Source organism: Streptomyces sp. NPDC005017 (assembly GCF_042873115.1).
In the GTDB taxonomy this organism is placed as follows: domain Bacteria; phylum Actinomycetota; class Actinomycetes; order Streptomycetales; family Streptomycetaceae; genus Streptomyces.
This window is the reverse complement of record NZ_JBIALD010000012.1, coordinates 56935-170590: the sequence shown is the minus strand read 5'-3', so window position 1 is coordinate 170590 and position 113656 is coordinate 56935. Positions and strand designations below refer to the sequence as shown.

Genomic DNA, 113656 nt, shown 5'->3' with positions numbered 1-113656 from the left:
CAGCTTGATCTGCTGGTCGCGGAACGAGCGCAGGTCCAGCAGCGAGAGGTCGGCGAGCTTTCCGAAGCGCAGCCGGCGGTAGGTGGTGCCGGCGATCGCCGGACGCACCGGCATCCACTCGAAGTAGGCCTGCTTGGCGGCCGCCTGACGGTTCGCGTAGGCGCCCTCGGCGCCCTCGGTGTGGTTCTCCGCGCCGCCCGACCAGGCGTCGTTGGCGATCTCGTGGTCGTCCCAGATCGCCACGACCGGCGCCTTGGAGTGCAGGGCCTGGAGGTCGGGGTCGGTCTTGTAACGGCCGTGCCGGATCCGGTAGTCCGCCAGGGTGAGGATCTCGTGCGCGGGGGCGTGCGGCCGTACGACGGTGTCACGGGTGCCGTACTGGCCGCTGCCGTACTCGTAGATGTAGTCGCCGAGGTGCAGCCAGGCGTCCAGGTCGCCGCGGTCGGCGAGATGGCGGTAGGCGGAGAAGTGGCCGGCCTCCCAGTTGGCGCAGGAGACCACGCCGAAGCGGAGGTTCGCCACGGCCGCGTCGGGGGCGGGCGCGGTGCGGGTACGGGCCACGGGCGAGTCGGTGCCGCCCGCGGAGAAGCGGAAGAAGTAGTCCGTGGCGGGCGCGAGTCCGCGGATGTCCGCCTTGACCGTGTGGTCGGTGGCGGCGGTGGCCGTGGTGGAGCCCCGGCCGACGACCTGGGTGAGCGCCTTGTCGGTGGCGACGACCCAGCTCACCGTGGTGTCGGCGCCGAGCCCGGAGCCGGGGACCGCCTCGGGGTCCGGGGTCACCCGGGTCCACAGCAGGATGCCGTCGGGCAGCGGGTCGCCGGAGGCGACGCCGTGCAGGAAGGCGGGGGCCGATCCGGCGGCGCGCGCGGGTAGCGCGGCGGTCAGCGGGGCGGCGAGTACGGCTCCGGCGGCGGCGGCCTTGACGACCGAACGGCGGCGCGGAGCGGGCAGGTTGCTGCCTATGTGAGATCTGTTGCGACTGGTCACGGGCGATCAGATTACTGAGCGGTAGGCCCGTGGGTAAGCCATCGGCACGGCAAGAGCGGGCGAACTCCCAAGAGTTCGCCCGCTCTTCGGCTGTCCGTTTCCCGACGCCCGCCGTCTGACGTGCTGTTACATGCCCGGTGCCGCGTTCCGTGCGGGAGGCGCCCGGTGCTCCCGCACGCCTACTTGGTGACGCCCGCGTCCTTCAGGGCCGTCTGCCACTCGGCGACCGTCTTCGGGTTCTCGATCGTCTTGTCGTTGATCTTGACCGTGGGCGTGGACTCGACGCCCTCGGAGTCGTCGAACGCCTTGCTCATCTTCATCGCCCAGGCGTCGTAGGTGCCCGCCTCGACGGCGTCCTGGAACTTCTCGTTGTTCTTCAGGGCGTCGACCGTGTCCGCGACCTTGATCAGGTAGCTGTCGTCGGCGAGGTCGTCGGTGGACTCCTCGGGATGGTACTCGGCCGAGTACAGCGCGGCCTTGTAGTCCAGGAACGCCTCGGGGCTGACGTTCAGCGCGGCGCCGAGTGCGCTCAGGGCGTTCTTGGAGCCCTCGCCGCCGAGGTTGCCGTCCAGGAAGGTGCCGATGGTGAGGGACAGCTTGTAGTCGCCGTCCGTCATGCCCTTGTTGACCGTCTCGCCGACGGTCTGCTCGAAGCTCGCGCAGGCCGGGCAGCGCGGGTCCTCGTAGAGGTGGACCACGTTGTCGGACTTGGAGTCGCCGATGACGAGCGTGGTGCCGTTCTCGCCGGAGGTGTTGGCCGGGGCGACGACGGTCGCCTTCGCGGCCTCCTCCCACTTGCCGGGCTCATTGGCCTGGACGACCGCGAAGCCGATGCCGCCGGCCGCGGCCAGCACCCCGACGACCGTGCCGGCCACCACGAGCTGACGCCTGGCCTTGGCCTTCCTCGCCTCGCGCTCGCGCTCCACGCGCAGCCGTTCCCGGGCCGCCGACTTCGCCGCCTGGCTGTTCCGCTTGCTCATGCTGATGATCTCCCTGTGGGACGCGCACGTGTCGTACGCGGGATACGGGTGTGGGGGACTGCCTGTGCTCGGGTGCGGCCGGGCCGTCGTCAGACGGCGCGGGCGGCGGAGCAGGGCGGTCCCCGGCGTCCCAGGGAGTGCGAGAGCAGCAGATCGCGCACCGGCGCGGTGCGGCGCAGCGGGCGGGGCGGCCGGGGGCGGGCCGGGGTGCGCCGTACGGCGACCGCGGCGACCGCGAGCAGCAGCGGCCGGAAGGTGGTGGCGCCGGCGGCCCGCATCAGCTGGACCAGGGCGCGCTCGCCGCGCCGCAGCCAGAGGGCGGCCAGCAGTCCGACACCGACATGGGCGCCCAGCAGCAGCCAGGCGATGGCCGGACCGGCCTGCCCGAGCAGGAAGGCCGTCCGCTCCCCGCCGGTCACACGGGCGAGCGGGCCGCCCACCTGGCCGGCGCACAGCAGATCCAGGCCGACCGAGCGCAGCGGACCCGCCACCGGGCCGCCGGCCTGGCCGTAACAGGTGTGCTGGCCGGTGGTGAAGACCGTGTCGGCGGCCAGCTCCAGAGGGATCAGCAGGGCGGTGATCCGCCCGAAGCCGCGCTCGGCGCCCGCCAGCGCGTAGGCCACGGCGAACACGGCGGCGGTGACCACCGCGACCGTGCCCACCGGCAGCGGAACCCCGGACAGCAGCACGTGCGACGCGGTGCTGAGGGTCACGACCACCGCCGTGAACAGCACCGCGCGCACGGCTCTGAGCTGGGTTCCGGATATGTCCATCGCCTACGAAGTGTGGCATGCGCCCGGATAAGGGACCCTTAAAGGTTCCCTGTGAGATTCGCCGGGGCGGGATTCCGCAGGCCCGACGGGCCGCCGGGCGACGGGGTCACAGACCTGGGATACGGCCGTTGCGGAACAGGTCGACGAAGATCTGGTGGTCGGCACGCGCGCGTGCGCCGTAGCTGTGCGCGAAGTCCACCAGCAGCGGGGCGAAGCCCTCCTCGTCGGCCGCGATCGCCGCGTCGATGGCCCGCTCGGTGGAGAACGGCACCAGCGACTCGCCGGAGGTGTCGTCGGCGGCGGAGTGCATCGAGGCGGTCGCCCGGCCGAGGTCGGCCACGACGGCCGCGATCTCCTCCGGGTCGTCGATGTCGCCCCAGTCCAGGTCCACGGCGTACGGCGAGACCTCGGCGACCAGCTGGCCCGCGCCGTCCAGCTCGGTCCAGCCCAGCCACGGGTCGGCGTGGGCCTGGAGGGCGCGCTGGGAGATCACCGTGCGGTGGCCCTCGTGCCGGAAGTACTCGCGGATCGCCGGGTCGGTGATGTGCCGGGAGACCGCCGGGGTCTGGGCCTGCTTGACGTAGATCACCACGTCGTTCTCCAGGGCGTCGCTGTGGCCCTCCAGCAGGATGTTGTACGAGGGCAGGCCGGCCGAGCCGATGCCGATGCCGCGGCGGCCGACGACGTCCTTCACGCGGTAGGAGTCGGGGCGGGCCAGCGAGGTATCGGGCAGCGTCTCCAGATAGCCGTCGAAGGCCGCCAGCACCTTGTAGCGGGTCGCCGCGTCCAGCTCGATGGAGCCGCCGCCGGGCGCGAAACGGCGCTCGAAGTCGCGGATCTCCGTCATCGAGTCCAGCAGCCCGAAGCGGGTCAGCGAACGGGCGTCGCGGAGGGCGCCGAGCAGCGGTCCGGTGGCCGTGTCCAGGGTGAACGGCGGCACGTCGTCGGTCTTGGCGCCGGCCGCCAGTTCGTGGACCCGCTCGCGGTACGCGCCCGCGTAGATCCCCACCATCTCGGTGATCTGCTCGTCGCTGAGGGCCTTGGCGTAGCCGATCAGCGCGACGGAGGCCGCGAAGCGCTTCAGGTCCCAGGTGAAGGGACCGACGTAGGCCTCGTCGAAGTCGTTGACGTTGAAGATCAGCCGGCCCGTGGAGTCCATGTACGTGCCGAAGTTCTCGGCGTGCAGGTCGCCGTGGATCCACACGCGCGAGGTGCGGTCGTCCACGTAGGGGCCGCCGTCCCCCGAGCCCAGGTCGTGGTAGAAGAGGCAGGCCGTCCCCCGGTAGAACGCGAACGCCGAGGCCGCCATCTTGCGGAACTTCACCCGGAACGCGGCCGGGTCGGCGGCCAGCAGTTCGCCGAAGGCGGTGTCGAAGACGGCGAGGATCTCCTCGCCCCTGCGCTCCACGTCGAGCTGGGGAACCGACATCGCTGGATGCCTCCTGGTGCAGATGGTGCGTGACGTATGGGGCAGGTGTGACGTTCGTCCCTCGGGACGCCCCCCGCCCACTTCCAACGCATGAAGGTACGCGTAGGTGCCCGCCATCGCCCGGCCACCACCCCTCATCGAGGCGCTTCGCGCCGCGGCGATTATCTCCGGTGTCAGTGGTCGGGCATAGACTTCGACGCTGTCCCCCCAGACCGTCCGCATCCTGATCGTCGAACGTTTTCCTTGGAGGCCGCGCCGTGTCGAAGCCGCCGTTCACGCACCTGCACGTCCACACCCAGTACTCGTTGCTGGACGGTGCCGCGCGGCTGAAGGACATGTTCGACGCGTGCAACGAGATGGGCATGACGCACATCGCCATGTCCGACCACGGCAACCTGCACGGCGCCTACGACTTCTTCCACACGGCCAAGAAGGCGGGGGTCACGCCGATCATCGGCATCGAGGCCTACGTCGCGCCCGAGTCCCGCCGCAACAAGCGCAAGATCCAGTGGGGCCAGCCGCACCAGAAGCGCGACGACGTCTCCGGTTCCGGCGGTTACACCCACAAGACGATCTGGGCGGCGAACTCCACCGGGCTGCACAACCTCTTCAAGCTCTCCTCCGACGCCTACGCCGAGGGCTGGCTCCAGAAGTGGCCCCGGATGGACAAGGAGACCATCTCCCAGTGGTCCGAGGGGCTCATCGCCTCCACCGGCTGCCCCTCCGGCGAACTCCAGACCCGGCTGCGTCTCGGCCAGTTCGACGAGGCCCTGAAGTCGGCCGCCGAGTACCAGGACATCTTCGGCAAGGACCGCTACTTCCTGGAACTGATGGACCACGGCATCGAGATCGAGCGCCGGGTCCGTGACGGCCTGCTGGAGATCGGCAAGAAGCTCGGCATCCCGCCGCTGGTCACCAACGACTCGCACTACACCTACGCCCACGAGGCGACCGCGCACGACGCGCTGCTGTGCATCCAGACCGGCAAGAACCTCTCCGACCCGGACCGCTTCAAGTTCGACGGCACCGGCTACTACCTGAAGTCCACGGACGAGATGTACGCCGTCGACTCCTCGGACGCCTGGCAGGAGGGCTGCCGCAACACCCTCCTGGTGGCCGAGCAGATCGACACCACCGGCATGTTCGTCGAGAAGAACCTCATGCCGAAGTTCGACATCCCCGAGGGCTACACCGAGGTCAGCTGGTTCCGCGAGGAGACCATGCGCGGCATGGAGCGCCGCTTCCCCGGCGGCATCCCGGAGGACCGCCTCAAGCAGGTCGAGTACGAGATGGACACCATCATCTCGATGGGCTTCCCGGGCTACTTCCTCGTGGTCGCCGACTTCATCATGTGGGCCAAGAAACAGGGCATCGCGGTCGGCCCCGGCCGCGGCTCCGCGGCCGGCTCGATCGTCGCCTACGCCCTCGGCATCACCGACCTCGATCCGATCCCGCACGGACTGATCTTCGAGCGCTTCCTCAACCCCGAGCGCATCTCGATGCCCGACGTCGACATCGACTTCGACGAGCGCCGGCGCGTCGAGGTGATCCGGTACGTGACGGAGAAGTACGGCTCCGACAAGGTCGCCATGATCGGCACCTACGGCAAGATCAAGGCCAAGAACGCCATCAAGGACTCCGCGCGCGTGCTGGGCTACCCGTACGCGATGGGCGACCGCCTCACCAAGGCCATGCCGCCAGACGTCCTCGGCAAGGGCATCCCGCTCTCCGGCATCACCGACCCGCAGCACCCCCGGTACTCCGAGGCCGGCGAGATCCGGGCGATGTACGAGAACGAGCCGGACGTCAAGAAGGTCATCGACACCGCGCGCGGTGTGGAGGGCCTGGTCCGGCAGATGGGTGTGCACGCGGCCGGCGTGATCATGTCCAGCGAGCCGATCGTCGAGCACGCCCCGATCTGGGTGCGGCACACCGACGGCGTGACCATCACGCAGTGGGACTACCCGCAGTGCGAGTCGCTCGGCCTGCTGAAGATGGACTTCCTCGGCCTGCGGAACCTGACCATCATGGACGACGCCGTCAAGATGGTGAAGGCCAACAAGGGCGTCGAGCTGGACCTGCTGAGCCTGCCCCTGGACGACCCGAAGACCTTCGAACTGCTCCAGCGCGGCGACACCCTCGGCGTCTTCCAGTTCGACGGCGGACCGATGCGGTCCCTGCTGCGGCTGATGAAGCCCGACAACTTCGAGGACATCTCCGCCGTCTCGGCCCTGTACCGGCCGGGCCCGATGGGCATGAACTCGCACACGAACTACGCGCTGCGCAAGAACAAGCAGCAGGAGATCACGCCGATCCACAAGGAGCTGGAGGCGCCTCTCGAAGAGGTCCTCGCGGTCACCTACGGCCTGATCGTCTACCAGGAGCAGGTGCAGAAGGCCGCCCAGATCATCGCGGGCTACTCGCTCGGCGAGGCCGACATCCTCCGCCGGGTGATGGGCAAGAAGAAGCCCGAGGAGCTGGAGAAGAACTTCGTCATCTTCCAGGCCGGCGCCCGCAAGAACGGCTACAGCGACGAGGCCATCCAGGCCCTGTGGGACGTGCTGGTCCCGTTCGCCGGCTACGCCTTCAACAAGGCGCACTCCGCCGCGTACGGCCTGGTCTCGTACTGGACCGCCTACCTGAAGGCGAACTACCCGGCCGAGTACATGGCGGGGCTGCTGACCTCGGTGAAGGACGACAAGGACAAGTCGGCCGTCTACCTCAACGAGTGCCGCCGCATGGGCATCCGGGTGCTCCCGCCGAACGTCAACGAGTCCGAGTCCAACTTCGCCGCCCAGGGCGACGACGTGATCCTCTTCGGCCTGTCCGCCGTGCGCAACGTCGGCACCAACGTCGTGGAGTCGATCATCAAGTGCCGCAAGGCCAAGGGGAAGTACGCCTCCTTCCCCGACTACCTCGACAAGGTCGACGCGGTCGTCTGCAACAAGCGCACCACGGAGTCGCTGATCAAGGCCGGCGCCTTCGACACCATGGGGCACACCCGCAAGGGCCTGACCGCGCAGTACGAGCCGATGATCGACAACGTGGTCGCGGTCAAGCGCAAGGAGGCCGAAGGCCAGTTCGACCTCTTCGGCGGCATGGGCGAGGAGAGCAGCAGCGAGCCGGGCTTCGGGCTGGACGTGGAGTTCTCCCCCGACGAGTGGGACAAGACCTATCTGCTCGCCCAGGAGCGGGAGATGCTCGGTCTCTACGTCTCCGACCACCCGCTGTTCGGCCTGGAGCACGTGCTGTCCGACAAGGCCGACGCGGGCATCGCCCAGCTCACCGGCGGTGAGCACGCGGACGGGGCGGTCGTCACCATCGGCGGCATCATCTCCGGCCTCCAGCGCAAGATGACCAAGCAGGGCAACGCCTGGGCGATCGCCACCGTCGAGGACCTGGCCGGTTCCATCGAGTGCATGTTCTTCCCGGCGACCTACCAGCTGGTGTCGACCCAACTCGTCGAGGACGCGGTGGTGTTCGTCAAGGGCCGCCTCGACAAGCGCGAGGACGTGCCGCGGCTGGTCGCCATGGAGCTGATGGTCCCCGACCTGTCGACGGCGGGCACCAACGCGCCCGTGGTCCTCACCATCCCGGCCATGAAGGTCACCCCGCCGATGATCAGCCGACTCGGCGAGATCCTCAGCCACCACAAGGGTGACAGCGAGGTCCGCATCAAGCTCCAGGGGCCGACCAGGACGACCGTGCTGCGGCTGGACCGGCACCGGGTCAAGCCCGACCCGGCGCTGTTCGGCGATCTCAAGGTGCTGCTCGGCCCGTCCTGTCTGGCCGGCTGACCGGTACCCGGCGACGGGCCGGCCGGCCCGGGCGACGGACGTACGGACGGCGTGAGGGGCGCACCCGAAGCGGGCGCGCCCCTCACGTGTGCCTGGGTCTCAACAACCCTTTATGAAGATGTCAGTTGTGACCGAAGCGCTTCTCCCTGCCCTTGCGGGCCACGTCGCCGGGAGTCACCTGCGCCATCCGCTGTTCCGCCTGCTGCTCCATCGAGGACTGCTGGGCGGACTGCTGCATGCGCTCGGCCTGCGGCTGCTTGCGGTCACGGTTCTTGTTCTTGGCCATGGTGATCTGCCTCCTGAGGGTGATCTAGGGGCCAGGGCCGCGACCAGATTCACATAGCCTGACAAAGAGCGCATTTCGGATAATTACCGTGTGTGACAGGCGTGGTCGCGGAGTGACGCCCCGAAACGCCACGCCGAAGATCGAGTTCCGGCCGTTAACCCACGCGCGGTCGGGCAGACTCGAAGCGAGCCGCAAGCAAAACTCCCAGGAAGAGGGTGAGTCGTGTGGACCGCTGCATCGTCCTGGTGGACGCCGGGTATCTGCTGGGGGCCGCCGCCAGTCTCCTCGCCGGGGAACCGTCCAGGTCCCGCATCACCGTCGACCACGCGGCCCTCATCCAGGGCCTGCGCGAGCGCGCCGAGTCCGAGACCGAGCGCCCCCTGCTGCGCATCTACTGGTTCGACGGCGCCCCCGACCGCGTCCCCCAGCCCGAGCACCGCAGGCTGCGGGTGATGCCCCGGGTCACCGTCCGGCTGGGCGCCCTGACCCGCAGCGACGGACGCTGGGCCCAGAAGGGCGTCGACGCGGCCATGCACGCCGAACTGACCGAACTGGCCCGCAACCGCGCCTGCTCCGACATCGTCCTGGTCACCGGAGACGGCGATCTGCTGCCCGGCATGATGGCCGCCAAGGAGCACGGTGTCGCCGTCCACCTCTGGGCCGTCCAGGCCGCCGACGGCGACTACAACCAGTCGGAGGACCTGGTCGCCGAGGCCGACGAACGGCGCGTGCTGGACCGGACCTGGATCACCAAGGCCGTCCGGGCCAAGGAGCTGACCGGGATCTGCGCGCCGCCGCCCGCGCCGCGGCCGGAGATCGCCGCGATCCTGTCCGCGCCGCTGCCCGACGCGAGCCTGCCCGGCACCGAGCGGCCCGCCGACGAGCCCGCGCAGCATCCCGCCGCCGGTACGCGGCCCGCCGACCAGGAGCGGGTGCCCGCGCCCAAGGGCGTGCCCACCCCCAAGGACCTCGCCGCCATGCGCGGACCCGGCACGCACGCCGTGCAGCACCCGGCGAGCGCGACCCTGCGCTGGTCCTCCGACAAGGGCTGGGTGGACCGGCCCGGCGTCGGCGCCGAGCCGCCGGAGATCGCCGCCATGCCGACGCTGGCACAGCTCACCACGGCCGAGCAGCGCTGGGCCGACCGGGAGGAGGACATCACGACCGTTGGCGGCGACCCGTACGAGGTCGGGCAGGTTTTCGCCCGCCGGTGGATGGCCCGGCTGGGGGACCAGGGGCATCTCCAGCGGCTGTCGGGCATGTACCCGCGCATCCCGCACCGGATCGACGGGGAACTGCTGCGGTACGCGGCCCGCTTCGGGCTGCTGGCCCACAAGGACGACCAGATCGACGAGCACGACCGGTACGCGATCCGCGCGGGCTTCTGGCGCGAGTTCGACGTCCCCACGGCCCCGGAGCACGCCCCCGCCGGGGAGTGAGTCGGCAGGACCGTACGGGCTGCGGCCGGAGAGCAGGGCATGGCCCGTACGGCCGCGGGGCGGTGGCGGGGTAGCAGGGCATGGCCCGTACGGCCGCGGGGGCGGTGGCCGGGAAAAGGGTGTACGGGCGGTTTTGCGGTGATGGGCCGCCCCGGGGGCATGTGCGCCGTCCCGACCCCGTAGTCTCGTCCCTTGTGAGTACGCGCGCGGGACATGCCCCTGGACACCCCGGTGATGTGGTGTGCGCGGTGCGCGGGCTGACCAAGACGTATCCGGCGATGCGCGGCCGGCGAGGAGTGCCCGCGGTGCCCGAGGTACGGGCCACCGACGACGTGGAGCTCGACATCCGGCGCGGCGAGATCTTCGGCCTGCTCGGGCCGAACGGGGCCGGGAAGACCACGCTTGTACGCCAGCTCACCGGGCTGATGCGGCCCGACGGCGGGAGCGTGCACATCCTCGGGCACGACATCGTGCGGCACCCGGAGCGGGCCGCGCGCATCCTCGCCTACCTGGGGCAGGAGTCGACCGCCCTGGACGAGCTGACCGTGTCGCTGGCCGCCGAGACGACCGGGCGGCTGCGCGGGCTGGAGGCCCGGCAGGCGCGCGCCGAGCGGGACTCCGTGCTGGAGGAGCTCGGGCTGACCGCGCTCGCCTCACGGCCCCTGAAGAAACTCTCCGGCGGACAGCGCCGGCTGGCCTGCCTCGCCGCCGCGCTGGTCGGCGAACGCCCGCTGCTGGTGCTGGACGAGCCCACTACCGCGATGGACCCGGTGGCGCGGCGGGCCGTGTGGTCCGCCGTGGACCGCCGGCGCGCCGAGCACGGTACGACGGTGCTGCTCGTCACCCACAACGTGATCGAGGCCGAGACGGTCCTGGACCGGGTCGCCGTGCTCGACCGGGGCCGGGTGATCGCCTGCGACACACCCGCCGGGCTCAAGGAGCGGGTGGCCGGCGAGGTCCGCGTCGAACTGGTGTGGCGGGACCGGGCGCCGCTGGAGGTGCCCGAGGTCGCGGCGCTGCGAGAGGGGGCCGAGGAGTCCGGCCGCCGCTGGACGCTGCGGCTCGCCCCGGAGGAGGCCCGCGCGGTCGTGGCCACCGTCACCGGCGGCGCCGCGTTCGCCGCCCTGGACGACTTCACCCTGGCCACGCCCAGCCTGGAGGACGTCTACCTGGCCCTGGGCGGGGCCGCGCGGCAGGGGCTGGTGAAGGCGTGAACGGCAGGGCCGCGGTCGCCGTACGGGAGAATGCACGCGTTGGGGCGAGATCCGCAGTGAACCCCAGGAAGGGGAGCAGCGCGAGGTGAGTGTCGTACCCGCAGAGGTGCTGCCGGGCGGTGTCCTGAAGACGGGGGAGCGGGCCGCGGACCCGGCCGAGCTCGGGCCGCGGGCGCGGCTGTGGCCGTCCCTGGCGGCCGTGTACCGGGCGCAGCTGTCCCGGGCACGGGTGGCGCGCATCCCGCTGCTGTTCGTGGCGACCTTCCAGTCGGTCGGCATCCTGGTCATGATGCGCGGGGTGGTCGACGGCGGCAGCCAGGCCGAGCACGTGGTGGCCGGTTCGGCGGTGCTCGTCGTGGCCTTCGTCGCGCTGAACCTGCTGGCGCAGTACTTCGGGCAGCTGCGGTCGACCGGCGGGCTCGACCACTACGCGACCCTGCCGGTGCCGCCGGCCGCGGTCGTGCTGGGCGCGGCGGGGGCCTACGCCTCCTTCACCGTGCCGGGGACCTTCGTCACGGCCGCCTTCGGCTGTGTGCTGTTCGGGCTGCCGCTGACCAACCTGTGGATCCTCCTCGCGGTCGTCCCGCTCGCAGGGGCCGCCCTGTCCGGGCTCGGCGCCGCCCTCGGGCTGCTCGCGCCGCGACCGGAGCTGGCCACCGTGCTGGGGCAGCTCGGCATGTCCGCGGCGCTGCTGCTGGGCGTGCTGCCGCCGGAGCGGATGCCGCAGCTCGTGCGGCTGGCCCGTGATCTGCTGCCCTCGACGTACGGTGTCGAGGCGTACGCCCGCACCTTCTCGGCGGATCCCGACTGGGCCGTGGTGGCCGTGGACCTCGCGGTGTGCGCGGGGGTCGGGGGCATCTCGCTGGCCGTGGCGACGTGGGCGTACCGCCGGGCTGCCGTCCGGTGACGCACCGGGCGGGCGGGCCTGGCACGATGTCAGGGTGACCGCACCGTTTACTCCGCCTCCGCCGCCGCACGAGCAGTCGGCGCACAGCCAGTCCCACTCGCCCCATGCCGCATGGCCGCCGCCGTCGGGCGGGGCCGGTCACGACGGGGCGTACGGGTACGGACAGGACGGTCCCGGGATGCGGACGGAGCTGCGTGAGGCCGCCGTGATCACCGTCGCGGTGGCGCTGACCGGAGTGCTGCTCGGCGCGCTGTGGAACTGGCTCGCGCCGCGCATTCCGCTGATCGGCGAGGTGACCGACGGAAGCTGGGTCGTCTACGTCAAGGAGACCGAGGGCGAGCAGGCCATCGGCACCGACGGAACGTTCGCCCTCCTGGGGCTGGCCTTCGGCGTGGTGACGGCCCTGGCCGTCTTTCTCGTCCGCCGCCAAGGCGGTGTCCCCCTGGTCGTCGCCCTAGGCCTCGGCGGCCTGCTCGGCTCCGTGCTGGCCTGGCGTTTCGGCCTGTGGCTCGGCCCGGCCGACGACGTCCTCGCGCACGCGAAGGAGGCCGGGCAGGGGGTCACCTTCTCGGCCCCCCTGAAGCTGAACGCCAAGGGCGCGCTCCTGGCCTGGCCCCTGGGCGCCCTCCTCTTCCACCTGGGCCTCACAGCCCTCTTCGGCCCCAGAGACCCCGAACCCCCCATGCACCCCCAGCACCACCACAAGTAGCCCCTCGAGCACGCCGGAGGGTCCATAGGAGGCGCGGGAAACTGCGCGAAAAACCCCGGCCGACGGGATCTCCAGGGGCGCGAGGACGCGCGACAAGCCACAGCCGAGGAGGTCTCCAGGGGCGCGGGGAACTGCGCAAAAAGCCACACACAACCCGCACCCAGGCACGCCTCGACCCCCATCAGGGGCGCGGGGAACTACGCGAAAACCCCAGCTGACCGGGCCTTCAGGGGCGCGGGGAACTGCGCGACAAGCCACCGCCCACCCGCACCGGAGTGATCAGGGGCGCGGGGAACTGCGCGAAAACCACGGACCACCCGCGGCCGGACACACAACCGCAAGCCCCACCCCGCCCAACCGCCGGACGGCAGCCGGCTACCCCCGCCCGATGCCCGCAAGCACCGCCCCCGTCAGCGAAGCCAGATCCCCGGGAGCCAGCTCCACCTCCAGCCCCCTCCGCCCCGCGGACACACAGATCGTCGCGTGCGACGAGGCGGACTCGTCCAGCACGGTGGGCAACCGCTTCCGCTGCCCCAGCGGAGAGATCCCACCCCGCACATACCCCGTCGCCCGCTCGGCCAGCGCCGGATCGGCCATCGCGGCCTTCTTCCCGCCCACCGCCGACGCCAGCGCCTTGAGATCGAGGGACCCGGCCACCGGGACCACGGCCACGGTCAGCGTGCCGTCGACGTCGGCCACCAGCGTCTTGAACACCCGGTCGGGGGACACCCCCATCGCCTCGGCGGCCTCCTCACCGTAGGAGGGGTGGGACGGGTCGTGGTCGTAGGCGTGGACCGTGTACTCCACGCCCGCCGCGGTGAGCGCCACCGTGGCCGGCGTACCGCCCTGCTGCTTCTTCGCCTTCTTCGCCATGTCCTCAGTTCAGACTCGTACGGCCGCGCGTCAGGTCCATCGCCGGCAGGGAGGGCAGATTGCGGATGATCGCCGTCTCCGCGCGCAGGAGCTTCAGCTCGTCCCGCAGCCGCGACGCCGTGTCCGGGGCCTGGAGCAGCCGCTGCTTCGTGGGCGTGTCGAGCACCATCGCGGCGGCCACCAGGTAGGACACCACGGACGGTTCGTCGGGCAGTTCGGCCCCGCTCGCGAGGGAGCGTTCGCGGGCCCCGGCCAGCCGTTTCTGGTACTGGCGGAACGCCCGCAGGGTGCCCTCCGCGAGCGCCCCCGCCTCGTCGCCCGGGTCCTCCGGCAGCGGTTCCAGTTCGGCCGTCAGGAACGGCCCCGAGGCGTCGACCGAGACCAGCCGTACCCGGGTCGTCCCGGTGGCCAGCACCTCGAACGAGCCGTCGGGCCGCTCCCGGATCGTCGCCGCGTCGGCGATACAGCCCACCCCGTGGAAGGCCTTGACGGGATCGGGGCCGAAGCCCGCGGCGGGGCCGCGTTCCGGCACCGCGTTCGGATCGGGCATGCCCGACTCGCTCGGCGCGACCTCGTGGCCGTCGCGGATGGCGACGACGGCGAACCGGCGGGCTTCCTCCTCGGGTGTCTTCAGAAGGGTCTGCATCATGGCGCGATAGCGCTCCTCGAAGACGTTCAGCGGGAGCACGAGCCCCGGGAACAGCACCGAGTTCAGCGGAAAGAGCGGCAGGCGGACGGTGGTCACGGCGCCAAAGCCTAATGGTCGGCGGAGCGTGCGCGTCCGGCGTGCCCGGTGTGCGGATGCCCGGCGCCGCCCAGTTCGACCGCCCGGCCCCCCGCGAGCAGCCCCGCCCGCACCCGCAGGAACACCCCGAGCGGCTCCTCCCCGGCCCGGTCCCAGGGGAAGGACGTGGCGTACGGGCCGGTCTGCCGCAGCTGGTCCAGGGCGTCCGCGTACCGGTCCAGCCGCACCAGCACACAGGCCAGCAGATTGCGGATCTGCGCGGGCCACGGGTCGGCCGCCGGGAACCGCGCGGACAGCGCGACGGCCCGGTCGGCGGCCGCGTCCAGCCGGGCGCGCGGCACCTCGGGCCCGCAGCCGTCGGCCAGGTACGCGAAGGCGGCCCGCACCGGCAGCGCCTGCACCAGGGAGTCCGGCGGGGCGTCCTGCGCGGCCCGGTCGGCGAAGTCGAAGCACTCCGCGTGCGAGCCGTGGTACGACGCGGCCAGATACCGCAGCGCCGCCACATGGCAGCCGTAGTGGTGCGGGGCGCGCCGGACCGCCGCCTCCCACAGCTCGCCGAAGTACTTGTGCCCGGCCCGGGTGCCGCGCGCGTGGTCCAGCGCCAGCCGCCAGGGCACCGGGTCGCGGTGGTCGCCGTGCGCGGTGGCCGTGATCGCCGGGCTCACCTCCCGCAGCAGCTCCGCGCGGGCCGGGGACCCCCACACCCGGTCCACCGCGAGCTGCGCGCCGACCAGCAGCGCGTCGGGGTCGAGCGGGGAGGCCGCACGCCACGCCTGGAACCACTCGGGGCGCGCGTGCGCGAAGAACGCCAGCCGGACGACGTACCGGTCGCGCAGCTCCCACTCGCCGCGCGCCCGGGTCCCGGCGAGCAGCAGGGCGGCCGGGGCGAAGTCGCCGCGCCCGGCGCCGACCAGCGCCGGGCCGAGGCGGTCGTCGGGCGCGTCGAGGAGCACCTCGTCGTCGGCCGGGAGTCCGGGGACGGGGTGGGGGACCCGCGCGGGGGGACGGGAGATCCGGGCGGCGCGGCGGAACGGGGGCAGCAGAGCCATGGTGTCGACCATTGAAGGACCGCAGGTCCGGCACGCGCCAGTCCCTGTGGCCAACCCGTCGAAGGTTGTACGCCCGCCGGTCAAGGGCAGGTAAAGACCGTGCTCACCGGTCACCCCGGCCGCAGCAGCCTCGTCGCCCCCGCCGCCACCGTCGTGGCCAGGATCCAGCCCAGCAGCACCAGCGCGGCACCCAGCCACTGCCAGCCGCCCTGCAACTGCCAGAGCCCCACCTGCCCGAGGTCGATCACCGGCAGCAGCAGGTCGAGGGCGAACAGCGCCGGGTTCCACGGCGGCTCCTCACCCGTGCCCATGCCGCCGCCCCCGGCCCCCGAGCCGCTCGCCGGCCGCCCGGCGTACGCGAAGGCCAGCGACCCCGCCGCCCACAGCACCGCCATCCACAACGCGGCGCGCCCCGGCCGGTAGCCGTAGGCCACGGTCCAGTCCTGGAGGTAGCCCCACACCTTGGGACCCAGCGGCAGCGTCTCGCGGCGGCGCCGCTGCTTGGCGAGCAGCACCTCGCGCGCGTCCTCGTCCTCACCGCCCGCCCGCAGCACCGCCGCCAGCCGCTCGTACGGCTCCGGGCTGTACTCGGCGGTCGCGGCGGCCACCCACGCCAGCCGCTGCGTGGGGGAGAAGGGCCCGTGCGGCACCAGGTTCTCGTAGGCGAAGCCCCCTATGTGCAGCCGCCCCGGCCCCGGCCAGCTGCTCGCCCGGTCGACCAGGTTGACGATCCGCGCCCCGGACAGCGCCACGCTGCCGAACTGCGGGGCCTCGCCCAGGAACCGCAGCTCGGGCGTCTGCACCCGGCGCAGCGACAGCTCCTGGTCCTCCGCCAGCTCCAGCCGGGCCCGCTCCAGGTCGACGGCGTCCCCGAACCGGCCGTCGTCCAGGCGGGCCCCGCCCACGCACTCGAAGGGCCGGATACGTGTCCCGCGCGGCGGGGTCACCCCGGTCGGCAGGCCGCTGCCGATGGCCGCCGGGGTCATGTACACCGTCCGCCCGACGGTCAGCTGCGGCGCGTTCAGCGCGAGCCGGGCCTCCGGGTTCACCAGCCGCGCCCCGCGCAGACTCAGCGACACGCCGACGCTCGCGCCGCGCAGACTCAGCTCGCCGTACGACTCCAGCAGCTCGGCCTGGAGGTCCTGGCCCACGCTCATGCCGTCCCCGGTGAGGGAGCGGCCGCGGCGGTCGGGGTGCACGACGGCCTGGTTCAGCATCAGGTCGGTGCCGATGTGCGCGTCGGTGAGCCGGACACCGCGGGAGAAGCGGCAGCGCGGCAGATGCAGATCGCCCTCCGTGTGCACCCGGGCCGCCTCCAGCCGGGGCACCGCGCAGTTCACCAGCCGCACCGTGGTGAAACGCGCCTCCGGCAGCAGCACCTCGCGGTCGAAACGGCAGCCGTGCAGCTCCACGTAGGGCACCACCGTGCCGCCCGCCAGATCGAAGGGGTCGGTGATCCGCACCCCGGTGAGCTTCAGCGAGGACACCCGCCCGGCCAGCGCGGGCGGCCCGTCCAGCAGCAGCCAGCACACGATCCGGGCCCGCACCGTGCGCCCCGCGCCCCAGACCCGCCCGCCGTGCGGGTCGTCGACCAGCGGATCGCCGCTGCTCAGGTCGTACGCGGTGCCGTTGCGGAACGCCTGCCACATGCCCACCTCGGCGGCCGTCAGCTCCTCCGGAGGCTCACCGTCCCCCACGGTCACGGCTGGTCACCTCCCTCCCCGGCAGCACATGGACGCGTACGACCGTGATGCCCGGTGAGTGACGGTCCGAACGCCGATGGTGAAGGTGATGTCCCACGGCCTGTATCAGCCATTGATACGCGCGGACGGCCGGTGACGGCGGTCTGGGACAATGGGCACCGTGATCTCCCGAATCGATCTGCGCGGCGACGCCCTCCCGGAGGGTCCCGCCCTGCGCGACCTGCTGCCCCGAGCCGACTTCGACGTACAGGCCGCCCTCGAGAAGGTGCGTCCCATCTGCGAGGCCGTGCATCATCGTGGCGACGCGGCGCTGATCGACTTCGCGGAGAAGTTCGACGGGGTACGGCTGGAGCGGGTGCGGGTCCCCGCCGGGGCGCTCACCGAGGCGCTCGACGAGCTCGACCCGGCCGTGCGCGCGGCACTGGAGGAGAGCATCCACCGCGCCCGCCTCGTCCACCGCGAGCAGCGCCGCACCACCCACACCACCCAGGTCGCGCCCGGCGGCACGGTCACCGAGAAGTGGGTGCCGGTCGACCGCGTCGGCCTGTACGCCCCCGGCGGCCGGTCCGTGTACCCGTCCTCCGTGGTGATGAACGTCGTGCCCGCCCAGGAGGCCGGCGTCGAGTCCATCGCGCTCGCCTCGCCCGCCCAGGCCGAGTTCGACGGCCTGCCGCACCCGACGATCCTCGCCGCGTGCGCGCTGCTGGGCGTCGACGAGGTGTACGCGGCCGGCGGCGCCACCGCCGTCGCGATGTTCGCGTACGGCACCGAGTCCTGCCCGCCCGCCAGCATGGTCACCGGCCCCGGCAACATCTGGGTCGCCGCCGCCAAGCGTTACTTCACCGGCAAGATCGGCATCGACGCGGAGGCCGGCCCGACCGAGATCGCCGTCCTCGCCGACGACACCGCCGACCCGGTCCACGTCGCCTCCGACCTGATCAGCCAGGCCGAGCACGACCCGCTCGCGGCGGCCGTCCTGGTCACCGACTCGGTGGACCTCGCGGACGCGGTCGAGAGGGAGCTGCAGACGCAGGTCGCGGCCAGCAAGCACGTCGACGACCGGATCGTCCCGGCCCTCAAGGGCAGGCAGTCCGCGATCGTGCTGGTCGACGGCGTCGAGGAGGGCCTGCGGGTCGTCGACGCGTACGGCGCCGAGCACCTGGAGATCCAGACGGCCGACGCGGCCGCCCTGGCGGACCGGGTGCGCAACGCGGGCGCGATCTTCATCGGCCCCTGGGCACCCGTGTCGCTCGGCGACTACGCCGCCGGGTCCAACCACGTCCTGCCCACCGGCGGCTGCGCCTGCCACTCCTCGGGCCTGTCCGTCCAGTCCTTCCTGCGCGGCATCCACGTCGTCGACTACACGAAGGACGCGCTGGCCGAGGTCGCCCACCACGTGGTGACGCTGGCGGAGGCGGAGGACCTGCCCGCGCACGGCGCGGCGATCAAGGCAAGGTTCGGCTGGAAGGTGCCGGAGAGCAAGTGAACGACGTAAGGATCGACGATCTTCCCGTACGGGACGAGCTGCGCGGCAAGACCCCCTACGGCGCGCCCCAGCTGGACGTACCCGTACGGCTGAACACCAACGAGAACCCCTACCCGCTGCCCGAGCCGCTGGTCGAGCGGATCGCCGAGCGGGTGCGGGAGGCGGCCCGGCACCTCAACCGCTACCCGGACCGGGACGCGGTCGAGCTGCGCACGAAGCTCGCCGAGTATCTGACGCACACCTCGGGCCACGAGGTGGGCCTCGCCAACGTGTGGGCGGCGAACGGCTCCAACGAGGTCATCCAGCAGTTGCTCCAGACCTTCGGCGGGCCGGGCCGTACCGCGATCGGCTTCGAGCCCTCGTACTCGATGCACGGCCTGATCGCGCGCGGCACGGGCACCGGCTGGATCTCGGGGCCCCGCTCCGACGACTTCACCATCGACCTCGCGGCGGCCGAGAAGGCCGTCGCCGAGCACCGGCCCGACGTCGTGTTCGTCACGACCCCCAACAACCCCACGGGCAACGCGGTCCCGGCCGAGACGGTCCTCGCGCTGTACGAGGCCGCGCAGGCCGCCAGGCCGTCGATCGTGGTGGTCGACGAGGCGTACGTCGAGTTCAGCCACGGCGACTCGCTGCTGCCGCTGCTGGCGGGCCGGCCGCATCTCGTCGTCTCCCGCACGATGTCCAAGGCGTTCGGCGCGGCGGGCCTCAGGCTCGGCTATCTCGCCGCGCACCCGGCCGTCGTGGACGCGGTCCAGCTCGTCCGGCTGCCGTACCACCTGTCGGCCGTCACCCAGGCGACCGCGCTGGCCGCGCTGGAACACACCGACACCCTGCTCGGTTATGTCGAGCAGCTGAAGGCCGAGCGGGACCGGCTGGTGAGCGAGCTGCTGGCGATCGGGTTCGAGGTGACCGCCTCGGACGCCAACTTCGTCCAGTTCGGCCGGTTCGACGGCGAGGGCGGCGCCCACGCCGCCTGGCAGAAGATCCTCGACCGGGGTGTCCTGGTCCGGGACAACGGCGTACCCGGCCGGCTGCGGGTCACCGCCGGCACCCCCGAAGAGAACGACGCGTTCCTCGACGCGGTCCGTGCTGTGTTTGCCCCGGGGGAGACCCCCGGACACCCGGCGGAGAAGAAGGAGCAGAACGCATGAACCGCGTAGGACGCGTGGAGCGGGTCACGAAGGAGACCTCGGTCCTCGTCGAGATAGACCTCGACGGCACGGGCCAGGTCGACGTGGCGACCGGTGTCGGCTTCTACGACCACATGCTCGACCAGCTCGGCCGGCACGGTCTGTTCGACCTGACCGTGAAGACCGAGGGCGATCTGCACATCGACTCGCACCACACCATCGAGGACACCGCCCTCGCGCTCGGCGCCGCCTTCAGGCAGGCCCTCGGCGACAAGGTCGGCATCTACCGCTTCGGCAACTGCACGGTCCCGCTGGACGAGTCCCTCGCCCAGGTCACGGTCGACCTGTCCGGCCGCCCGTACCTCGTGCACACCGAGCCCGAGAAGATGGCGCCGATGATCGGCGAGTACGACACCACGATGACCCGGCACATCCTGGAGTCCTTCGTCGCCCAGGCGCAGATCGCGCTGCACGTGCACGTGCCCTACGGCCGCAACGCGCACCACATCGTGGAGTGCCAGTTCAAGGCGCTCGCCCGCGCCCTGCGCTACGCCTCCGAGCGTGACCCGCGCGCGGCCGGCATCCTCCCGTCCACGAAGGGTGCCCTGTGAACGGCCTGTCGACCGTGCTGATCGTCGTCGGCCTGTTCCTGGTCGGCGGCATCATCTCCTTCGCCAAGCAGCAGATGCCCAAGAGCCTGATCGTGCTGCTCTCCATCGGCGCCGCGATGTGTCTCGCCGCGGGTGTCCTCAGGCTGGAGGTGTGGAGTTGACCGCCGGATCCAAGAAGGTCGTCGTCTTCGACTACGGCTTCGGCAACGTCCGTTCCGCCGAGCGTGCCCTCGCGCGCGTGGGCGCCGACGTCGAGATCACCCGTGACTTCGACAGGGCGATGAACGCCGACGGTCTGCTGGTGCCCGGCGTCGGCGCCTTCGCCGCCTGCATGAACGGCCTGCGCGAGGCCCGCGGCGACTGGATCGTCGACCGGCGGCTGTCCGGCGGACGCCCGGTCATGGGCATCTGCGTCGGCATGCAGATCCTCTTCGCGCGCGGCATCGAGCACGGCGTGGAGACCGAGGGCCTGGACGAGTGGCCCGGCTCGGTCGAGCCGCTCCAGGCCGAGGTCGTGCCCCACATGGGCTGGAACACCGTCGACGCCCCGGCCGACTCGCAGCTGTTCGCCGGCCTCGACGCGGACGCGCGCTACTACTTCGTGCACTCCTACGCCGTCCAGGACTGGTCGCTGGAGATCAACAACCCGCTCATCGCCGCGCCCAGGGTCACCTGGACGACCTACGGAAAGCCCTTCGTGGCCGCCGTCGAGAACGGCGCGCTGTGGGCCACGCAGTTCCACCCCGAGAAGTCCGGCGACGCCGGAGCCCAGCTCCTCACCAACTGGATCGGAACCCTGTAGAGACATGGCCAAGCTCGAACTCCTCCCCGCCGTCGACGTGCGCGACGGACAGGCCGTCCGTCTGGTGCACGGCGAGTCCGGCACCGAGACCTCCTACGGCTCCCCGCTGGAGGCCGCCCTGGCCTGGCAGCGCTCCGGCGCCGAGTGGCTGCACCTGGTCGACCTGGACGCCGCGTTCGGCACGGGCGACAACCGGGAGCTGATCGCCGAGGTCGCCAGGGCCATGGACATCAAGGTCGAGCTGTCCGGCGGCATCCGCGACGACGCCTCCCTCGCGGCGGCCCTCGCCACCGGCTGCACCCGGGTGAACCTCGGCACGGCCGCGCTGGAGACCCCCGAGTGGGTCGCCAAGGTCATCGCCGAGCACGGCGACAAGATCGCGGTGGGCCTCGACGTACGCGGCACGACCCTGCGCGGCCGCGGCTGGACCCGCGACGGCGGCGACCTCTACGAGACGCTGGAGCGCCTGAACAACGAGGGCTGCGCCCGCTACGTCGTCACCGACATCGCCAAGGACGGCACCCTCCAGGGCCCGAACCTGGAGCTGCTGAGGAACGTCTGCGCGGCCACCGACCGCCCGGTCGTCGCCTCCGGCGGCGTGTCCTCCCTGGACGACCTGCGCGCGATCTCCGAGCTGGTCCCCCTCGGCGTCGAGGGCTCGATCGTCGGCAAGGCGCTGTACGCGAAGGCGTTCACCCTGGAAGAGGCCCTGGAGGCTGTGGCGTCATGACGTCCGAGGCCGTACGGCGTGTGCAGAGCGGAAGTCCCTGGGAGGAGTCCTTCGGTTTCGCGCGCGCCGTCGCGGCGGGCGACCGGGTGCTCGTGGGCGGCACGACGTCCTTCAAGGGCACGGTGCTGTACGGGGAGGGCGACCCGTACGAGCAGGCCAGGGTGGCCTTCTCGAGCGCCCTGGGGGCGATCGCCGAGCTGGGGCTCGGGCCCGAGTCGGTGATCAGGACCCGGATGTATCTGACCCACCAGCGGGACGTCGACGAGGTGGGCCGCGCCCACAAGGAGTTCTTCGACGCCGTACGCCCGGTGGCGACCCTGCTCGTCGTGGAGGGCTTCGTCGACCCGCGCATCCTGGTCGAAGTGGAACTAGAGGCATACAGAGGAGCCGTGGATTCATGACCCTGGCGGTCCGAGTCATCCCCTGCCTGGACGTGGACAACGGCCGGGTCGTCAAGGGCGTCAACTTCCAGAACCTGCGCGACGCGGGCGACCCCGTCGAGATGGCCAAGGTGTACGACGCCGAGGGCGCCGACGAGCTGACGTTCCTGGACATCACCGCCTCGTCGGGCGACCGCGAGACGACCTACGACGTGGTGCGGCGCACCGCCGAGCAGGTGTTCATCCCGCTCACGGTCGGCGGCGGCGTCCGTACGGCCGAGGACGTGGACAAGCTGCTGCGCGCGGGCGCGGACAAGGTGGGCGTGAACACGGCCGCCATCGCCCGCCCCGAGCTGATCCGTGAGATCGCCGAGCGCTTCGGCCGCCAGGTCCTGGTCCTCTCGGTGGACGCCCGCCGCACGGAAACGGGCTCCTTCGAGGTGACCACCCACGGCGGCCGCAAGGGCACCGGCATCGACGCGGTGGAGTGGGCGCACCGGGCGGCCGAGCTGGGCGCCGGTGAGATCCTGCTGAACTCGATGGACGCCGACGGCACCAAGGACGGCTACGACATCCTCATGATCGAGGCCGTCCGCAAGCATGTGACGGTCCCCGTCATCGCCTCCGGCGGCGCGGGCCGGCTGGCCGACTTCGCCCCGGCGGTCGCGGCGGGCGCGGACGCGGTGCTCGCGGCGTCCGTCTTCCACTTCGGCGATCTGCGCATCGGCGAGGTGAAGAACGCCCTGCGCGAGGCGGGTCACCCCGTGCGCTAACGCCGCCCCCTCGCTGAGGCGAGCCCCGGTCTCCAGGAGGCCGGGGCTCGCCTCGCTGCTGCTCGCCGTCCGGGGCCGGGTGCCGCACGCCGGACGGGTCGCGGGGGCCGCCGTCCTCGCCGGGTGCGTGGCGATCGGGGCCCTCGCCTTCGTGCCCCGGCTCGCCGCAGCCGTCGCGGTGGCCCTGCTCGCCGGACTGCTCGCCGGACTCGGCGGCGCGCTGTGCGGCGCCCTGCTCCGGACGCGGTCCGACCCGGCGTGCCCGGGCCGCGTCGCATCCGTCGCGAGCCTGGTCAGCCTCGGTCTCGCGCTGCTGAGCATGCCGCTGTCCGCCGCGACCGTCGGCGCCCGGGGCACCGGCCCCGTCTTCGTGGTCAGCGCGGCCGTGTGCGGTCTCGGCGGCGTCGTCGCCTTGGGCGTCCGCGACCTGCGCCGGGCCGAACCGCCCCGCTGAGTCAGATCCCCAGCTGCTTGCCCGCGTGGAGCTTGGCGATGGCGTCCGGGTCGCCGTCCACGCCGACCGTGGCCGCCGCCTGGCGGCCGTAGAGGTACAACAGGAGCTCGGAGGGTTCGCCGGTCACCGTGACCACCGGGGTGCCGCGGTGGGCGACCGTCGTCTGGCCGTCGGGGCGGCGCAGGACGAGGCCCGTGGCGGCGCCGCGGCCCATGAGGCGGGCGGTGCGCTCCATCCGGGACCACAGGGCGTCCTGGAAGACCGGGTCCAGGTCGCGCGTGCTCCAGTCGGGCTGGGCGCGCCGGACGTCCTCGGTGTGGACGTAGAACTCGATCGTGTTGGAGACCTCGTCGATCTGCTTGAGGTTGAACGGGTGAAAGCGCGGCGGGCCGGTCCGGATCAGCTGGATCAGCTCCTCGTACGGCTTGGCCGCGAACTCCTCCATCGCCTTGTCCAGGCGCGAGGAGAGCTGCTTGAGCACGAGGCCGCCGGCGGCGTCGGGGCGCCGCTCGCGCACCACCACGTGCGCGGCCAGGTCACGGGTCAGCCACCCCTCGCACAGCGTCGGGGCGTCGGGACCGGCGGTTTCCAAGAGGTCGGCGAGCAGGAGCCGTTCACGCTTGGCGAAGGTCGACATGCGGAAAGCCTACGACCGTGTGAAAGCTCCGCCCAGCGCACGTACCCCGTGGGCGCGCCGTCCGTGCCGGGCGCCGTCCGCCGGACACCCGGTGTCCACGCCGGGGTCCGCCCAATGGACACGGCCCGTAACGGTCCGTGCCGCGCGGCACAATGGCTGACATGACCAGTACGCCCCAGCCCAGCGGCCTCGACCCCGAGATCGCCGCGCGTCTCAAGCGCAGCCCGGACGGCCTCGTGCCCGCCATCGCCCAGCAGTACGACACCGGAGAGGTGCTGATGCTGGGCTGGATGGACGACGAGGCGCTGCATCGCACCCTCACTACCGGCCGCTGCACGTACTGGTCCCGCAGCCGCCGGGAGTACTGGGTCAAGGGCGACACCTCCGGGCACTTCCAGTGGGTGAGGTCCGTGGCGCTGGACTGCGACGCCGACACCGTGCTCGTCCAGGTCGACCAGGTGGGCGCCGCCTGCCACACCGGCGCCCGCACCTGCTTCGACGCCGACGTCCTGCTCAAGGACGCCGGGGTCGCCCAGGACGTGTCCGACGGCCCCGCGGCCCAGGATCAGTAAGGTCAGCGCGCATGGATCTCGACACGTTCCGCAAGCTGGCCACCGACCGGCGCGTCATCCCCGTCACCCGCAAGCTCCTCGCCGACGGTGACACCCCGGTCGGGCTCTACCGCAAGCTCGCCGCCGAGCGCCCCGGCACCTTCCTGCTGGAGTCCGCGGAGAACGGCCGCTCGTGGTCCCGCTACTCGTTCGTGGGCGTCCGCTCCGCCGCCACCCTGACGACCCGCGACGGCCGGGCGCACTGGCTCGGCACCCCGCCCGTCGGCGTCCCCGCCGACGGCGACCCGCTGGCCGCCCTGCGCGCCACCGTCGAGGCCCTGCACACCCCGCACCAGGAGGGCATGCCGCCCTTCACCGGCGGCATGGTCGGCTACCTCGGCTACGACATCGTGCGCCGCCTGGAGAAGATCGGCCCCGGCGAGCACGACGACCTGAAGCTGCCCGAGCTGACCATGCTCCTCACCAGCGACCTCGCGGTGATGGACCACTGGGAGGGCTCGGTCCTGCTGATCGCCAACGCGATCAACCACAACGACCTCGACACCGGTGTCGACGAGGCCCACGCGGACGCCGTGGCCCGGCTCGACGCCATGGAGGCCGACCTGGCCCGCCCGGTCGCCCAGCCCCCGGGCGTGCTGCCGCCCTCCGAGCTGCCCGAGTACACCGCGCGGTGGGGCGGCCCCGAGTTCCAGGCGGCGGTCGAGGACATCAAGGAGCGCATCCGCGCGGGCGAGGCCTTCCAGGTCGTGCCCTCCCAGCGCTTCGAGACGCCGTGCACCGCGAGCGCACTGGACGTCTACCGGGTGCTGCGGGCCACCAACCCCTCGCCGTACATGTACCTGATCCGGTTCCCCCACGGGGACGGCGGGGCCTTCGACGTCGTCGGCTCCTCCCCGGAGGCCCTGGTCAAGGTCGAGGACGGGCGGGCCATGGTCCACCCCATCGCCGGCACCCGGCCCCGCGGCGCCACCCCGCAGGAGGACCAGGCCCTCGCCGACGAGCTGCTCGCCGACCCCAAGGAACGCGCCGAGCACCTGATGCTCGTCGACCTAGGGCGCAACGACCTCGGGCGGGTCTGCGAGCCCGGCTCCGTCGAGGTCGTCGACTTCATGTCCATCGAGCGGTACTCGCACGTCATGCACATCGTCTCCACGGTCACCGGCCGGGTCGCCCCCGGCCGCACCGCCTTCGACGTGCTCACCGCCTGCTTCCCGGCCGGCACGCTCTCCGGCGCGCCCAAGCCCCGCGCGATGCAGATCATCGACGAGCTGGAGCCCGCCCGGCGCGGTCTGTACGGCGGCTGTGTCGGCTACCTCGACTTCGCCGGCGACTCCGACACCGCCATCGCCATCCGCACCGCCCTGCTGCGCGACGGCACCGCCTACGTCCAGGCCGGGGCCGGCGTCGTCGCCGACTCCGACCCGGTCGCCGAGGACCAGGAGTGCCGCAACAAGGCGGCCGCCGTCCTGCGCGCCGTGCACACCGCCAACCGCCTCGGGGACCGGGCGTGAAACCCCCCGCGCCGACAATGGGGTGATTGTCACGCGAACCCCGGGTGACGAACCGCCCGGGGTCGGGGCGATAGTGGACTACGTGACTGCTGCCGTACCTCACCCCCGAACCGAAGCCGCGCGACCCGCCGGGAGCGGCCGCCGCAGCCTCGCCCTGGCCCTGCTGTCCGGCGCGCTCGGCGCGGCCGTGGCGCTGCTGGCCACCCGGCAGCGCTGGGCGCAGGGCACCGCGACCGTGGCCGGCGGCGACTTCTCCGTGACCGCCAGCGGCAGCGACGTCACCGGCGTCCCCGCCGCCCTGGCCATAGTGGGCCTGGCCGCGCTCGTCGCCGTCTTCGCCGTCCGCAGGGCCGGCCGCTTCCTGGTCGCCGGACTGCTCGCGCTCTGCGGCGCCGGCACCATCGCCGCCGCCCTCGCCGGCGCCTCCGACCGCGCGGCGCTCGACGAGAAGGCCGCCGAGGTCTCCGGCGACACCGCCGCCACGGTCGGCGCCCTCGGCCACACCGCGTGGCCCTACGTCGCCGCCGCCGGCGGTCTGCTGATCCTGCTGGCCGGCCTGCTCGCACTGCGCTACGGCCGGCTCTGGCCCGCCATGTCCGGCCGCTACGAGCGCGCCGGGACCGTCCGGCCGCGCCGCACCCGGACGACCACCGACCCCGACCGCCCCGAGGACCTGTGGAAGGCCCTCGACCGCGGCGAGGACCCCACCGGCACCGAACCGGCGTAGGGCCCGGACGGGAGAGGGACTTCCGGCCCCCGGCCACAAGTCCCGATGTGGTGAAACCGACGTGATCGGTTGCCACCCCCGCCTCCGGCACGCGCACGCGTACGGGACAATGGACGACGAGCGTCAGGCTCACCCACGCACACGGCTACGAGGAGCAAGCAATGGCGGACAGCAGCCACGGTCACGGTCACACCCCGGCCGCCTGGACGGGTGTCATCATCGCCTTCATCGGTTTCGGCGTCGCGGGCGCGTTCATGGTGATGGACAACCCGCTCGGTTTCTGGGGCGGCATGGCGATCGTGGTTCTCGCCGGAGTCGTCGGCGTCGGCATGCGCGCCGCGGGCCTGGGTGCCCCCAAGGCTGAGCCGCTGGCCATGGTCAAGGCCCCCGCGGTGAAGGCGCCCGTCACCCGTGAGCCGGTGCCCGCCGAGGGCTGAGCCCCCGGGCCGCCCCCGCGCGGCCCGCGTGACACGACGCTCGCGGCACAGCCGCACACCGAAGGGGCGGCCCGGCACCGGGCCGCCCCTTCGCGCGCCCGCTCGCCCCGCCCGGGGCACAATGCGAGACGTGAACGCCGACAGCGGACCCACGGCCCGCACCACGCCCCTCCTCCGGCTGGCCGTGCCCGCGGGAGTACTCACCGCGGTCGCCGGGGCCTTCGCCTACGTCGGCACGGTCGACCCCAACGAGCCGGGCCACTACCCGGTCTGCCCGCTGCTGCGCTTCACCGGCCTGTACTGCCCCGGCTGCGGCGGACTGCGCAGCGCGCACGCCTTCGTGCACGGCGACCTGCCGGCCGCCCTGCACGCCAACGCGCCGGCCGTCGCCGCCTACCTCGGCTTCGCCGTGCTGTGGACCGTCTGGGTGGTCCGCGCGGCGCGCGGCAGGCCGCTGCGGATCGATCTCGGCCCGGCGCACCTGTGGGCTTTGGGGACGTTGTTGCTGGTCTTCACGGTTGTCCGGAACCTGCCCTTCGGCAGCTGGCTCCATCCTTGATCGACCACGGAATGTCCAGGTACTGGGACCGCCGTCAACCGGATGCGAGGCCTACGCCCTCCTCCGGATACCATCGCAGTGACCATTGTTTTACCCCTGGTCGCAGGAACCGCCAACCGTCTGGAAGGGGGCCGCTCGCGTGAGTGTGCTCGACGAGATCATCGACGGAGTCCGTGCCGACCTCGCGGAGCGGCAGGCGCGCGTCAGCCTCGACGAGCTCAAGGAGCGCGCGGCGAAGGCCCGCTCGGCCAAGGACGGCGTGGCCGCGCTGCGCGGCGACGGCGTCAAGGTGATCTGCGAGGTCAAGCGCTCCAGCCCCTCCAAGGGGGCGCTGGCCGCCATCGCGGACCCGGCCGGACTCGCCGCGGACTACGAGGCAGGCGGCGCGGCCGTCATCTCGGTCCTCACCGAGCAGCGCCGCTTCGGCGGTTCGCTCGCCGACCTGGAGGCGGTCCGCGCCCGCGTGGACATCCCGGTCCTGCGCAAGGACTTCATCGTCACCTCGTACCAGCTGTGGGAGGCCCGCGCGTACGGCGCCGACCTCGCCCTGCTGATCGTGGCCGCCCTCGACCAGCCGGCCCTGGAGTCGCTGATCGAGCGCGCCGAGTCCATCGGTCTGACCCCGCTCGTCGAGGTGCACGACGAGGACGAGGTCGAGCGCGCGGTCGACGCGGGCGCGAAGGTCATCGGCGTCAACGCCCGCAACCTCAAGACCCTGGAGGTCGACCGCTCGACCTTCGAGCGCGTCGCCCCGGAGATCCCCGAGCACATCGTGAAGATCGCCGAGTCCGGCATCCGAGGCCCGCACGACCTCATCGCCTACGCCAACGCCGGGGCCGACGCCGTGCTGGTCGGCGAGTCCCTGGTGACGGGCAAGGACCCCAAGAGCGCCGTCGCCGACCTGGTGGCAGCGGGCGAACACCCGGCACTGCGCCACGGCCGCAGCTGATCACCCGGTAGGGTTTGGGCGATGACTCCGACGACTCCTGTGACGACCACGGATCGGTACGCGCGCCTGGCGCGCGGTTGCCGGCCCCGCGGTTGCCGTGCCCCCGCCCGCCGGGTGCACGGCCGCAGGGTGCGTTACGTCATCGGGGACGAGCCCGGGCAGGTCAACGGCCGTCGATGGCAGCGCGCCCATTAGGGGCGCGGGGCTCCGTTCGATGTGCGGCTACCGCCGCGTGGGCGCGATCAGCCTCGACAGGTGCGCAGCCCAGTGACAACCCCGCCCCCACGGCGATCAGTGTTCTTCCATCACACTCACCGTGAGGCTCACGCATGCCCAGCACCTACTTCCTCCCCGACCCGGAGGGTCAGGTACCCAGCCCCGAAGGCTACTTCGGGGCCTTCGGCGGCAAGTTCATCCCGGAGGCCCTCGTCGCCGCGGTCGACGAGGTCGCCGTGGAGTTCGAGAAGGCCAAGAACGACCCCGAGTTCGCCCGGGAGCTCGACGACCTGCTGGTGAACTACACCGGTCGGCCCAGCGCCCTCACCGAGGTCCCCCGCTTCGCCGAGCACGCCGGCGGCGCCCGGATCTTCCTGAAGCGGGAAGACCTCAACCACACCGGCTCGCACAAGATCAACAACGTGCTCGGCCAGGCCCTGCTCACCAAGCGCATGGGCAAGACGAGGGTCATCGCCGAGACCGGTGCCGGCCAGCACGGCGTCGCCACGGCCACGGCCTGCGCGCTGTTCGGCCTCGACTGCACCATCTACATGGGCGAGATCGACACCCGGCGCCAGGCCCTCAACGTGGCCCGGATGCGCATCCTCGGCGCCGAGGTCGTCGCCGTGAAGTCCGGCAGCCGCACCCTCAAGGACGCCATCAACGAGGCGTTCCGCGACTGGGTCGCCAACGTCGACCACACGCACTACCTCTTCGGCACGGTCGCGGGCCCGCACCCGTTCCCGGCCATGGTCCGCGACTTCCACCGCGTCATCGGCGTGGAGACCCGCCGCCAGCTGCTGGAGCGCGCGGGACGGCTGCCCGACGCGGCGGTCGCCTGTGTCGGCGGCGGCTCCAACGCCATCGGCCTGTTCCACGCGTTCATCCCCGACACCTCCGTCCGGCTGATCGGCTGCGAGCCGGCCGGCCACGGCGTCGACACCGGCGAGCACGCGGCGACCCTGACCGCGGGCGAGCCCGGCATCCTGCACGGCTCGCGGTCCTACGTCCTCCAGGACGACGAGGGCCAGATCACCGAGCCGTACTCGATCTCGGCCGGTCTGGACTACCCCGGCATCGGCCCGGAGCACTCCTACCTCAAGGACAGCGGCCGCGCCGAGTACCGCGCGGTCACCGACGACGCGGCCATGCGGGCACTGCGCCTGCTGTCGCGCACCGAGGGCGTCATCCCGGCCATCGAGAGCGCCCACGCGCTGGCCGGCGCCCTGGAGGTCGGCAAGGAGCTGGGCCCGGACGGGCTGATCGTGATCAACCTGTCCGGCCGCGGCGACAAGGACATGGACACGGCCGCGCGCTACTTCGGCCTGTACGACACCGACGCCGAGGTCGCGGCCGACGCCGCCGACACCGCCGAGATCGAGGGGGACGCCAAGTGAGCGGGAACATCCGACTGCTGACCGACACCCTCGCGGGCGCCAGGGCCGAGGGCCGCGCCGCCCTCATCGCCTACCTCCCGGCCGGGTTCCCGACCGTGGACGGCGGGATCGAGGCCGTCAAGGCCGCGCTGGACGGCGGCGCCGACGTCGTCGAGGTGGGGCTGCCGCACAGCGACCCGGTCCTGGACGGCCCCGTCATCCAGACCGCCGACGACATCGCCCTGCGCGGCGGTGTGCGGATCGCGGACGTCATGCGCACGGTCAAGGAGGCCCACGCGGCCACCGGCAAGCCGATCCTGGTCATGACGTACTGGAACCCCATCGACCGCTACGGCGTGGAGCGCTTCACCGCCGAGCTCGCCGAGGCGGGCGGCGCCGGGTGCATCCTGCCCGACCTGCCCGTGCAGGAGTCGGCGCTGTGGAGGGAGCACGCCGAGAAGCACGGCCTCGCGACCGTCTTCGTCGTGGCGCCGAGCAGCAAGGACGAGCGGCTGCGCGAGATCACCGCGGCGGGCAGCGGCTTCGTCTACGCCGCCTCGCTGATGGGCGTCACGGGCACCCGCGAGTCGGTCGGCACGCAGGCCCAGAACCTGGTGGAGCGCACCCGCGCCACCACCGACCTGCCGGTCTGTGTCGGCCTCGGTGTCTCCGACGCGGTCCAGGCGGCCGAGGTCGGCGGGTTCGCCGACGGGGTGATCGTCGGCTCGGCGTTCGTCAAGCGGATGCTGGACGCGCCGGACGACGCGGCCGGGATCGAGGCGGTCCGCGAGCTGGCGGGCGACCTCGCGAAGGGCGTGCGCGGACAGGCGTGACGGCGGCCCCGGCAGGGGTTCGGAGTCAGCGCATTTCGTACAACTCACTCGAACGGGTGGACCTGGGACCGGGGAGGCGCGCTGCGCCTCCCCGGTTCGTTTCCGGGGTGTGAGCGAGAAGAATCGTGACGGAAAGCGCACGGCCCGGGAGCGGCTGGCGGTCGAGCGGGAGAAGCAGCGGGCCGCCGAGAAGCGACGGCGCGCGCTGATCGTGGGCGCCAGCGTCGTCTGCGTACTGGGCCTCGCGGCGGTGATCGGCGTGGTCGCCGCGAACGCGGGCAAGGACGACGGCAGCGACAGCGCGGGACCGGTCGTGGCGCCCTCGGGAGCCCAGGGCAAGGACGGTCTCGCCATCCCGGTCGGCGAGGAGGGCGCCAGGTCGACGCTCACCATCTGGGAGGACTTCCGCTGCCCGGCCTGCCAGGCCTTCGAGACCGCGTACCGGCCCACGATCCACGAGCTGACCGAGGCCGGGAAACTGAAGGTGGAGTACCACCTCGCCACCATCATCGACGGCAACATGGGCGGCACCGGCTCCCGCAAGGCGGCCAACGCCGCGGCCTGCGCCCAGGACGCCGGGAAGTTCACCCCGTACCACGACGTGCTCTACGACAACCAGCCGCCCGAGACCGACGACGCCTTCGCCGACGAGGACAAGCTGATCGAGCTGGCCGCCAAGGTCGACGGCCTGGACACGCCCGCCTTCCGCACCTGTGTGCAGGAGGGACGGCACAACAGCTGGGTGGAGAAGTCCAACGAGGCCTTCCAGAACGGCGGGTTCTCCGGCACCCCGACCGTGCTGCTCGACGGCCAGAACATCTACCAGGACCAGTCGATGACCCCGGAGAAGCTGAAGCAGATGGTGGAGGCCGCACAGGGATGAGCGGACGCGCGGCCCCGTTATGGAGCCGTAGCCGGGCCGCCCGTCGCCGGGCGCGTCCGGCAGGGTAGCGTCGACCTTGCCATGGAACTTGCCTACATTCCCAGCCCGTCGCGCGGGGTGCTGCACCTCGGCCCCATCCCGCTGCGCGGCTACGCGTTCTGCATCATCATCGGCGTCTTCGTGGCCGTCTGGCTCGGCAACAGGCGCTGGATCGCCCGCGGCGGGCGGGCCGGCACGGTCGCCGACATCGCTGTCTGGGCGGTGCCGTTCGGCCTTGTCGGAGGCCGGCTCTACCACGTGATCACGGACTACGAGCTGTACTTCAGCGAGGGCCGTGACTGGGTGGACGCCCTGAAGATCTGGGAAGGCGGCCTCGGTATCTGGGGGGCCATCGCGCTGGGCGCGGTGGGCGCCTGGATCGGCTGCCGCCGCCGCGGCATCCCGCTGCCCGCCTACGCCGACGCCGTCGCGCCCGGCATCGCGCTCGCGCAGGCCATCGGCCGCTGGGGCAACTGGTTCAACCAGGAGCTGTACGGGCGGGAGACCGACCTCCCCTGGGCCCTGCACATCACGTCCTCCACGGACGGCCGGATGCCGGGCTACTACCACCCGACGTTCCTGTACGAGTCGCTGTGGTGCGTCGGTGTCGCGCTGCTGGTCATCTGGGCCGACCGGCGCTTCAAGCTGGGCCACGGCCGGGCGTTCGCGCTCTATGTCGCGGCGTACTGCGCGGGCCGGTTCTGGATCGAGTACATGCGCGTCGACGAGGCCCACCACATCCTCGGTCTGCGGCTGAACAACTGGACCGCGCTGCTGGTCTTCGTGCTCGCCGTGGTCTACATCGTGGTGTCGGCGAAGAAGCGGCCCGGCCGTGAGCCGGTGGTCGAGCCCGGGGCGCAGACCGCACCCGAGGACGACACCGCGCAGGCCAAGGGCGACGCCGCCGGGTCCGGGGACGACGAGCCCGCGGACGCGGACGGGAGCGACGGCGCCGGGGGCGGAGCCGGGGCGGACGCGGAGCCGGAGTCCGGGCCCGCGAAGGCGGGGACCGCGGCCGACGCCGAGGAAGTGGAGTCCGAGTCCGCGAAGAAGGGCTGAGGACACCGACATCGCCGAAGGGCGCCCGGACCTCCGGGCGCCCTTCGGCGTACCCGGACCTGGCCGGCGCCGCCCGGCAGACAGGCAGACAGCGTGTGCGGGCCGGACGGGCCCGGGGTTCAGCGGCCGCGGGCCAACGACAGGGTGCGCCGGGCCGCCGCCACCACCGCCGCGTCGACGAACGTGCCGTCGGGGAGCGCCAGGGCACCTTCGTGTTCCGCACCCGCCCCGACGACGCGCTCGGCCTCCTCGATCTCACGCGCCGTCGGCAGGTAGGCGCGCTCGATCACCGGGAGCTGGCGCGGATGCACGGCGGCGCGGCCCAGGAAGCCCAGGGCGCGGCCGTGCGCGCAGGTCGCGGCGAGGCCGTCGAGGTCGCTGATGTCGGGGTGCACCGACTGGGGCGGGGCGGGCAGACCCGCGGCGCGCGCGGCGACCACCACCCGGGAGCGGGACCAGTCCAGCCCGGCGTCCTCCCGGAGACCCAGGTCGGCCCGGAGATCGGCCTCGCCCAGGGAGATGCCCCGCAGCGCCGGGTGCGCGGTGGCGATGGCGTGGGCGAGCTCCACGCCCAGGGCGGACTCCAGCAGGGCGTACAGCGCGGGTGCGCCGCCGGCCGCCGGGGCCGTGTGCTCGGCGACCTTGGTGATCTGCCCGGGGGAGGTGATCTTGGGCAGCCGCAGGCCGGACAGGCCCGGCAGGGCGGCCAGGGTGCCGAGGTCGGTGTCGGCGTACGGGCCGTCCAGGGCGTTGACCCGGACGTGCACCGGCACCGGCTGCGGCTCGGCGAGCAGTTCGGCGGTGGCCTCGCGGGCGTAGCCCTTGCGGTCGGGGGCGACCGCGTCCTCCAGGTCGACCACGACCACGTCGGCCCCCGACACCAGCGCCTTCGCCACCACCTCGGGCCGGTCGCCGGGCACGTAAAGCCATGTCAGGGGGGCCGGCGGGGTCACAGGGCGCCTTCCTCGCGCAGGGCGGTGAGCTCTCCCGCGGTGAGGCCGAGTTCGGTGAGGACGGCGTCGGTGTCCGCGCCGTGCGGGCGGCCGGCCCAGCGGATCGCGCCGGGGGTCGCCGAGAGCCGGAAGAGCACGTTCTGCATGCGCAGCGGGCCCAGTTCGGGGTCGTCGACGGTGGTGAGGGTGTCGAGTGCCGCGTACTGGGGGTCGGTCATCACGTCACGGACGTCCTGGACCGGGGCGATGGCCGCGTCGGCCTTCTCGAAGGCCAGGAGGACCTCGGTGCGGCCGCGTCCGGCGATCCAGGAGCCGACCGCCTCGTCGAGGACGTCGCTGTGGCGGGCCCGGTCGGCGCCGGTGGCGAACCAGGGCTCGTCGATCAGCTCGGGGCGGCCGACCAGCCGCATCACGCGCTCGGCCACCGACTGGGCGGAGGTGGAGACGGCGACCCAGCTGCCGTCGGCGGTGCGGTAGGTGTTGCGGGGCGCGTTGTTCTGCGAGCGGTTGCCGGTGCGGGGCTGCACATGGCCGAGCTGGTCGTACCAGAGCGGCTGCGGTCCGAGGACCGTCAGGATCGGCTCGATGATCGCCATGTCGACGACCTGGCCCTCGCCGGTGCGCTCGCGGGCGGCGAGGGCCGTCATGACCGCGTACGCCGTGGCGAGACCGGCGATGGAGTCGGCCAGGCCGAACGGCGGCAGGGTCGGGGGCGCGTCGGGCTCCCCGGTGATCGCGGCGAAGCCGCTCATCGCCTCGGCGAGCGTGCCGAAGCCGGGACGGTGCGCGGACGGGCCGAACTGGCCGAAGCCGGTGACCCGGGCGAGGACCAGCCGCGGGTTGACGGCGGACAGCTCGGGCCAGCCGAGGTCCCACTTCTCCAGGGTGCCCGGACGGAAGTTCTCGACGACGACGTCGGCGGTCGCGGCCAGCCGCAGCAGGGTCGCCCGGCCGCCCGGCCTGGACAGGTCCAGGGTGATCGTGCGCTTGTTGCGGCCCAGCATCTTCCACCACAGGCCGACCCCGTCCTTGTCGGGGCCGTGTCCGCGGGACGGGTCGGGCCGGCGCGGGTGCTCGACCTTGACGACCTCGGCGCCGAAGTCGCCGAGCATGGTCGCGGCGAGGGGACCGGCGAACAGGGTGGCGACGTCCAGCACGCGCAGTCCGGACAGGGGAGCGTGGGCGGCGGCGGGCCGGTGCGCGGCCGTGGGCGCGGTCATGCGGTGAACTGCGCGTCGATCTCGGAGCGGTACGGCATCGACGTCGACGCCCCCGCCCGCTGCACCGACAGCGCCGCCGCCTCGGCCGCCCAGCGCAGTGCCTCGGGCATCGGGCGGTCCTCGCCGAGCGCCACGGCGAGCGCGCCCACGAAGGTGTCGCCCGCGGCGGTCGAGTCCACGGCGGTCACCCGCGGCGCGGGCACGGTCACCGGGTCGGCGCCGCGGGCCGTGTACAGGCAGCCGGCCGGGCCGAGGGTGACCACCACCTCGGGGACCAGCTCCAGCAGGGCGGTCGCCGCCGAGCGGGCGTCGGCGCGGCCGGTGAGGGTGGCCGCCTCGTGCTCGTTGGGCACCAACAGGTCCACGGCGGAGAGCAGTTCGGGCGGGAGCGGCTGGGCCGGGGCCGGGGTGAGGATCGTCCGGATGCCGTGGGAGCGGGCCGCGCGGGCACCGGCGAGCACGGCCGGCAGCGGGATCTCCAGCTGGAGCAGCAGCGCGTCGGCGGTGGAGATCAGGACCTCGTCGCCGGGGACCAGGTGGTCGACGGTGCCGTTGGCGCCGGGGATCACGACGATGGCGTTGGCGCCCTCGTCGTCCACCACGATGTGCGCGGTGCCCGACGGGCCCTCGACCGTGCGCAGATGGTCGGTGTCGACGCCGGAGTGCTCCAGGGTGGAACGCAGCCGCGCGCCGAAGGAGTCGGTGCCGACCGCGCCGATCATCGAGACGGTCGCGCCCGCGTGCGCGGCGGCGACGGCCTGGTTGGCGCCCTTGCCGCCGGGGACCGTGCGGAACTCCCTGCCGGTCACGGTCTCCCCGAGCCGCGGGGCCTTCGCGACGTACGCGACGAGGTCCATGTTCGTGCTGCCGAGGACGGCGATGTGCGTCATGGGCGGGACGCCTCCAGGTGCGTGAGGTGGGCGAGGGTGTCGAAGCCGGTTCCGTCGAAGTCCGCGACGGAGGTCGACAGCCGGTTCTTCAGGGGGGCCGTCCAGCGGTCGGGCAGGGCGGCGGGGGAGCGGGCGAGCAGCCCCGCGATGCCGCCGGCCGTCGCGCCGTTGGAGTCGGTGTCCCAGCCGCCGGAGACCGCTCGGGTGATTCCGGCGGTGAAGTCGCCGTCCGCGTGGGTGAGGGCGGCGGCGATCAGGGCGGTGTTGGGGACGGCGTGGACCCAGTGGTACGTCGGGCCGTGGACGGCGTGCAGGGTGTCGACGACCGTGTCGAAGTCCGGTGTCCGCAGCGCGAGTTCGACGGCGTGGGTGACCGCTTTCGCCAGGCGGGAGCGGGGCGGGACGACGGTGAGGCCGGTGCGCAGGCAGGCGTGCACGTCGTGGGTGCCGGTCGCCGCCGCGGCGACGGCCGCCGCCGTGAACATGGCCGCGTAGACGCCGTTCGCGGTGTGGGTCAGGGTGGCGTCCCGGTGGGCCTGTTCGGCCGCGGCGCCCGGGTCGCCCGCGTTGGTCCAGCCGTGGACGTCCGCGCGGATCAGGGCGCCGATCCATTCCCGGAAGGGGTTGCGGTGGTGGGCCGTGTGCGGGGGCTCCACGCCGGAGAGGAGGTTGCGGTAGGCGACGCGTTCGGCGGTGAAGGTGCGGCCCGCCGGGAGTTCGTCCAGCCAGAGCCGGGCCACGTCGGCGGTGGTGAAGTCCCGGCCGTGGCGGCGCAGCAGAAGGAGGTTCAGCAGGGGGTAGTTGAGGTCGTCGTCCTCGGGCATGCCGTCGATGTTCTCGCGGAGCGAGGTGGCGGCCGAGCGGCGGTTCCAGGGGTGTTCGGCGAGGAGCGCCTCGGGGACTCCCCGGGCGGTGAAGTAGGCGGCCAGGGGCCAGTTGCCGGTGGAGCGGGCCAGGGCGCGGATGGCGTGGAGCGGCAGCTTCTCCACGGGCTTGCCCAGGAGGCAGCCGGCGGCGCGGCCCAGCCAGGCGGCTTCCAGGGCGGCCCGGGTGGGGCGAGCGCGGGAGCCTTCCGGGGCCGACGGCCAGTCGGGGCACAGCGCCTTGACGGCCGCCAGTCGCGTCGGTTCGTGGGCGGCCAAGCGGCTCGGCAGGTCCGCGAGTTCGTCCAGCAGGTCCTCGGCCAGGGTGCGCAGATAGCGGGACACCGGCCGTGCGGACGCGCCCGCCGTCGCGGGGGCCTCGTGGCCGCCCGCCGCCCGCCAGCGCGCCGCGACGGCCTTGGGCTCACGGCCGTCCTGGGCCGCCTGGGCGAGTTCGTGACCGACCAGGTCCTCGGGCTGCACCCAGGTCAGCCGGAGCACGCGGTGCCTCCGAGCCGGGCGAAGGCCCTCTCGTGGGCGCGGCGGCGCCGGACGTCCCGCTCGAAGATCTCCCGGGTGACCGCCGTCAGGTCCGCCGCCGGGGCCCACAGGTCCAGACGGCTCGCCTCCGCCACCGTCTTGGACCAGTCGTCGGGGACCGGTGAGCCGAGGGCGCCCGCGAGCGCGCCCGCCATCGTCGCGATGGAGTCGCAGTCGCGGCCGTAGTTGACCGAACCGAGGACCGCGTGCCGGAAGTCGCCCCGCGCCACCAGCAACATGCCCAGCGCCACCGGGAGTTCCTCGATGGCGTGCAGCCGGGACGGGCGGCGCGCGCCGAGTGAGGGGCTGCGGTAGTCGGGCCCGACCGTGTCGTACGGGGCGACGGCCTCGCGCAGCGGGGTGAGTGCCGACTCGAAGTCCTGGTGGCGGACGGCCGTTTCGCAGACCTTCTCGATCGCCTCCCGGGTGCCGTCCTTCGCCAGCGACAGACAGCTCTCCACGACCGAGTCCGGGGTCGCGTCCGGTGCGCAGGCCGCAGCCACCGCCGCCGCGAACACCCCCGCCGCCTCACGGCCGTACGAGGACTGGTGGGCGCCCGCGACGTCCAGGGCCTCGGCGTAGGCGGCCCGCGGGTTCGCCGCGTTGACCAGGCCGACGGGGGCCATGTACATCGCCGCACCGCAGTTGACGATGTTGCCCACGCCTGCCTCGCGGGGGTCGGCGTGGCCGTAGTGCAGCCTGGTGACCAGCCATTTCTCGGCGAGGAAGATCCGGTGCAGGGGGAGGGCCTCGGCTTCCAGCTCCGGGATCCAGCGGGGGGTGGTGATCAGGTCCGGGACGAGGTGGCCGGCGATCGCGTAGGCGTCCAGATGGTCCCGGACGCGGGCGTAGACGCGGATCAGCGCGTGGGTCATCAAGGTGTCGTCGGTGACGTGGCCGTCGCCCTTGTGGTACGGCGCGAGTGGCCTGGCCGTGCGCCAGGCCTCGCCGTTCCAGGGCCCGACGACTCCGTGGACGCGGCCGCCGTGGCGCTCGGTGATCTGGTCGGGGCTGTAGCCCTCGACGGGTCCCCCGAGGGCGTCGCCGACGGCCGCGCCGACCAGGGCGCCCGTGACGCGTTCGTCCAGGGTGTGCGCTCGGTCTGCTTGTTCTCCTTTGGGCGTCATGTCCCGAATCATCCTCCTGGTGGGGCCGGTTGTGCCGCTTCCAGGAGTCCGGCGAGTTCCACCAGGTCGGTGCCGGTGAGGCGGGGCAGGACGCAGCCGGAGAGTGTGCGGCAGGCGTCCCGCCAGGCCGCGGGCACGGCCGCGCCGCCGCCCAGCGCGCCGGTGAGGGCGCCCGCGAGGGCCGGTGCGGAGTCCGCGACGCGGGAGAGACAGGCCGCCGCGGGGACGGCCTCGGCGATACGGCCCCGCGCGGCCACGGCCAGGGCCAGGGCGACCGGGACGGTCTCGGCGGCGGCGATGCCGTAGCTGTAGACGTGGTCGACGATCTGGTGTTCCAGCAGGGGGATCAGGGCGAAGGCACTGTCCGCGTCCTCGGCCAGGCGCAGGGCGTGGCGGGCGTTGCGGGCGATCTCGGTGCCCTCGGGGAGCTGGGCCAGGGCCGCGGCGGCGCACCGGGTGACGGGTGCTCCCGTCAGGGCCAGGGACAGCGCCGCCGCCATCGCCCGCGCGCCGTGCACGCCGTCGCCGTCCTGGGTGTAGCGGGCGTCGAACTCGGCCAGGTCGGCGGCGCGTCCGGGGTCACCGGGGTGCGCCACCGCGAGGACGCAGGCGCGGACGCAGGCGGCGTCGTCGAAGTAGTGCGGGTTGTCGTGGCCGGTGGCGGGCGGGCGCAGGCCCGCGGCGAGGTTGCCGAGGCCCGCGCGCACGGAGATCCGGGCCCGCAGGGGGAGTACGGCGGACTCGACCTCCGGGGCGCGTTCCGCCGCCGCGGCGACCTCGCCGGCCACGGCGGTCCAGGTGAGGTCGATCGCGGCCCTCGTACGGCGTTCCCGGCTGAGGTCGCCGAGGGCGGTGTCGTCGCCCGCGCGCAGCAGGGCCTCCGCGGCGAAGGCCGCCCATTCCGCGTCGTCGGAGGGGCCGAGGCGGAGGGGTTCCGGGGGCTGGTTGAGGGCGATGGGGACGGGGAGGGTGGTGGTGGCGTTCTGCTCCGCGAAGGTGTCCAGTTCGCGGGTGAGGCGGCGGGTCCAGTCCGGCATTCTCGCGGCGCGGTGGCGGGCGGCGGGCCACCCGACGGCGTCGCCTGCGGCCAGGCCCAGCAGGAGGCCCTCGGTTCTGCGGGGTCTTTTGCCGCTCGGCCCTGCGGGGGTGGGCTCGGCTTCGCCGTCGCTTCGGGCCTCGGCTTCGCCTTCGGCCCGGTGTTTTCCGCCCGCACCACCCGTGCGGCTCTCGTCGTCGGGTGCGGGTGGCCCCTGTGGGGCGGATTCGCCGTTGGCGGGTGCGGGTGCGGGGACGGGTGTTGAGGTGGGTGGGTGGGGTGGGGCCGGATTTCGTGGGGTGGTTTCGGGGTTGGCGGGTGAGGGTGTTGACGGGTGCGGGTGGGGTGGGGCCGGATCCCGTGGGGTGGATTCGTCGCTGGGGGTCGGCGGTTCCTGGGGGGTGTGTTCGCCGCCGGGGGCGGGGGTGGTCGTGTCCCAGGGGCCCGGGGGCCTCATCGGGGGAGGCCCGTCTCGGCGGGGGCCGGGGTGAGGAGGTCGGCGACGTCCAGGATGTGGTGGCCCGCCATCGAGGGGAGGCAGCTGCCGCGGGCGGGGCCGATGGCGGACGCCCAGTCCTCGGGGATCGCGGCGGCGCCCTTCGCGGCGCCGGACAGCGCGCCGGCCACGGCCGCCGTGGTGTCGGCGTCGCGGCCCATGTTGACCGCCGTCAGCACCGACTCGCGGAAGTCGCCGTCCGCCGCCGCGTAGGCGCCGAAGGCGAGGGCGACCGCCTCGGGGGCCAGATCGGTCCAGGGGTAGCCGCCGATCACCACCGCCGAGCGGACCGCCCGCTCGCCGCGGTGGGCCGCCGCCACGGCGCGGCGCAGGGAGCGCGCCGTCCAGGAGTCGTCGGGGATCACCGCCAGCGCGGCGGCGGCCACGGCCAGGGTCGGGGCCCCGGCCATCGCCGCGGCGACGCCCGCCGCCACCGCCTGGCCGCCGTAGATGCCCTCGCCGTCGTGGCTGACCGAGCCGTCGATCGCGACCAGGCGGGCCGCCTCGGCGGGGCGGCCCGCCGCGAAGACGCCGAAGGGGGCCGCGCGCATCGCCAGGCCGTCGCTCCACGCGTGCCGGTGCTGGGCGGAGATGGGGGCCGCGAGACCGCGCCGGAGGTTCTCCAGCGTGCCGCGTTCGCTGAAGCCGGCGCCCCGGAAGGGGCCCTCGTCGCGGTCGGCGATCCACTCGTGCCAGGCCGCCTCGACATCGGCCGGGGTCAGGGCCGAGCCGTGCCGGGCCAGCAGCCGTCCGGAGAAGATCGCGTACTCGGTGTCGTCCGTGCCGGCCGGGTTGTCGCTGACGTAGCCGGTGATACGGCCCCAGCGGGCGCGGATCTGCGAGGGCTTCAGGTTCTCGGCCGGCGCCCCCAGGGCGTCGCCGACGGCCAGGCCGAGCAGGGCGCCACGGGCCCGATCGCGCAGTGCGGAGGCGTCCCCGGGCGCCGGGACCGGGGGGATGCAGGCGATGGATGCCATACGCGGCCTCCGTTCCGAAGGGGGTCCGCACACGGCGCGGACCCTTTGCCGATGTGTCCCACCATCAGCGGTTGACCTGAGCCTCGACGGCGCCACTGTCACCCGGTCGACATATGTGATCACTAGCGCTCGGATGAGCGTTCGAGCGTAAAACCGCAGGTTAGCCCAGCCTTTCCTTGCTGGCGAGAGGGAATGAGGAGGCGTACTGTCGGCGTTGTCGAAGAGTAGAACTTGTCCAGACTTAGCTTTGGCTTAGCTTATTGGGGGATCCCGGATGGCCATCATCGAGACCGAGGCGCCGCTGCACGAGGCGCACCGCGACAACCACACCCACCGCGATGTGAACGGCGGCTGGCTGCGCCCCGCGGTGTTCGGCGCCATGGACGGCCTGGTCTCCAACCTCGCCCTCATGACCGGTGTGGCCGGCGGTGCGGTCGGCCAGCAGACCGTGGTGCTCACCGGCCTCGCGGGACTGGCCGCCGGCGCCTTCTCGATGGCCGCGGGCGAGTACACCTCCGTCGCCTCCCAGCGGGAGCTGGTCGAGGCCGAGCTGGACGTCGAACGGCGCGAGCTGCGCCGGCACCCCCAGGACGAGGAGGCCGAGCTGGCGGCGCTGTACGTGTCGCGGGGCGTCGGGCCCGAGCTGGCCCGGGAGGTGGCCCGGCAGCTGTCCCGCGACCCCGAGCAGGCCCTGGAGATACACGCCCGCGAGGAGCTGGGCATCGACCCCGGCGACCTGCCCTCCCCGCTGGTCGCGGCCGTGTCCTCGTTCGGCTCGTTCGCGCTGGGCGCCCTGCTGCCCGTGCTGCCGTACCTGCTCGGCGCGACCGCGCTGTGGCCCGCCGTACTGCTGGCCCTGCTCGGTCTGTTCGCGTGCGGCGCGGTGGTCGCCAAGGTGACCGCGCGCAGCTGGTGGTTCAGCGGTCTGCGCCAGCTCGCCCTCGGCGGCGCCGCGGCCGGTGTGACGTACGTCCTGGGCAGCCTGTTCGGAATCGCCGTAGGATGAGCCGGCTGGTACTTATGCGATGGGCCGCATAAGTACCCCATTACCCGCTGGTTTCGGATGCGTGACCACGGGGCATGAGCCGTAAGCGCTGTGGGCAATGAGGCCTGCGGCGCACTCGCGGGACGGGCGACGAGGCCCACCCGCCCCCCGGACCGCAGGGCATCGATCTGTCCGTGCGGCCCCCACATACCTCTCGCCGCCAAGCGCGGTACCTGCGCCGATACCCGTGGCGTCCACATGCTGGAACGGATTATCCCGGTTCCCGAGAACCGATCCATCATGTAACCTGCACGAAATTTTGCACTCAGCAGAGGGCCAACGTCGTCCCTCGGCACCAGCACATGCCACATGACGACGACGGGAGAGCCGATGCGTACGCCGCGCCAGCCGTCCCAGCACTCCGCGAATGGCCAGAACTGGTCCTTCATGGATGCTCGCCCTGCTGCGCAGGGTATGTACGACCCCCGCAACGAGCACGACGCGTGCGGCGTCGGTTTCGTGGCCACCCTCACCGGCGAGGCGAGCCACACGCTGGTCGATCAGGCGCTCACCGTCCTGCGCAACCTCGAACACCGCGGTGCCACCGGTTCCGAGCCCGACTCGGGCGACGGCGCGGGCATCCTGTCCCAGGTCCCGGACGCGTTCTTCCGTGAAGTCGCCGGATTCGAGCTGCCCGAGACGGGCGGCTACGCGGTCGGTATCGCCTTCCTGCCCGAGGAGGGCACCGAGGACGCCGTCTCGCGCATCGAGACGATCGCCGGCGAGGAGGGCCTCACGGTCCTCGGCTGGCGCGAGGTCCCGGTCGCCCCCGAGCTCCTCGGCGCCACCGCCCGCTCCACGATGCCGGTCTTCCGTCAGATCTTCGTGGGCGACGGTGCCAGCACGGGCATCACGCTCGACCGCAAGGCCTTCGTGCTGCGCAAGCGCGCCGAGCGCGAGGTCGGCGTCTACTTCCCGTCGCTGTCCGCGCGGACCATCGTCTACAAGGGCATGCTGACCACCGGTCAGCTGGAGCCCTTCTTCCCGGACCTGTCCGACCGCCGCTTCGCCTCCGCGATCGCGCTCGTGCACTCCCGGTTCTCCACGAACACCTTCCCGTCGTGGCCGCTCGCGCACCCGTACCGGTTCGTCGCGCACAACGGTGAGATCAACACCGTCAAGGGCAACCGCAACTGGATGCGCGCCCGCGAGTCGCAGCTCGTCTCCGAGCTGTTCGGCACCGAGAAGCTGGACCGTGTCTTCCCGGTCTGCACCCCGGACGCCTCCGACTCCGCCTCCTTCGACGAGGTCCTAGAGCTGCTGCACCTCGGCGGCCGCTCGCTGCCGCACTCCGTGCTGATGATGATCCCGGAGGCGTGGGAGAACCACGACTCCATGGACCCGGCCCGGCGCGCCTTCTACCAGTTCCACTCCACGATGATGGAGCCCTGGGACGGCCCGGCCTGTGTCACCTTCACCGACGGCACCCAGGTCGGCGCGGTCCTCGACCGCAACGGCCTGCGCCCCGGCCGCTACTGGGTCACCGACGAGGGCCTCGTCGTCCTCGGCTCCGAGGTCGGCGTGCTCGACATCGACCCCGCCAGGGTCGTCCGCAAGGGCCGCCTCCAGCCCGGCAAGATGTTCCTCGTCGACACCGTCGAGCAGCGCATCATCGAGGACGACGAGATCAAGGCCCAGCTCGCGTCGGAGGCCCCGTACGCCGAGTGGCTGGAGACCGGTGAGATCGAGCTGGGCGACCTGCCCGAGCGCGAGCACATCGTCCACACCCACGCCTCGGTCACCCGCCGCCAGCAGACCTTCGGGTACACCGAGGAGGAGCTGCGCGTCATCCTCGCGCCGATGGCCAAGGCCGGCGCCGAGCCGATCGGCTCCATGGGCACCGACTCGCCGATCGCCGCGCTGTCCTCGCGCCCACGCCTGCTGTTCGACTACTTCACCCAGCTGTTCGCGCAGGTCACCAACCCGCCGCTGGACGCGATCCGCGAGGAGCTGGTCACCTCCCTGCGCAGCTCGCTCGGCCCGCAGGGCAACCTGCTCGACCCGACCGCCGCGTCCTGCCGGTCCGTCGTGCTGCCCTTCCCGGTCATCGACAACGACGAGCTCGCCAAGCTCATCCACATCAACGCCGACGGCGACATGCCCGGTTTCAAGGCCGCGACCCTGTCCGGCCTGTACCGGGTGCACGGCGGCGGTGACGCGCTGGCCGCGCGCATCGAGGAGATCTGCGCCGAGACCGACGCCGCCATCGAGAACGGCGCCCGGCTGATCGTCCTGTCGGACCGCCACTCCGACGCCGAGCACGCGCCGATCCCCTCGCTGCTGCTCACCGCGGCCGTCCACCACCACCTCATCCGCACCAAGCAGCGCACCGAGGTGGGCCTGCTGGTCGAGGCCGGCGACGTCCGCGAGGTCCACCACGTCGCCCTGCTCATCGGCTTCGGCGCCGCGGCCGTCAACCCCTACCTCGCGATGGAGTCCGTCGAGGACCTCGTCCGCGCGGGCACCTTCCTCACGGACATCGAGCCCGAGAAGGCCATCCGCAACCTGATCTACGCCCTCGGCAAGGGCGTCCTGAAGGTCATGTCCAAGATGGGCATCTCCACCGTCGCCTCCTACCGCGGCGCCCAGGTCTTCGAGGCCGTCGGCCTCGAAGCGCCCTTCGTGGAGAAGTACTTCAACGGCACCGCCTCCAAGATCGGCGGCGTCGGCATCGACGTGGTCGCCAAGGAGGTGGCCGCCCGCCACGCCAAGGCCTACCCGGCCTCCGGCATCGCCCCGGCGCACCGCGCGCTGGAGATCGGCGGCGAGTACCAGTGGCGCCGCGAGGGCGAGCCGCACCTGTTCGACCCCGAGACGGTCTTCCGCCTCCAGCACTCGACCCGCAGCAAGCGCTACGACATCTTCAAGATGTACACCGAGCGCGTGAACGAGCAGTCCGAGCGCCTGATGACGCTGCGCGGCCTGTTCGGCTTCAACTCCGGCCGCCCGTCCATCTCCGTGGACGAGGTCGAGCCGGTCTCCGAGATCGTCAAGCGCTTCTCCACCGGCGCCATGTCGTACGGCTCCATCTCCAAGGAGGCGCACGAGACGCTGGCCGTCGCCATGAACCAGCTGGGCGCCAAGTCCAACACCGGTGAGGGCGGCGAGGACCCGGAGCGCCTGTACGACCCGGCCCGCCGGTCCGCCATCAAGCAGGTCGCCTCCGGCCGCTTCGGCGTGACCTCCGAGTACCTGGTCAACGCGGACGACATCCAGATCAAGATGGCCCAGGGCGCCAAGCCCGGCGAGGGCGGCCAGCTGCCCGGCCACAAGGTCTACCCGTGGGTCGCCAAGACGCGTCACTCGACGCCGGGCGTGGGCCTGATCTCCCCGCCGCCGCACCACGACATCTACTCCATCGAGGACCTGGCCCAGCTGATCCACGACCTGAAGAACGCGAACCCGCGGGCGCGGATCCACGTGAAGCTGGTCTCCGAGGTCGGCGTCGGCACGGTCGCGGCGGGTGTGTCCAAGGCGCACGCGGACGTGGTCCTGATCTCCGGTCACGACGGCGGCACCGGTGCCTCCCCGCTGACCTCGCTGAAGCACGCGGGCGGCCCCTGGGAGCTCGGCCTCGCCGAGACCCAGCAGACCCTGCTGCTCAACGGCCTGCGCGACCGCATCGTCGTGCAGACCGACGGCCAGCTGAAGACCGGCCGCGACGTGATCATCGCCGCGCTGCTGGGCGCCGAGGAGTTCGGTTTCGCGACCGCGCCGCTCGTCGTCTCCGGCTGCGTCATGATGCGCGTCTGCCACCTGGACACTTGCCCGGTCGGCATCGCCACCCAGAACCCGGTCCTGCGCGACCGCTTCTCCGGCAAGGCCGAGTTCGTGGTGAACTTCTTCGAGTTCATCGCGCAGGAGGTCCGCGAGCTGCTCGCCGAGCTGGGCTTCCGCTCCATCGAGGAGGCCGTCGGCCACGCCGAGATCCTCGACGTGCACCGCGCGGTGGACCACTGGAAGGCGCAGGGCCTGGACCTGGAGCCGCTGTTCCACGTGCCCGAGCTGCCCGAGGGCGCGGTCCGCCACCAGGTGATCGCCCAGGACCACGGCCTGGAGAAGGCGCTCGACAACGAGCTGATCAGGCTCGCCGCCGACGCGCTCGCCGCGGACTCCGCGACCACCGCCCAGCCGGTGCGCGCCCAGGTCGCCATCCGCAACATCAACCGCACGGTCGGCACCATGCTCGGCCACGAGGTGACGAAGAAGTTCGGTGGCGCGGGCCTGCCCGACGACACCGTCGACATCACCTTCACCGGCTCGGCCGGCCAGTCCTTCGGTGCGTTCGTGCCGCGCGGCGTCACGCTGCGCCTGGAGGGCGACGCCAACGACTACGTCGGCAAGGGCCTGTCGGGCGGCCGGGTCGTGGTCCGCCCGGACCGCGGCGCCGACCACCTCGCCGAGTACTCCACCATCGCGGGCAACACCATCGCGTACGGTGCGACCGGCGGCGAGCTGTTCCTGCGCGGCCGTACCGGCGAGCGCTTCTGCGTCCGCAACTCCGGCGCGCTGGTGGTCTCCGAGGGCGTGGGCGACCACGGCTGCGAGTACATGACCGGTGGCCAGGCGGTGGTCCTCGGCGAGACGGGCCGCAACTTCGCGGCCGGCATGTCCGGTGGCGTCGCCTACGTCATCGACCTGGACCGCGACAACGTCAACGTGGGCAACCTCGACGCGGTCGAGGCCCTCGACGACTCGGACAGGCAGTGGCTGCACGACGTCGTGCGGCGCCACCAGGAGGAGACCGGCTCCACGGTCGCCGAGAAGCTCCTGGCCGAGTGGGACACGGCGGTGAACCGCTTCAGCAAGATCATCCCCAGCACGTACAAGGCAGTGCTCGCCGCCAAGGACGCCGCCGAGCGAGCCGGTCTCTCCGAGTCGGAGATCACCGAGAAGATGATGGAGGCGGCGACCAATGGCTGACCCGAAGGGCTTTCTGAACCACGGCCGCGAGGTCGCCAAGTCCCGTCCCGTCGACGTGCGGCTGAAGGACTGGAACGAGGTCTACGTCCCCGGCTCCCTGCTGCCGATCATCAGCAAGCAGGCCAGCCGGTGCATGGACTGCGGCATCCCGTTCTGCCACAACGGCTGCCCGCTGGGGAACCTGATCCCCGAGTGGAACGACTACGCCTACCGCGAGGACTGGTCGGCCGCGCAGGAGCGCCTGCACGCCACCAACAACTTCCCCGAGTTCACCGGCCGCCTCTGCCCGGCGCCCTGTGAGTCGGCGTGTGTGCTCGGCATCAACCAGCCGGCCGTCACCATCAAGAACGTCGAGGTCTCGATCATCGACAAGGCGTGGGAGACCGGTGACGTCGCCCCGCAGGCCCCCGAGCGGCTGTCCGGCAAGACCGTCGCGGTCGTCGGCTCGGGCCCCGCGGGGCTGGCCGCCGCCCAGCAGCTGACCCGGGCCGGCCACACCGTCGCCGTCTACGAGCGCGCGGACCGCGTCGGAGGCCTCCTCCGGTACGGCATCCCCGAGTTCAAGATGGAGAAGCGGCACATCAACCGCCGTATCGAGCAGATGCGCGCGGAGGGCACCCGCTTCCGCACCGGCGTCGAGATCGGCCGCGACCTGAAGTCCACGGACCTCAAGAAGCGCTACGACGCCGTCGTGCTGGCCGTCGGTGCCACCACGGCCCGCGACCTGCCGGTGCCGGGCCGCGAGCTCCAGGGCATCCACCAGGCCATGGAGTACCTGCCGCTGGCCAACAAGGTCCAGGAAGGTGACTACGTCACCGCCCCGATCACGGCAGAGGGCAAGCACGTCGTGGTCATCGGCGGCGGCGACACCGGCGCGGACTGCGTGGGCACCGCCCACCGCCAGGGCGCGGCCTCCGTGACGCAGCTGGAGATCATGCCGAGGCCGGGCGAGGACCGGGCGCCGCACCAGCCGTGGCCGACCTTCCCGATGCTCTACAAGGTCACCTCCGCGCACGAGGAGGGCGGCGAGCGGGTCTACTCCGTCTCCACCACCCACTTCGAGGGCGACGAGGACGGCAACGTCCAGTGGCTGCACCTCGTCGAGGTCGAGTTCGTCGACGGCAAGCTGACCCAGAAGCCGGGCACCGAGCGCAAGATCCCCGCCCAGCTGGTCACCCTCGCCATGGGCTTCACCGGCACCGACCGGGACAACGGCCTGGTGGAGCAGTTCGGTCTGGACCTCGACGAGCGGGGTAACATCGCTCGCGACGCCGACTTCCAGACCAACGTGCCGGGAGTGTTCGTCGCCGGTGACGCCGGCCGCGGCCAGTCCCTGATCGTGTGGGCGATCGCGGAGGGCCGCTCGGCCGCCCGCGGCGTCGACCGCTTCCTGACCGGAGCCAGCGACCTGCCGGCGCCGATCCGCCCGACGGACCGCGCGCTGACGGTCTGACCGGCCCGAAAAGACGTCCCGTACAAAGGCGTACGGAACACTGGTGGCGCCTGCCTGTCCCCGACCCGGACACCTCGGTAGGCGCCGCCGCATTTTCCCGGCCCTCCGTGCCCCGCTCCCCGGACCGGCTTCCCGGACCGGCTTCCCGGGACTGGCTTCCCGGACCGGCTTCCCGGACCCGCTCCCCGGGACTGGCTTCCCGGACCCGCTCCCCGGGACTGGCTTCCCGGACCCGCTCCCCGGGACTGGCTTCCCGGGACTGGCTTCCCGGACCGGCTTCCCGGGACCCGGTTCCCGTGACCCGGTTCCCGTGACCCGGTTCCCGTGACCCGGTTCCCGTGACCCGGTTCCCGGGACCCGCCGGGCGGCGGCCCGCCCGGCGCTTCTAGCGGGCCACCAGCCCCTCGAACCGTACGGTCGCGTCCTCCGTGTACGCCCCGACCGAGCCGAGCAGATACGGCCGTTCGGTGTCGGTGAAGGTCACCAGGGTCCGCCCGCCGACCTCGACCTGGAGCACGGGCCCCCGCTGCTCCACCCGCACCCGGTGCCAGTCGCCCACGGGGTACTTCCGGTGCCCGGTGGCCAGGAAGCGCTGGCCGCCCGAATAGGCGGGGTCACGCTTGCCCAGCTCCCAGCCGTTGGGCTTGAGGGTGACGTAGTAGAAGTGCTCCGGGTCGGAGTACCCCCACACCAGCCAGGGCACCTCCCACGGGTTCGGCTCCGGCACGCGCAGCTGCCTCACCGTGCGCATCCGCGCCTCGAACGTCACGTCCGTGTACGTCGTGGTGCTCACCACCAGACCCGCGTGCGTGGTGGCGGACGTCCTGGCAATCCGGGGCGAGAGCGACAGGCTGTCGTCGTCACCGGTGTTGGTGCCGTGGCCGTTGAACACCGAGAGCCAGCGGCCGTGCGTGGAGCTGTCGGCCCAGGGTGCCGGGGGCGGCTCGGGGTCCTTCCCCCCGCACCGGCTCACCGTGACCGCCAGCAGCGCCGCCAGCGCCAGCCCGGCCGCGAGCCCCGCGAGGAGCCGCCCCCCGCGGCCCGGAGGAGGAAGGGAGTTCCGCCGCCGGGGCCGCAGGAGGGAGGACGTCATGCCGCAGAGTATGGCCCGGCGGCCGTCGCCCCGACCGGCACATCGGCCGCGAAGTCCTCGGCCAGTTGCGCCAGTACGCGGCTCGCGGCCCGGCCGTCGCCGAACGGGTTGCCCGCGTTCGCCATCCGCCGGTACTCCTCCGGATCGTCCAGCAGCCGCTCCGCACAGCCGACGATGGCGTCCGGGTCGGTGCCGATCAGCCGCGCGGCACCCGCCTCCACCGCCTCGGGGCGCTCGGTGGTCGTGCGCAGCACCAGCGCCGGCTTGCTCAGGCTGGGCGCCTCCTCCTGGATGCCGCCCGAGTCGGTGAGCACCAGGTCGCACTCAGCCAGCGTGGCCGCGAAGTCCAGGTAGTCCAGGGGCTCGACCAGCTCGATGCCGGGGTGTCCGTCCAGCTCGGGCAGCAGCGCGTCCCGCACGGCGGGGCTCTTGTGCAGGGGCAGCACGATCTCGACGTCCCCGCGATGGGCCAGCCGGCGCAGCGCCCGGCCCATGGCACGCATCCGGTCGCCCTGGTTCTCCCGGCGGTGCAGCGTCACCAGGATGCGGCGGGCCTCCGTCCGGAACGCGGACGCCCCGGTGCCCTCGGCCAGCACCCACAGCAGGTTGTCGATCACGGTGTTGCCGGTGGTGAACACCTGCTCGGCGCGTACCCCCTCGTCCGTCAGATGCCGTGCGGCACGCGCCGTCGGGGCGAAGTGCCAGCGGGCGATACGGCCGATCAGGCAGCGGTTGAGCTCCTCGGGGAAGGGGTTGTCGAGCACCCCCGTGCGCAGCCCGGCCTCCACGTGCGCGACCGGGATCTTCTCGTAGAACGCGGCCAGTGCCCCGGCCAGCGCGGTCGTGGTGTCCCCCTGCACCACGACCAGGTCGGGCCGTTGCGCCCGCATCGCCCCGCCCAGTTCCTGGACCAGACGGGCGGTGAGATCGGACAGCTCCTGCCGGGTGCGCATCACGTCCAGGGAGATGCGCACGTCGACGCCGAGCAGACCGAGCATCTGGTGGAGCATCTCGCGGTGCTGGCCGGTGGTGACGACGACGGGTTCGAACTGTTCGGAGCCGGCCATCGCACGGGCCACCGGGGCCAGTTTGATCGCCTCGGGCCGGGTGCCGAGCACGAGCATGGCGCGTACGGGCACGGCGGACGGGTGTGTGGACATGGTTGAGCCCCCCTAGGGCACGCGCGATCGCACAACCGCGCAGATATGAGAGATACGGCGGGCCGCCGCGTGACTGGGCGGCTCGTCGCGTGAGATGGGCGGACCTCCGGCGGCGCGCACGGGTCAGGCGCGCGTGGGTGTCCTCGGCGAGGACCGCGGCGGGTCAGGTGCGTGCGGTCCTCGCCGAGCTCCGCGGCGGGTCAGGTCCGCGCGGTCTTCAGCCAGGTCCGCTTGCCGGTGAGCATCCGCCAGAACCCCCACCAGCCGGCGGCGAACCAGATGTAGCCGTAGAAGACGAAGAGATGGGCGAGCAGCACCGAGCGCACCAGTCCCAGTTCGCGCTCGCGCCTGGCGTAGACGAAGCCGTAGGTGTAGGCCGCGGTGAACGACAGCAGATACGGGCCCAGCAGCCACATCGGTGAGACGAGGGAGTGGCCGGCCTGCACGGAGGCCACCACGGTCGCCACCAGGGCGACGACGAACGACAGCGGTAGCAGCGAGGTCAGCAGGATCAGCACCGGGCTGGACAGGTGGTAGAGGAGGTCGAGCGCGGGCCGCAGCGGCACGTCCCGCAGGATGAGCGGGACCAGGTTCGCGGACTGCAGGTGGCCCTGGAACCAGCGCGAGCGCTGCCGGATCAGCCGCTTGAGGCTGAGCACGGCCTGCTGGGAGACCGCGGCGGTGACGCAGTGCTGGTTGGTCCAGCCCTTGGCGATCAGCCGCACCCCGAGGTCGAGGTCCTCGGTGAGGCTGTCGCTCCACGGGCCGTCCCCGTCCAGCGTGTCGAGCGCCGACAGCCGCATGAACTGGCCGTTGCCGCCCATGCCGACACTGCCGATGAACCGGCGCGCGCTCTGGAAGACGTCGCCGTAGACGACGAACTCCATGTCCTGCATCCGGGCCAGCAGGCCGAGCCGCCGGTTGTACATCCGGACGCAGACCTGGACCGCGCCCGTGCGGGGATCGTCGAAGTAGGGATCCACGGACTGCATGATGTGCGGATCGAGCCGGCCGTCGGCGTCGACGACGCACAGGACCACGTCATCGGGGTCGTATCCGGCCAGCAGACCCGATTCCCGCAGGTGGCGCACTCCGTCGTTGAGCGCGGCGCCCTTGCCCCGGCGCGCGTTCGGCGGGTTGCGCCGGTGCAGCCGGACCCGGGGCCCGGCGCCGAGCGCGATCTCGGAGGTGCGGTCCTCCGAGCCGTCGTCGATCACCAGTGCCATGAAATTCCCGGCGGGCAGAGCGGTGATGCGCGCCAGGCTTTCGGAAAGCACGGTCTCCTCGTTCAGGCAGGCGAGGAGAAATACATAGAAGCGTTCTCTCCGGTCCGTCCGGGAGCGGCGAATTCTTCGCCGGGACAGCAGGAACATGCCCGTGTTGTAGCAGCCGGCCAGCACGATCAGCGTGATGGCGGACCACAGCAGCACCTCAACGATCACGTCTGCTCCCGGCTTCGACCTGCGGCGCAGCCTTCGCCGGGCGGGCCTCGCGGCGCAGCTTGGCCCTGGCCAGGAGTATCAGACAGGCGGTCAGGCAGTAGAGCAGAAATCCGGCTCCGGCCGTCGCCTGTAATGTTTTGGCCAAAGGCAGGCCGGGCAATGCCTCCGGTGCCGCCATTGCCCCTGCCATGGGCAGCAAGGCGCCGAGAGCGGGTCGTCCGTACATCTTCCCCCCACATTTCACAGCGCGTCCCCGTCGCGCGATGGTGAACGTAGCAGACCCTGAAGGCGGTCAAGAAGAGGATCAGAAAAAAGCCGGAGTTCGACACTTCGGCCGGATCTGTCGGGCATCCTGGAATTCTCCCGATGCCTCGTCGACACCCCTCCCGGGTCGGCAGAGGAATCGGGTGCCTTCGTACGCGCAAGTACCTTTGCCCAATGGTTGGCAAAGTGGGGGGAAGAACGTGAGACCAGTCATCCCGTCCTGGAGACGGGGGAGTTTTCGAATTTCCGTCGTCCTGATGCTGCTGGCCGCCCTGCTGGGCGGCTCTTTCATGACCTCGGGCGCACAGGCGGCAGGGGACCACCGGCACCCCGGGGAGAAGACCGGCGCGAAGTCAGGAGTCAGCCGGGTCGACCTGAAGGGCTGGGCGAAGGCCCAGCTCAAGGCCGACCGGGCGCGCCACAAGGGGCACGGCGGGACACGGGTGGCGCTGGCCCGCACCGCGGCCGGCCCGTCGCTCACCGCCTCCTCGCTGGCCCGTCAGGCCACCGCGCTCACCCCGGCCCGGACCGCCCGGACCACGGCGTCCGCCGCGGCGGACGCGGCCGCCGGTCCGACCGCCCTCGTCCTGTTCGACACGGCGGGGCCCTACGGACACCTCGGCGAGCTGTACGCCATGGCCGCGGCCAACCTCGCCGGCCACTTCGGCCCCGTCACCGCCAGGCCCGTGCAGCAGTACACGGCGGGCCTGGTCGAGTCGTACACGGCCGTCGTCTACATCGGCTCCACCTACTACGGCGGCCCGGTCCCGGACCAGATCCCCGCCGCCTTCCACCAGGACGTGCTGACCACCAGCAAGCCCGTGACCTGGATCGGCGCCAACATCTGGGGCATGGCCAACACGGTCGGCGTGGGCCAGTTCACCCAGAAGTACGGCTGGGACCCGACCAACTCCTACTACGGCGCCGGCGGTTCGGTCGGCACCGTGACCCAGGTGACGTACAAGGGCCAGACCCTGACCCGGAAGATCCCGGCCGGGCAGGACGGCGGCGTGCTGCGCCCCACCGTGCTCACCGGGCCCGGCTACCCCGCGGTCACCCGTCTCGCCGAGGGCCTGGACACCACCAGCGGCGACACCTTCGGCTGGGCGGTCCGCTCCGCGAACCTCACCTACCTCGGTGAGATCCCGTTCGCCTTCGTCTCCGAGAGCGACCGCGTCATCGTCTTCGAGGACCTCCTCTTCGACGCCCTCGCCCCGGCCACCGCCGAGCGCCACCGCGCGCTGGTCCGGCTGGAGGACATCAGCCCCAACTCCGACCCGGCCGAACTGCGCGCCATCGCCGACTACCTGTACTCCGAGCGCATCCCGTACGGCATCAACGTGGTCCCCGTCTACACGGACCCCAAGGGCGCCTACAACGAGGGTGTCCCCGAGACCGTCCGGCTCACCCAGCGGCCGCAGCTGGTGGGCGCGCTGAAGTACATGCTGGCCAGGGGCGCGGTGCTGATGAACCACGGCTACACGCACCAGTACGGCAACCTCGACAACCCCTACAACGGCGTGACCGGTGACGACTTCGAGTTCTACCGGGCGCACGTGGACGCGTCGAACACGGTCGTCTACGACGGTCCGCTGAGCGAGGACTCCGCGCTCTACGCCCAGACCCGGGTGACCGCGGCCCTCGCCGAATTCGCTCTCGCCGGACTTCCCCGGCCCACGCTGTGGACCACTCCGCACTACGCGGGTTCCCGTACCGATTACCAGGTGTTCAGTTCGAATTTCAACGCACGGCTCGAACGTTCGCTGTATTTCGGTGGCACGCTCACCGGAGCGGCCTCCGATCCCAACCGGTTCATCGGGCAGTTCTTCCCCTATGTGGTCCGTGATGTGTACGGGACAAAGGTAATTCCGGAGAACATCGGGAATTACGAGCCGGAGGAGTACAACAACCACCCGCCGCGGCTGCCGGCCGACCTCGTCGCCTCGGCGAGGGCCAATCTCGCCGTCCGGGACGGGTTCGCCAGTTTCTTCTACCACCCGTACTTCCCGGTACAGCCGCTGAAGGAGACCGTGGAGGGCATCAAGGCCCTCGGCTACACCTTCGTCAGTCCGGCGGTGCTGTGAGGGCACCGCGTGTGAAGGGGAGGACCGTCGCGGCCGCGGCGGTCCTCCTGGCCGTGACCGCCTGTACGCAGGGCTCCTCCGGTACGGCGGGCGCGACGGGCGTGACCGGCGCCGCGTCGCGCCCGGCCGAGCTGCGGGGCATGACCCTGCCCTCCTGGTACCGCACCGACTACGACAGCCCCGCCGCCGGCCGCTATCTCCAGGACATCAGGGCCACCGGCGCCCGCTGGGTGACCCTCACCCCGACCTGGTACCAGAACACCCGCACCGACAACTCGATGCACAGCACCGAGGAGACCGCCTCCGACGCGAGCCTGCGCCGGATCGTGCACCGGGCACACGCCGCCGGGCTCAAGGTGATGATCAAGCCCCATGTCGACCTCGCCGACGGCGGCGACCGCGCGGAGATCCGCCCCGGGGACCGCGCGCGCTGGTTCACCGCCTACCGGCGGTTCATCACGCACTACGCCACACTGGCCGCCGCCACCGGCGCGGAACAGTTCTCCGTCGGCACCGAACTCGCCGGCGTCTGCGACGACCTCACCGGCTGGACCCGCACCATCGACGCCGTCCGCGAGCGCTACGACGGCCCGCTCACCTACGCGGCCAACTACGACGAATACGAGCGCATCGGCTTCTGGAAGCGCCTGGACCTCATCGGCATCGACGCCTACTGGCCGCTGGCCGACACCCCCACCGCCGACCCCGCCCGGCTGCGCGAGGCCTGGGCGCCGATCCGCGACCGGCTCGCGGAGTACTCCGCGAGCACCGGCCGGCGCGTCCTGTTCACCGAGGCCGGCTACGTCAGCCAGCGGGGCACCACCACCGCGCCCTACTCCTGGGAGATCAGCACCACGCCCGACGCCGGGGAACAGGCCGCCGCCTACCGCGCGCTGCTGGACTCCTTCGAGGGCCGGCGCTGGTGGGCCGGGGTGTCCTGGTGGATGTGGGACGACTGGCCGGACAGCGGGGAGACCCCGGCGGAACTGGCCTACACCCCGCACGGCAAGCCCGCCGAGCAGGTGCTGCGCCAGAAGTGGGGGCCGTAGGGCGCGTTGTGAAAGCCGCGCCTGCCCCGCGACGCCTGGCACGCACCCTCCTGGAGGGGGACCTGCGTTGCCGAAACGCCCGAACAGCTCCGCTGTCAGGGCGCTCCGGCGCCTTGCGCTCGCACGCACCAGGGCCCGCCCTTCGGGCGGACGACGGGACTTTCGGAACACGCCCCAGGACGCCGCCCGGCCGGGACCCCCTACGGCACCCGGTAGGTCTCGCCGTACATCTGCCACTGGAGCGGGGTCTTGAGGGCGAAGTTGCCGGAGTCGAGGAACCGCCGCTGCGCCGTGTCGATCCGTGTGGTGTCCGCGTTCGCCTTCTTCGCCCTCATGGCCTCGCGACGCACATCCAGGAAGGCCGACAGAAAGGCCCTCTCCGACCCACCCTCGGCGGGCGTCTCGGCCTCCTCCATGGCTTGCTCGCGCATCCCGTAGAAGCCCGTCGGGCTGGTGTCGGGGCCGTGGAAGACCATGGCGTCGTAGTAGATGAACTGGCCGAGCGTGCTCAGGCCGTCGAGCTTGGCGAGCCGGACCGCGGGGTCGAAGTACACCCGGTCCCGCTCGGTGTTCTGGGCCGCGCGGAACTCCTCGTTCTGCGCCTCCGCCTTCCACGCCGCGGTGAAGCCGGGGTCCAGTCCCTCGTGCGAGTCCGTGCCGTCCACCTTGCGCAGCGCGGGAACGTAGCGGGCCAGGCCGTTGTCGGGGTGGGCCTTGGTGTAGTTCTCCACCAGGACGCGCAGGTCGTGGGTACCGGTGCAGAAGCCGATGATGCCCGCTGTGTAACCCTGGCCTTCGCCGAGGTCCTCGATGGCGCCGTAGGAGCCGCGCCAGTTCAGCGTCGAGCTCTCCGCGCTGGACATGAGCTGCTGGGCGAGCACCTTCTTGTCCGCGGCCGCGAGACCAGGGGGCAGGGCCGCTATCGCCTTGTCGTCCGCGGCCCGCTGGGCGGCGTCCGTGTCCCGTTCGGCCTTGGCCTTGGCCTCGTCACGGGCACTCTGCTCCGCCGCCGTGTCCTCCTGCGACCCGGACGCGTCCGACTCCACGGGCGCGAGGAAATACAGCGCCGCCCCGGCGACCACGGGCACGGCAGCGAACAACAGACCCACTTTTCTCATGACAATCACCGTACGGCCCGTTTCGGGCCGCTCCTCCTGTCAGTTTCGTCACCCGCACCGGGGCCGCGGCAGCGGCGCCATAAGTATCACCGCACACGGCACTCCCGGAGCACCGATCGGTGGTCGTGATGCGGCATGCGGCAGGGATCGGCCGACGGGACGCCTCGGGCAGGCACCGCTTGGTACGAGGGCCGGCGGCGGACGAGGCAGCGAACTGCGGTGATCTGGAGAGAGGCGGGGGTGGCGTGGCGTAGCCTCGGCTGCGGTTCGGAGCGAGGGGAGTTCGGGGATGTCGGCGATCAGTCTCAGAAAGGTCGAGGAGACCGCACCGGCGCTGGTCAGCCTGTACAAGACGGCGGGTGACTCGCTGGGGCGGCACGGGCTGGACGGGCAGCGGGCCGCGGTCTACCTCGTCGTCGACTACTCGGGCTCGATGAAGCCCTACTACCAGAACGGCAGTGTCCAGGCGCTCGCCGACCGGGTGCTCGGGCTGTCCGCGCACTTCGACGACGACGGCCGGGTGCCGGTGGTGTTCTTCTCCACCGACGTCGACGCCGTGACCGACATAGCGCTCGCCGACCACCACGGCCGGATCGACCGGATCGTCGCCGGGCTCGGGCACATGGGCAAGACCAGCTACCACCTGGCCATGGACGCCGTCATCGACCACTACCTCGACAGCGGCTCGACGGCCCCCGCCCTGGTCGTCTTCCAGACCGACGGTGGCCCGATCAACAAGCTCGCCGCCGAGCGCTATCTGTGCAAGGCGGCCCGGCTGCCGCTGTTCTGGCAGTTCATCGGCTTCGGCGACCCGGGCAGCCGCCAGTTCGACTTCCTGCGCAAGCTGGACGAGCTGGACGTGCCGGGTAAGCGCGACGTGGACAACGCCGGGTTCTTCCACGCCGGGACGGACCCCCGCAAGGTGTCCGACGCCGAGCTCTACGACCGGCTGGTGAGCGAGTTCCCGCAGTGGCTGGCGGCGGCCCGGACCCGGGGAATCGTCCGTACGTGACCCGTCCGGCGGCCTGTTCGCGCGCCTCGCGTTGGCTTGAATGCGTCACCGTGTCACCCTGAGGGAGACCGACGGGAGACTCGTATGGGCGGCGCACGAGCGGTGGACGAGGGGCCGGGAACCGGGCGTGAGGCCCTGTCAGGGAACCCGGGCGCCGCGCCCGGGACGCCCCGGCTCCCGGGTTCCGCGTCCGGGGGCGGGCGGCGCGCCTCCCCCGGCAGGGGTGAGCGGCTGGCCGACTGGTTCGACGGGCGGCTCGGGCTCTACCCGCTGGCCAAGGCGAACATGCGCAAGGTGTTTCCGGAGCACGGTTCGTTCATGCTCGGCGAGGTCTGCCTCTACAGCTTCGTCGTGCTGCTCCTCACCGGCGTCTACCTCACCCTCTTCTTCGAGCCCAGCGCCACCGAGGTCGTCTACGACGGCACGTACGCCCCGCTCAACGGCGTGATCATGACCCGTGCCTTCGAGTCCACCCTGGACATCAGCTTCGACGTGCGCGGCGGACTGCTGATCCGCCAGATCCACCACTGGTCGGCCGTGGTCTTCGTGGCCGGCATGCTCGTGCACATGATGCGGGTGTTCTTCACCGGCGCCTTCCGCAAGCCCCGCGAGCTGAACTGGATGTTCGGCTGGACCCTGCTGATGCTGGGCCTGCTCACCGGACTGACCGGCTACTCCCTCCCCGACGACCTGCTGTCCGGCACCGGCGTCCGCTTCGCGCACGGCGCGATCCTGTCGGTGCCGATCGTCGGGACGTACGTGGCGTTCTTCCTGTTCGGCGGGGAGTTCCCCGGGCACGAGATCATCCCGCGGCTCTACCCGGTCCATATCCTTCTGCTGCCCGGGATCATGCTGGGCCTGGTCGCCGCCCATCTGATCCTGGTCTTCTACCACAAGCACACCCAGTACCCGGGCCCCGGCCACGACCGGCGCACGGTCGTCGGCATGCCCCTGTGGCCGATCTACACCGCCAAGGCCGGCGGCTTCTTCTTCCTGGTCTTCGGTGTGCTCACGCTGCTCGGCGGCCTCGCGCAGATCAACCCGGTGTGGGCGTTCGGCCCCTACCGCCCCGACCTGGTCACCACCGGCGCCCAGCCCGACTGGTACCTCGGCTTCTCCGAGGGACTGATCCGGGTGATGCCGGGATGGGAGATCAACGCCTTCGGACACACGCTCGCGCTCGGCGTGTTCATCCCGTTCGCGCTCTTCCCCCTCATCATGACGGCGATCCTGCTCCACCCCTTCGTGGAGTCCTGGGTCACCGGCGACCGGCGCGAGCACCACATCCTGGACCGGCCGCGCAACGCGCCCGTGCGCACCTCGCTCGGCGTCGCCTGGCTCAGCCTGTACGGGGTGCTCCTGATCGGCGGCGGCAACGACATCGTGGCCACGCATCTGCATCTGTCCATCAACACCATCACCTGGTTCGTGCGGATCGCGGTGTTCGTGGTCCCCGTCGTGGCCTACATGGTCACCAAACGCGTCTGCATGGGCCTGCAGCACCGCGACCGCGACAAGGTGCTGCACGGCAGGGAGACCGGCACGATCAAGCGCCTCCCGGACGGCAAGTACATCGAGGTCCACGAACCCCTCTCACAGGCGCAGCTGTTCACCCTCACCCAGCACGAGCAGCGGGAGCCGTACGAGGTCGGGCCCCGGGTCGACGCGAACGGCGTACGGCGGCGGGTCAAGCTCTCCCACCGGCTGCGCGCCCGGCTCTCCCGCAGTCTGTACGGGCCCGACAACCAGGTCGAGAAGCCGACCCCCGAGGAGTACCGCGAACTCACCCGCGAAGGGCACTGAGCAGCTCGGCCCGGCAGGTGTCCGGGTCGCCCCACGCGGTGCGCAGTGCCTTCGCCCTGGTCAGCCACAGCGACAGGTCGTACTCCGAGGTGTAGCCGATCGCGCCGTGGCACTGCAGCGCGGTCCGCGCGGTGCCGTACGCCGCCTCGCACGCGCTCACCTTCGCCGCCGCCACGTCCGCGTCGCCCATCGTGAGCGCCGCCCCGAAAACCAGGGGTGCGGCGAACTCCAGCGCGATCCTGGCGTCGGCCAGCCGGTGCTTGACGGCCTGGAAGGAGCCGACCGGGACCCCGAACTGTCTGCGCCGGCCGACGTACTCGACCGTCCGCTCGAGCAGTGCCTCGCCGACGCCGAGTGCCTGCGCGGCGGTGGTGAGACGGGCGAGTGCGAGCGCGTCGCGGACCGCGCCGGGGCCGGCGGCTAGGGGTTCGCCGCCCTCCGTGAGGAGCGCCCGGCGGCGGGCGGGGTCGAGCGAGGGGCGCACCGGGCCGTGGCCGGGGGACAGGCGCACACCGTCGGGCGTCAGCGACAGCCGCAGGTCGGCGGTGTCGCCGTCCAGGGCGGGGGTGCCCTGGACGGCGAGGGTGGCCAGGGTTGTGCCGGTGAGGAGGGCGGGGAGGAGGCGGGCGACGGGGCCCGGGGCGGTGGGGTCGGGGGCGGCGGGGCCCGGCGTGGTGGGGTCGGGGGCGGTGGGCGTTGCCGTCGTGGAGCCGGACAGCAGCGCGGCCGCCGCGACCGTCTCCACCAGCGGGCCCGGTACCGCGTGACGGCCCAGCTCCCGGAACGCGACGGCCAGTTCCACCGGGCGTGGTCCCACCCCGCCGAGGGCCTCCGGCACGGCCAGCGCGACCACACCCGCCCCGGCGAGCCGACGCCACAGCGCCCGCCCGCCGGTCCGGTCGCCGCGGCTCCAGTCCCGTACGACCGAGGGGGTGTCGGCCGCCTTCAGCAGCGCGGCGAGGGACGCGGCGAACGCGCGCTGCTCGGTGTCGAGGAGGAAGCGCATCAGTGGCGTCCCTTCGGCAGTCCGAGCAGCCGCTCGGCGACGATGTCCCGCTGGATCTCGTTCGTGCCGGCGTAGATGGGTCCGGCCAGGGCGAAGACATAGCCCTCCGCCCAGGCGCCGCCCGCGTCCTCGGCGTCCTCACCGAGCAGATCGAGCGCCGTCTCGTGCAGCGCGATGTCGTACTCGGACCAGAACACCTTGTTCAGGCTGGCCCCGGCCCCGACCGTCTCGCCGTCCAGGAAGCGGGAGGCGACGGCCCAGGTGAACAACTGGTAGGCGCGGGCGCCGAGGACGGCGTCCGCCACCCTCGCCCTCGCGCCCTCCGGGCAGCCCCGCTCCCGCCACAGCCGGTGCAGCCGCTCCGCGCCCGCCAGATAGCGGCCGGGGGAGCGGAGCTTGAGCCCGCGTTCGTTGCCCGCCGCCGCCATGGCGATGCGCCAGCCGTCGCCGGGCGCGCCGACGACGTCCCGGTCCGGCACGAACACCCCGTCCAGGAACAGCTCGGCGAAGGCGGGCCGCCCGTCGAGGCGGGCGATCGGGCGGACGGTGACGCCGGGGGCGCGCAGGTCGAACATCAGGTACGTCAGGCCCTGATGGGGCCGCGCGGTGCCGGGCTCGCTGCGGAACAGGCCGAACGCGCGGTCGGCGAACGCGGCCCGCGAGGACCAGGTCTTGACGCCGTCGAGCAGCCAGCCGCCCCCGGTGCGCGTGGCGCGCGCTCTCAGCGAGGCCAGGTCCGACCCCGCCTCCGGCTCCGACCAGGCCTGCGCCCACACGGTCTCCCCGGTGGCCATCGGCGGCAGCACCCGCGCGCGCTGCTCCTCGGTGCCGTGGTCGAAGAGGGTCGGGGCGAGCAGGCTGACGCCGTTCTGTCCGACGCGGCCCGGTGCTCCCGCCGCGTGGTACTCCTCCTCGAACAGCAGCCACTCGACCAGCCCGGCGTCCCGTCCGCCGTACGCCGACGGCCAGTCGACCACCGACCAGCCGTCCGCGGCCAGTTCGGCCTCCCACGCGCGATGGGCCGCGAAGCCCTGCTCGGTCTCCAGGGACGGCAGCGGCTCGCGCGGCACATGCGCGGCGAGCCATGCCCGGGCCCGGCCCCGGAACGCCTCCTGCTCCGGTGCGAAGGCGAGATCCATCGGCGAACCGTCCTTCCCTAACAAGTGTTTGGTAGGTTAGCGTGAGGCCATGACAGGCGTCGAGAGTCCGGCGTACGTACCCGGGCACGGGCTGCTGAGCGGGCGTACCGCCGTCGTCACCGCCGCCGCGGGCGCCGGGATCGGCGGGGCGACCGCGCGCCGCTTCCTGGAGGAGGGCGCGCGGGTGCTGATCAGCGACGCGCACGTACGGCGGCTGAAGGAGCACGAGGCCGCGCTGGCCGGGGAGTTCGGCGCCGACGCGGTGACGGCCGCGGTGTGCGACGTCACGGACGAGGCCCAGGTGGAGGCGCTGTTCGCGACCGCCGTCGAAGCCCACGGACGGCTGGACGTCGTCGTCAACAACGCCGGTCTGGGCGGCACTTCGGCCCTCGTCGACATGACGGACGAGCAGTGGACACGGGTGCTCGACGTCACGCTGAACGGCACCTTCCGCTGCACCCGGGCCGCCCTGCGGCGGATGCGTCCCGAGGGAACCGGGGTGATCGTCAACAACGCCTCGGTGGCCGGCTGGCGCGCCCAGCCGGGGCAGGCCCACTACGCCGCCGCGAAGGCGGGCGTGATGGCGCTGACCCGGTGCGCGGCGGTCGAGGCCGCCGGGTACGGCGTCCGCGTCAACGCCGTGGCGCCCAGCCTGGCCGTGCATCCCCACCTGGCGAAGGTGGCGACCGCGGAACTGCTGGCCGAGCTGACCGCGCGGGAGGCCTTCGGCCGGTACGCCGAGCCATGGGAGGTGGCCAACGTGATCGTGTTCCTGGCCTCGGACTACTCCTCGTACCTGGCCGGCGAGGTCGTCTCCGTCAGCAGCCAGCGGGCTTAGGGCCTGTCGTGGGAGTCCGGTCCGTACCGCGGCGCCAGGCCCCCGGGCGCGCGGGGGACACAATGTGTGCGTGCCGACCAAGAAGAAGCCCCAGGTGACGACGGCGGGCAGGCCCGCGGCCGGCGCCGCCCAGGCCGCCCGTCGCCGCGAACTCCTCGACACCGCCGCCGAGGTGTTCGCCGAACAGGGCTACAACGCCACCACCGTACGCAAGATCGCGGACCACGCGGGCATGCTCGCGGGCAGCCTTTACTACCACTTCGACTCCAAGGAGTCGATGCTGGAGGAGATCCTGCGCTCCTTCCTCGACGAACTGTGGGACGGCTACGACACCGTCCTGGACGCCTCGCTGGGACCGCGCGAGACGCTCGAGGCGCTGGTCACCGAGTCGTTCCGGGAGATCGACCGGCACCGCGCAGCCGTCGCGATCTACCAGAAGGAGAGCAGGCAGCTGGTGGCGCAGGAACGGTTCGCGTTCCTCGCCGACTCCCAGCGCAGATTCGAGACGGCGTGGCTCGCCACGCTGGAACGCGGCGTCGCGGCCGGGGCCTTCCGGGCCGACCTCGACGTCCGGCTCACCTACCGGTTCGTGCGGGACACGGTGTGGGTCGCCGCGTCCTGGTACCGGCCCGGCGGACACCACAGCCCGGAGGAGATCGCCCGGCAGTACCTGTCGATGGTGCTGGACGGGATCGCCGTACGCGAATAGCCCCATCTTCTACGCCTTCTCGTGCGAGGGAGTCGCCATGGCAGAGGCCTACATCGTGGAAGCGGTCCGTACGCCCGTGGGGCGGCGCGGGGGAGGTCTCGCCGGGGTGCACCCGGCCGACCTCGGCGCGCATGTGCTGAAGGAACTTGTCGCCCGGGCCGGTGTCGACCCGGGTGCCGTCGAGGACGTCGTGCTCGGCTGTCTGGACGCGGTCGGGCCGCAGGCCGGGGACATCGCACGCACCTGCTGGCTGGCGGCGGGGCTGCCGGAGGAGGTGCCCGGGGTGACCGTGGACCGGCAGTGCGGCTCCTCCCAGCAGGCCGTGCACTTCGCCGCGCAGGCCGTGCTCTCCGGGACCCAGGACCTCGTCGTCGCCGGCGGGGTGCAGAACATGTCGATGATCCCCATCGCCTTCGCCACCCGCCAGGCCGCCGAGCCGCTCGGACTCACCCAGGGTCCCTTCGCGGGCAGCGAGGGCTGGCGGGCGCGCTACGGCGACCGCGCGGTCAACCAGTTCACCGGCGCCGAGATGATCGCCGCGAAGTGGGGGATCAGCCGCCGGGACCAGGAGGAGTTCGCCCTCACGTCCCACCGGCGCGCCGTTCGGGCCGCCGACGAGGGCCGCTTCGACCGTGAACTCGTCCCCTACGGCGACGTCCTGGCCGACGAGGGCCCGCGCCGGGACACCTCGCTGGAGAGGATGGCCGGGCTCGGGACGGTGATCGACGGCGGCACGATCACCGCCGCCTGCTCCTCGCAGGTCTCCGACGGCGCGGCGGCGATGCTGCTCGCCTCCGAGCGGGCGGTGCGCGAGCACCGGCTCACCCCCCGTGCCCGGGTGCACCACCTCTCCGTGCGCGGCGAGGACCCCATCCGTATGCTCACCGCTCCCATACCGGCCACCGCGCACGCCCTGAAGAAGACCGGCATGACCATCGACGAGATCGACCTCGTCGAGATCAACGAGGCCTTCGCGCCGGTCGTCCTGGCCTGGCTGAAGGAGACCGGCGCGGACCCCGGCCGGGTCAACGTCAACGGCGGCGCCATCGCCCTCGGCCACCCCCTGGGCGCCACCGGCGTCCGTCTGATGACGACCCTGCTGCACGAACTGGAGCGCGCGGGCGGCCGGTTCGGGCTCCAGACGATGTGCGAGGGCGGGGGGCAGGCCAACGTGACGATCATCGAGAGAGTGTGACGATCAGGGCGGGGAGGTGAGCGGGGGAGTCTCCGTCGAGGTCACTAGGCGGGCCTCACGGCCTCACGCGGGCCTCACGGCCTCACGGGCCCTCACGGGGCGTGACCTGTCAGTGCGGCCAGCACCTCCCCGGCCTCGCCCATGATCCTGTCCACCAGCTCGGCGCAGGAGGGCAGGTCGTCGATCACCCCGGCGACCTGCCCGGACGCCATCACCCCGAGATCCGTGCGGCCGTCCACCATCGAGGCCTTGAGCCGCATCGGCGTGTTGGCGGCGAGCAGGAGCCGGCTCCAGGTCAGGTCCTCGGCGTGTCTCAGCGCCCGGCCGTCCCGGAGCATTCCGCGCCAGGACTGCCCGGAGAGCTCGCGGAAGGCCGCCGCGTGGCGCACGGCCCGGAGCAGTGCTCTCGCGCGGCCGGTGTGCTCCAGGGAGTCGACCAGGTCCGTGCGCAGCATGCGGTGGGGCATGCCGTCCACGGCCCGGGTGACCGTGACGTCCTGGACCGTGGCCGCCAGATAGCGCGCCTTGACCGCGTCGGGGACCGTCGAGTCGGAGGTGAGCAGGAACCGCGTGCCCATCGCGACCCCCGCCGCCCCGTAGGCCAGCGCCGCGACCAGGCCGCGCCCGTCGAAGAACCCCCCGGCCGCCACGACCGGTATCCGCACCGCGTCCACCACCTGCGGCAGCAGTACCGTCGTCGCCACCTCGCCCGTGTGGCCGCCGCCCTCGCCGCCCTGCACGATCACCGCGTCCGCGCCCCACGCCGCGACCTTCTCGGCGTGCCGCCGGGCCCCCACGGTCGGGATCACCACCACCCCGGCCTCCTTGAGCTCGGCGATCAGACCGGGAGAGGGCGCGAGGGCGAACGAGGCGACCCGTACCCCCTCCTCGACGATCACCCGGACCCGGTCGCCCGCGTCGGCGGCATCGGCGCGCAGGTTGACCCCGAAGGGCGCGTCCGTACGGGATCTGACCTCGCGGACCGCCTCCCGCAGCCGGTCGACGGTCATCGTGGCGGAGGCCAGGATGCCGAGCGCTCCCGCGTTCGCCGTGGCGGAGACCAGGCGGGGGCCCGCGACCCAGCCCATGCCGGTCTGCACGATCGGACGGCGGACCCCGACCAGCCGGGTCAGCGCGGTCCCCGCCGGCGGAGGCACCCGAGGCGGGGTCGGTGCGGTCTCCGTCGGCGGAGGCACCGGCGGCTTCGACGGGGGCACGGCGGGTGTCGGCGGCATCACCGGTCCACCTCTCTCGCGCGCGTGTTGCCCGGATCCAGCTCCTCCCGGACCAGACGCAGCTCCTCGGCCGTGGGATCACGGGTGTACGGCACCTCGTCGGGGACCGTCAGCGCGAAACCCGTCGCCTCCCGCACCTCCTCGACGCTCACCCCGGGATGCAGCGAGGCCAGCCGCATCGAGTGGTCGGGCGTCGCGAAGTCCAGGACGGCGAGGTCGGAGACGACCCGGACGAGCCGGTGGTGGGGCGCGCCCGCGGCGCGGTCGTAGCCCACCCCGCACACCAGGTCCACCCGCTCCACGAACACCCGCCGCGAGTGCCTCGGGACCCAGTAACTGGTCGGATGGTTCAGCGTGTTCACCGGCGCGCCGCGGACACCCAGCAGCTGTCGCCTCGGCCGCGCCCAGTCGCCGATGCAGGAGATGTTCTGGTTGCCGTGGCGGTCGAGCTGGCTCGCGCCCATCATCACGTGCCGCCGCCCGCCCGTGACCAGGCCGAGGTGCTGCCGGTAGGGCAGCCAGCCCTCCGGGGTGCCGTCGGGGCGGACGAGCAGCGCCTCGCCGTCGGTCAGCAGCAGGTCCGGGGCGAAGGTGAGACGGGCCAGCCGCGCGCCCAGCGAGGGGATCAGCCCCATGGGACCGGCCAGGATCTCGCCCGCACCGCGCCAGGCCTCGGCGCAGGCGACGACGCAGTACTCGGCACGGGTGGCGGTCATGTCCGGCTCCCTTCGCCCCGGCCGAGATGCCGTTCGGCGTACACCGGCCAAGGGGTGCTCACGTACTCCCGCTGGGCGGCCTCGTCCCGGCCGTAGTCCGGCGTGCAGGAGGTGAAGTGCGCCCCGTTCGGGGCCTCGACCACGCCCGTGACCGTGTGCCTCTTGATCAGCAGGGTCTGGGGTGCGGCCTCCTTGGTCAGCTCGGCCGTGTCGACGATCCGCTCGCAGGAGACGTACGCGGTGTCGGCGGCCTCGCAGAACAGGTCGTCGAAGTAGGGGTCGGGGCCCAGATACTGTCCGTTGCCCCGCCGGTCGGCGCGGTTGACGTGCACCAGGGCCGCGTCCAGCCGCAGCGCCGGCACGGCGACGAAGGTCTCGCCGTCCTCGTACGGCGAGGTCACCGTCCGCAGGCCGGGGTTGATCCGCATCACGTCGGAGCCGAGTCCGGCCCGCACCGGCAGGAACGGCATCCGGTGGGCGGCGGCCCGCAGACCCCACAGGAACATCGCCTCGTCGATCTCGGTCAGCTCCAGGGCACCCTGCTCACGGGCCGCCCGGTAGTGCGGTTCGAGCGGGACGGAGTCGAGGGTGACGAAGGGCGCCACCAGCCTGCGGACGCGCCCGGCCGCCGCGAGCATGCCGACGTCGGGGCCGCCGCAGGAGACGACGGTGAGGTCGGTGACCGCGGTCCGGAGCAGGGCTCCGACCAGGGCCATCGGTTTGCGGCGGGAACCCCAGCCGCCGATGCCCAGAGTCATTCCGCTCGTCAGCCGGGCCACCGCCTCGTCGGCGGTCATGGTCTTGTCGGTCACTCGGTCACCGCCCCGTCCACGCCGAAGGTGTTCCTGACCCGGTCGGCCACCCCGCTCAGGGCCGCCTCGAAGGTGAAGCCCTGCTCGAAGCGGTAGCTCCGGCGCACGTCCACCGGGTCGATTCCGTTGATCGCCGCCTTGGCCAGCCGCAGCAGGCGGCCGTCCTTCGCGGCGATCTCGCGCGCCAGCTCCAGCGCGGCGGCGCGCAGCTCCCCGCGCGGGACCACCCGCCACACCGAGCCGTGCGTGCGCAGCTCCGCCGCGCCCACCGTGCGCGAGGTGTAGTAGAGGGTGCGCATCAGATGCGGCGGGACCAGCCGGGCCAGATGCGTGGCCGCGCCGAGGGCGCCCCGGTCCAGCTCCGGCAGCCCGAACCGGGCGTCGTCGCTCGCCACGATCGCGTCCGCGTTGCCCGCCAGGCCGATGCCGCCGCCCAGGCAGTGGCCCTGCACCGCCGCCACGACCGGGACCTCGCACTCGTAGACCGCGGCGAAGGCCTCCGCGCAGCCGGAGTTGGCCCCGAGCAGGGCCCGGTCCGGATCCGCCTGTATCTCCTTGATGTCCACGCCCGCGTTGAACCCTCTGCCCTCCGCCGCCAGCACCACGCACCGCGCCTGCGGGGCGCTGCCGGCCGCGCGCACGGCGTCGGCCAGGGCGGACCAGCCGGCCACCGGCAGCGCGTTCACCGGCGGGAAGTCGACCGTGACGACGTGGATCCCCTTTTCCGGGGTCGAGGTGGAGACACCCATGGGCGCATCAGCTACCTTTCCACCAAACGTTTGTTAGGTGAGACCCTTCGAAGCTAGCAGTCGGCGCATTCGAGCGGGAGGGCCTGTGGACAACTCGCTGCGCGGCAGGATCGCCGTCGTCACCGGGGGTACCAGGGGCGTCGGCGCGGGCATCGCGGCGGCGTTCGCCGAGGCCGGCGCGGAGGTGGTCGTGTGCGCCCGCCGGCCGCCCGAAGTCCGCCTGCCGGGAGTCGAGTTCAGGCCCCTCGACCTGCGGGACCCGGACGCCGTGCGGGCCTTCTTCGCGGACCTGCCACGCCTGGACGTCCTCGTCAACAACGCGGGCGGCACGCCCTACCGGCGGCTCACGGACGCCGGCCCCGAACGGCATGCCCGCGTGGTCGAGCTGAACCTCGTCGCACCGCTGACCGCCTCGCTCGCCGCGTACGAGCGGCTCCGCCGTGCCCGCGGCTCGATCGTGATGATCGGCAGTGTCAGCGGCGCCCGGCCCTCGCCCGGCTCCGCGGCCTACGGGGCGGCCAAGGCCGGACTGGAACACCTCGCCCGCTCGATGGCCGTGGAGTGGGCGCCCGAGATCCGGGTCAACACCCTCGTCGTGGGCATGGTCCGCACCGAGCTGTCCCGCCTCCACTACGGCGACGAGGCCGGGGTCGCCGCCGTCGCCGGAACCGTCCCCCTGGGCCGCCTGGCCGAGCCGTCCGACGTGGGCGAGGCGGCCGTGTTCCTCGCCTCCCCGGCCGCCGCCTACATCACCGGGGCCTCGCTGCTGGTGCACGGCGGCGGGGAACGGCCCGCCTTCCTCGACGCGGCAACCGCCCCCAAGGAGAGCTGAGATGAGCGGAATCTGCGACGGCCGGGTCGTCGTCGTCACCGGCGCGGGACGCGGCCTCGGGCGCGCGCACGCGCTCGCCTTCGCCGCCGAGGGCGCGCGGGTCGTCGTCAACGACCTCGGCGTCGGCCTCGACGGCACCCCGGGCGGTAGCAGCCCCGCCGCCCGGGTCGTCGACGAGATCCGCGCCGCGGGCGGCGAGGCCGTCGCCCACGGCGGAGACATCGCCACGACCGAGGGCGCCGCGTCAGTCGTCCGCTCGGCCCTGGAGACGTACGGCCGGCTGGACACCCTCGTCAACAACGCCGGGTTCCTGCGCGACCGGATGCTGGTCAACCTCGACGAGGACGACTGGGACGCGGTCGTACGCGTCCATCTCAAAGGGCACTTCCTGCCGCTCAGGCACGCCGCCGCGCACTGGCGGGCGGAGGCCAGGGCCGGGCGCCCGTCCGTCGCGCGGATCGTCAACACCGCCAGCGGCGCCGGTCTCGCCGGATCGGTCGGACAGGGCAACTACAGCGCCGCGAAGGCCGGGATCGTGGGGCTGACCCTGGTCGCCGCGGCCGAGCTGCGCCGCTACGGCGTCCAGGTCAACGCCATCGCGCCCGCGGCCCGGACCCGGATGACGGAACGCGCCTTCGCCGAGACCATGGCGGCACCTGCCACCGGCTTCGACGCCATGGCGCCGGAGAACGTCTCCCCGCTGGTCGTCTGGCTCGGCTCGGCCGCCTGCGACGGGGTGACCGGGCGCGTGTTCGAGGCCGAGGGCGGGCGGATCACGCTCATGGCGGGCTGGCGACCGGGGCCGACCGCCGACAAGGCGGCCCGGTGGACCCCGGCCGAGGCGGGGGAGACGGCCCGCGAGCTGCTGGCCGCGGGGGAGCGGCCTTGGCCTGTGTACGGGGCTTAGGGCGGGCGTTCCGTGGGTGTGCGCGAGGCTCGGGGCAAGCGTGATGTGGGGTGTGCGTGGGGCTTGGGGACGCCCTGGGGTGTGCGCGGGGCTCGCGCGGTGGTGGGTTCACGCCGAGCGCGTGAGGTGTTCCGCCCGCACCGGACCGGCAGCCTCCGTGATGTGGTGCTTCACCGACCCCGCGGCGTGCACGACCGTGCGCGGCCTCGGCATACGGGCGAGTGCCTCGGCGGTCAGGGGCGGGCAGCCCCAGCCGGTCAGCAGGACCTCGGCCCGCGCCGGGGCCCCGGCCACCGCCGGGTCGGCGAAGTCCCGTACCACGAGCGAGGGATCGCCGTCGGCGACGGCCGTGAGGCGGTTCAGCGCGGCGGCGTCGAAGAGAGCCTCGCGGACGGGAAGGTCCATGGCGAGGACGGTCACCGGACGGCGGACGGAAAGGACGGTCACTCGACGGCTCCCGCGGTCGCTCGTACCCCGACATGGACATGGGCCCGGTCGGCGAGCCCCTGCACCGACAGCGGGTACGGCCCCCGAGGCCCGGCACGCGCGCGTGGTACAGCACGAGCCCCTGCCCGATGCCGAGTTCCTCGAAGGACGGCGGCAGCGGAGCCGTGCGCTCCGGACCGGCCGGTGAGTCCAGGGCGTCGAACAGGGCCAGCGACCAGGCGGGTTCCACCCGCGCGGGCGGCAGCAGGGCGGCGGCCGGTTCCGGTGCGGGCGGCGGGCCGTCCGCGCAGGCGGCCAGCACCTCGCGGAAGGCGTGGAACTTCTTCGTCGCCGCGCCCCGTTCGCCGATCGGGGCGTCGTAGTCGTAACTGGTCACCGTCGGCCGGTAGTGCTCACCGTCGGCCGGTAGCGCTCACCGGTCGCCGGGTCCTCCGTGCTGGCGCCCGCCCATGTGGAGGAGTTGGTGCCGCCGTGGGCCATGCAGACGTTCACCGACGCGCCCGCCCGCAGGACCTCCGCGAGTGCTTCCGCGGCGTCCTGAGTGTCTCGCACGACATGGCCGGTGCCCCAGTGGTCGAACCAGCCGCACCAGAACTCCATGCACATCGCCGGGTCGCCGCACCGCAGCGCCCGCACCTCACGGTCGGCGTGCAGCCACCACGGCAGCCCGCCGTTGTCCCACTCCGCGCAGATGTACGGCGAGGGGCGAACGATCGCGTGCGGCCCCGCCTCCCGCGACGTGAGCAGAAAACGATCGAGATCGGCGATTCCGTCGAAGTCGAACACACCGGGGCGCGGTTCGTGCAGATTCCACGGGACGTACGTCTCCACGGTGCTGAGGCCCATGGCCCTGAGCCGGCGCAGCCGGTGCGGCCACTGCTCGGGCAGCACCCGAAAGGAGTGCAGGGCGCCCGAGAGCAGGCGCAGCGGACGGCCGTCGGGGGAGAAGCCCTCGGGCGACATCTCGAACATGAGGGTCTCTCCGGTCGGGGAGCCGGGACGGCGCCGGCGCGCCCTACACGCTGGACGCGCGCGCGTGCGGTTCGGACAGGATCTCGGTCCGGCCCCCGGCCCTGTCGCCGCCCCCGTCACGTGTCGCACTCCAGCACCGTCCGGCACAACCCGCACCGCGCCCGCACCCGCCCCCTTACCGGCACCCTGATCCGCTGATGGCACGTGGGGCACGGAAAGGAGACCCGCAGCGGACCCCGCTCCTGCGGAGTGAAGGCGTAGGACGTGTCCGGGGCGGCGGCGGGCGTGTGGTCCTGGGCGTGCCGGCGGTCACGGGCGTAGCGGCGGCGGCCCGCCCAGCCCGCCGCCGTCAGCGGAGGCTGCTGCCCGTCGTGCCGGGCCCGGGTCATCCCCTTCGCGAACGCCGTGTACGCCTGTGCGCTGGTGAACCAGGTCGAGGGGTCCTCACCGAACACCAGCGACCGTTTGGCCAGGACGTAGCCGAACTCCTCCGGTGTGAGGTACCCCAGTTTCTGCGAGGACGCCCCGTCCTCCCGGTAGGCGTCCAGCAGCAGCCAGCCCGCGCCCAGATAGGTCGTCGCCGTGTCCGTGAGGATCTCGTTGTCCCGGGTGCCGGCGAAGGACAGACCGAGCCGGTGCAGATACACATGCATGATCTCGTGCGCGAGCGCCGCGCCGATGTCCCGGCGATGCGAACGGAAACGATCGTTGAGCTCGATGAAGTACTCGGGACCCGAGGTCAGTTCGACATTGGCCGCATGGGTCATCTCCCGGAAGCTCACGATCATTCGGGCATCCGGCAGCCGGAAGTGCCGCACCAGTTCGTGCGCGACGCGCTGTGTGCCCAGATAGAGGTCGTCGGTGTCGCAGAACGCCACATCGGCCGGCGCCACGCTCGTCGTGAACATCCGCACGGTGTCGTACGACAGCCGCCGGTACAGGGCGGTGACGGCCTCCCGCACCGTGTCCAGATGCGGGTAACCGTGCTCGACCGGTCCGCCGTTCGCCACGTCCGTACCCCCAAGACGCTGAACCCGATGTCCACTCTACGAGGAGAAGAACGCTTTTTCCCCGGTGTGGTTGAGCGCCGAGCACGGCTGCGCGCCGGAGACGCCCGCGCCCGCGGACCTTTCCCCGCGCCCGGGCCCCTTTTCGCCGTGCCCCGCGCCCGGAAACCCTTCGTCCCGCCCCGCGCACGCCTGGCATACTCCGCGCCGTGACCGACGATCATGACTTCGCGCTTCGGGTGGGCGGCAAGGACGACGCGCTCGAGAAGCGTCTCGACGACGAACTCACCGCGTTCAACGAGCGGGCCACGAGGGCCGGTACGCCGGAGGAGCTCAGCGTGTCCGTCACGGACGCCGACGGCGGGACGGCCGGCGGGCTCACCGGATGGATCTGGGGCAGCCTGTGCGCCGTCGACATGCTCTGGGTGCGCGAGGACGCGCGCGGCACCGGTCTCGGCAGCCGGCTCATGCGCGCCGCCGAGGAGGAGGGCGTGCGCCGCGGCTGCACCGACATGATCGTCTCATCGTTCACCTTCCAGGCGCCCGACTTCTACCGAGGCCTCGGCTTCCGCGAGACCGGCCGCACGGAAGGGATCCCCGGCGGACATCAGGACGTACATCTGCACAAGAAGATCGGAACCTGAGCAGAACCGGTCAGACGCACGCGTCCCGGCGGCGGTCGAGCCCTCGGGCGGTCCGGGGGACGCGCGCCCGCTCCCCGGCGCCCGGCGGGATCCGGTCACAAGCGCCGGGCCCACCGCGGCGCACGTCGCGCGCGGCCCGAGCTCCCGGCGCCGACAGGGCGCGTGATTCGGCCAGCGGCCCCGGATTCTGTCCTGTGCGCCGGTGAACCGACCCCCACCCGCCACGTAGGGTGGACGCTCATGACCACCAGCCAGAACGGAACCGGTGACGTCGACCCCGCCGTGCGCGAGGAGCTCGCGCGGCTGCGCGACAGCATCGACAACATCGACGCGGCCGTCGTCCACATGCTCGCGGAGCGGTTCAAGGCCACGCAGCAGGTCGGCCACCTCAAGGCCGTGCACCAACTGCCGCCCGCCGACCCGGCCCGCGAGGCCCGTCAGATCGCACGGCTGCGCACGCTGGCCGAGAACGCCAAGCTCGATCCGGCCTTCGCGGAGAAGTTCCTGAATTTCATCATCGCCGAGGTCATCCGGCATCACGAGCGCATCGCGGAGGACACCGTCAGCGGTCAGCCCGCCACGGCCCGCTGACCGGAAACACACCCCGGGCGTGACACCGAGCCCGGCGCGGTGCATGCTGCGCTGTGCACTCCCCGTCAGCCGACGGGCACAGCGCGTCAGTCAGGCACCACCTTGCGGACCCAGCGGGAGGGAGGTCCGGCCATGGCGTCGGATGCCAGGATCCTCATCGTCGGTGATCACGAGGACACGCTGTACGCGCTGGAGAGCGCCCTCGTCCCCCTCGGCCACCGCATCGCCCGCGCCACCAGCGGCGACGAGGCGCTCAAACAGGTCCTGCGCGGCCGGGTCGGCCTCCTGCTGCTCGACGTCCGCGCGCCGGGCGCGGCGGGCCTGGAGGTCGTGCGGTACATGCGCCGCCTGGAGCAGACCCAGCACATCCCGGTCGTCCTGCTCACCGGCTTCGGCCCGGACCAGGAGCTGACCACCGCCGCGTTCGGCCTGGGCGTCGCCGACTTGATCACCAAGCCGGTCGACCCGTGGTCCCTGCGCACCAAGATCCGCTACCTCTACGAGGCCCATCAGCGCCACGTCGCCCTCCAGCAGCAACTGCGCGACCTGCGGGCCGTGACCGGCTCCGCCATCACGGCCGCGCCCCAGCGTGACGCCCTCGTCCCCCAGCAGCGCGAGTCCCGCGTCACGCCCGCCCAGGACCGGGCGTAAGGCCTGCCGGCGGGCGGGCTCCGGCCCGAGAATCCTGTCCGGTGGGCGGACTCCTGCCCCGAGAACCCTGTCCGGTGGGCGGGCTCCCGACCCGAGGCGAGGACGCGCCGGGCATCCGGACGGCGCACGGGCGTGCGAGCGGCGCACAACGGCGCGTCACGGTGCGCTCACGAAGTCAACCGCCCCTGTGCCCTGCCGGAGCCATCAGGCAGCATGTCGTCCATGTCCGTACTCACGCGCGACGAAGCGCAGACCCGTGCCCAGCTCCTCGACGTCCATCGCTATCGCGTCGACCTCGACCTCACCACCGGCGACGACACCTTCGACTCCCGCACCCGGATCAGCTTCACGGTGCGCGAGGGCCAGGACCGTACGGACACCTTCGTCGAGCTCAAGCCCGCCGAACTGCGCTCCGCCACCCTCGACGGACAGCCGCTCGACCCCGGCGGCCTCGACGGCAACCGGCTGCCGCTGAAGAACCTCACCCCCGGCGAACACGAGCTGAGCGTCGACAGCGCCATGCGCTACTCGCGCACCGGCGAGGGCATGCACCGCTTCACCGATCCCACCGACGGCGAGACCTACCTCTACACCCAGCTGTTCCTCGACGACGTCCAGCGCGTCTACGCGGCCTTCGACCAGCCCGACCTCAAGGCCGTCTTCGAGCTGACCGTCAAGGCGCCCGAGAACTGGACCGTCCTCGCCAACAGCACCACCCGGCACCTCGGCGACGGCCTCTGGGAGGCCGCGCCCACCCCGCTGATCTCCACCTACCTCCTCGCCGTCGCGGCCGGCCCCTGGCACTCCGTGCGCACCGAGCACCGCGGCCTGCCCTTCGGGCTGCACTGCCGCCGCTCCCTCGCGCCCCACCTCGACGCGGACGCCGACGAAATCCTCGACGTCACGCGCGCGTGCTTCGACCGCTACCACGAGAAGTTCGACGAGCCCTACCCGTTCGACTCCTACGACCAGGCGTTCGTCCCCGAGTTCAACGCCGGCGCCATGGAGAACCCCGGACTCGTCACCTTCCGGGACGAGTTCGTGTTCCGCTCGGCCGTCACCGACACCGAGCGCCAGACGCGCGCGATGGTCATCGCCCACGAGATGGCCCACATGTGGTTCGGCGACCTCGTCACCCTCAGGTGGTGGGACGACATCTGGCTCAACGAGTCCTTCGCCGAGTACATGGGCTACCAGACCCTCACCGAGGCCACCCGCTTCACCGACACCTGGACCGACTTCGGCGTCGTCCGCAAGGGCTGGGGCTACGACGCCGACCAGCGGCCCTCCACGCACCCCGTCGCCCCCGACGCCGTCGACGACACGGCCTCCGCCCTGCTCAACTTCGACGGCATCTCCTACGCCAAGGGCGCCTCCGCCCTGCGCCAGCTCGTCGCCTGGCTCGGCGAGAAGGACTTCCTCGCGGGCATCAACAACCACTTCTCCCGCCACAGGTTCGGCAACGCCACCCTCGCCGACTTCATCGACTCCCTCGCCGCCGCCACCGACCGCGACGTCCCCGCCTGGGCCGACGCCTGGCTGCGCACCACCGGGGTCGACACGCTCACCCCGCGCGTCACCTCCGGCGAGAACGGCGTCTGCACCCTCACCGTCGACCACGCGGGCAGCCGCCCGCACCGCATCGCCGTGGGCCTCTACGACCGCGACCACGCCGACGAGGGCGGCCACCTCGCACTGCGCACGCGGCTCGACCTCGACGTCCCCGGCACCGACGCCCTGCCCATCGGCAAGCGACCCGCCCTGCTGCTGCTGAACGACGGCGACCTCACCTACGCCAAGGTCCGCTTCGACCCCGAGTCGTTCGAGACACTGCGCACCGGACTGTCGGGCCTGCCCGAACCCCTCACCCGCGCGGTCGTGTGGAACGCCCTGCGGGACGCCGTGCGCGACGGCGAACTCCCGCCCGCCGCCTACCTCGACACCGCCCGCGCCCATCTGCCGCGCGAGACCGACCTCGCCCTCGTGCAGGGCGTCCTCGGCTTCGCCACCGGCCAGATCACCGACCGCTACCTCAGCGCCGACGCCCGGCCCGTCGCCCTGTCCACCGTCGGCTCCCTGTGCCGCGACCTCATCCGCCGCACCGAGGACGGCTCCCACCCCGGCCTGCGTCTGATCGCCGTTCGCCACTACATCGACGTCGCCGCCCAGCCCGACACCATCGCCGCCTGGCTCGCCGACGGCACCGTGCCCGGCGGGCCCGAACTCGACCCCGAGCTGCGCTGGCGGGTACTGGGGCGCCTCGCCGTCCTCGGCGCCACCGACGAGGCCGCCATCGCCGCCGAGCTCGAGCGCGACCCGAGCGCCACCGGCCAGGAGGGCGCCGCGCGCTGCCGTGCCGCCCTGCCGGAGCCGGAGGCCAAGGCCCGTGCCTGGGAGGCGATGTTCAGCGGCGACGACCTGTCCAACTACCTGTTCACCGCCACCGCGCAGGGCTTCTGGCAGCCCGAACAGGCCGACCTGGTGCGGCCCTACGTCGCGCGCTACTACGACGACGCCGTCGCCCTCGCCGAACGCCGCGGGCCCGCCATCGCCGACGCCGCGGGCCGCTGGGCCTTCCCCACCCACGCCGTCGACACCGAGACCCTGCGCCTCGGGGAGCGGTGCCTCGACGAGGCCGAGCCGATTCCCGCGCTGCGCCGCAAGCTGGTCGACCAGCTCGACGACCTCGCCCGCGCGCTGCGGGTCCGGGGCGAGGCGTAACCGCCGTACGACAGCGGGCGGCCGGGCGCGCTCGCCCGGCCGCCCGTCGCGGGCCGCCTGCCGCCTGCCGCCGCGGGCCGCCCGCGGCCACCACCCCGTGCCACCCGCCGCTGCGGGCCGCCCGCGGCCACCACCCCGCGCGACCCGCCCCTCCTCGGCGGTCGGCCGGCGTTCCCCGCGGAAGTACCCCCTTTCGGGTTCCGGTCACCGGCTTTCCGGACGCGTCACCCCGTCCCCGTACAAGCTGGGGATCCCGCTGCGGCCCATCGCCGCGACGCGCCCGAGGAGGAAGCCCGTGAGCACGCCGCCACCCCTCGCCTCAGGCTCTCAAGGCCCCGGCGCGCTGAGGCCGTTGCTCGGCACCGTTCTCGACGCCCTGGACGAGGGACGCAGGGCCCGGGGCGGTCCGATGCCCGCGGGCGGGCCCGACGCGGTCGCCGCGCGGCTGGCCGACGCCGTCGGCGACGTACTGCCCGACCACGGCGACCCGGACGCCCTGCACACGCTCGTGCGGGCCCTGGCGGAGGGCGCCGCAGACCCCGCCGAACCGCTGTGCGTCGCGCATCTGCACTGTCCGCCGCTCGCCGTCGCCACCGCCGCCGACCTCGCCGCGAGCGTCCTCAACCCGTCCCTCGACTCCTGGGACCAGGCACCGGCCGCCTCCGCCCTCGAAGCCCTGGTCACCCGCGCCCTCGCCGCCGAGGTCCACCCGGGCCGCCAGGGCGGCCACGCCCGCGCCACTCCCGGCGCCACCGTCCCCATTCCCAGCGACGCCCGCATCACCCCCGGCGACACCGTCCCCACCCCCGGCGACGCCCTCGTCACCACCGGCGGCACCGAGGCCAACCAGCTCGCCCTGCTGCTGGCCCGTGAGACGTGTGGCGGAGGCGTCCGGCTGGTGTGCGGCGCGAACGCCCATCACTCGCTCACCCGGGCCGCCTGGCTGCTCGGCCTGCCCGACCCGGTCGTCGTCCCCGCCCCGGCCGGGACGCTCGACCCCGCCGCGCTCGACGGCGCCCTCAAGAGCGTCACCGGCCCCCACCTCGTCGCCGCCACGGCCGGCACCACCGACGCCGGGCTCATCGACCCCCTCGGCGAGATCGCGGGGCTGTGCCGCGCCCATGGCGCCCGGCTGCACGTCGACGCTGCCTACGGCGGGCCGCTCCTGTTCAGCGACCGCCGCCGTTCCCTCCTGGACGGCCTGGCCGCGGCCCACACGGTCACCCTCGACCTGCACAAACTCGGCTGGCAGCCGGTCGCCGTCGGCCTGCTCGCCGTACGCGATCCCGGCGACCTCGCGGCCCTGCACCAGCAGGCCGACTACCTCAACGCCGACGACGACACCGAGGCGGGCCTGCCCGACCTGCTCGGCCGGTCCCTGCGCACCACGCGGCGCCCCGACATCCTCAAGGTGGCGGTCACCCTCAGGACGCTCGGCCGCGCCGGACTGGGCGCGCTGGTGGACCAGGTCTGCGACCGCGCCCAGGAGTTCGCGGACCTCGTCGCCGCGCACCCCGCCTTCGAGCTGTACGGCCGGCCGGTCATCAGCACCGTCCTGTTCCGGCCCGCGCACGCCACCGACGAGGCCGTCGCCGTCGTACGCCGCCGTCTGCTCACCGACGGCCGTGCCGTCCTCGGCCGGGCCCGGGCCGACGGCCGCGTCTGGCTGAAGGCGACCCTGCTCAACCCCCACACCCGGCCCGAGGACCTGGCCGCGCTGCTCAGGACCGTGGAAGGACACACCGCACCATGAACCGTCCCCCGCACCACGAAGGCGACACCCCGCGCGATCTCGTCGGCATCGGCATCGGCCCGAGCAACCTCTCCCTCGCCGCGCTCGCCCACCCGCTCGCCGAACTCGACGCCGTCTTCTACGAGCAGCGCCCCGCCTTCCACTGGCACCCCGGTCTGCTCATCGACGGGGCCACCCTCCAGGTGCCCTTCCTCGCCGACCTGGTCACCCTCGTCGACCCCGCCAGCCCCTGGACCTTCCTCAACTACCTCAGGAGCCGCGAGCGGCTCTTCCCCTTCTACTTCGCCGAGCGCTTCCGCATCCAGCGCGCCGAGTACGACGCCTACTGCCGCTGGGTCGCGGACAACCTGCCCGGACTGCGCTTCCGCCACCAGGTCGACGGCGTCCGCTTCAACCCCGAGCGGGAGGTCTTCGAGGTCGACCACACCCAGCTCGACGGCGACGGGGAGGCGGAGGCCCTCGGCCGCACCGTCACCCGGAACATCGTCCTCGGCGTCGGCACCGAGCCCTACGTCCCCGACCCGCTGAAGCCGCTCGTCGACGCCCCCGGCGTACCCGTCCTGCACGCGGCCGACTACCGCGAACACCGCGAGGCCCTGCTCCAGGCCGGTCATGTCACCGTCATCGGCTCCGGGCAGTCGGGCGCAGAGATCCTCCTCGACCTGCTCCGCAACCGCCCGGCCGGCCGTGAAGGCCTCCACTGGCTCGGCCGCACCGCCGCGTTCGCGCCCATGGAGTACTCCAAGCTCGGCCTGGAGCACTTCACCCCCGACCACACCCGGTACTTCCACGCGCTCGCCGAGCCCGCCCGCGACCAGCTGGTCGGCGCCCAGTGGCAGCTGCACAAGGCCATCGACGCCGAGACCATCGCCGACATCCACGACGAGCTCTACCGCCGCACCCTGCACGGCGGCTGGCCCGACGCCGTGCTGACGCCCGGCGTCCACGTCCGCACCGCGGGCCGCATCGCCAACGCGAGGATCGAACTCCACCTCGAACACCGGGTTCAGGGCACGCGCAGCCGTCTCACCACCGACGCCGTCGTCCTCGCCACCGGCTACCGCGAACGCCCGCTCGGCCGCATCCTGGCCGGGCTCGACCCGTATCTGCGCCGCGACAGCGCCGGTCGGCCCCGTGTAGACGAGGACTTCCGGCTCGTCCTCGACCCCTCCGTCAGCGGCGCCGGCTGCACCGTCCACGTGCAGAACGCCGAACGGCACACCCACGGCGTCGGCGCCCCCGACCTCGGCCTCGCCGCCTGGCGCAGCGCGACCATCCTCAACTCCGTGACGGGCAAGGAGCCCTACCCCCTGCCGCACCGCACCGCCTTCACCACCTTCGGGCTGGAGGACCGAAGGCCCCAGATCCCCTCCGCGCGGACGCCCGAGGCGCTGACCCCGCTCGCGGAAGGGATCTGAGGCCGACCGGGCCCGGCCCCCGACAGGGGCCGGGCCCGAGCCCCCGGCGGAGCCCCTGCTCCCGCCGGAGACCCGGCTCCCGGCACGGACTTCGGTCCGGCGGGGGACTCAGAACACCGGCGTGCCCTCGCGGGTCAGCTTCCAGTCCACCGACGCGAAGTCCTTCGGGTCCAGCACCCCCTTGGCGGTGACCCACTCCGCGATCCGCGTACGGATCTCGGTCGACTCCGACCACAGCTCCTGCGCCGCCGCCACGTGCGGGAACGCGCCACCGCCGTTCGCACGGTAGTTGTTCACCGCGAAAACGAACTTCTGAGCATCGTCCAGCGCGGCACCGTCGTAGGTCAGGTTCCTGATCCGCGAACCCGCCGGCTGGGCGATGTCGATCTCGTAGGACAGACCCGACACGTAGTCGTAGTTGTAGTCGGGACGCCCGGCCGCGTTCGTCAGCTTCTCCACGTCCACCGCCGCGCCGGGCGCGGTCTGCGCGAAGTACTGCGCCGAGTACTCCAGGTACGCCCTGATCTGCGCGCCCGTCATCAGCTTCGCGACCAGGGTGTTGTCGTAGACGTACAGGCTCGACAGGTCGCGGATCGTCACCCGGCCCGCCGGGATCTCCGACGTGCGAGAGAACGGGGAGGCCTGCGAGATCACCGGCAGGGCCGCGTACTCGCCGCCCGCCAGCGCGGCGCGCACCACGTCCTCCTGGACCCTTGTGATCAGATCGATGATCGGAGCGTCCTTGTAGCGCGCCTCGACCGTCGTGAGCGTCTCGGTCGCCGTTCCGACCACCTGGTTGACGTACTCCACGACCGCCGCGTGCTCGTCGTCGAGCAGCTGGGAGATCTTCGGGTCGTCGGCCACCGTGTTCGAGTTGCGCAGCGAGGCCGCGACCGTCTCGACCTCCCAACGGCCCTTGCGGAACACCAGACCGATGTCGAACAGGGTCAGCCGCTCCGCGTAGCACAGCGGCTCGGAGAGCACGACCGTCCGGCCCGTCTTCTCGTTGACGACCTTCAGCTCCGGGATCTCCACATGGGCGTGGCCCACCAGGATCGCGTCGATGTCCGGCACCAGCCGCGCCACGTTCGCCGCCGCGTTCTCGACGTACGGCAGCTGGTCGCCGTAGGACGAGGTGCCCGAGGAACCGCTGTGCGCGGAGACGATCACCACGTCCGCGCCCATCGACTTCAGCTTCGGCACCCACTTCGCGGCCTGCTCCTCCAGACCCGGGAACGCCAGCTTGCCCTGCACGTACGCCTTGTCCCAGATCGCGATGCCGGGGTTCGTCAGACCCAGCACCGCCACCTTCACCGGCCGCGCGCCCTTCACGTGGAAGGTCTTCATGAAGTACGGCGGGAACGCCGGCCGCAGTGTCTTGGCGTCCACCGCGTTCGCGCCCAGCAGCGGGAAGTCGCACTGCTCCTCGAACTTGCGGAGCGTCTCGATGCCGTAGTTGAACTCGTGGTTGCCGAGCGCCACCGCGTCGTACCCGATGGCGTTCATGGCCTGTGCCATCGGGTGCACCGGACCGCCCTCGGCGGTGATCGGGTCGACCTTGGCGTAGTAGTAGGTCAGCGGGGTGCCCTGGATCGTGTCACCCGCGTCGAGCAGCAGCGTGTTGCAGCGGCCCTTCTCCTCGCGCACCTGGTCGACCAGGGTCGAGATGCGCGCCAGGCCCTTGGAGTTGCCCTTGGCGTCGGTGTACTCGGCGTCCTTGAAGTAGTCCCAGTTGAAGACGTTGCCGTGCAGGTCGGTGGTGCCCATCACGGTCAGCGCGTACCGCTTCTCCCGGCCCTCGGCGGCCGGCGCGCTCTCGGCGGCCTGCGCGGCCGGAGCCGCCGCCGTGCCGGCCAGCGCCACCCCCGCCCCGGTCACGGCGGACTTCTTCAGGAACTTCCGGCGGTCCAAGGCCATCTTCGAACTCTCCTCGGCGACGAGAAACAGCGACAACGCGCGTAGACAGTGCGCGTAGATTCTGACCCGAGCATGGCGAGACGCAATAGGCCGGGCAGGTTTCGATTGGGTGACCCAACCTGTGAATCAACGGACTTGAACCGCCCGCGCGGTGACAGAGTGGGACGTATGACCACACCCGAGCCCGCGAGTCCCCAGCCGCCCGTCCCCTACGGCACACCCGGCGCCCCCCGTATCGCCGTCAGGGGCGAGGCCCACCTCGAGGTCGACCCCGAACTCGCCCGACTCGGCATCACGGCCGGCGCACGGGGCCGCGACCGCCGCGCGGCCCTCGACGACCTCACCCGACGCAACGCCGCCGTCCTCGACCTCGTCAGGTCCTACGGCGACGCCGTCGAACGCGTGGAGACCGGCGCCTTCTCGGTCACCCCGGAGCTCACCAAGCACGGCCGGGGCGAACGCGTGCACAGCTACCACGGCACCGTACGGATCACCGCCGAGCTCACCGACTTCACCGCCCTCGGTGAACTCACCACCCGCCTCGCCGACCTGGACCTCACCCATGTCGACGGCCCCTGGTGGTCGCTGCGCCCCGACTCGCCCGCGCACCGAGAGGCCAGGCAGCAGGCCGTACGCGAGGCGGTCCAGCGGGCCCGCGAGTACGCCGAGGCGCTCGGCACCCGTCTCGTCGCCCTGCTCGAACTCGCCGACGCCGACGCCGAGAACCGTCTGGCCCACCAGGCCGGCGCCGGCCGGATGCGCTCCGCCGCCTACGCCGTGGCCGCCGAGGCCGGCACCGCCGCGCCCCTCGACCTCGAACCCGAGCGCCAGCACGTGTACGCCGTGGTCGACGCGCGTTTCACGATGAATCCGCCGCGCCTGTAGGGAATTCAGGCAGCAGAGCGGAATTCGAATGGAAAGGCGGGCACGCTTCCAGGGCGAGCCGGAAGAGGCCTTCGCTCCCCGGCGGAATGCTCATCGGAGCGGCCCCCCGCACAATTCAACAGTTGTCAACACCGCTTCACGCAAAGGTTGTTGAGTGGTCATGCCCGGCCAATTCTCTACCCACCGGTAAGGCATAGGCTCGAAGTATGCGCCGAGCAAAGATCGTCTGTACCCTGGGCCCCGCCACCGACTCGTACGACCAGATCAAGGCATTGGTCGAAGCCGGAATGGACGTCGCCCGCCTCAACCTCAGCCACGGCACGCACGCCGAGCACGAGGAGCGTTACCACCGCGTCCGCAAGGCCGCGGACGAGACCGGTCGCAGTGTCGGCGTCCTCGCCGACCTTCAAGGTCCGAAGATCCGACTCGGCCGCTTCACCGAAGGCCCCGTACTCCTCGAACGCGGTGACAGCTTCACCATCACCGTCGAGGACGGCGCCGAGGGCGACCGCCACCAGTGCGGGACGACGTACGAGGGGCTCGCGGAGGACGTCACCGCCGGTGAGCGCATCCTCGTGGACGACGGCAAGGTGTGCCTGGAGGTCACGTCCGTCGAGGGCCCGCGGGTGCGCACGACCGTCGTCGAGGGCGGTGTGATCTCCGACCACAAGGGGCTCAACCTCCCCGGGGTCGCCGTCTCCGTCCCCGCGCTCTCGGAAAAGGACGAGGACGACCTGCGCTGGGCCCTGCGCACCGGCTGCGACGTCATCGCCCTCTCCTTCGTCCGCAGCGGACGCGACGCCGAGGACGTGCACCAGATCATGGCCGAGGAGGGCCGTCGGCTCCCGGTCATCGCCAAGGTGGAGAAGCCGCAGGCGGTGGACGCCGTGGACGACATCGTGGCCGCCTTCGACGGCATCATGGTCGCGCGCGGCGACCTCGGCGTGGAGATGCCGCTGGAACAGGTGCCGATGGTCCAGAAGCGGGCGATCAAGCTGGCCAAGCGCAACGCCAAGCCGGTGATCGTGGCGACCCAGATGCTCGACTCGATGATCGACAACTCGCGTCCGACCAGGGCCGAGGCCAGCGACGTCGCCAACGCCGTGCTCGACGGCACCGACGCGGTGATGCTGTCCGGCGAGACGAGCGTCGGCAAGCACCCCGTCGAGACGGTCCGGACGATGGCCCGCATCGTCACGGCGGCGGAGGAGGACATGCTCGCCAAGGGCCTGCCGCCGCTGACCGAACGCAACAAGCCCCGCACCCAGGGCGGTGCGGTGGCCCGCGCGGCGGCGGAGATGGGCGACTTCCTCGGCGCCCGGTTCCTGGTCGCCTTCACCCAGTCCGGCGACACCGCCCGCCGGCTGTCCCGCTACCGCTCCCCGATCCCCCTCCTCGCCTTCACGCCCGACCCGGCGACCCGCTCCCAGCTCAGCCTCACCTGGGGCGCCGAGACGTTCCTCGGGCCGAGCGTCGACACCACCGACGCGATGGTCGCCCAGGTCGACGAGCTGCTGCTGAAGTACGGCCGCTGCGAGAAGGGGGACACGGTCGTCATCACGGCCGGCTCGCCCCCCGGGGTGTCCGGCACCACCAACCTGGTCCGCGTGCACCACATCGGCGACGGTTCGGACTGACGGACTGACGGACTGACGGACCGGCGGGCTGACGGACTGACGGACCGGCGGGCTGACGGACCGACGGGCGGACGCGGTGGCCGGGCCGGAATCGAGCGGTTCGGCCGAAGTCGTGCGAACGACGGCATTGTTTGTTCGTTCGGCGATTGTCCGGATGCCGGGTTCGTTCGCTCGCATGGCTACCGCACGTGAGCGCTTCCGGCGATACGACGCGAAAAACGGATGTTCACCAGAACGCGAACATCCGCCGAATGGTAGTGACCTTGGATTTAGAGGAAAAGTACCCCGGGTCGGATTCGAACCGACGCTGGATGGTGTTTGAGACCATTGCCTCTACCGCTGGGCTACCGGGGCTTCCTTGGAAACAAAGGGCGACGGTCACCCGCCGTGTCCCCACCTTACCGCAGCTGGGTAGGCTCTTGTCAGCAGTACCCCGCCCTGAACAAGGAGCCCCCGTGACCGCGCCCGAGTCGCCCCAGCCCGTAGACGCGCCCGACGACGACAAGTCGCACGTGCCTCCGCTGACGACCCGTGTCGTCATCGCCGAGGACGAGGCGCTGATCCGCCTCGACCTCAAGGAGATGCTGGAGGAGGAGGGCTACACGGTCGTCGGCGAGGCGGGCGACGGCGAGCAGGCCGTCGAACTGGCCCGGGAGCACCGGCCCGACCTGGTCATCCTCGACGTGAAGATGCCCAGGCTCGACGGCATCTCCGCGGCCGAGAAGATCACCGAGGAGTCGATCGCCCCGGTGCTGATGCTCACCGCCTTCTCCCAGCGCGACCTGGTCGAACGCGCGCGGGACGCCGGTGCCATGGCGTACCTGGTCAAGCCCTTCAGCAAGAGCGACGTCGTCCCGGCGATCGAGATGGCCGTGTCCCGGTACACGCAGCTCAAGGAGCTGGAGAAGGAGGTCGCCGACCTCACTCTGCGCCTGGAGACGCGCAAGCTGGTCGACCGCGCCAAGTCGATCCTCCAGACCGAGTACGGCCTGTCGGAGCCGGCCGCGTTCCGCTGGATCCAGAAGACGTCCATGGACCGCCGCATGTCCATGCAGCAGGTCGCCGAGGCCGTCATCCAGGACGCCGAGGAGAAGAAGGCCGCGAAGGCCGACAAGGGCTGACCCCGTCGCGTCAAGCGTGAGGCCCGCGCCCCGGTGATCCGGGACGCGGGCCTCAGCCGTTCACGCGGGTGCTCAGTCCTCGCCGAGGTACGCCTTGCGCACCGAGTCGTCGTGCAGCAGGTCCCGGCCCGTGCCCGACAGGACGACGCTGCCGACCTCCATCACATGGCCGTGGTCGGCCAGGGACAGTGCCGCCTGGGCGTTCTGCTCGACGAGCAGGATCGTCGTGCCCTGCGACTTGAGCTCGGCGATGGTCGCCATGATCTTCTGCATCATGATCGGCGAGAGACCCATCGAGGGCTCGTCGAGCATGAGCAGCTTCGGCTGGGACATCAGCGCCCGGCCCATGGCGAGCATCTGCTGCTCACCGCCCGAAAGGGTTCCCGCGGCCTGCTTGCGACGTTCCCCGAGGATGGGGAAGAGGTCGTAGGCACGCTGGATGTCCTTCTCGATGCCGGTCCTGTCGCTGCGCAGGAAGGCACCGAGGCGGAGGTTGTCCTCGATCGTCATGCGGGGGAAGATGTGCCGCCCCTCGGGGGAGTGCGCGAGTCCCAGCGAGACGATCTTGTGGGCGGGGATCTTCTTCAGGGACTTGCCCTCGAAGCGGATCTGGCCGCCGACCGGCTTGAGCAGACCGGACAGCGTGCGCAGGGTCGTGGTCTTGCCCGCGCCGTTGGTGCCGATGAGGGTGACGACCTCGCCGGCCTCCACCTTGAAGGAGATGCCCTTCACGGCCTCGATCTTGCCGTAGGCGACCCGGAGGTCCTCGACTTCGAGCAGTGCGGTCATCGGTCGTTCTCCTTGCCGGGCGCGTTGTCCTTCGGTGCGTCGGCTGCCGCCTCGGCGGCCGCGACCTCCGCCGCCTCCGTCGTCCCCGGGTCGCCCTCGAAGGGCTCGCCGAGGTAGGCGGCGACGACGCGCTCGTCGCCCTGGACGGTCGCGCTGTCGCCCTCGACGAGCTTCTCGCCCTGGACGAGCACGGCAACCCGGTCGCAGAGGTTGAAGATGAAGCGCATGTCGTGCTCGATGACGAGGACGGCGATGCCCATGTCGCGGATGGCGAAGACCAGTTCCTCGGTGGCCCGGGTCTCCTGGGGGTTCATGCCGGCGGTGGGCTCGTCGAGGAGCAGCAGCCCGGGCTCGCTGGCCAGGGCTCGCGCGATCTCCAGCTTGCGCTGCTCGCCGTAGGGGAGGTTGCGCGCGAGGTGCTCCGCCTTGTTCGCGAGCCCGACGAACTCCAGGAGTTCCATGGCGCGTGCGCGGGAGGCGGCCTCGGCCTTGTGGAAGCCGGGACCGCGCAGCAGGGCGGACCAGAGGCCTTCCTTGGTGCGGGTGTGCCGGCCGACCAGGACGTTCTCCAGGACCGTCATGTTGGCGAACAGACGGATGTTCTGGAACGTACGGGCGATGCCGGCCGCCGTGACCTTGAAGGACTTCGGCGGCAGGACCTGGCCCTTGTAGCGGACCTCGCCCTCGGTGGGCACGTACAGGCCGGTCAGGCAGTTGAAGAAGGTCGTCTTGCCGGCGCCGTTGGGGCCGATGAGTCCGACGATCTCACCGCTGTTGACCTGGAGGTCCACGCCTCGTACGGCGGTGAGGCCGCCGAAGCGCATGGTGACGCCGCGGGCGTCGAGCACCGTCGTCCCGGTGGGTGCGGTGTCCTTGGTGGTGGTTTCGGTGGTCATGTGGTCAGGCCCCTGCCTTGCCGAGGACTGTGGGAGCGGCGGCGTCCTCGTGGAACTCGAGCTGGCGGCGCCGGTTGGGGATGAGGCCCTCCGGGCGGAAGCGCATCAGCAGCACCAGCGCGAGGCCGAAGGCGAAGAGCTGGTAGTCACCGAGGAACTGAAGCTTGGCCGGGATGAGGTAGAGCAGGGCGGCGCCGACGAGCGGGCCGCTGATGGTGCCCATGCCGCCCAGGACGACGGCCGCCAGCAGGAACGCGGAGTTCGGCGGGACGACGTGGGCGAACTGGTACTGCTCCGGCGTCACGGTGTACGTGACGTGGGCCTGCACCGTACCGGCGAGACCGGCGAGAGCGGCACCCAGTGCGAAGGCGATGAGCTTGACCCGGAAGCCGTTGATGCCCATGGCCAGCGCGGCCGTCTCGTCCTCGCGGATGGCGATCCAGGCGCGGCCGATGCGGGACTCGCTGCTGCGGCGGAAGACCACCACGACGATCAGCGTGATGAGGAGCATCAGCAGGAAGTAGTTGGCGAACCGCGCGATGGTGAAGCCGAAGATGGTGTGCTCGGCGCCGAAGTCGAAGCCCAGGATGTCGAGGTTGGGGATGGCGGAGATGCCGTTGGAGCCGTTGGTGACGTCGGGGCCCGAAGTGCCGTCCAGGTTGAGGACGGTGATACGGAAGATCTCACCGAAGCCGAGGGTGACGATGGCCAGGTAGTCGCCGCGCAGACGCAGGGTCGGCGCGCCGATGATGACACCGAAGATCATGGCGACGGCCGCGCCGACCAGGGCGGAGGCCCAGAACGGCAGCTGGAGGTCGAACGGCGACGAGGGGGACCCGGAGACCATGGCCGCGGTGTAGGCGCCGACACCGAGGAACGCGACGTAACCGAGGTCGAGCAGGCCCGCGAGGCCGACGACGATGTTCAAACCGAGGGCCACGGTCGCGAAGATCAGGATGTAGACGCCGATCGTCGCGTACTGGTCGTCGGACTGGGTGAAGGGGAACGCGGCGGCCGCCGCGAAGGCACCGGCCATCGTGACCGTGCGGTACTTGGTGGTGAGCGCCGAGACCCGGCCCACGAGGCCGGCCTTGGCGAGAGCCGCGAAGCCGAAGCCGGCGGTGATCATGAAGCCGATGAACAGCTCGTCGTACTCGGTGCCGATGCCGTACGTGAAGACGGTCAGGCCGACGGTGAGCGCGGCGACGATGATCAGGATCTCGGCGTACGCCGGGAGCTTGCGCGCCGGGGCGGACGTGCCGGTCGCGAGCGAGGCCTTGAGGACCGCGCCGGCTCCGCGCAGCCTGTGACGCAGATGCTCGGTCCAGCTGTCGTCGGGATCGATGGGCTCGGGCCGGGGCCAGTCGAACGACAGCGAGAACGCGCCGAGCACGGCCACGAGCGTGGCCACGCCGGCGATCCAGCCGCCGGGCTCCAGGTTCACCAGGCCGCCGAGCTGGGCGCTGATCGCGATGATCGTGTACCAGGTGGTGGCGAAGGTGCCGAACGCGGCGAGCCGCAGGGCGCTGTCGGAGCTGGCCGGGGTCAGCCAGCGCAGGCCCTTGACGCCGTACGAGGAGAGGCCCAGCAGGGTGGTGAGGGCGCCGCCGATGAGGACCAGGACCTGGAGGCCGCCGGGGTAGCCGTAGACGGTGAGGTCCCCGGGGAACTCGGAGGTCCAGGTCCACGCCATGAAGGTCGAGACGACGGCGAGGGCGCCGCCGGCGGTGGCCAGGGCACGGGCCAGGGGCTGGGGGAGCCCGATCAGGCCGGCGTGCTTGACGGCGTCGTCGCTGGGGGACGTCTCGGGTGCGGTTGTCTGTGTCGTCATCGGTCTCACGCCCTGTCCGCGACGCGTTCGCCGAGCAGACCCTGGGGCCTGACCAGCAGTACGAGGATGAGGAGAGCAAAGGCCCAGACGTTGGCCCAGGACTGGCTGCCGAACTGCTCCATGCCGGGGATGTCGGCGATGTAGGCCGTCGACAGGGCCTCGGCGACGCCGAGGACGATGCCGCCGAGCATGGCGCCGTAGATGTTGCCGATGCCGCCGAGGACGGCCGCGGTGAAGGCCTTGAGGCCGAGGATGAAGCCCATGCGGAACTGGACCTCGCCGTACTTGAGGCCGTAGGCGACGGCTCCGACGGCGGCGAACGCGGCACCGAGGGCGAACGCGATCACGATGATGCGGTCGGTGTTGATGCCCATGAGCTTGGCGGTGTCGGGGTCCTGCGCGGTGGCCTGCATGCCGCGGCCGGTGCGGGTCTTCATCACGAAGTACGCGAGGATCGCCATGCTGATGGGAGCGGCGACGAGGAGGAAGACGTCGCCGGTCTGGATCGTGACGTTGCCGATCTCGAAGGGGCCGCCCTCGATCTGCGGGAACGTGATCGCGGAGTTCGCGTCCGGGTACCAGGCCCAGACCGCCTGCTGCAGCGCGAGCGAGAGGCCGATGGCCGTGATCAGCGGGGCGAGGCGTGGAGCGGTACGCAGGGGACGGTAGGCGAACCGTTCCGCCCCCATGGCGACAAGCACGGCGACGATGATGCCGCCTATGAGCATGAGGGGCAGAGCCACCCACATCGACGTGCCGTCGGGCAGCACGTAGAGCCAGACTGTGAGGGCGCCGAACCCGCCCACCATGAAGATCTCACCGTGGGCGAAGTTGATGAGCTGGACGATGCCATAGACCATTGTGTAGCCAATGGCGACCAGCCCGTACATGGATCCTAGTAGCAGGCCGTTGACCAGCTGCTGCGGCAGTTCGTTCACCGCATGTCCTCCGAGACGTTTCGGATGATTCGACGGATGGGACCGGATGCGAGTCCGCGCGGGGCGCCAGTGTTGCAGCGCCCCGCGCGGCTCAGGGGTGGTGCGTGAGGAGGTGTCAGCCGGTGTAGGTGCCGGACTTGACCGGGGCCCACTTACCGTCCTTGACGGCGTACACGGTGAGCTGCTTGTTGGTCGCGTCACCGAACTCGTCGAAGGAGACCGTGCCGGTCACACCGTCGAAGGAGACGCCCTGCATGGCCTCGGTGACCTTGGCACGCGCGTCGTCCGGGAGCTTGCCGCCGTTGTCCTCGACGACCTTCTTCACGGCCTCGATGATCGCCCAGGCGGAGTCGTAGGAGTAGCCGCCGTAGGCCTCGAAGGCCTCCTTGTAGCCCGCGGCCTTGTAGTTGGCGACGAACTCCTTCGCCGAGGGCAGCTCCTCGACCGGGGCGCCGACCGAGGTGGCCAGGTCGCCGGTGCCGGCGGCGCCGGTCAGCGAGATGAAGTCGGCGCTGTAGATGCCGTCACCGCCGACGAGCGGGATCTTGGAACCGGCGGCCTTGATCTGCTTGCTGAGAGGGCCGGCCTGCGGGTACTCGCCGCCGTAGTAGACGACGTCCGCGCCGCTGCTCTTGACCTCGGTGGCCACCGCGGAGAAGTCCTTGGTGTCGGGGTCGATGTGCTCGGTGCCGACGACCTTGCCGCCGAGCTTCTTGAACTCCTCGGTGAAGGTCGACGCCAGGCCGGCGCCGTAGGTCTTCTTGTCGTCGATGACGAAGACCTTCTTCTTCTTGGCGTCGTTGTAGACGTACTGCGCGGCGAACGGGCCCTGGATGGCGTCCGTGGTCGCGGTGCGGAAGTACGACTTGTAGGTGCGCGCCTTCGTCTTCTGCCAGTCCGCACCCTGGGTGAGGGCGGGGTTGGTGTTGGCGGGCGAGACCTCGACGAGCTTGGCGTCGTCGAAGACCTTCTGCATGGACTCGGCCACGGAGGAGTTCAGCGGGCCGACGACACCGAGGACGTCCTTGTTGGCGACGAGCTTGGTGGCGTTCTGCTGGCCGGAGGACGGCTGGGCCTGGTCGTCCAGGGCCTGGACCTCGAAGGTCACACCCTCGACGTACTTCTGCTTGTTGGCCGTCTTGGCGGCGAGGTCGACGGAGTTCTTGATGCCGAGACCCAGCGCGGACAGGTCACCCGTCAGGGGGGCGTCGACACCGATGACGACCTTGGTGGTGCCCGCGGCGCCGGTGTTGTCCGAGCCGCCGCCGTTCTCGTCGCGCGAGCCGCAGGCGGTGAGGGTGAGAGCTCCCGCTGCCAGCGCGGCGGTAATGGCGATGAGCGAACGTTGACGCACGATCCAGTCCTTTCCCTGGCGCGGCCGCTCCCCGGTGGGAGAGGCCGAGTCGAGCGCTGGGGCCGAAGTGACTTCGATTCCGTTGGCGCGGTGACTGGGCGTGACTCTAAGCGTGGGTGGGGAACCGGGAGGAGAGCCTGACGAAGGCTGTGACTCTCTTGTTATGACACGAGGTAATGCAGAGCGGTACTTCCTGGGGGGAAGCGCGGAATTCTGACTGATTCGCGAAGTCCGTATTGTGAGACGCGCAGGACGGCCTCCGTCGTCAACAGGAGTGATCTAGCGTTTCGGTGATGTCGCAAAGTCGTTGCTGCAGGCTACTTGCAGAGCGTCCGCCAGATCCCGCGCATAGGGGGTGCCGAGGATGAAGCTGTGCGTCTGTATTGCGCGCGCATTACGTAGAGTTACGTCGAGGAAAGGGAGCCCGGCGCTCCGTGGCGCTTTCCCGCATTCCGTCACCCACATGCTGATGCGGATCTTGTAGGGGATTTGGGTCCTTGTCCGGAAAGGCGGGCGAGGAATCGATGTCATGGAAAGGCCGGAGTACGGCTGAGATATCCGCAGCACCGTAATCTGTGGACCGGATGCCACGATCAGCGAGATTTCGAAGGCAAAACTACCTCTCGGGGCACTGGATGGTGGGGTTGCAGGGCCGACATAGTCGACTCTGACCACCTGTGAGGGGTAGGGCGGCAGTGCCTTCGGTGGCGGCTCCGGCCGGGTGGCGTAGAGGTAGCCGCCCGCGACGAGGAGGGCTGCGGCGCTCGCGCCCGCGATCAGGGCGCGGCGGGCGGGGCCGCCGCGCGGGAGCAGCGGAGGGCGTGCCTTCGGCGGGGGCCGCTCCAGGGTCCCTTCGCCCGGTTCGACGGGGCCCGTGCCGCTCAACTCCACGGCCCCCCGGTCGGTTCGCCCGCGCGGTGGCGATCGGCGCAGCGCCGGTGGGCCTGATGGTCTATCAACCGCCCTGCGGCTGCGGAGCCGTGACGCTTCCGTTCGGCGCGGGCGGCATCGACGACAGCGATGAGGATCTCGTACTGCCCGTTGGAGAGGCCCATCGACTGGTAGTCCCCGTACGTGCCGCTGTCGAGGACCTCGCGCGACCAGTGGGCGACGATCCGGGCGCACAGGTCGGCCGGCGCGGTGGTGGGCGGCGACGGCGCTCCGGAGGCGGCCGCCTCGTCCGCCGGCCGGTCCGCGTCCGCGCATCCGGAGATCAGCGGGCCGGACAGCAGGAGTGCCCCGCACAGTGCCGCTCCCCACGAGAGGTGCCCTCTCGTTGTCATGTACCGACGTTATGCCTCCGCGCGTACGGGATCAACGGGGTGGCGGCGCGGCGTCCTTGGACGGGCGGGGTTTGGCGTGATCGTTTCGGGTCGGGCCGGGGGCCCCGCCGTCCACAGGGCGCGTGCGGAACCGCGCGGTACGTGGCTGCCTCGCGGCGGGTCTGCCGGGCCGGGTTGGCCCGGGGCCGGGGCTTGGCCCGCGTGGGCCGCGTACGTCGCGCCCCACGCGGGCTTCGCCGGCCGGTGATCGGCGGCCTTCGTCCGGGATCGGGAGGCCGCCGGCCTACGTCCGGTGTCGGGTGACCGGCGGTCCCTTTCCGGTGCAGGGTGATCGGCGGGCTCCGTCCGGTGTCGGGTGACCGCCGGCCGGCCTCTGTCCGGTGCCGGTCAGGCCTGGGCGCCCACCCGCTCCGCGTCCTTCGGGCCGACGTCGCGCAGCAGGCAGGTCAGCCGCGCGCTGCACACGCGCCGCCCCTCCTCGTCGCTGATCACGATCTCGTACGTCGCCGTGGACCGGCCCTGGTGGACGGGCGTGGCCACGCCCGTGACGACGCCGGAGCGCACACCGCGGTGGTGCGTGCAGTTCAGGTCGACACCGACGGCGATCTTCGAGACGCCGCCGTGCAGCATCGAGCCGATCGAGCCGAGGGTCTCGGCCAGCACCGCGGAAGCGCCACCGTGCAGCAGGCCGTACGGCTGGGTGTTGCCCTCGACCGGCATGGTCCCCACGACCCGCTCGGCGGAGGCTTCCACGATCTGGACGCCCATGCGCGTGCCGAGATGCCCCGCGGAGAACAGCGCGGGCAGGTCGACGCCGAGGGCCGCGTACTCGTCGAGGACCTCCTGCGGGAACTTCACGTGCTGCTGCTCGCCCATGGACCCGGCTCCGTTCGTTCGGTCAATACGTCACTCTCGGCTGAGCAAACGCTCAGTCGGTCGCCGATTGTTCCAGACGGACCACTACGGACTTGCTGGCCGGGGTGTTGCTGGTGTCCGCGGTCGCGTCCAGCGGGACGAGGACGTTGGTCTCCGGGTAGTAGGCGGCCGCGCAGCCCCGCGCGGTCGGGTAGAGCACGACCCGGAAGCCCGGCGCGCGACGCTCCACGCCGTCCCTCCACTCGCTCACCAGGTCCACGTACGCGCCGTCGGCGACCCCGAGGGCCCGCGCGTCCTCGGCGTTGACCAGGACCACGCGCCGGCCGCCCCGAATGCCCCGGTAGCGGTCGTCCAGGCCGTAGATCGTGGTGTTGTACTGGTCGTGCGAGCGCAGTGTCTGGAGCAGCAGCCGCCCCTCGGGCAGGTCGGGGAACTCCACCGGCGCGGCGGTGAAGTTGGCCTTGCCGGTCGCGGTGGGGAAGCGGCGCTCGTCGCGCGGGGCGTGCGGCAGCGTGAAGCCGCCGGGCTGCTCCACGCGCGCGTTGAAGTCCTCGAAGCCGGGGATCACGCGCGCGATGCGGTCCCGGATCGTGGCGTAGTCCTTCTCGAACTCCTCCCACGGGGTGCTCGACCCCTCGCCCAGCACCCGCCGCGCCAGCCGGCACACGATCGCCGGCTCCGACAGCAGCTGCCTGCCCGCGGGCTCCAGGCGGCCCCGGGAGGCGTGCACCATGCCCATCGAGTCCTCGACCGTCACGAACTGCTCGCCGCCGCCCTGGACGTCGCGCTCGGTACGGCCCAGCGTCGGCAGGATCAGGGCACGCGCGCCCGTGACCGCGTGCGAGCGGTTCAGCTTGGTCGACACATGGACGGTCAGCCGGGCGCGCCGCATGGCCGCCTCGGTGACGTCGGTGTCGGGGGAGGCGGAGACGAAGTTGCCGCCCATGGCGAAGAAGACCTTCGCCTCGCCGTCGCGCAGCGCCTGGATCGCGCGGACGACGTCGAAGCCGTGCTCGCGCGGGGGCGCGAACCCGAACTCCTTCTCCAGGGCGTCGAGGAAGGCGGGCGCGGGCCGTTCGAAGATGCCCATCGTGCGGTCGCCCTGCACGTTGGAATGGCCGCGCACCGGGCACACGCCCGCGCCGGGGCGGCCGATGTTGCCGCGCAGCAGCAGGAAGTTGACCACCTCGCGGATGGTCGGCACCGCGTGCTTGTGCTGGGTGAGACCCATCGCCCAGCACACGATGGTGCGCTTGGACGCCAGCACCATCTCCAGGGCCCGCTCGATCTCCTGCCGCGACAGGCCGGTCGCCGCGAGGGTCTCGTCCCAGTCGGCGGCGCGGGCGGCCTCGGCGAACTCCTGGAAGCCATGGGTGTGCTCGCGCACGAACAGCTCGTCGACGGCGCCCTCGGTCTGGAGGATCAGCTTGTTGAGGAGACGGAACAGGGCCTGGTCGCCGCCGATGCGGATCTGGAGGAACAGATCGGTGAGCGAGGCGCCGGTGGTGAGCCCCTTGGCGGTCTGCGGGTTCTTGAACCGCTCCAGGCCCGCCTCCGGCAGCGGGTTGACGCTGATGATCCGCGCGCCGTTCGCCTTCGCCCGCTCCAGGGCGGAGAGCATGCGCGGATGGTTGGTGCCGGGGTTCTGCCCGGCCACGACGATCAGATCGGCCTGGTACAGGTCCTCCAGCAGGACGCTGCCCTTGCCGATGCCGATGGTCTCGTTGAGTGCCGAACCCGACGACTCGTGGCACATGTTGGAGCAGTCCGGCAGGTTGTTGGTGCCCAGCTCGCGCGCGAACAGTTGGTAGAGGAACGCGGCCTCGTTGCTGGTCCGGCCCGAGGTGTAGAACACGGCCTCGTCGGGGGAGCCGAGCGCGGAGATCTCCTCGGCGACGATGTCGAAGGCGCGCTCCCAGGTGACCGGCTCGTAGTGCTCGCCGCCCTCGGGCAGGTACATCGGGTGCGTGAGCCGGCCCTGCTGGCCCAGCCAGTAACCGCTGCGGTTCGCCAGGTCGGCGACGGGGTGCGCGGCGAAGAACCCGGGGGTCACCCGGCGCAGCGTGGCCTCCTCGGCGACCGCCTTCGCGCCGTTCTCGCAGAACTCCATCGCGTGCCGGTGGTCCGGCTCGGGCCAGGCGCAGCCCGGGCAGTCGAAGCCGTCCTTCTGGTTGACCCGCAGCAGGGTCAGCGCGGTGCGCTTGACGCCCATCTGCTGCTGCGCGACACGCAGGGTGTGCCCGATGGCGGTGAGTCCCGCCGCCGCGTGCTGCGGCTCCGCGACCTCGGGTGCGTCCTGGACCGGATCGGCGGTGGGCGGCTTCGTTGCCATGCCACGCTCTCCTTTTGCTCCTGCGTGTGTGCGGTACCTCTTCGATCCTCGCACGGGGCACTGACGGCGGGAGCCGCCGGGCGTGGGGGCCGTGCGGTCATGGTGTGCGGAGGTGACGGGTGCTCGTGGGTGTGGTGCGGGCATGGGTGCGCGTGTGGGCCTGGGTGCGGGTGCGGGCGTGTGCGAGCGTGGCGCGCTCCTCGTCCCGCGGCCGCCCCGGCGAGGGCGTGGGTGTGGCGTGCTCCTCGTCCCGCGGCCGCCCCCGGAGCGGTCTCGCCCGGGAGGCGGGGGCCGAGTGTCAGTGGGGCGTGGCAGGATCGGGGGCGTGGCAGAGACAGCATCGAAGAAGACCGACAAGACCTCCGGCGACCGTCCGCGGCTGATGCTGATGGACGGGCACTCGCTGGCCTACCGCGCGTTCTTCGCGCTGCCCGCGGAGAACTTCACCACCGCGACGGGCCAGCCGACGAACGCGATCTACGGCTTCGCGTCGATGCTGGCGAACACCCTGCGCGACGAGGCGCCCACGCACTTCGCGGTGGCCTTCGACGTCTCGCGCAAGACCTGGCGTTCGGAGGAGTTCACCGAGTACAAGGCGAACCGCTCCAAGACCCCGGACGAGTTCAAGGGCCAGGTCGAGCTGATCGGCGAGCTGCTCGACGCGATGCACGTCTCCCGGTTCGCGGTCGACGGCTTCGAGGCCGACGACGTCATCGCCACGCTCGCCACCCAGGCCGAGGCCGAGGGCTTCGAGGTGCTGATCGTCACCGGCGACCGCGACTCCTTCCAGCTGGTGTCCGAGCACACCACGGTGCTGTACCCGACCAAGGGCGTCTCCGAGCTGACCCGGTTCACCCCGGAGAAGGTGTTCGAGAAGTACGCCCTGACGCCCGCGCAGTACCCAGACTTCGCCGCCCTGCGCGGCGACCCGTCCGACAACCTCCCCGGCATCCCGGGCGTCGGCGAGAAGACGGCCGCGAAGTGGATCAACCAGTTCGGTTCGTTCGCCGAGCTGGTCGAGCGCGTCGAGGAGGTCAAGGGCAAGGCCGGTCAGAACCTCCGTGACCACCTGGAGGCCGTCAAGCTCAACCGGCGGCTCACGGAGATGGTGCGCACCGTCGAGCTGCCCAAGGGGGTCGCCGACCTCGAGCGCCTGCCGTACGACCGCAAGTCCGTCGCGATGGTCCTGGACACCCTGGAGATCCGGAACCCCTCGCTGCGCGAGCGGCTGCTCGCCGTCGACCCGGGCGCCGAGGAGACCGAGGCCACCCCCGTCGTCGCCGACGGCGTCGAGGTGGAGGGCACCGTACTGGGCACCGGCGAGCTGACCGGCTGGCTCACCGAGCACGGCACCGGGGTGCTCGGCGTCGCCACGGTCGGCACCTGGGCCCTGGGCACCGGCTCGGTCGCCGAGATCGCGCTGGCCGCGCCCGACGGTGCCGCCGCCTGGTTCGACCCGTCCCAGTTGGACGAGGCGGACGAGCGCACGTGGGCGGCCTGGCTCGCGGACGAGGCCCGGCCGAAGATCTTCCACAACGCCAAGGGCGCGATGCGCGTCTTCGCCGAGCACGGCTGGAGCGTCGCCGGCGTCGGCATGGACACCGCGCTCGCCGCCTACCTGGTCAAGCCGGGCCGCCGCTCCTTCGACCTGGACGCGCTGTCCATGGAGTATCTGCACCGCGAGCTGGCCCCGGCCGCAGCGGCCGACGGACAGCTCGCCTTCGGCGCGGACGACGCCGCCGAGGCCGAGGCGCTGATGATCCAGGCCCGCGCGGTCCTCGACCTCGGCCAGGCCTTCGAGGGCCGGCTGCAGGAGGTCGGCTCCGCCGAGCTGCTGCGCGACATGGAGCTGCCGACCTCGGCGCTGCTCGCCCGGATGGAGCGGCCCGGCATCGCGGCCGACCGCGCCCACCTCGAAGCCATGGAGCAGATGTTCGCCGGTGCCGTGCAGCAGGCCGTGAAGGAGGCGCACGCGGCGGCCGGGCACGAGTTCAACCTGGGCTCGCCCAAGCAGCTCCAGGAGGTCCTCTTCGGCGAACTGGGGCTGCCCAAGACCAAGAAGACCAAGACCGGCTACACCACCGACGCCGACGCGCTGGCCTGGCTCGCGACCCAGACGGACAACGAGCTTCCGGTGATCATGCTGCGCCACCGTGAGCAGGCGAAGCTGCGGGTCACGGTCGAGGGCCTGATCAAGACCATCGCGACGGACGGCCGTATCCACACGACGTTCAACCAGACGGTGGCCGCCACGGGCCGTCTGTCGTCCACCGACCCGAACCTCCAGAACATCCCCGTCCGCACGGACGAGGGCAGGGCGATCCGCCGCGGCTTCGTCGTCGGAGAGGGCTTCGAGTCCCTCATGACGGCCGACTACAGCCAGATCGAGCTGCGCGTGATGGCCCATCTGTCCGAGGACGAGGGCCTGATCGAGGCGTTCACCTCCGGCGAGGACCTGCACACCACCGTGGCTTCGCAGGTGTTCGCCGTCGAGGGGTCGGCGGTGGACGCGGAGATGCGCCGCAAGATCAAGGCCATGTCGTACGGCCTGGCCTACGGTCTGTCCGCGTTCGGCCTCTCCCAGCAGCTGAACATCGAGGCCGCCGAGGCGCGCGGTCTGATGGACACCTACTTCGAGCGCTTCGGCGGCGTGCGGGACTATCTGCGCCGGGTCGTCGACGAGGCCCGTGCGACGGGCTACACGGCCACGCTCTTCGGCCGCCGCCGCTATCTGCCCGACCTCAACAGCGACAACCGCCAGCGCCGTGAGGCGGCCGAGCGGATGGCGCTGAACGCACCGATCCAGGGCACGGCGGCGGACATCGTCAAGATCGCCATGCTGCATGTGGACAAGGCCCTCCGCGAGGCGGACCTGACCTCCCGCATGCTCCTCCAGGTCCACGACGAAATCGTGCTGGAGATCGCCCCCGGCGAGCGCGAGGCCGTCGAGGAGATCGTCCGCCGCGAGATGGCCGGCGCCGTGCACCTCCGCGCTCCGCTGGACGTCTCGGTGGGCGTGGGGGCGGACTGGGAGTCGGCGGCGCACTAGCAGGGCCGCGCAGCCTTGTGCGACGGCCTCCGCCGGCAGTACGCCGCCGGGGGCCGTCGGCCGTTGTCCGCGCCCTCGCGGCCCTCGTCCGCCGGCCGTTCTCGGCACGCTCACCGGCCCCTGCCCGGTCCGTGCCGTGTGCCCGTATCCCGGGAGGGCCGTCACCCGCGTCGACGACACCTCCGTCGGCGGGCGACGGCACGCTCACCGGCCCCCGCCCGGTCCGTGCCGTGTGCCCGTATCCCGGGAGGGCCGTCACCCGCGTGGCCCCCGCGGGAAAGCAGAGCGGTGGCGTCGGCCGTCAGGATGCGGGCATGGGTATACGCATGCTCGACCGCCGGCCGGCCCGACAGCCGCTCGCGCCGGTCCCGGCCTTCGCCGCCGGGGCAAGCACCGCCCGTATCGTCCTCGGCCCGGCCGAGGCCGTCCGCGGCGTCGCCGCGGACCTCGGCCGCGCGCTCGCCCGGTGCCGGGCCCTCGGGCCGCTCGTCCGATGCCGTCCCCTCGCCGCCGTCCGGCTGTCCGGCACGGCTCCGTGGCGGCAGTGTGCCGATCTGGTGGGCGGCTACCTCGCCCTCCTGCTCGCCCTGCTGCCTCGCACCCGCCCGGCCGGCACCCTGACCGTGTTCGTCGCCGCGGGGCCCGCCCTCAGCGCGCCGCCCGGCTCGGCTCCCTGCCGGCCACGTCCTGAGCCGGGGCCGGGCGCAACACCCTGACCGCGACGGCGTACAGCAGCACTCCGACGAGCAGTCCGGCGCCCACCCCGAAGCACAAGGTCGGGATCAGCTCCCACGGTTTCGCGGAGGCACCCCACTCGGCCCACCACTGCGCCACCCGCTGGACCGCCCCACCCAGCGCGCAGCCGCCGATCAGCGCCCCGGCCGCCCACCGGTCCCTCGCGGACAGCGACGGCAGCCCCACGGGCGCTGCGGCGGGCACCCGCCGCAGCGCCCGTGCGAGGAACACCAGGATCACCGCAGCGGCGACCGCGGAACCGCCGTACTGGAGGTACCAGAACAGCGGTGAGCCCGCGATGTCCCGGTCGAGCGCGGGGAAGACGCGCAGGCCCCAGCCGTCGAAGTGCGTGAACGCGTCCCACACGACGTGCGTCAGCGCTCCGAGGGCCGCGGAGACGTACCACCACGCCGCCGTCGAGGCCCGCACGCGCGCGCGTGGCGCCCCGCAGCGCAGCAGTGTCGCCGTACGGGGCCGCCGACGCCGGGGGAGCAGCGCGACGAGCGGTTCGCGTACGAGGAGCCAGAGTCCGACCAGGGCCCACGAGACGAGCACGTCGACCGTGAAGACCCCGGGGAACGAGTGCGTGAACTCGCCGAACTCCATCGCCCCGGACACCGCGCCCGCCGCGTAGTAGGTCAAGTCGGGCGAGAACGACCCCGCGATCAGGGCGGCCGGCATCAACGCCCCGCGGCCGGTTCCGTCGGTGCGCACGACGGGCAGCACGGCGGCCGCGTGGCTCAAGGTGAACGGCAAGTGCTCTCCCTGTGAAGGATGTTGGGCCGGAGCCGCGCTCCTGGGCCGACTCCGCAGTTCAGTATGCGTGACCGACCTGCGCGGAAACGGCCCCCGATGAACATCCGAACATCGGCCAACGCCACATGGCCGAACGGTGAAAACGGGGCGCGAACCGGTCCACGGGGCAGGGAAGTTGTCGTAGGGTCGCGTGGTGCGGCGCACCGGAGCGAGCATCTGATCGGACGTAACGGACCTGTCCGATCGGACGCACGGATCCTGTCGCACGAACGAACAAAGCGCCGAAACCGGGCGCCGATGCAACCGACCCCAGGCGTCGGCGGTCACAACAGGGCGAGGGCAACAAACGGAGGCGGGCGCTCGGGCGTCCACGGGAGGGTTCATTTCATGGCGGCGCAAATCGGCAGGCGTCTGCGCAAGGGGGCGGCGACGACCGCTGTGGCCGCTGTGGCGGTCGCGGCACTGTCCGCGTCCCAGGCTCCGGGAGCGACGGTCGACGACGAGGGCAGATCGACCACCGCCGACTCCCAGCCGACGCCCGACGTCGGCGCGGACGACAGCGCGACCGGCAACTCCCCGTACTACACGGACCTGCCGCCGCTGAACAGCCCGAACCCCGCCCCCACCACGTCGTCGACGGTCGCGCCGGGCGCCGGAGGGACCGAGTCCGGCATACCCGCCACCGTCCTCGACGCCTACAAGAGGGCGGCCTCCCGGCTGAACGCGTCCAAGCCCGGCTGCAACCTGCCCTGGGAGCTCCTCGCCGCCATCGGCAAGGTCGAGTCCGGGCAGGCCCGAGGCGGCCGTGTCGACGCCAACGGCACCACGATCACCCCGATCCTGGGCCCGCAGCTCGACGGCAACGGCTTCGCGCTGATCAGGGACACCGACAACGGCGCCTTCGACGGCAACTCGGCCTACGACCAGGCCGTCGGCCCGATGCAGTTCATCCCCTCCACCTGGGCCTGGGCGGGCAAGGACGGCAACGACGACGGTCTCGAGGACCCGAACAACATCTACGACGCCGCGCTCGCCTCCGCCCACTACCTGTGCCGCTTCGGCTGGGACCTGTCGAGCCAGGACGACCTCGACCGCGCGATCCTCAGCTACAACAACTCCACCGACTACCTCAACACGGTCCTGTCGTGGCTGGAGTACTACCGCGAGGGCGCCCACGAGATCCCGGACGGCACCGGATCGCTCCCCGGCAACCGCAGCGACACCCCGCGCGGCGAGCAGCGCCCGCCGCGCAAGCCGTCGACCCCGAGCCCGAGGCCGTCCGAGACCAAGCCGGGCCGCGAGCCGCAGCTCCCGATCCCCGGCCGTCCGACGACCCCGCCCACCGGCACGCCGAGCACGCCCACCGACACCGTCCACCACCTGGAGGACGCTGGCACCGCCGAGCTCACCGCCACGGCGGGCGACGCGTTCGCCGAGACGATCAGCACCAGGGCGGAGACCCGAACCGGCAAGGCCGTCGGCAAGGTCCGCATCCGGTTCACCATCACCGGTGACACCGACGCCACCTTCACCGGCGGCGAGAACGTCGCCACGGTGCTCACCGACGCCTCGGGTGTCGCAGTGACGCCCGCGCTGCGCGCCGGGGAGAAGACCGGCACCTTCACCGTCCACACCGCCGTGGTCGGCCGCTCGGTCACCGGCGTCGACTACACCGCCACCGTCACCGCGCGCACCGCCGACGCCCTCGCCCGGGTCGGTGACGGCGCGCTGGTCTGCCCGGCGGGCGGCGAGTTCGCCGAGCAGGTGCAGGTGCAGGCGACCCGCCAGGGCGCGGCCGCGGGCGGCGTCGCCGCCACGGCGACCCTGATCGTGTCGGCCGACGACCCGAGTCAGAACGACAAGGGCCCGTACTTCAAGGACGCCGCCGGCAACGCCGTCCGAACGCTCGGCGGCCTGCGGACGGACGCGAACGGCCGACTGCTGCTGCCGAAGCTGTACGCGGACGACACCGCGGGCACCTACCTCCTGCGCGTCACCACCGACGGCGGTGCCACGCTCACCGTCGAACTGACCGTGGAGACGGCCGCGTCGCCGACCCCGACCACCCCGACCACCCCGGTGACCGAGACGCCCACCACGCCGACCCCCTCGGCGTCGCCTTCCGCCTGACCCCACGCATACGCACGGGGGTGTCCCCGCCGTCACGACGGCGGGGACACCCCCGTGCGTATGCGCCGCGCCCGTATGTGCAACGTGTTCTCTTCTCGCCTCCGCGTTGCTACGGTGCCCGGATCTGACGGTCAGTCAGTCAAGTTTCCGTCCCCGCCGGGAGGCCCCGCATGCGCGCCCTGATCGCCGCCGCGACCGGTCTCGCCCTCGCGTTCGCCCTCGTCCTCACGATCACGGCCCTCGGCTCGCCCGCGGGCGGTACGTCCCCGAAGCCCCTGCTGACGACGGTTCCCGCCCACCCCTGACCGCCCCGAGGGAGGCCGCGATGCGCCGTACGTCCGGACTGGTCCTGCTCGCCCTCGCCGTGTTCTTCGCGGCCCTGTCCCCCCTGCTGCGCTGGTACGCCTTCCCGCGTCTCGCCAAGGTCCCGGCGAACCAGTACCAGGACATGGTTCTGGAGGCGAGGAACGCCACCCTGCTCGACTACGGCACCATGCGCGCCCGCACGGTCCCGAAGGTGACCATCGTGCAGACGCTCAGGGGCAACGTGGAGGCGTCCGAACGGATCGAGCGCTCGGCCGGCCGCGACGTCGTCGTCTGGGACACCCTCTCCTACGTCCAGGGCCCCGACGGCCGCATGGTCTCCCGCATCCCCGAGCGGTACATCTTCGACGCCCACACCCAGGAACCCGTCCACGCCACCGGCGAGATGGTCGACGGCGATCCGGTCAGACGCGAGGGCATCGAGTTCAAATGGCCGTTCCTGACCGAAAAACGGAACTACGAGTACTTCGACGCCCAGACGCGCACCTCCGCGCCCATCCACTACAAGGGCACCCGCGGCTTCCGCGGCCTCGAGGTCTACTACTTCGAGCAGACCGTGCCCTGGACCGAGGTGGCGTTCCCCAAGGCCATGCCCGTCAAGGGCATCACCCCCGAGTCCGTCGCCGCCACCGGCACGACCCGCTGGTACACCACCGTCCGCAGGTTCTGGGTCGAGCCCCTCACCGGAGCGCCCGTCTACGGCGAGGAGATCCACAAGGAGGAACTGCGCGGCGGCACCCTGCTCGGCGACCGGGACAAGGTGACGGCGTTCGCCGGACACGTGAAGATGCGCGAGGACTACATCGAGCACACAGTCGACCTGGTCGAGTCCCACCGCACCCTGGTCCTGCTCCTCACCTCCCGCCTGCCCTGGGGCCTCCTCACCCTGGGCGCCCTGCTGCTCGCCCTGGCCCTCTGGCTGGAGGCACGCGGCAGACGCCCGTCCGGACCCGCGCCTGACACGGCCGCTACGGCCGAGCCGGTCAGCGCCTGAGCGCGGCGTTGGTGCGCCGCGTCGGCTCCGCCGTCGCCGGGTCCTCGGGCCACGGGTGCTTCGGATAGCGGCCGCGCAGTTCCGCGCGCACGCCCTTGTAGCCGTCCCGCCAGAAGGAGGCCAGATCGGCCGTCACGGCGGCCGGGCGCCCGGCGGGCGAGAGCAGATGCACCAGCACCGGCACCCCGGCGAGTCTCGGTGACTCCTGCGACCCGAACATCTCCTGGAGCTTCACCGCCAGCACCGGCCGCTCCGGATCCCCGTAGTCGATCCGGATTCTGGACCCGCTCGGCACCGTGATCCGCTCCGGTGCCAGCTCCTCCAGCCGCGCCGCGTCCCCCGAGGCCCACGGCAGCAGCCTGCCCAGCGCCTCGCCGGCGTCGATACGGGCCAGGTCCGCCCGCCGCCGGGCGCGGCCGAGCTCCGGCTCCAGCCACTCGGCCACGCGCGCGTACAGCGCGTCGTCCGAGACGTCCGGCCACGGCTCGCCCAGCCGCATCCGCAGGAAGGCCAGCCGCTGCCGCAGCACCTCGGCGTCGGCGGACCAGCGCAGCAGCCCGAACCCCTCCTGCCGCAGCCCGGTCAGCAGAGCCTCCCGGACCAGCGCGGGGTCGGCGTCCCGCAGCGGACGCGCCGCCAGCTCGATCGCACCCAGCCGCTCCACCCGGCGTGCGACGACGTCCCCCTCCGCCCAGTGGACCTCCTCCCGCGCGTCGAGCAGCGAACCCGCGGCGAGCCGGGCGAGGTCCTCGTCGATGACGGCACCGAGCTGCACGCGCGCGTGCCCCCGGCCCACGGGACGGTCCGCCACGGCGACCGCGATCCAGGAGGAGCCACGCATCGCCGAGGCCTCGGCGAGGTCGGCCCGAGTGCCGGACGCCATGAGGTACGACCCGCCGTCGAGCCTCGCCACGCGCTCAGGAAAGGCGAGCGCGGCGACCAGACCGGCCACCCGGTCGTCACCACCGGGGGAACCCGCCGCGCCGGCCGCCCGCACGGCGTCCCGGCCGAAGGCGCCCGCGAGCTCCCCGGCCACGCCCTTCAACCGCCGCACCTCACGACGCCAGCGTTCCGCATAGGCGTCACCCCCGCGCCGGGAACTCCGCAGCGCGCCCGCGAGATCGTCCCCGTACTCGCGCGGCGCCTCCTCCGACAGCAGGGCCACGACCTCGGCGCCGGGGCCCGCCGTGTCCAGCAGGGCCCGTCCGAGCCGGGGATGCAGCCCGAGCCGCGCGAGCCGAAGCCCCCGCTCCGTGGCCCGCCCCGCGGCGTCCACCGCCCCCACCGCCGTGAGCGCCGCCCGCGCCGCCGCCATCGCCCCGGCCGGGGGCACATCGAGGAGCGCCAGCCCCGAGGCGTCCGGATCGCCCCAGCAGGCGGCCTGAAGCGCGAACGCCGTCAGGTCGGCCACCTTGATCTCGGGGGAGGGGAACCGCGGCAGACGCGCGTCCTCGGCCTCCGCCCAGCAGCGGTACACCGCGCCGGGAGCCTCACGCCCGGCCCGGCCCGCCCGCTGCCGTCCGGCCGCCTGCGAGGCCCGCACCGTCGTCAGCGCGCTCAGCCCGCGCGCGTGGTCCACCCGGGGCTCACGCGCCAACCCCGCGTCGACCACCACCCGCACCCCGGGCACCGTCAGGGAGGACTCCGCCACCGCCGTCGCCAGCACGACCCGGCGCCGCGCACCGGGCGACAGCACCGCGTCCTGCGCGGCCGCCGGAGCCCGGCCGTGCACCTGGAGCACCTCGACGCCCCCCAGGCCGCCCAGCTGCCCCGCGACCCGCGCGATCTCGCCCACCCCGGGCAGGAAGCACAGCACGTCCCCGTCGCGCTCGGCCAGCGCCCGCCGTACCGTCGCCGCCACATGGGTCAGCAGCACCGGGTCGACACGCATCCCGTGCGGCGGCCGCACCGCCCGCGCGGGCGGCGCCCAGACCACGTCCACCGGATGCGCGACGCCCCGGGCCTCGACGACCGGCGCACCGCCCAGCAGCCGCGCCCAGCCCTCCGCGTCGGTCGTCGCCGACGCCGCCACGAGCTGCAGCTCGGGCCGCAGCGTCTCGCGCACGTCCCACAGGAACGCCGCCGCCGTGTCCGCGTCGAGATGGCGTTCGTGGCACTCGTCGAGCACCACCGCGTCCACGCCCGCCAGCTCCTGGTCCCGCTGGAGCCGCTGCAGCAGCACACCGGTCGTCACGACCTCCACACGCGTGCGCTGCCCCACGACCCGCTCGCCGCGCACGGTGTACCCGACCCTCTCGCCGAGCTTCTCGCCCAGCAGCCACGCCATCCGCCGGGCCGCCGCGCGCGCGGCGATCCGGCGCGGCTCGGCGACGACCACGCGCCGCGCGGGGCCCTCACCGAGAAGCCCCGCCAGGGCGAGCGGCACGAGCGTCGTCTTGCCCGTGCCCGGCGGCGCGACCAGCACGGCCGTACCGCGCGCGTCCAGGGCGTCGTCCAGCTCGGGCAGGGCCGCGCGTACGGGCAGGGCGTCCAGGGCGTCGTAACGGATCACCCGATCAGTGTCGTACGCCGTCGTACGTCCCGGAACGCTCGGTCGATCGGTCTCTCACGCTCATCCGGCCCGGAAAGGGCCTCCGGCCGCGGTCGCGCGCCTTCAGGCGGGCACCCGCGGCCGGTCCTGTCCGTTTCCGCTCGGTACGTGCCCGTCAGTCCCGTTCGCACACGAAGATCGCCGTGCCCGGGATCAGATGACCGCGCAGCGGGGACCAGCCGCCCCACTCGGACGTGTTCCAGGCCGGCCACTCCGGCTCCACCAGGTCCACCAGCCGGAGCCCGGCGGCGACGATGTCCCGCACCCGGTCGCCGACCGTCCGGTGGTGCTCGACATACACCGCGCTGCCGTCCTCTTCCTGCTCGACGTACGGCGTGCGGTCGAAGTAGGAGGCGGACACGCTCAGCCCCTCGGGGCCGGGCTCGTCGGGGAACGCCCAGCGGATCGGGTGGGTCACCGAGAAGACGAACCGGCCGCCGGGACGCAGCACACGACGTACCTCCCGCAGCACCTGGACCGGATCGGCGACGAAGGGCAGCGCCCCGTACGCCGAGCACGCCAGGTCGAAGGAGGTGTCGGCGAAGGGCAGGGCACCGGCGTCGGCACACACCAGAGGGAACGTTCCGCCGATGCGCAGCGCGTGCTGGAGCTGGCGGTGGGAGAGGTCCAGGGCGACCGGGCGGGCGCCCTGCTCGGCCAGCCAGCGCGAGCACTGCGCCGCGCCGGCGCCGATCTCCAGGACGTCCTTGCCCTTCAGCTCCTCGGGCGGGCCGAGCAGCTCCGCCTGGACCTCGTCGAGGCCCTCGGGACCCCAGACGAAGCGGTCGTCCCCGAGGAACGTGCCGTGCTCGATCTGGTACTCGTCGGCGTTGCGGTCCCACCAGCCACGGTTCGCGCGGGAACTCTCCGCAGCCCCGGCCTCACGCCGGGTGGCCTCCGGCTCGGCGGCCGCGGACTCGGCAGACACGGACTCTTGGATGATCGGCTCCCTCGTCGTACTCTTCCGTCCAACCCGTTCCGGGGAGGGCCCTCACGACAGGCGTGCCCCGGGCTCCGCGTGGCCTCGGAAGACTGAATTTGTGCCGGATATGCGGTGTTCCGCCCCGGGTGTGCGCCTTCGCGCATTGACCCTGCCCGGCTGCCCCCGTATGCTACAAGTTGCGCTGCGGGCCTGCGCACCTCAGACGTAGCAGGCTGCGCTTGCATCTGTTGTATGTCCCCTCGGTTGTCGAGGCGCGCCACCGTTTTTCCAGGTGGGGCGCTTCCTAAGCTGTCCGGCTTCTGCAGAGCGAAACGGGCTCCGGCGTAGCAGTACCTACGACTTCAATGTCCGTACCGGAGCCCTTTCCCACATGACGAGCAGCACCGAGACCACCGCCACCACCCCGCAGGTTGCGGTCAACGACATCGGTAACGAGGAAGCCTTCCTCGCCGCTATCGACGAGACGATCAAGTACTTCAACGATGGCGACATCGTCGACGGCGTCATCGTCAAGGTTGACCGGGACGAGGTTCTCCTCGACATCGGTTACAAGACCGAAGGTGTCATCCCGAGCCGCGAGCTCTCGATCAAGCACGACGTCGACCCGAACGAGGTCGTGGCCGTCGGCGACGAGATCGAGGCCCTGGTCCTCCAGAAGGAGGACAAGGAAGGCCGCCTGATCCTCTCGAAGAAGCGCGCCCAGTACGAGCGTGCCTGGGGCACCATCGAGAAGATCAAGGAAGAGGACGGCATCGTCACCGGTACCGTCATCGAGGTCGTCAAGGGTGGTCTCATCCTCGACATCGGCCTCCGCGGCTTCCTCCCGGCCTCCCTGGTCGAAATGCGCCGTGTCCGCGACCTCCAGCCGTACGTCGGCAAGGAGCTCGAGGCGAAGATCATCGAGCTGGACAAGAACCGCAACAACGTGGTCCTGTCCCGCCGTGCCTGGCTGGAGCAGACCCAGTCCGAGGTGCGCCAGACGTTCCTCACCACCCTCCAGAAGGGTCAGGTGCGCTCCGGCGTCGTCTCCTCGATCGTCAACTTCGGTGCCTTCGTGGACCTGGGTGGCGTCGACGGTCTGGTCCACGTCTCCGAGCTGTCCTGGAAGCACATCGACCACCCCTCCGAGGTTGTCGAGGTCGGCCAGGAAGTCACCGTCGAGGTCCTCGACGTCGACATGGACCGCGAGCGCGTCTCCCTGTCGCTGAAGGCGACCCAGGAAGACCCGTGGCAGCAGTTCGCCCGCACCCACCAGATCGGCCAGGTCGTGCCCGGCAAGGTCACGAAGCTGGTTCCGTTCGGTGCGTTCGTCCGCGTCGACGAGGGCATCGAGGGTCTGGTCCACATCTCCGAGCTGGCCGAGCGCCACGTGGAGATCCCGGAGCAGGTCGTCCAGGTCAACGACGAGATCTTCGTCAAGGTCATCGACATCGACCTCGAGCGTCGCCGCATCAGCCTCTCGCTGAAGCAGGCCAACGAGGCCTTCGGTGCCGACCCGGCCACGGTCGAGTTCGACCCGACCCTGTACGGCATGGCCGCGTCCTACGACGACCAGGGCAACTACATCTACCCCGAGGGCTTCGACCCCGAGACCAACGACTGGCTCGAGGGCTACGAGACCCAGCGCGAGGCGTGGGAGCACCAGTACGCCGAGGCGCAGACCCGCTTCGAGCAGCACCAGCAGCAGGTCATCAAGTCCCGCGAGGCCGACGCCGCTGCCGCGGCCGAGGGCGGCGAGGCTGCGGCTCCGGCCGCGACCGGTGGCTCGTACTCCTCCGAGGGTGGCGACAACTCCGGCGCCCTGGCGTCGGACGAGGCGCTGGCCGCCCTGCGCGAGAAGCTGGCGGGCGGCCAGAGCTGAACGGCTCGCCGCTGACGTCTAGCAGTTGATCCGAGAGGCCGCACCTTCCAGGTGCGGCCTCTTGGTCTTTCTTCGCCCGCGGTGAGTGGCGTCTGCGGGGCGGTCACGGTTGATCACGCAGTTCCCCGCGCCCCTTGCGGCGTGGGGGAATGCGCACGCGCTGTGCCTTGTTGTCCACGAGGACACGAGGAGGAGCGGTCACTGTGCTTGATCCGCAGGGTTTGTACACGTGGGAGCCGAAGGGCCTGGCCGTCGTCGACATGGCGCTCGCCCAGGAGTCCGCCGGCCTTGTCATGCTCTACCACTTCGACGGATACATCGACGCGGGCGAGACCGGCGACCAGATCGTCGACCGGCTCCTCGACACGCTGCCCCACCAGGTCGTCGCGCGCTTCGACCACGACCGGCTCGTCGACTACCGGGCCCGTCGCCCGCTGCTCACCTTCCGGCGCGACCGCTGGACCGCGTACGACGAACCGAGCATCGTCGTACGCCTTGTCCAGGACGCCACCGGGGCGCCCTTCCTGCTGCTGTCCGGCCCCGAGCCTGACGTCGAGTGGGAGCGTTTCGCGGCCGCCGTCGGGCAGATCGTCGAGCGGCTCGGCGTCCGTCTGGCCGTGAACTTCCACGGCATCCCGATGGGCGTGCCGCACACCCGCCCCGTCGGCCTCACGCCGCACGGCAACCGCACCGACCTGGTCCCCGGCCACCGCAGCCCCTTCGACGAGGCGCAGGTGCCGGGCAGCGCCGAGGCGCTGGTCGAGTACCGCCTCATGGAGGCCGGCCACGACGTCCTCGGCGTCGCCGCCCATGTCCCGCACTACATCGCCCGCTCCGCCTACCCCGACGCGGCCCTGACCGTCCTGGAGGCCATCACGGCCGCCACCGGGCTGGTCCTGCCGGGTATCGCGCACGCCCTGCGCACGGAGGCCCAGGTCACCCAGACCGAGATCGACCGGCAGATCAGGGAGGGCGACGAGGAGCTGACCGCGCTCGTCCAGGGTCTCGAGCACCAGTACGACGCCGTCGCGGGCGCGGAGACCCGGGGCAACATGCTCGCCGAACCGGCCGACATCCCGTCGGCGGACGAGATCGGCCGCGAGTTCGAGCGGTTCCTGGCGGAGCGGGAGGGCGACGCCTGAGCCCGGCCGGGCCCGGTGAGCCCGGCCGAACCCCGGTGTGCCCCGGACCCGGCACGAGCCCTGTCGGTGGCAGGCCCTAAGCTCGGCCCATGCTGACAGTGGGCCTGACCGGCGGCATCGGTGCCGGCAAGAGCGAGGTGTCGCGGCTGCTCGCGGAGTGCGGTGCGGTGCTGATCGACGCGGACCGCATCGCGCGCGAGGTCGTCGAGCCCGGGACTCCGGGTCTCGCCGCGGTGGTCGACGCCTTCGGCGAAGAGGTGCTCGCCGAGGACGGCAGCCTCGACCGGCCCAGGCTCGGCGCGATCGTGTTCGGCGACCCGGAGAAGCTCGCGCAGCTCAACTCCCTCGTCCACCCCCTCGTCGGCGCCCGCTCCCGCGAGCTGGAGCACGCCGCGCCCGAGGACGCCGTCGTCGTCCACGACGTGCCCCTGCTGACCGAGAACGGCCTGGCCGGGATGTACGACCTGGTGATCGTCGTCGACGCCGCTCCCGGGACACAGCTCGACCGGCTCGTACGGCTGCGCGGCATGACCGAGGAGGACGCACGCGCGCGGATGGCCGCGCAGGCCACCCGCGACCAGCGCCGGGAGATCGCCGACATCCTCATCGACAACGACGTGCCGCTTCCCGAGCTCCGTCGCCGGGTACACGAAGTGTGGGAGGACCTCGCGGAGCGTGCCCGCGGCCGCGTCGGCCGCTCCTGAGCCGTCCGAGGGGCGTGTGCGAGCCGCCCCGAGGGGCCCGTGGCGGGTGAGGCGGAGAGGAAGGGCGGGGAATAGCGTTGTCCGCTGCGGGCGTTGGAAGGATCCAGCGTGGGAAGGACTGTGCCGTGCCCGAGACCAGCGGTTCGACCGGACGTACTCCGGAGACGCATGTCATCGACTTCCGTGCCGCGGAGCAACTGCTCGCCGCGCGGGACCCCGGCGGCGCGGTGAAGCTGCTCGACCGGGTCATCGCCGAGCATCCGGAGAACACCGCCGCCCGGCTGCTGCGGGCCCGTGCCTTCTTCGCCCGGGCACAACTGCGGTCCGCCGAACTGGAGTTCAGCATCGTCCTGGAGCGCGAGCCCGACAACGCCTTCGCCCACTTCGCGCTCGCCCGTACCTACGAGCGTCAGGGGCGCCCCGACGTGGCCAAGCGCCACTTCCGGCTGGCGGCCGCGCTCGACCCGAACCCCGAGTACGTGAAGGCGGCACGCTTCGACACATGACCGCCGCTCACCGGTCACCGCCCTCGGGCGGCCGGTACGGCGGAACATCAGGGCCCGGCTGATAGTGCGGGCCCTGTCGTATGTGCCGCAGTACGACGGCCAGGTCGACGGTGGCCACCAGCCACAGCGCGGCGCACGCCGCCGCCCACCCGATCCGGTCGGCCAGCGCGAACGCGGCCGTGCCGAAGACCGTCCAGGCCACACCCCACAGGCTCAGCCAGAACCGCATCCGCAGGGCACTGCGCGCGGTCGTCGGTTCACTGCCCGTACGCATCGCTGTCGTCACTCCCTGTTTGAAACGTACTCCCGCCCGGGGTGTTCTCCAAGGCGTGCGGAGAGGGGGAGGGAGGAGACCGAGGGTGGGGAGCGGCGGGCTGCGCGGATCCGGGCGCGGCCGGTCGTGCCCGGGGCTCGGGCGGACCCTGCCGACGCCGGAAGGGTTGCCCCGGGCGGCCTCGCTCACACGAAGGAGGAAGGTGTGCGGGCGGGGAACGGCCGTGCGAGCGGGTCGATCCCAGCGGCTTCACCGTACGGATCGTGTCCGCGGCCCCGGTCGGCGACGGCGTCCACTCGGTCCGCGCCGAGTACGAGTTCCCGGACGCCGTGTGGACCCAGACCTTCCTGTCCCGGCCCCTGACGACGGAGCAGTTCGAGGACGCGCTGGGGGAGGCGGGGCTGAGAGTGGACAAGTACCTGACGCCGGACGGGATATGGGTGCGCGCGGTGCGGGACCCGGCGAGAGGGGGCCGGGACGACTGAGCGGAGCTGTGGGCAGAGGGGGCGAGCGGCCCTGGGGCAAGTCGCGCGGCTCAGGGGCAAGTCAAGCGACCCAAGCGCGAGTCGAGCGACCCACGGGCGAGAGGGGTGGAGAAAGCCTCCTGGAGAGCGATGAGTTCGGGCAGACGTGCGGGTCTATCCCTGTGACAACACCACAGACCCTCGCGCACAGGAGGACCTCATGTCCGAGACCACCGCTCGTGTCAGCGCCGCTGCTTCCGTCACCTCCGTCGCCGGCGGTCCCTCCGCTATGGGCGGTTCCTCCGTCAGCCGTGGCACGAGCGTCGCCGAGTCCGCCACGGCTCGCGGCCGACGGGCCCGGATCGCGCTGCGGGGTCTTCAGATCGTGCTCGCGCTGTTCTTCGGGATCGCGAGCGCGTTGCCCAAGCTGGTCGGTCACTCGTCCGCGACCGAGATCTTCGACCAGATGGGCTGGAGCAGTACGCGCATGTACACCGTGGGCGCGCTGGAACTGGCAGGTGCGATCGCTCTGCTGGTGCCGGTGCTCCAGTCCGTGGCGGCCATGGCGCTCAGCGGTCTGATGGTCGGGGCGTTCTACTTCCAGATGACCGCGTTCGACGGGGAGAACGCGGCAACCCCGCTCATCCTGATCGTGCCGCTCGCACTGATCGCCTGGGCCCGGCGTGGTCACAACACCGAGCTGCTGCGTCTGGTGCGGAAGGGCGGATGACGGGAGGGGAGCCGGGTTCGGTGCGGTGTCGGTGGGCTTGCCCCGGGGCGAGCCGGGTTCAATGCGGTTTCGGCGGGCTCGCCCCGAGGCGAGCCGGGCAGGCGCGGTTCCGGCGGGCTCACCCCGGCTCCCCTCGGTGCGCCGAGGACGTCACTCCTCTCGGGGCGAGCGGCCTCCGGGGAGGAAGCCCAGTCCGCCGTTTCCGCGCAGTCTTTCCAGCTCGCGGCGGTCCCGCTTGGTGGGTCGGCCCGCGCCGCGGTCGCGGATGCCAGCCGGGGCGACGGCCTCGCGGGGCGGCGGGGGTGGGCTGTTGTCCACGTAGCACTGGACCGCGATCGGGGCGCCGACCCGCTTGCGGATCAACCGCTTCACGATGACGATCCGCTCCCGGCCCTCGTGCAGGACGCGCACCTCGTCGCCCACACGCAGGGAGTGCGCGGGCTTGACCCGCTCGCCGTTCACCCTGACGTGGCCGCCCTTGCAGGCCGTGGCTCCGGCGGACCGGGTCTTGACCAGCCGGACGGACCAGATCCAGCTGTCGACGCGCACGCTCTCGCCACCGGCGGGCCCTGCCGCCTCGGCCGCGGCCACCGCCGCCGCGGTCTTGGGGTCGGGCTGCGGGGCAGCGTCGTCGGCGCCGGGGGGCTGGATGTCGTCCGGGTCCTGGGAAGCCATGACATCGACCT

General features: G+C 72.1%; 98 protein-coding genes, 1 tRNA gene and 3 pseudogenes (1 of these 102 cut by a window edge). 57 read left to right on the top strand and 45 right to left on the bottom strand.

Annotated elements, in window-relative coordinates:
* From ACFYR0_RS20210 to ACFYR0_RS20195, 4 genes are all read right to left on the bottom strand, one after another.
* Positions 1-987, bottom strand: the 5' portion of a protein-coding gene (locus ACFYR0_RS20210) for an alkaline phosphatase D family protein (RefSeq protein ID WP_389329548.1). 675 nt of this gene lie to the left of the window's left edge; 987 of the gene's 1662 nt are visible here — the first part of the coding sequence; its start codon is at positions 985-987; its stop codon lies beyond the left edge, outside the window.
* A 179-nt stretch (positions 988-1166) separates the two neighbouring features.
* Positions 1167-1967 carry a DsbA family protein gene (locus ACFYR0_RS20205; RefSeq protein WP_389329545.1) on the bottom strand — a complete coding sequence of 267 codons (801 nt, stop codon included), beginning with the start codon at positions 1965-1967 and terminating at the stop codon, positions 1167-1169.
* Between the two features lie 89 nt (positions 1968-2056).
* On the bottom strand, positions 2057-2740 hold the full coding sequence (locus ACFYR0_RS20200) for a hypothetical protein (protein WP_389329542.1): 684 nt from the start codon (positions 2738-2740) through the stop codon (positions 2057-2059).
* Between the two features lie 106 nt (positions 2741-2846).
* Positions 2847-4169 (bottom strand): DUF2252 domain-containing protein, encoded by a 1323-nt coding sequence (locus tag ACFYR0_RS20195; RefSeq protein ID WP_389329540.1) that lies wholly within the window; start codon positions 4167-4169, stop codon positions 2847-2849.
* A 257-nt stretch (positions 4170-4426) separates the two neighbouring features.
* Between ACFYR0_RS20195 and dnaE the strand changes: the two genes are divergently transcribed.
* Positions 4427-7966 (top strand): DNA polymerase III subunit alpha, encoded by a 3540-nt coding sequence (gene dnaE, locus ACFYR0_RS20190; RefSeq protein WP_389329538.1) that lies wholly within the window; start codon positions 4427-4429, stop codon positions 7964-7966.
* A 121-nt stretch (positions 7967-8087) separates the two neighbouring features.
* On the opposite strand, the gene ACFYR0_RS20185 is transcribed toward dnaE, so the two are convergent.
* Entirely contained in the window at positions 8088-8252 is a 165-nt protein-coding gene (locus tag ACFYR0_RS20185; RefSeq protein ID WP_389329535.1) for a hypothetical protein, read from the bottom strand.
* Between the two features lie 224 nt (positions 8253-8476).
* Between ACFYR0_RS20185 and ACFYR0_RS20180 the strand changes: the two genes are divergently transcribed.
* The 4 genes from ACFYR0_RS20180 to ACFYR0_RS20165 all read left to right on the top strand — a co-directional run bounded on the left by ACFYR0_RS20180 (position 8477) and on the right by ACFYR0_RS20165 (position 12521).
* Positions 8477-9691, top strand: coding sequence for an NYN domain-containing protein (locus ACFYR0_RS20180; protein WP_389329532.1), 1215 nt, complete (start codon positions 8477-8479; stop codon positions 9689-9691).
* Between the two features lie 248 nt (positions 9692-9939).
* Complete coding sequence (locus ACFYR0_RS20175) at positions 9940-10905, top strand: ABC transporter ATP-binding protein (RefSeq protein ID WP_389329529.1); 966 nt, start codon at positions 9940-9942, stop codon at positions 10903-10905.
* A gap of 85 nt (positions 10906-10990) precedes the next feature.
* Positions 10991-11812, top strand: coding sequence for an ABC transporter permease (locus tag ACFYR0_RS20170; protein WP_389329526.1), 822 nt, complete (start codon positions 10991-10993; stop codon positions 11810-11812).
* 34 nt (positions 11813-11846) lie between these two features.
* Positions 11847-12521 carry an AAA family ATPase gene (locus tag ACFYR0_RS20165; protein WP_389329523.1) on the top strand — a complete coding sequence of 225 codons (675 nt, stop codon included), beginning with the start codon at positions 11847-11849 and terminating at the stop codon, positions 12519-12521.
* A 375-nt stretch (positions 12522-12896) separates the two neighbouring features.
* Here the strand turns inward: ACFYR0_RS20165 and ybaK are convergent, their stop codons facing one another.
* The 4 genes from ybaK to ACFYR0_RS20145 all read right to left on the bottom strand — a co-directional run bounded on the left by ybaK (position 12897) and on the right by ACFYR0_RS20145 (position 16891).
* Positions 12897-13394, bottom strand: a complete 498-nt coding sequence (gene ybaK, locus ACFYR0_RS20160; protein ID WP_389329520.1) for a Cys-tRNA(Pro) deacylase — start codon at positions 13392-13394, stop codon at positions 12897-12899.
* Positions 13395-13398: 4 nt separating this feature from the next.
* A complete protein-coding gene (locus tag ACFYR0_RS20155) occupies positions 13399-14139 on the bottom strand; it encodes an LON peptidase substrate-binding domain-containing protein (RefSeq protein ID WP_389329517.1) in 741 nt (246 codons plus the stop codon).
* A gap of 11 nt (positions 14140-14150) precedes the next feature.
* Complete coding sequence (locus ACFYR0_RS20150; RefSeq protein ID WP_389329514.1) at positions 14151-15200, bottom strand: hypothetical protein; 1050 nt, start codon at positions 15198-15200, stop codon at positions 14151-14153.
* A gap of 98 nt (positions 15201-15298) precedes the next feature.
* Complete coding sequence (locus ACFYR0_RS20145) at positions 15299-16891, bottom strand: oxidoreductase (RefSeq protein WP_389329511.1); 1593 nt, start codon at positions 16889-16891, stop codon at positions 15299-15301.
* A 160-nt stretch (positions 16892-17051) separates the two neighbouring features.
* Between ACFYR0_RS20145 and hisD the strand changes: the two genes are divergently transcribed.
* From hisD to ACFYR0_RS20100, 9 genes and pseudogenes are all read left to right on the top strand, one after another.
* Entirely contained in the window at positions 17052-18377 is a 1326-nt protein-coding gene (hisD, locus tag ACFYR0_RS20140) for a histidinol dehydrogenase (RefSeq protein WP_389329508.1), read from the top strand.
* The gene (locus ACFYR0_RS20135; protein ID WP_389329505.1) at positions 18374-19531 is read left to right on the top strand and encodes a histidinol-phosphate transaminase; all 1158 of its coding nucleotides are present in this window, start codon (positions 18374-18376) and stop codon (positions 19529-19531) included. Before hisD ends, ACFYR0_RS20135 begins: the two co-directional genes overlap by 4 nt.
* Entirely contained in the window at positions 19528-20121 is a 594-nt protein-coding gene (gene hisB, locus ACFYR0_RS20130; protein ID WP_389329502.1) for an imidazoleglycerol-phosphate dehydratase HisB, read from the top strand. Before ACFYR0_RS20135 ends, hisB begins: the two co-directional genes overlap by 4 nt.
* On the top strand, positions 20118-20282 hold the full coding sequence (locus tag ACFYR0_RS20125; RefSeq protein WP_386380335.1) for a hypothetical protein: 165 nt from the start codon (positions 20118-20120) through the stop codon (positions 20280-20282). The genes hisB and ACFYR0_RS20125 overlap by 4 nt, the downstream gene beginning before the upstream one ends.
* A complete protein-coding gene (hisH, locus tag ACFYR0_RS20120) occupies positions 20273-20923 on the top strand; it encodes an imidazole glycerol phosphate synthase subunit HisH (RefSeq protein WP_389329499.1) in 651 nt (216 codons plus the stop codon). The genes ACFYR0_RS20125 and hisH overlap by 10 nt, the downstream gene beginning before the upstream one ends.
* Before the next feature lie 4 nt (positions 20924-20927).
* Positions 20928-21653 (top strand): bifunctional 1-(5-phosphoribosyl)-5-((5-phosphoribosylamino)methylideneamino)imidazole-4-carboxamide isomerase/phosphoribosylanthranilate isomerase PriA, encoded by a 726-nt coding sequence (priA, locus tag ACFYR0_RS20115; protein ID WP_389329496.1) that lies wholly within the window; start codon positions 20928-20930, stop codon positions 21651-21653.
* On the top strand, positions 21650-22054 hold the full coding sequence (locus ACFYR0_RS20110; RefSeq protein WP_389329493.1) for a RidA family protein: 405 nt from the start codon (positions 21650-21652) through the stop codon (positions 22052-22054). The genes priA and ACFYR0_RS20110 overlap by 4 nt, the downstream gene beginning before the upstream one ends.
* Complete coding sequence (gene hisF, locus ACFYR0_RS20105; protein WP_389329490.1) at positions 22051-22806, top strand: imidazole glycerol phosphate synthase subunit HisF; 756 nt, start codon at positions 22051-22053, stop codon at positions 22804-22806. The genes ACFYR0_RS20110 and hisF overlap by 4 nt, the downstream gene beginning before the upstream one ends.
* Positions 22807-22849: 43 nt before the next feature.
* Positions 22850-23260 (top strand): annotated as a pseudogene (locus tag ACFYR0_RS20100) (MFS transporter); the annotation flags it as partial.
* Between the two features lies 1 nt (position 23261).
* Here the strand turns inward: ACFYR0_RS20100 and ACFYR0_RS20095 are convergent.
* Entirely contained in the window at positions 23262-23897 is a 636-nt protein-coding gene (locus ACFYR0_RS20095) for a TIGR03085 family metal-binding protein (protein WP_389329487.1), read from the bottom strand.
* Between the two features lie 161 nt (positions 23898-24058).
* On the opposite strand from ACFYR0_RS20095, the gene hisI reads away from it, so the two are divergent.
* The 11 genes from hisI (at position 24059) to lgt (ending at position 33058) form a co-directional block, all read left to right on the top strand.
* A complete protein-coding gene (hisI, locus tag ACFYR0_RS20090) occupies positions 24059-24469 on the top strand; it encodes a phosphoribosyl-AMP cyclohydrolase (protein ID WP_389329484.1) in 411 nt (136 codons plus the stop codon).
* Positions 24470-24480: 11 nt separating this feature from the next.
* Positions 24481-25980 carry an anthranilate synthase component I gene (locus ACFYR0_RS20085; RefSeq protein ID WP_389329481.1) on the top strand — a complete coding sequence of 500 codons (1500 nt, stop codon included), beginning with the start codon at positions 24481-24483 and terminating at the stop codon, positions 25978-25980.
* A gap of 73 nt (positions 25981-26053) precedes the next feature.
* On the top strand, positions 26054-26707 hold the full coding sequence (locus tag ACFYR0_RS20080) for a TIGR02234 family membrane protein (protein ID WP_389329478.1): 654 nt from the start codon (positions 26054-26056) through the stop codon (positions 26705-26707).
* Positions 26708-26868: 161 nt separating this feature from the next.
* On the top strand, positions 26869-27144 hold the full coding sequence (locus ACFYR0_RS20075) for an HGxxPAAW family protein (RefSeq protein ID WP_386380324.1): 276 nt from the start codon (positions 26869-26871) through the stop codon (positions 27142-27144).
* Between the two features lie 121 nt (positions 27145-27265).
* Positions 27266-27703, top strand: coding sequence for a DUF2752 domain-containing protein (locus ACFYR0_RS20070; RefSeq protein ID WP_386380323.1), 438 nt, complete (start codon positions 27266-27268; stop codon positions 27701-27703).
* A 139-nt stretch (positions 27704-27842) separates the two neighbouring features.
* A complete protein-coding gene (gene trpC / locus ACFYR0_RS20065; protein WP_389329474.1) occupies positions 27843-28652 on the top strand; it encodes an indole-3-glycerol phosphate synthase TrpC in 810 nt (269 codons plus the stop codon).
* 21 nt (positions 28653-28673) lie between these two features.
* Positions 28674-28847, top strand: coding sequence for a tryptophan biosynthesis modulator TrpM (gene trpM / locus ACFYR0_RS20060; RefSeq protein ID WP_389329471.1), 174 nt, complete (start codon positions 28674-28676; stop codon positions 28845-28847).
* Between the two features lie 134 nt (positions 28848-28981).
* Positions 28982-30265 (top strand): tryptophan synthase subunit beta, encoded by a 1284-nt coding sequence (gene trpB, locus ACFYR0_RS20055; protein WP_389329468.1) that lies wholly within the window; start codon positions 28982-28984, stop codon positions 30263-30265.
* On the top strand, positions 30262-31077 hold the full coding sequence (gene trpA, locus ACFYR0_RS20050) for a tryptophan synthase subunit alpha (RefSeq protein WP_389329465.1): 816 nt from the start codon (positions 30262-30264) through the stop codon (positions 31075-31077). The genes trpB and trpA overlap by 4 nt, the downstream gene beginning before the upstream one ends.
* Before the next feature lie 109 nt (positions 31078-31186).
* Positions 31187-31960 carry a DsbA family protein gene (locus tag ACFYR0_RS20045; protein ID WP_389329462.1) on the top strand — a complete coding sequence of 258 codons (774 nt, stop codon included), beginning with the start codon at positions 31187-31189 and terminating at the stop codon, positions 31958-31960.
* Positions 31961-32041: 81 nt separating this feature from the next.
* Positions 32042-33058, top strand: a complete 1017-nt coding sequence (gene lgt / locus ACFYR0_RS20040; protein ID WP_389329459.1) for a prolipoprotein diacylglyceryl transferase — start codon at positions 32042-32044, stop codon at positions 33056-33058.
* 119 nt (positions 33059-33177) lie between these two features.
* Here the strand turns inward: lgt and ACFYR0_RS20035 are convergent, their stop codons facing one another.
* From ACFYR0_RS20035 to ACFYR0_RS20005, 7 genes are read right to left on the bottom strand one after another with little or no spacing between them, the layout of a single operon-like run.
* A complete protein-coding gene (locus tag ACFYR0_RS20035) occupies positions 33178-34011 on the bottom strand; it encodes an HpcH/HpaI aldolase/citrate lyase family protein (protein ID WP_389329456.1) in 834 nt (277 codons plus the stop codon).
* Entirely contained in the window at positions 34008-35231 is a 1224-nt protein-coding gene (locus ACFYR0_RS20030) for a CaiB/BaiF CoA transferase family protein (RefSeq protein WP_389329453.1), read from the bottom strand. The genes ACFYR0_RS20035 and ACFYR0_RS20030 overlap by 4 nt, the downstream gene beginning before the upstream one ends.
* Positions 35228-36121 carry a ribokinase gene (rbsK, locus tag ACFYR0_RS20025; RefSeq protein WP_389329450.1) on the bottom strand — a complete coding sequence of 298 codons (894 nt, stop codon included), beginning with the start codon at positions 36119-36121 and terminating at the stop codon, positions 35228-35230. Before rbsK ends, ACFYR0_RS20030 begins: the two co-directional genes overlap by 4 nt.
* On the bottom strand, positions 36118-37485 hold the full coding sequence (locus ACFYR0_RS20020; protein ID WP_389329447.1) for an ADP-ribosylglycohydrolase family protein: 1368 nt from the start codon (positions 37483-37485) through the stop codon (positions 36118-36120). The genes rbsK and ACFYR0_RS20020 overlap by 4 nt, the downstream gene beginning before the upstream one ends.
* Positions 37473-38651 carry an ADP-ribosylglycohydrolase family protein gene (locus ACFYR0_RS20015; protein ID WP_389329444.1) on the bottom strand — a complete coding sequence of 393 codons (1179 nt, stop codon included), beginning with the start codon at positions 38649-38651 and terminating at the stop codon, positions 37473-37475. The genes ACFYR0_RS20020 and ACFYR0_RS20015 overlap by 13 nt, the downstream gene beginning before the upstream one ends.
* 8 nt (positions 38652-38659) lie before the next feature.
* Positions 38660-40144 carry an ADP-ribosylglycohydrolase family protein gene (locus ACFYR0_RS20010; protein WP_389329441.1) on the bottom strand — a complete coding sequence of 495 codons (1485 nt, stop codon included), beginning with the start codon at positions 40142-40144 and terminating at the stop codon, positions 38660-38662.
* Positions 40141-41160: an ADP-ribosylglycohydrolase family protein gene (locus ACFYR0_RS20005; protein ID WP_389329438.1), complete on the bottom strand. Its 1020-nt coding sequence runs from the start codon at positions 41158-41160 to the stop codon at positions 40141-40143. Before ACFYR0_RS20005 ends, ACFYR0_RS20010 begins: the two co-directional genes overlap by 4 nt.
* 274 nt (positions 41161-41434) lie before the next feature.
* On the opposite strand from ACFYR0_RS20005, the gene ACFYR0_RS20000 reads away from it, so the two are divergent.
* The 3 genes from ACFYR0_RS20000 (at position 41435) to ACFYR0_RS19990 (ending at position 48581) form a co-directional block, all read left to right on the top strand.
* Positions 41435-42166 carry a VIT1/CCC1 transporter family protein gene (locus tag ACFYR0_RS20000; RefSeq protein ID WP_389329435.1) on the top strand — a complete coding sequence of 244 codons (732 nt, stop codon included), beginning with the start codon at positions 41435-41437 and terminating at the stop codon, positions 42164-42166.
* A gap of 369 nt (positions 42167-42535) precedes the next feature.
* Positions 42536-47128 carry a glutamate synthase large subunit gene (gene gltB, locus ACFYR0_RS19995; protein ID WP_389329803.1) on the top strand — a complete coding sequence of 1531 codons (4593 nt, stop codon included), beginning with the start codon at positions 42536-42538 and terminating at the stop codon, positions 47126-47128.
* The gene (locus ACFYR0_RS19990; protein WP_389329432.1) at positions 47121-48581 is read left to right on the top strand and encodes a glutamate synthase subunit beta; all 1461 of its coding nucleotides are present in this window, start codon (positions 47121-47123) and stop codon (positions 48579-48581) included. The genes gltB and ACFYR0_RS19990 overlap by 8 nt, the downstream gene beginning before the upstream one ends.
* A 385-nt stretch (positions 48582-48966) precedes the next feature.
* On the opposite strand, the gene ACFYR0_RS19985 is transcribed toward ACFYR0_RS19990, so the two are convergent.
* From ACFYR0_RS19985 to ACFYR0_RS19975, 3 genes are all read right to left on the bottom strand, one after another.
* A complete protein-coding gene (locus ACFYR0_RS19985) occupies positions 48967-49674 on the bottom strand; it encodes a calcium-binding protein (RefSeq protein WP_389329429.1) in 708 nt (235 codons plus the stop codon).
* Positions 49671-50834, bottom strand: a complete 1164-nt coding sequence (wecB, locus tag ACFYR0_RS19980) for a non-hydrolyzing UDP-N-acetylglucosamine 2-epimerase (protein WP_389329426.1) — start codon at positions 50832-50834, stop codon at positions 49671-49673. Before wecB ends, ACFYR0_RS19985 begins: the two co-directional genes overlap by 4 nt.
* Positions 50835-51034: 200 nt before the next feature.
* Complete coding sequence (locus ACFYR0_RS19975) at positions 51035-52276, bottom strand: glycosyltransferase (protein ID WP_389329423.1); 1242 nt, start codon at positions 52274-52276, stop codon at positions 51035-51037.
* A gap of 521 nt (positions 52277-52797) precedes the next feature.
* On the opposite strand from ACFYR0_RS19975, the gene ACFYR0_RS19970 reads away from it, so the two are divergent.
* Both ACFYR0_RS19970 and ACFYR0_RS19965 read left to right on the top strand, forming a co-directional pair.
* Positions 52798-54624, top strand: coding sequence for a DUF2334 domain-containing protein (locus ACFYR0_RS19970; protein WP_389329420.1), 1827 nt, complete (start codon positions 52798-52800; stop codon positions 54622-54624).
* Between the two features lie 11 nt (positions 54625-54635).
* The gene (locus ACFYR0_RS19965; protein ID WP_389329417.1) at positions 54636-55673 is read left to right on the top strand and encodes a glycoside hydrolase family 113; all 1038 of its coding nucleotides are present in this window, start codon (positions 54636-54638) and stop codon (positions 55671-55673) included.
* Between the two features lie 200 nt (positions 55674-55873).
* Here the strand turns inward: ACFYR0_RS19965 and ACFYR0_RS19960 are convergent, their stop codons facing one another.
* On the bottom strand, positions 55874-56791 hold the full coding sequence (locus ACFYR0_RS19960) for a chitosanase (protein ID WP_389329414.1): 918 nt from the start codon (positions 56789-56791) through the stop codon (positions 55874-55876).
* Between the two features lie 289 nt (positions 56792-57080).
* On the opposite strand from ACFYR0_RS19960, the gene ACFYR0_RS19955 reads away from it, so the two are divergent.
* Positions 57081-57803, top strand: coding sequence for a vWA domain-containing protein (locus tag ACFYR0_RS19955; protein ID WP_389329411.1), 723 nt, complete (start codon positions 57081-57083; stop codon positions 57801-57803).
* Positions 57804-57887: 84 nt separating this feature from the next.
* Entirely contained in the window at positions 57888-59606 is a 1719-nt protein-coding gene (locus tag ACFYR0_RS19950) for a cytochrome b N-terminal domain-containing protein (RefSeq protein WP_389329408.1), read from the top strand.
* Here the strand turns inward: ACFYR0_RS19950 and ACFYR0_RS19945 are convergent.
* Both ACFYR0_RS19945 and ACFYR0_RS19940 read right to left on the bottom strand, forming a co-directional pair.
* Positions 59587-60612, bottom strand: coding sequence for an acyl-CoA dehydrogenase family protein (locus ACFYR0_RS19945; protein ID WP_389329405.1), 1026 nt, complete (start codon positions 60610-60612; stop codon positions 59587-59589). The two genes, ACFYR0_RS19950 and ACFYR0_RS19945, sit on opposite strands and share 20 nt — an antisense overlap.
* Entirely contained in the window at positions 60612-61751 is a 1140-nt protein-coding gene (locus ACFYR0_RS19940; RefSeq protein ID WP_389329402.1) for an acyl-CoA dehydrogenase family protein, read from the bottom strand. Before ACFYR0_RS19940 ends, ACFYR0_RS19945 begins: the two co-directional genes overlap by 1 nt.
* A 49-nt stretch (positions 61752-61800) precedes the next feature.
* Between ACFYR0_RS19940 and ACFYR0_RS19935 the strand changes: the two genes are divergently transcribed.
* The 3 genes from ACFYR0_RS19935 (at position 61801) to ACFYR0_RS19925 (ending at position 64493) form a co-directional block, all read left to right on the top strand.
* Positions 61801-62589, top strand: coding sequence for an SDR family oxidoreductase (locus ACFYR0_RS19935; RefSeq protein WP_389329399.1), 789 nt, complete (start codon positions 61801-61803; stop codon positions 62587-62589).
* A gap of 70 nt (positions 62590-62659) precedes the next feature.
* On the top strand, positions 62660-63298 hold the full coding sequence (locus ACFYR0_RS19930) for a TetR/AcrR family transcriptional regulator (RefSeq protein WP_389329396.1): 639 nt from the start codon (positions 62660-62662) through the stop codon (positions 63296-63298).
* A 37-nt stretch (positions 63299-63335) separates the two neighbouring features.
* Entirely contained in the window at positions 63336-64493 is a 1158-nt protein-coding gene (locus tag ACFYR0_RS19925; protein WP_389329393.1) for an acetyl-CoA C-acetyltransferase, read from the top strand.
* A gap of 92 nt (positions 64494-64585) precedes the next feature.
* Here the strand turns inward: ACFYR0_RS19925 and ACFYR0_RS19920 are convergent, their stop codons facing one another.
* Genes ACFYR0_RS19920 through ACFYR0_RS19905 form a run of 4 tightly spaced genes read right to left on the bottom strand, consistent with a single transcriptional unit; the run spans position 64586 to position 68005 of the window.
* The gene (locus ACFYR0_RS19920) at positions 64586-65728 is read right to left on the bottom strand and encodes an NAD(P)H-dependent flavin oxidoreductase (RefSeq protein ID WP_389329390.1); all 1143 of its coding nucleotides are present in this window, start codon (positions 65726-65728) and stop codon (positions 64586-64588) included.
* Positions 65728-66444 (bottom strand): CoA-transferase subunit beta, encoded by a 717-nt coding sequence (locus tag ACFYR0_RS19915; protein ID WP_389329387.1) that lies wholly within the window; start codon positions 66442-66444, stop codon positions 65728-65730. Before ACFYR0_RS19915 ends, ACFYR0_RS19920 begins: the two co-directional genes overlap by 1 nt.
* Positions 66441-67256, bottom strand: coding sequence for a CoA transferase subunit A (locus ACFYR0_RS19910; protein WP_389329384.1), 816 nt, complete (start codon positions 67254-67256; stop codon positions 66441-66443). Before ACFYR0_RS19910 ends, ACFYR0_RS19915 begins: the two co-directional genes overlap by 4 nt.
* Positions 67253-68005, bottom strand: a complete 753-nt coding sequence (locus tag ACFYR0_RS19905) for an enoyl-CoA hydratase family protein (protein ID WP_389329381.1) — start codon at positions 68003-68005, stop codon at positions 67253-67255. The genes ACFYR0_RS19910 and ACFYR0_RS19905 overlap by 4 nt, the downstream gene beginning before the upstream one ends.
* An 85-nt stretch (positions 68006-68090) precedes the next feature.
* On the opposite strand from ACFYR0_RS19905, the gene ACFYR0_RS19900 reads away from it, so the two are divergent.
* Both ACFYR0_RS19900 and ACFYR0_RS19895 read left to right on the top strand, forming a co-directional pair.
* The gene (locus ACFYR0_RS19900; RefSeq protein ID WP_389329378.1) at positions 68091-68837 is read left to right on the top strand and encodes an SDR family oxidoreductase; all 747 of its coding nucleotides are present in this window, start codon (positions 68091-68093) and stop codon (positions 68835-68837) included.
* A gap of 1 nt (position 68838) precedes the next feature.
* Positions 68839-69744: an SDR family oxidoreductase gene (locus ACFYR0_RS19895; protein WP_389329375.1), complete on the top strand. Its 906-nt coding sequence runs from the start codon at positions 68839-68841 to the stop codon at positions 69742-69744.
* Between the two features lie 108 nt (positions 69745-69852).
* Here ACFYR0_RS19895 and ACFYR0_RS19890 read toward each other — a convergent pair whose 3' ends face one another.
* The 3 genes and pseudogenes from ACFYR0_RS19890 to ACFYR0_RS19880 form a co-directional block, all read right to left on the bottom strand.
* Positions 69853-70191 (bottom strand): hypothetical protein, encoded by a 339-nt coding sequence (locus ACFYR0_RS19890; RefSeq protein ID WP_389329817.1) that lies wholly within the window; start codon positions 70189-70191, stop codon positions 69853-69855.
* Between the two features lie 118 nt (positions 70192-70309).
* Positions 70310-71163, bottom strand: a pseudogene (locus ACFYR0_RS19885) (beta-galactosidase); the annotation flags it as partial.
* Between the two features lie 116 nt (positions 71164-71279).
* Complete coding sequence (locus ACFYR0_RS19880; protein WP_389329372.1) at positions 71280-72173, bottom strand: hypothetical protein; 894 nt, start codon at positions 72171-72173, stop codon at positions 71280-71282.
* 206 nt (positions 72174-72379) lie between these two features.
* Between ACFYR0_RS19880 and ACFYR0_RS19875 the strand changes: the two genes are divergently transcribed.
* The 6 genes from ACFYR0_RS19875 to ACFYR0_RS19850 all read left to right on the top strand — a co-directional run bounded on the left by ACFYR0_RS19875 (position 72380) and on the right by ACFYR0_RS19850 (position 79948).
* Entirely contained in the window at positions 72380-72814 is a 435-nt protein-coding gene (locus ACFYR0_RS19875; RefSeq protein ID WP_389329369.1) for a GNAT family N-acetyltransferase, read from the top strand.
* Positions 72815-73054: 240 nt separating this feature from the next.
* Complete coding sequence (locus ACFYR0_RS19870) at positions 73055-73405, top strand: chorismate mutase (protein ID WP_386380285.1); 351 nt, start codon at positions 73055-73057, stop codon at positions 73403-73405.
* Positions 73406-73537: 132 nt separating this feature from the next.
* Positions 73538-74056 carry a two-component system response regulator gene (locus tag ACFYR0_RS19865; RefSeq protein ID WP_389329366.1) on the top strand — a complete coding sequence of 173 codons (519 nt, stop codon included), beginning with the start codon at positions 73538-73540 and terminating at the stop codon, positions 74054-74056.
* 222 nt (positions 74057-74278) lie between these two features.
* The gene (gene pepN, locus ACFYR0_RS19860) at positions 74279-76777 is read left to right on the top strand and encodes an aminopeptidase N (protein ID WP_389329362.1); all 2499 of its coding nucleotides are present in this window, start codon (positions 74279-74281) and stop codon (positions 76775-76777) included.
* A gap of 295 nt (positions 76778-77072) precedes the next feature.
* On the top strand, positions 77073-78530 hold the full coding sequence (locus tag ACFYR0_RS19855; protein ID WP_389329359.1) for a pyridoxal phosphate-dependent decarboxylase family protein: 1458 nt from the start codon (positions 77073-77075) through the stop codon (positions 78528-78530).
* Positions 78527-79948 (top strand): lysine N(6)-hydroxylase/L-ornithine N(5)-oxygenase family protein, encoded by a 1422-nt coding sequence (locus ACFYR0_RS19850; RefSeq protein WP_389329356.1) that lies wholly within the window; start codon positions 78527-78529, stop codon positions 79946-79948. The genes ACFYR0_RS19855 and ACFYR0_RS19850 overlap by 4 nt, the downstream gene beginning before the upstream one ends.
* Before the next feature lie 108 nt (positions 79949-80056).
* On the opposite strand, the gene ACFYR0_RS19845 is transcribed toward ACFYR0_RS19850, so the two are convergent.
* Positions 80057-81865: a bifunctional metallophosphatase/5'-nucleotidase gene (locus tag ACFYR0_RS19845; RefSeq protein ID WP_389329353.1), complete on the bottom strand. Its 1809-nt coding sequence runs from the start codon at positions 81863-81865 to the stop codon at positions 80057-80059.
* Between the two features lie 168 nt (positions 81866-82033).
* Here ACFYR0_RS19845 and ACFYR0_RS19840 point away from each other — a divergent pair, with 168 nt between their 5' ends.
* Together ACFYR0_RS19840 and pyk are read left to right on the top strand one after the other, a co-directional pair.
* A complete protein-coding gene (locus tag ACFYR0_RS19840) occupies positions 82034-82750 on the top strand; it encodes an SIMPL domain-containing protein (RefSeq protein ID WP_389329350.1) in 717 nt (238 codons plus the stop codon).
* 206 nt (positions 82751-82956) lie between these two features.
* Positions 82957-84387, top strand: coding sequence for a pyruvate kinase (gene pyk / locus ACFYR0_RS19835; protein ID WP_389329347.1), 1431 nt, complete (start codon positions 82957-82959; stop codon positions 84385-84387).
* Between the two features lie 281 nt (positions 84388-84668).
* On the opposite strand, the gene ACFYR0_RS19830 is transcribed toward pyk, so the two are convergent.
* Positions 84669-84741 (bottom strand) — tRNA-Leu (locus ACFYR0_RS19830).
* Between the two features lie 101 nt (positions 84742-84842).
* Here ACFYR0_RS19830 and ACFYR0_RS19825 point away from each other — a divergent pair.
* A complete protein-coding gene (locus tag ACFYR0_RS19825) occupies positions 84843-85508 on the top strand; it encodes an ANTAR domain-containing response regulator (RefSeq protein ID WP_389329344.1) in 666 nt (221 codons plus the stop codon).
* A gap of 72 nt (positions 85509-85580) precedes the next feature.
* Here ACFYR0_RS19825 and ACFYR0_RS19820 read toward each other — a convergent pair whose 3' ends face one another.
* From ACFYR0_RS19820 to ACFYR0_RS19785, 8 genes are all read right to left on the bottom strand, one after another.
* Positions 85581-86297, bottom strand: coding sequence for an ABC transporter ATP-binding protein (locus tag ACFYR0_RS19820; RefSeq protein ID WP_386380276.1), 717 nt, complete (start codon positions 86295-86297; stop codon positions 85581-85583).
* On the bottom strand, positions 86294-87193 hold the full coding sequence (locus tag ACFYR0_RS19815; RefSeq protein ID WP_389329341.1) for an ABC transporter ATP-binding protein: 900 nt from the start codon (positions 87191-87193) through the stop codon (positions 86294-86296). The genes ACFYR0_RS19820 and ACFYR0_RS19815 overlap by 4 nt, the downstream gene beginning before the upstream one ends.
* Before the next feature lie 4 nt (positions 87194-87197).
* Positions 87198-89024, bottom strand: a complete 1827-nt coding sequence (locus tag ACFYR0_RS19810) for a branched-chain amino acid ABC transporter permease (RefSeq protein ID WP_389329339.1) — start codon at positions 89022-89024, stop codon at positions 87198-87200.
* Positions 89025-89029: 5 nt separating this feature from the next.
* Positions 89030-89962 (bottom strand): branched-chain amino acid ABC transporter permease, encoded by a 933-nt coding sequence (locus ACFYR0_RS19805; protein WP_389329336.1) that lies wholly within the window; start codon positions 89960-89962, stop codon positions 89030-89032.
* Positions 89963-90077: 115 nt separating this feature from the next.
* Positions 90078-91316: a branched-chain amino acid ABC transporter substrate-binding protein gene (locus tag ACFYR0_RS19800; protein ID WP_389329333.1), complete on the bottom strand. Its 1239-nt coding sequence runs from the start codon at positions 91314-91316 to the stop codon at positions 90078-90080.
* A gap of 881 nt (positions 91317-92197) precedes the next feature.
* The gene (locus tag ACFYR0_RS19795; RefSeq protein WP_389329330.1) at positions 92198-92599 is read right to left on the bottom strand and encodes a hypothetical protein; all 402 of its coding nucleotides are present in this window, start codon (positions 92597-92599) and stop codon (positions 92198-92200) included.
* A 387-nt stretch (positions 92600-92986) separates the two neighbouring features.
* Complete coding sequence (locus ACFYR0_RS19790; protein ID WP_389329328.1) at positions 92987-93475, bottom strand: hotdog fold thioesterase; 489 nt, start codon at positions 93473-93475, stop codon at positions 92987-92989.
* A gap of 52 nt (positions 93476-93527) precedes the next feature.
* A complete protein-coding gene (locus ACFYR0_RS19785) occupies positions 93528-95807 on the bottom strand; it encodes an FdhF/YdeP family oxidoreductase (protein ID WP_389329325.1) in 2280 nt (759 codons plus the stop codon).
* 325 nt (positions 95808-96132) lie between these two features.
* On the opposite strand from ACFYR0_RS19785, the gene polA reads away from it, so the two are divergent.
* Positions 96133-98856, top strand: coding sequence for a DNA polymerase I (gene polA, locus ACFYR0_RS19780; RefSeq protein ID WP_389329322.1), 2724 nt, complete (start codon positions 96133-96135; stop codon positions 98854-98856).
* Positions 98857-99170: 314 nt separating this feature from the next.
* Entirely contained in the window at positions 99171-99572 is a 402-nt protein-coding gene (locus ACFYR0_RS19775; protein WP_389329319.1) for a hypothetical protein, read from the top strand.
* Here the strand turns inward: ACFYR0_RS19775 and ACFYR0_RS19770 are convergent.
* Positions 99505-100347 carry a DUF4184 family protein gene (locus ACFYR0_RS19770; RefSeq protein WP_389329316.1) on the bottom strand — a complete coding sequence of 281 codons (843 nt, stop codon included), beginning with the start codon at positions 100345-100347 and terminating at the stop codon, positions 99505-99507. The genes ACFYR0_RS19775 and ACFYR0_RS19770 overlap by 68 nt on opposite strands.
* A 387-nt stretch (positions 100348-100734) precedes the next feature.
* On the opposite strand from ACFYR0_RS19770, the gene ACFYR0_RS19765 reads away from it, so the two are divergent.
* From ACFYR0_RS19765 to ACFYR0_RS19755, 3 genes are all read left to right on the top strand, one after another.
* Positions 100735-102477 (top strand): lytic transglycosylase domain-containing protein, encoded by a 1743-nt coding sequence (locus ACFYR0_RS19765; protein ID WP_389329313.1) that lies wholly within the window; start codon positions 100735-100737, stop codon positions 102475-102477.
* Between the two features lie 170 nt (positions 102478-102647).
* On the top strand, positions 102648-102782 hold the full coding sequence (locus tag ACFYR0_RS19760) for an SPW_0924 family protein (RefSeq protein WP_389329310.1): 135 nt from the start codon (positions 102648-102650) through the stop codon (positions 102780-102782).
* 20 nt (positions 102783-102802) lie between these two features.
* Positions 102803-103795, top strand: a complete 993-nt coding sequence (locus ACFYR0_RS19755; protein ID WP_389329307.1) for a DUF3068 domain-containing protein — start codon at positions 102803-102805, stop codon at positions 103793-103795.
* Here the strand turns inward: ACFYR0_RS19755 and hrpB are convergent.
* Both hrpB and ACFYR0_RS19745 read right to left on the bottom strand, forming a co-directional pair.
* Positions 103785-106307, bottom strand: a complete 2523-nt coding sequence (gene hrpB, locus ACFYR0_RS19750; RefSeq protein ID WP_389329304.1) for an ATP-dependent helicase HrpB — start codon at positions 106305-106307, stop codon at positions 103785-103787. The two genes, ACFYR0_RS19755 and hrpB, sit on opposite strands and share 11 nt — an antisense overlap.
* A 154-nt stretch (positions 106308-106461) precedes the next feature.
* Positions 106462-107274, bottom strand: coding sequence for a class I SAM-dependent methyltransferase (locus ACFYR0_RS19745; protein ID WP_389329301.1), 813 nt, complete (start codon positions 107272-107274; stop codon positions 106462-106464).
* A 385-nt stretch (positions 107275-107659) separates the two neighbouring features.
* Here ACFYR0_RS19745 and rpsA point away from each other — a divergent pair, with 385 nt between their 5' ends.
* The 4 genes from rpsA to ACFYR0_RS19725 all read left to right on the top strand — a co-directional run bounded on the left by rpsA (position 107660) and on the right by ACFYR0_RS19725 (position 111502).
* Positions 107660-109150, top strand: coding sequence for a 30S ribosomal protein S1 (gene rpsA, locus ACFYR0_RS19740; protein WP_386387113.1), 1491 nt, complete (start codon positions 107660-107662; stop codon positions 109148-109150).
* 203 nt (positions 109151-109353) lie between these two features.
* Complete coding sequence (locus ACFYR0_RS19735; RefSeq protein WP_389329298.1) at positions 109354-110292, top strand: PAC2 family protein; 939 nt, start codon at positions 109354-109356, stop codon at positions 110290-110292.
* A gap of 89 nt (positions 110293-110381) precedes the next feature.
* The gene (coaE, locus tag ACFYR0_RS19730) at positions 110382-110996 is read left to right on the top strand and encodes a dephospho-CoA kinase (protein WP_389329295.1); all 615 of its coding nucleotides are present in this window, start codon (positions 110382-110384) and stop codon (positions 110994-110996) included.
* Between the two features lie 125 nt (positions 110997-111121).
* A complete protein-coding gene (locus ACFYR0_RS19725) occupies positions 111122-111502 on the top strand; it encodes a tetratricopeptide repeat protein (protein WP_356691961.1) in 381 nt (126 codons plus the stop codon).
* A gap of 7 nt (positions 111503-111509) precedes the next feature.
* Here ACFYR0_RS19725 and ACFYR0_RS19720 read toward each other — a convergent pair whose 3' ends face one another.
* Positions 111510-111776 (bottom strand): DUF6343 family protein, encoded by a 267-nt coding sequence (locus ACFYR0_RS19720; RefSeq protein WP_389329292.1) that lies wholly within the window; start codon positions 111774-111776, stop codon positions 111510-111512.
* Positions 111777-111997: 221 nt separating this feature from the next.
* Between ACFYR0_RS19720 and ACFYR0_RS19715 the strand changes: the two are divergent.
* Together ACFYR0_RS19715 and ACFYR0_RS19710 are read left to right on the top strand one after the other, a co-directional pair.
* Positions 111998-112261, top strand: a pseudogene (locus ACFYR0_RS19715) (SAM-dependent methyltransferase); the annotation flags it as partial.
* A gap of 199 nt (positions 112262-112460) precedes the next feature.
* Entirely contained in the window at positions 112461-112970 is a 510-nt protein-coding gene (locus tag ACFYR0_RS19710; RefSeq protein ID WP_389329289.1) for a DoxX family protein, read from the top strand.
* A gap of 150 nt (positions 112971-113120) precedes the next feature.
* Here the strand turns inward: ACFYR0_RS19710 and ACFYR0_RS19705 are convergent, their stop codons facing one another.
* Positions 113121-113645 carry an RNA-binding S4 domain-containing protein gene (locus ACFYR0_RS19705; protein WP_389329286.1) on the bottom strand — a complete coding sequence of 175 codons (525 nt, stop codon included), beginning with the start codon at positions 113643-113645 and terminating at the stop codon, positions 113121-113123.
* Positions 113646-113656: the final 11 nt, after the last annotated feature.

What these genes read in the sequence shown, in the direction of transcription:
- ACFYR0_RS20185 (WP_389329535.1), bottom strand. Translation starts at nt 8,252, where the DNA reads ATGGCCAAGAACAAGAACCGTGACCGCAAGCAGCCGCAGGCCGAGCGC.
- ACFYR0_RS19935 (WP_389329399.1), top strand. Translation starts at nt 61,801, where the DNA reads ATGACAGGCGTCGAGAGTCCGGCGTACGTACCCGGGCACGGGCTGCTG.
- ACFYR0_RS19785 (WP_389329325.1), bottom strand. Translation starts at nt 95,807, where the DNA reads ATGGCAACGAAGCCGCCCACCGCCGATCCGGTCCAGGACGCACCCGAG.
- ACFYR0_RS19920 (WP_389329390.1), bottom strand. Translation starts at nt 65,728, where the DNA reads ATGCCGCCGACACCCGCCGTGCCCCCGTCGAAGCCGCCGGTGCCTCCG.
- ACFYR0_RS19755 (WP_389329307.1), top strand. Translation starts at nt 102,803, where the DNA reads ATGCGCCGTACGTCCGGACTGGTCCTGCTCGCCCTCGCCGTGTTCTTC.
- ACFYR0_RS19815 (WP_389329341.1), bottom strand. Translation starts at nt 87,193, where the DNA reads ATGACCACCGAAACCACCACCAAGGACACCGCACCCACCGGGACGACG.
- ACFYR0_RS19915 (WP_389329387.1), bottom strand. Translation starts at nt 66,444, where the DNA reads ATGACCGCCACCCGTGCCGAGTACTGCGTCGTCGCCTGCGCCGAGGCC.
- ACFYR0_RS19960 (WP_389329414.1), bottom strand. Translation starts at nt 56,791, where the DNA reads ATGAGAAAAGTGGGTCTGTTGTTCGCTGCCGTGCCCGTGGTCGCCGGG.
- hisI (WP_389329484.1), top strand. Translation starts at nt 24,059, where the DNA reads ATGACCAGTACGCCCCAGCCCAGCGGCCTCGACCCCGAGATCGCCGCG.
- ACFYR0_RS19820 (WP_386380276.1), bottom strand. Translation starts at nt 86,297, where the DNA reads ATGACCGCACTGCTCGAAGTCGAGGACCTCCGGGTCGCCTACGGCAAG.
- ACFYR0_RS19720 (WP_389329292.1), bottom strand. Translation starts at nt 111,776, where the DNA reads ATGCGTACGGGCAGTGAACCGACGACCGCGCGCAGTGCCCTGCGGATG.
- ACFYR0_RS20030 (WP_389329453.1), bottom strand. Translation starts at nt 35,231, where the DNA reads ATGACCGCGCCCACGGCCGCGCACCGGCCCGCCGCCGCCCACGCTCCC.
- ACFYR0_RS20005 (WP_389329438.1), bottom strand. Translation starts at nt 41,160, where the DNA reads ATGGCATCCATCGCCTGCATCCCCCCGGTCCCGGCGCCCGGGGACGCC.
- ACFYR0_RS19765 (WP_389329313.1), top strand. Translation starts at nt 100,735, where the DNA reads ATGGCGGCGCAAATCGGCAGGCGTCTGCGCAAGGGGGCGGCGACGACC.
- ACFYR0_RS20010 (WP_389329441.1), bottom strand. Translation starts at nt 40,144, where the DNA reads ATGAGGCCCCCGGGCCCCTGGGACACGACCACCCCCGCCCCCGGCGGC.
- ACFYR0_RS20075 (WP_386380324.1), top strand. Translation starts at nt 26,869, where the DNA reads ATGGCGGACAGCAGCCACGGTCACGGTCACACCCCGGCCGCCTGGACG.
- ACFYR0_RS19775 (WP_389329319.1), top strand. Translation starts at nt 99,171, where the DNA reads ATGGGTATACGCATGCTCGACCGCCGGCCGGCCCGACAGCCGCTCGCG.
- pepN (WP_389329362.1), top strand. Translation starts at nt 74,279, where the DNA reads ATGTCCGTACTCACGCGCGACGAAGCGCAGACCCGTGCCCAGCTCCTC.
- rbsK (WP_389329450.1), bottom strand. Translation starts at nt 36,121, where the DNA reads ATGACGCACATCGCCGTCCTCGGCAGCACGAACATGGACCTCGTCGCG.
- ACFYR0_RS19865 (WP_389329366.1), top strand. Translation starts at nt 73,538, where the DNA reads ATGGCGTCGGATGCCAGGATCCTCATCGTCGGTGATCACGAGGACACG.
- ACFYR0_RS19850 (WP_389329356.1), top strand. Translation starts at nt 78,527, where the DNA reads ATGAACCGTCCCCCGCACCACGAAGGCGACACCCCGCGCGATCTCGTC.
- ACFYR0_RS19840 (WP_389329350.1), top strand. Translation starts at nt 82,034, where the DNA reads ATGACCACACCCGAGCCCGCGAGTCCCCAGCCGCCCGTCCCCTACGGC.
- ACFYR0_RS19985 (WP_389329429.1), bottom strand. Translation starts at nt 49,674, where the DNA reads ATGACGTCCTCCCTCCTGCGGCCCCGGCGGCGGAACTCCCTTCCTCCT.
- ACFYR0_RS20000 (WP_389329435.1), top strand. Translation starts at nt 41,435, where the DNA reads ATGGCCATCATCGAGACCGAGGCGCCGCTGCACGAGGCGCACCGCGAC.
- ACFYR0_RS20070 (WP_386380323.1), top strand. Translation starts at nt 27,266, where the DNA reads ATGCGAGACGTGAACGCCGACAGCGGACCCACGGCCCGCACCACGCCC.
- ACFYR0_RS20015 (WP_389329444.1), bottom strand. Translation starts at nt 38,651, where the DNA reads ATGACGCCCAAAGGAGAACAAGCAGACCGAGCGCACACCCTGGACGAA.
- priA (WP_389329496.1), top strand. Translation starts at nt 20,928, where the DNA reads ATGGCCAAGCTCGAACTCCTCCCCGCCGTCGACGTGCGCGACGGACAG.
- coaE (WP_389329295.1), top strand. Translation starts at nt 110,382, where the DNA reads ATGCTGACAGTGGGCCTGACCGGCGGCATCGGTGCCGGCAAGAGCGAG.
- hisF (WP_389329490.1), top strand. Translation starts at nt 22,051, where the DNA reads ATGACCCTGGCGGTCCGAGTCATCCCCTGCCTGGACGTGGACAACGGC.
- ACFYR0_RS20095 (WP_389329487.1), bottom strand. Translation starts at nt 23,897, where the DNA reads ATGTCGACCTTCGCCAAGCGTGAACGGCTCCTGCTCGCCGACCTCTTG.
- ACFYR0_RS19950 (WP_389329408.1), top strand. Translation starts at nt 57,888, where the DNA reads ATGGGCGGCGCACGAGCGGTGGACGAGGGGCCGGGAACCGGGCGTGAG.
- ACFYR0_RS19945 (WP_389329405.1), bottom strand. Translation starts at nt 60,612, where the DNA reads ATGCGCTTCCTCCTCGACACCGAGCAGCGCGCGTTCGCCGCGTCCCTC.
- ACFYR0_RS19970 (WP_389329420.1), top strand. Translation starts at nt 52,798, where the DNA reads ATGCTGCTGGCCGCCCTGCTGGGCGGCTCTTTCATGACCTCGGGCGCA.
- ybaK (WP_389329520.1), bottom strand. Translation starts at nt 13,394, where the DNA reads ATGGCGAAGAAGGCGAAGAAGCAGCAGGGCGGTACGCCGGCCACGGTG.
- ACFYR0_RS19760 (WP_389329310.1), top strand. Translation starts at nt 102,648, where the DNA reads ATGCGCGCCCTGATCGCCGCCGCGACCGGTCTCGCCCTCGCGTTCGCC.
- ACFYR0_RS19705 (WP_389329286.1), bottom strand. Translation starts at nt 113,645, where the DNA reads ATGGCTTCCCAGGACCCGGACGACATCCAGCCCCCCGGCGCCGACGAC.
- lgt (WP_389329459.1), top strand. Translation starts at nt 32,042, where the DNA reads ATGGAACTTGCCTACATTCCCAGCCCGTCGCGCGGGGTGCTGCACCTC.
- ACFYR0_RS20205 (WP_389329545.1), bottom strand. Translation starts at nt 1,967, where the DNA reads ATGAGCAAGCGGAACAGCCAGGCGGCGAAGTCGGCGGCCCGGGAACGG.
- ACFYR0_RS19895 (WP_389329375.1), top strand. Translation starts at nt 68,839, where the DNA reads ATGAGCGGAATCTGCGACGGCCGGGTCGTCGTCGTCACCGGCGCGGGA.
- ACFYR0_RS19710 (WP_389329289.1), top strand. Translation starts at nt 112,461, where the DNA reads ATGTCCGAGACCACCGCTCGTGTCAGCGCCGCTGCTTCCGTCACCTCC.
- ACFYR0_RS19790 (WP_389329328.1), bottom strand. Translation starts at nt 93,475, where the DNA reads ATGGGCGAGCAGCAGCACGTGAAGTTCCCGCAGGAGGTCCTCGACGAG.
- ACFYR0_RS19845 (WP_389329353.1), bottom strand. Translation starts at nt 81,865, where the DNA reads ATGGCCTTGGACCGCCGGAAGTTCCTGAAGAAGTCCGCCGTGACCGGG.
- hisB (WP_389329502.1), top strand. Translation starts at nt 19,528, where the DNA reads ATGAACCGCGTAGGACGCGTGGAGCGGGTCACGAAGGAGACCTCGGTC.
- ACFYR0_RS20195 (WP_389329540.1), bottom strand. Translation starts at nt 4,169, where the DNA reads ATGTCGGTTCCCCAGCTCGACGTGGAGCGCAGGGGCGAGGAGATCCTC.
- trpB (WP_389329468.1), top strand. Translation starts at nt 28,982, where the DNA reads ATGCCCAGCACCTACTTCCTCCCCGACCCGGAGGGTCAGGTACCCAGC.
- ACFYR0_RS19940 (WP_389329402.1), bottom strand. Translation starts at nt 61,751, where the DNA reads ATGGATCTCGCCTTCGCACCGGAGCAGGAGGCGTTCCGGGGCCGGGCC.
- ACFYR0_RS19810 (WP_389329339.1), bottom strand. Translation starts at nt 89,024, where the DNA reads ATGACGACACAGACAACCGCACCCGAGACGTCCCCCAGCGACGACGCC.
- ACFYR0_RS19955 (WP_389329411.1), top strand. Translation starts at nt 57,081, where the DNA reads ATGTCGGCGATCAGTCTCAGAAAGGTCGAGGAGACCGCACCGGCGCTG.
- ACFYR0_RS20200 (WP_389329542.1), bottom strand. Translation starts at nt 2,740, where the DNA reads ATGGACATATCCGGAACCCAGCTCAGAGCCGTGCGCGCGGTGCTGTTC.
- rpsA (WP_386387113.1), top strand. Translation starts at nt 107,660, where the DNA reads ATGACGAGCAGCACCGAGACCACCGCCACCACCCCGCAGGTTGCGGTC.
- wecB (WP_389329426.1), bottom strand. Translation starts at nt 50,834, where the DNA reads ATGTCCACACACCCGTCCGCCGTGCCCGTACGCGCCATGCTCGTGCTC.
- pyk (WP_389329347.1), top strand. Translation starts at nt 82,957, where the DNA reads ATGCGCCGAGCAAAGATCGTCTGTACCCTGGGCCCCGCCACCGACTCG.
- ACFYR0_RS20085 (WP_389329481.1), top strand. Translation starts at nt 24,481, where the DNA reads ATGGATCTCGACACGTTCCGCAAGCTGGCCACCGACCGGCGCGTCATC.
- ACFYR0_RS19870 (WP_386380285.1), top strand. Translation starts at nt 73,055, where the DNA reads ATGACCACCAGCCAGAACGGAACCGGTGACGTCGACCCCGCCGTGCGC.
- trpM (WP_389329471.1), top strand. Translation starts at nt 28,674, where the DNA reads ATGACTCCGACGACTCCTGTGACGACCACGGATCGGTACGCGCGCCTG.
- ACFYR0_RS19905 (WP_389329381.1), bottom strand. Translation starts at nt 68,005, where the DNA reads ATGGGTGTCTCCACCTCGACCCCGGAAAAGGGGATCCACGTCGTCACG.
- ACFYR0_RS20110 (WP_389329493.1), top strand. Translation starts at nt 21,650, where the DNA reads ATGACGTCCGAGGCCGTACGGCGTGTGCAGAGCGGAAGTCCCTGGGAG.
- ACFYR0_RS19795 (WP_389329330.1), bottom strand. Translation starts at nt 92,599, where the DNA reads ATGACAACGAGAGGGCACCTCTCGTGGGGAGCGGCACTGTGCGGGGCA.
- ACFYR0_RS19990 (WP_389329432.1), top strand. Translation starts at nt 47,121, where the DNA reads ATGGCTGACCCGAAGGGCTTTCTGAACCACGGCCGCGAGGTCGCCAAG.
- gltB (WP_389329803.1), top strand. Translation starts at nt 42,536, where the DNA reads ATGCGTACGCCGCGCCAGCCGTCCCAGCACTCCGCGAATGGCCAGAAC.
- ACFYR0_RS20150 (WP_389329514.1), bottom strand. Translation starts at nt 15,200, where the DNA reads ATGGTCGACACCATGGCTCTGCTGCCCCCGTTCCGCCGCGCCGCCCGG.
- ACFYR0_RS19925 (WP_389329393.1), top strand. Translation starts at nt 63,336, where the DNA reads ATGGCAGAGGCCTACATCGTGGAAGCGGTCCGTACGCCCGTGGGGCGG.